Source organism: Kosakonia sp. LAM2021 (assembly GCF_016620385.1).
Lineage (GTDB): Bacteria > Pseudomonadota > Gammaproteobacteria > Enterobacterales > Enterobacteriaceae > Kosakonia > Kosakonia sacchari.
The window spans coordinates 57,672-142,550 of record NZ_JAENHT010000011.1; the positions used below are offsets into that span (position 1 = coordinate 57,672).

Sequence of the window (84,879 nt, forward strand, 5' to 3'; positions counted from 1 at the left end):
TACGGCACCGGTCAGTTACCAAAATTCGCGGGTGATTTGTTCCACACCCGTCCGCTGGAAGAAGAAGCGGACAGCAGCAATTACGCGTTGATCCCGACTGCCGAAGTTCCGCTGACGAACCTGGTGCGTGATGAGATCATTGATGAAGATGATCTGCCGATCAAAATGACTGCCCACACGCCATGTTTCCGTTCAGAAGCGGGATCTTATGGACGTGATACGCGTGGTCTGATCCGTATGCATCAGTTCGATAAAGTTGAAATGGTGCAGATCGTTCGCCCGGAAGATTCTATGGCGGCGCTGGAAGAGATGACTGGCCACGCTGAGAAAGTGTTGCAGCTGCTGGGGCTTCCTTATCGTAAAGTGCTGCTGTGCTCGGGTGATATGGGCTTCAGTGCGTGCAAAACCTACGATCTGGAAGTGTGGGTACCGGCGCAGGACACCTACCGCGAAATCTCTTCCTGCTCTAACGTGTGGGATTTCCAGGCTCGTCGTATGCAGGCGCGCTGCCGTAGCAAGTCCGACAAGAAAACCCGTCTGGTTCATACGCTGAATGGTTCCGGTCTGGCAGTCGGTCGTACGCTGGTGGCGGTAATGGAAAACTATCAGCAGGCTGATGGTCGAATTGAAGTGCCTGAAGTACTGCGTCCGTACATGAACGGCCTTGAGTTCATCGGCTGATCATTTGCCTGTAGTGAATGTTAATTCTGAAAGCGCCTGCGGGCGCTTTTTTTGTCTATTTAAAAACTCCTCCTGCGAGTGGTTCAGCAGCAGGTTCGGGTTTAACGTTCACAGAACTGGCAGAAGCTTCTTCTCATTTTTTGGCAGGCCCTTCACGGATGAGAACAATGCAGCCTGCTGTGGAGGATAATAATTTTTACGGCGCCTGTTTCAGCCATTTTATTCCGGCATTCATCATGAATTTTTTCGACCGATAATTCTGCCTGATTGCAAAACTATTCTTTTATTTTCAATAGTGTGAATCGCATCGTTATTTGTTAAGCCCAATGCTGGATAAGTTTTACGAATCGTCGTGGTGCAAAACGTGTCAGCGTCCAAAATCCGTGGATTGACAATGTTCTTACCGGTGGCATGATGCGCACGCAAACTGAACTTCCTCACGGTTTTTATCCATGTCCATCTATACCCGGCCAGTGCTGCTATTGCTCTGTGGCTTAATGCTGTTGACGCTGGCGATCGCGACGCTAAATACGCTCGTGCCGCTCTGGCTCGCCCACGAAAACTTACCGACCTGGCAGGTTGGGATGGTGGGTTCTTCCTATTTCACTGGCAACTTGCTGGGTACGTTACTGACCGGGCGTTTAATTCGCCGTCTGGGTTTTAACCGCAGTTATTATCTTGCTTCACTGATCTTTGCCGCAGGCTGTGTTGGCCTGGGGCTAATGATTGGCTTCTGGAGCTGGATGGTTTGGCGCTTTGTCGCGGGTGTAGGCTGCGCGATGATTTGGGTGGTCGTGGAAAGCGCCCTGATGTGCAGCGGCACATCGCGCAATCGTGGCCGTCTGTTGGCAGCTTACATGATGGTTTACTACGTTGGCACGGTGCTTGGCCAGATAATGGTCAGTAAGTTGCCGACAGATCTGATGAGCGTACTGCCGTGGACGACTGCGCTGGTGTTGGCGGCGATCCTGCCGCTGCTGTTTACCCGCATTGTCAACCAGCAGAACGAAGAACAGGCTCCGACCTCGGTATGGCCGATGTTGCGTCTGCGCCATGCTCGCCTCGGTGTGAATGGCTGTATTATCTCCGGGATTATCCTTGGTTCGCTGTACGGCTTGATGCCGCTCTATCTTTCGCATCAGGGGATTAGCGATTCGGGGATTGGTTTCTGGATGGCGCTGATGGTCAGTGCCGGTATTGTAGGGCAGTGGCCGGTTGGTCGGCTGGCAGATCGTTTTGGTCGCCTGCTGGTGCTGCGTGTGCAGGTGTTTGTCGTGATCGTGGGTTGTTTTGCGATGTTGAGCAATGCAGCCATGGCTCCAGCGCTTTTTGTGCTCGGGACGGCAGGCTTTACCCTTTATCCGGTGGCGATGGCGTGGGCCTGTGAGAAAGTGGAACACCACCAGCTGGTGGCAATGAACCAGGCGCTGCTACTGAGTTACACCATTGGTAGCTTGCTTGGTCCGACGTTGACCGCAATGCTGATGCAAAGCTACTCGGATAGCTTGCTGTTTATCATGATCGCGGGTGTGTCGTTTATCTATCTGGTGATGCTGATGCGCAAACCCGGGCATCATCCAACGCCTGTGGCGCATGCCTGATATTCGCCGCTTGATAAATAAAAAAGCCACAACTGAGTGTTGTGGCTTTTTTGTCCCAGGGACGGCTCAGTACATCACTTTGTGACCGTACTGCTCCAGGATACCTTTTACGCGCTCCATGGTCTCTTTCTTCGGCGGGTGAATACCGTCCAGCTTATACTCTTCACCCATCGCCACCCATTTATGCTTACCCAGCTCGTGATAGGGAAGGAGTTCGATTTTCTCAACGTTACCCATATCGCGGGTGAATTCACCAAGGCGATGTGCGGAATCGTCATCATCAGACCAGCCAGGCACAACGACGTAACGGATCCATACGTTGATATTTTTCTTCGATAAATACTGGGCAAATTCAAGGGTCCGGTGATTGGATACGCCGACCAGATTCTGGTGGATCTCATCGTTCATTTGCTTGAGATCGAGCATCACCAAATCAGTAACTTCCAGCAATTCATCGATCACCGGATCGTAACGGCGCACAAAGCCGTTAGTATCGAGGCAGGTGTGGATGCCCTCTTTTTTACAGGCACGAAACCAGTCGCGAACGAATTCTGCCTGCAAGATTGCTTCCCCACCGGATGCCGTAACGCCGCCGCCGGAGGCGTTCATAAAGTGCCGATAGGTAACGACATCTTTCATCAGTTCTTCAACGGTGATCTCTTTGCCACCGTGTGTATCCCATGTATCGCGGTTGTGGCAATACAGGCAGCGCATCAGGCAGCCCTGGAAGAAGGTAATAAAACGGATGCCCGGGCCGTCGACCGTGCCGCAGGATTCAAAGGAGTGGATGCGACCAATAACTGACATTGCGGTGTTTTCTCCAGATGTGGCCCATCCGGGGCCTGTGTCTGCGCAGTTTAATTCCTTCTGCGCTAAGTCTGTTTTGGCAGACATCCAGCAAGTATAGATGGCTGACGAAGCACACTTCAGGTGTTAAAAAGGCCCCACAGTCGTGGAGCCTTTACTATACGCTTTTTACTGCGTAGTTTCAGTCAATACCATTACATGGTCTGAGTGAAAGTACGAGTGATAACATCCTGCTGCTGTTCTTTAGTCAGGGAGTTAAAGCGTACGGCATAACCAGAAACACGGATGGTCAGCTGCGGATATTTCTCCGGGTTTTCCATCGCGTCGAGCAGCATTTCGCGGTTCATGACGTTCACGTTCAGGTGCTGACCACCTTCGATGGACGCTTCGTGATGGAAGTAACCATCCATCAGACCCGCCAGGTTGGTTTTACGTACTTCGTCGTCTTTACCCAGCGCGTTCGGCACGATAGAGAAGGTGTAAGAGATACCATCTTTAGCGTAAGCGAACGGCAGTTTAGCAACGGAAGTCAGAGAGGCAACAGCACCTTTCTGGTCACGGCCGTGCATCGGGTTAGCACCTGGTCCGAACGGAGCACCAGCGCGACGGCCATCCGGGGTGTTACCTGTTTTCTTACCGTACACAACGTTAGATGTGATGGTCAGAACAGACTGGGTCGGGATAGCGTTGCGGTAAGTGGTCAGTTTCTGAATTTTCTTCATGAAACGTTCAACCAGGTCAACCGCCATATCATCAACGCGAGCGTCGTTGTTACCAAACTGCGGATATTCGCCTTCGATTTCGAAGTCGATAGCCAGACCGTCTTCGTCACGAATAGGTTTAACTTTCGCGTATTTGATAGCAGACAGGGAGTCAGCCGCTACGGACAGGCCAGCGATACCGCAAGCCATGGTACGGATAACGTCACGATCGTGCAGCGCCATCAGTGAAGCTTCGTAGCTGTATTTGTCGTGCATGTAGTGGATGACGTTCAGCGCGGTGACGTACTGTTTAGCCAGCCAATCCATGAAGTGATCCATACGATCCATCACTTCGTCGAACTTCAGAACGTCGCCTTTGATAGGTTCAGATTTCGGACCTACCTGCATTTTCAGTTTTTCATCAACGCCGCCGTTGATTGCATACAGCATGGTTTTCGCCAGGTTAGCGCGAGCACCGAAGAACTGCATTTGTTTACCCACAACCATCGGGCTTACACAACATGCAATAGCGTAGTCGTCGTTGTTGAAATCCGGACGCATCAGATCATCGTTCTCGTACTGCAGAGAAGAGGTATCGATGGAAACTTTCGCAGCGAATTTTTTGAAGTTCAGCGGCAGTTTTTCAGACCACAGAACGGTGATGTTCGGTTCCGGAGACGGGCCCATGGTGTACAGGGTGTTCAGGAAACGGAAGCTGTTTTTGGAAACCAGCGTACGGCCATCAACGCCCATACCACCGATAGATTCAGTTGCCCAAATCGGGTCGCCAGAGAACAGTTCATCATATTCTGGGGTACGCAGGAAGCGAACCATACGCAGTTTCATGACCAGGTGGTCAATCATTTCCTGAGCGTCTTGCTCAGTGATTTTGCCTGCTTTCAGGTCACGTTCGATGTATACGTCCAGGAAGGTGGATACGCGACCGAAGGACATTGCAGCGCCGTTTTGAGACTTAACAGCGGCCAGGTATCCGAAGTAGGTCCACTGGATTGCTTCCTGGGCGTTGGTAGCCGGACCAGAGATATCGCAACCGTATTTCGCTGCCATCTCTTTGATCTGACCCAGTGCGCGATGCTGTTCAGCAATTTCTTCACGCAGACGGATAGTCGCTTCCAGGTTTACGCCATTTTCCAGATCAGACTGCAGAGACTGGAACTGTGCGTATTTGTCTTTCATCAGGTAGTCGATACCGTACAGCGCAACGCGACGGTAGTCACCGATAATACGACCGCGGCCGTAAGCATCCGGCAGGCCAGTCAGAACACCGGATTTACGGCAGTTCAGAATGTCTTTGGTATAAACATCGAATACACCCTGGTTATGGGTTTTACGGTATTCGGTGAAGATTTTTTTAAGTTGCGGATCCAGTTCGCGGTTGTACGCTTTGCAGGAACCTTCAACCATTTTGATGCCGCCGAACGGAATGATTGCGCGTTTCAGCGGAGCTTCAGTCTGCAGACCAACAATTTTCTCTAACGACTTATTGATGTAACCAGCGTCGTGAGAAGTGATGGTTGATGCAACGGAGGTGTCAAAATCAACTGGCGCGTGGGTACGGTTTTCCAGTTTAACGCCTTCCATGACTTTGTCCCACAGTTTGGTGGTCGCGTCAGTAGCGCCAGCCAGGAAGGACTCATCGCCTTCGTACGGGGTGTAGTTTTTCTGGATAAAGTCACGTACGTTGACTTCTTTCTGCCAGTCACCTTTCGCAAAACCTTCCCAGGCTGTGGCTAATTTTTCATTAAGCTCGGACATGTAACACCTACCTTCTTAAGTGGATTTTTTATTTACTGCCTGAAACAACCATTAGTGATGATCGTTGCCACGCAGGTAAATGACCCAGTATGTCAACCCGACTAATAATCCTCCACCGATGATATTCCCGATTGTTACGGGGATCAGGTTATCAGTGATGAAATTCATAATGGTCAGGTGAGAGAAACTTTCCGGGCTGGAACCAACTGCGGTCCAGAACTCCGGGCTTGCAAAGTTGCGAATTACAATACCCATCGGGATCATAAACATATTCGCAATACTGTGTTCAAAACCGCTGGCAACAAACATCGCCACCGGCAGAACCATAATCATGGCTTTGTCCATCAGGCTACGGCCGGAATAACTCATCCACACGGCCATACAAACCATCAGGTTAGCCAGAATGCCCAGCGCCACGGCTTCAATAAATGTGTGGTGTACTTTATGGTCTGCGGTTTGCAGTACATTTAAGCCCCAGCCACCGTTGGCGACCATGTACTCACCGGACAACCACATTAACAGCACAAACAGCAGCGCACCCACCAGGTTGCCGACATAGACGTTAATCCAGTTGCGGGCCAGTTGCCCCCAGGTGATACGGCCACTGGCTTTCGCTACGACAATCAGTACGGTTGAAGTAAAGAGATCTGCACCGCAAATGATGCAAAGAATCAGCCCCAGTGAGAAGCAGACACCACCGATCAGTTTAGCAATACCGTACGGCATTGCGCCGGTACCTGTGGTGGCGGTGATGTAGAAAACGAAAGCAATGGAGATAAACACGCCTGCGGTAATCGCAAGATAGAAAGTCTTAAGCGGATGTTTAGTCGCTTTATAGACGCCAGCTTCTTCGGCAACTTTGGCCATTTCGGCTGGAAGAATAAGATCAAAAGGGTTGTCAGCTTTCACACTAACTCTCTCTTTATTAAGTCGGCGACGAGATACTAACAAAGCATTATAGAAGAGAATTTGATATGGATCATATCTCGCCTGGCTTATAGGACCGCAAAGAGCGTGGTTTTTCTACGAATGCGGAGTAACTTGTTGATTATCAAAATAAAAATAAAGTTTAAAAATTGCAAAATGAGTTGAATTTTTTTATGTGACCTCCCAAAAAACAGTTAATTAAAATGGAGTAATTGCCATAAGAAGTAACAATATTAGTCGGAGTGGATAATTATATTTACCCATATTTAACTTTAATATTACATATGGCTGTCATTGCCAAAAAAATAAATAAAACGGGGCAATGAAATTGCCCCGTAATATAGCGTAGACCACTCATTAAGCCTACATATTGTCGTTCTACTTGTCGTTATTTCGACCAGAATGCCCGTTTGGCTTGTTGTAATTTTTCGTAAGCCGCTAACAGCGACTGATGCGCCGGGAACGCCTGCAGGGAACCGTCTGCCGGTTGCAGGTCATAGAACGGTGCTTCCCCGCTTAATGCGGCGCTGGCGGCTTCAACTGCTTGCGCACCATACATGCGTACGAATGCATTCAGGTATTGCAGCGGCTCGCGTTCCTCTTCCTGCGCCAGTAGTAATAATGTCTGCAGGCAGCGGTAGTAGTTTGCCCGTTCGGCGCTAAAGATCGAGGCGTTGAATTCCATCGTCCATTCGGTCCAGGCTAATGCCTGATCCAAATCGCCGCCAGCCAGCGCTAGCATCGCTTTTAGCTCGCCAATGCGCAGCGTGTACCAGCCATTGTCTTTACCGGTCGCCAGACCCAACAGTTCGCGAACGCGGGTGAAGTCATCATGACCTTCGTCATCAAGTTGCGCGATCAGGTTGAGGTACTCCTCTTTTTCCCATTCACTGCCAGGCAAAGAGAGGATGGTTTCGCGTAAATGGCTGCCCATGGTGTTGTTCGCCAGCCACAGATCTTCCGCCGGATAAATATCGGACATGCCTGGCACCAGAATACGGCAGGCGTAAACGCCCAGATGCTCATAATCGGCAATATAGACTTCTTTATCTTCTGCCTTAAAGATAGCCATGAGTGTGGCGAACTCTTCTTCCGTCGTGCCAGCAAAGCTCCAGTCAACAAACGGATAATCCGCATCCTGCTTGAACAGGTCCCAGGAGATCAAACCGCTGGAGTCGATAAAGTGCGTCTCTAGGTTGGCATGTTCGGCAACTTCTTCATCATCAAAAGTTGGCGGTGTGAAGACATCCAGATCTTTTAACCCGCGGCCTTGCAGCAGCTCGGTAACAGTACGCTCGAGCGCCACACCGAAATCAGGGTGCGCGCCAAAAGAGGCAAAACAGGTGCCGTTAGCCGGGTTGAACAGGACAACGCAGATAACCGGGTATTTACCGCCCAGGGAACCGTCGTAAGCGAAGATCGGGAAACCTTCCGCTTCCAGTTTGGCAATTGCTTCGACAACGCCCGGGTAGCGCGCCAGCACATCCTGCGGAATTTCTGGCAGGCTGATGCTTTCGGCAATAATGCGATTTTTAATATGGCGTTCGAACACTTCGGACAGCCCCTGCACGCGGGCTTCATTGCGCGTGTTCCCGGCGGACATACCGTTAGAAACGTATAAGTTGCCGACGATATTCATTGGGATATAAACCGTCTGCTCATCAGACTGGCGGGTAAACGGCAGAGCGCAGATACCGCGCTCATCGTTGCCGGATTGCAGATCAACGAGCATCCCGGCAGCCAGTTCGTTCTGCGGGTCGTAGTAGGCGCGCAGACGCGCATCCAGAATGCCTGCCGGCAGGGAATCATCTTCCGGCAGCGGGAACCATTTCTCATTCGGATAATGAACGAACGGGCTCTGTGCGATGGCATCACCCAGCCAGAAATCAGCGAAGAAGTAGTTGGTGGACAGACGCTCGAAATACTCGCCCAGCGCAGAGGCCAGCGCGGCTTTTTTGGTCGCACCTTTGCCGTTGGTGAAGCACAGTGCGCACTCTTTATCGCGAATATGTACAGACCAGACGTTTGGCACCGGATTCAGCCATGAGGCCTCTTCGATGTTAAAACCGAGATCGGTGAGCTTTTGCTGGAAGCGGGCGATGGAATCTTCCAGCGCGGCGTCTTTGCCGGGAATAAATGTTTGAGTCATGGCGGTCACTTTTTTCGTACGTAAAGCGCGCAATGATACGGGTTTTGCGTGACTGACGCTATCTTCCACACCTGACCGACGAAAATAAAACTTCTGGCTATGATTAAGAAAAGTAACGAACTGTTCAGGCATAAAAAATGAAAGCGTTTGATCTGCATCGCATGGCGCTCGACAAGGTCCCTCTTGATTTTCTCGGGGAAGTCGCACTGCGTAGTGTCTATACCTTTGTTTTGGTCTTTTTATTTCTCAAAATCACCGGCCGACGCGGTGTCCGCCAGATGTCTCTGTTTGAGGTGCTGATAATCCTGACATTGGGGTCGGCCGCCGGGGATGTCGCTTTTTACGATGATGTGCCAATGCTGCCGGTGCTGGTGGTTTTTATCACTTTAGCGTTGCTTTATCGGTTTGTGATGTGGCTGATGTCGCACAGCGAAAAGCTGGAAGATCTGCTGGAAGGCAAACCGGTTGTCATTGTCGAAAACGGCGAACTGGCGTGGGAAAAGGTGCATGCGGCAAACATGACCGAGTTCGAGTTCTTTATGGAACTACGTCTAAATGGCGTGGAACAACTCGGACAGATTCGTCTGGCAATAATGGAAACCAACGGTCAAATCAGCGTTTACTACTTCCCGGACGATGAGGTGAAACCCGGGTTATGTATTTTGCCTGAAGGTTGCAGTGAGCGTTTCACGACGGTTCCCGAAGCGGGGGATTATGTTTGTGTCCGCTGCAGTAAAATCGTCGCCATGCAAAAAGGGGATAAGCAATCTTGCCCGCGTTGTGCAAATCCGGAATGGTCGAAGGCAAGCCGGGCTGTTCGCGTGACATAACAGCGTTTTTATCGGGTCTGCGGTGAGCAAACAAAACTTTCTGCTATGTGAGTTAGCGCACATCCTGCCGCTGGCACCCATTACCCGTTGCGGCGCGTAGCGCTGAATGATAAAACCGATGTCACAGGAATAACTTATTGCTTTATAGCGTGGTGAGGGGAAATGACTCAGGTCTTTAATTTTAGTTCTGGCCCGGCAGTATTACCGGCGGATGTGCTCAAACAAGCGCAACAAGAGCTGTGCGACTGGCAAGGTCTTGGAACGTCGGTGATGGAAATTAGCCATCGTGGTAAAGAGTTTATCCACGTGGCGGAAGAAGCAGAAAAGGATTTTCGCGACCTGCTGAATATTCCCTCTAACTATAAGGTTCTGTTCTGTCACGGCGGCGGTCGCGGCCAGTTTGCGGGCGTTCCGCTGAACTTGCTGGGCGATAAAACCACCGCTGATTACGTTGATGCAGGCTACTGGGCGGCGAGCGCGGTAAAAGAAGCGAAAAAATACTGCTCACCGAACGTTATTGACGCCAAAATCACTGTTGATGGTCTGCGCGCGGTGAAGCCGATGCGTGACTGGCAACTAAGCGATAATGCGGCCTATCTGCACTACTGTCCGAACGAAACGATCGACGGTATTGCGATCGATGAAACACCGGACTTCGGTGATGTAGTCGTCGCTGCTGATTTTTCCTCAACTATTCTCTCTCGTCAGATTGACGTAAGCCGTTTCGGTGTGATCTACGCAGGCGCGCAGAAAAATATCGGGCCAGCGGGTTTGACGCTGGTGATTGTGCGCGAAGATCTGCTCGGTAAAGCGCATCAGGCTTGCCCGTCGATCCTTGATTACACCGTGCTGAACGAAAACGACTCGATGTTTAACACGCCGCCGACCTTTGCCTGGTATCTTTCCGGGCTAGTGTTTAAGTGGCTGAAAAAACAGGGCGGTGTGGCGGCAATGGACAAAATCAACCAGCAAAAAGCCGACCTGTTATACGGTGTGATCGACAACAGCGATTTCTACCGCAACGATGTGGCGACAGGGAACCGCTCGCGCATGAATGTGCCGTTCCAGCTGGCAGACAGCGCGCTCGATAAAGTCTTCCTGGAAGAGTCGTTTGCCGCGGGTCTGCACGCGCTGAAAGGCCACCGTGTTGTCGGCGGGATGCGCGCCTCTATCTATAATGCGATGCCGCTGGCTGGCGTACAGGCGCTCACTGATTTTATGGTCGATTTCGAACGCCGCCACGGTTAATTACACTGTTTTGACGTACCCCCGTAGTTTTACTGCGGGGGTTTTATTCTTTTTGTTGAGAGTGAAGTTTCATGGAATCCCTGACGTTACAACCCATCGCGCGAGTAGATGGCACCATCAATCTGCCTGGTTCAAAGAGTGTCTCCAATCGCGCCTTGTTGCTGGCCGCATTCGCGCGTGGCACGACTGTTCTGACTAACCTGCTGGACAGTGATGATGTGCGCCACATGCTCAATGCCCTCAGCGCGCTGGGGGTTCATTACACGTTGTCTGCCGATCGTACCCGTTGCGAAGTGACGGGGGTTGGCGGCCCGCTGCACTCAACAGAAAAACTGGAGCTGTTTCTGGGTAACGCAGGAACGGCTATGCGTCCGTTGGCCGCTGTGCTGTGCCTTGGCGAAAACGATATTGTGCTGACTGGCGAGCCGCGCATGAAAGAGCGCCCGATTGGCCATCTGGTCGATGCGCTTCGTCAGGGCGGGGCAAAGATTGATTACCTGGAGCAGGAAAATTATCCGCCGCTGCATTTGCGCGGTGGCTTTACCGGCGGTGAAGTGAGCGTCGACGGCAGCGTTTCCAGCCAGTTCTTAACCGCATTGCTGATGACAGCCCCGCTGGCGCCCAACGACACGGTTATCACCATCAAAGGTGACCTGGTATCCAAACCGTATATTGATATCACGCTGCATCTAATGAAGACCTTCGGTGTTGAGGTTGAAAACCAGCAATACCAACGCTTTGTTGTGCGCGGTGCGCAGCAATATCAGTCACCGGGGCATTATCTGGTCGAAGGCGATGCGTCTTCTGCTTCTTATTTCCTCGCGGCCGGCGCAATCAAAGGCGGTACGGTGAAAGTAACCGGCATAGGCCGTAACAGCGTGCAGGGCGATATTCGTTTTGCTGATGTGCTGGAAAAAATGGGCGCAACCGTTGTCTGGGGCGATGATTATATTTCCTGCACGCGTGGTGAGTTGAACGCCATCGATATGGATATGAATCATATTCCCGATGCGGCAATGACTATCGCGACGGCAGCGCTGTTTGCCAAAGGCACGACCACTCTGCGTAACATCTACAATTGGCGCGTGAAAGAGACCGATCGCTTATTCGCGATGGCGACGGAGCTGCGTAAAGTCGGAGCCGAAGTGGAAGAGGGTGAAGACTATATTCGCGTGACACCGCCTGCCAGACTGCAATTTGCGGAAATCGGGACTTATAACGATCACCGTATGGCGATGTGCTTCTCGCTGGTGGCGCTGTCTGATACGCCGGTCACCATTCTTGATCCGAAATGTACAGCGAAGACTTTCCCGGACTATTTCGAGCAATTAGCCCATATTAGTACGCTGGCATAACTTCCCCTCTTGCGGGCTGGTGTAAATCAGCCCGCTTCCCGCGCAATTATTCTACACTCAGTTGCATCCTCTTCGGTTATTCGCACGCAACAGTAACGGTTGTGGGCATTGGCGCGTATAATGCGCGCGGTTATGTAACGATATGCCTTGATTAAGGAGAGAAAGATGACGGCAATTGCCCCGGTAATCACCATTGATGGGCCAAGCGGCGCGGGTAAAGGCACGCTTTGCAAGGCAATGGCGGAAGCGTTGCAATGGCATCTGTTGGACTCAGGCGCAATTTATCGTGTTCTGGCGCTCGCCGCGCTGCATCACCATGTCGATGTTTCTTCCGAAGATGTTTTGGTTCCGCTGGCAGCGCACCTGGATGTGCGTTTTGTCTCAACAAATGGCCATCTGGAGGTCATTCTGGAAGGCGAAGATGTCAGCAGCGAAATTCGTACTCAGGACGTGGCGAATGCAGCCTCGCAGATTGCAGCGTTCCCGCGAGTGCGTGAAGCGTTATTACGTCGCCAGCGCGCATTCCGTGACGCACCAGGCCTTATCGCCGACGGGCGTGATATGGGGACTGTGGTTTTTCCGGACGCGCCGGTAAAAATTTTTCTTGACGCTTCTTCTGAAGAGCGTGCGCATCGGCGCATGCTACAGTTGCAGGAGAAGGGCTTTAGTGTTAACTTTGAACGCCTTTTGGCCGAGATAAAGGAACGTGACGATCGCGATCGAAACCGTCCTGTTGCACCGCTGGTTCCCGCTGCCGATGCTTTAGTACTGGATTCAACCAGTTTAAGTATTGAGCAAGTGATTGAGAAAGCGCTACAATATGCTCGCCAAAAATTGGCTCTCGCATAAGCGACCGAATTCGTAGTACCTGCTGCAATGGAGTGTGAGCAGGCATGTGAAACAACCCCATCCGGCATGAAGCCAGGTGGACGTTAAATTGAAGAATCCTGAAGATTATCAATATGACTGAATCTTTTGCTCAACTCTTTGAAGAGTCCCTGAAAGAAATCGAAACCCGCCCGGGTTCTATCGTTCGTGGTGTTGTTGTTGCTATCGACAAAGACGTAGTTCTGGTTGACGCCGGTCTGAAATCTGAGTCCGCCATTCCGGCAGAGCAGTTCAAAAACGCCCAGGGCGAGCTGGAAATCCAGGTTGGTGACGAAGTCGACGTTGCTCTGGATGCAGTAGAAGACGGCTTCGGTGAAACCCTGCTGTCCCGTGAAAAAGCTAAACGTCACGAAGCTTGGATCACGCTGGAAAAAGCTTACGAAGACGCTGAAACTGTTACCGGTGTTATCAACGGCAAAGTCAAGGGCGGCTTCACTGTTGAGCTGAACGGTATTCGCGCGTTCCTGCCGGGTTCCCTGGTAGACGTTCGTCCGGTCCGTGACACTCTGCACCTGGAAGGCAAAGAGCTTGAATTCAAAGTAATCAAGCTGGACCAGAAACGTAACAACGTTGTTGTTTCACGTCGTGCGGTTATCGAATCCGAAAACAGCGCAGAGCGCGATCAACTGCTGGAAAACCTGCAGGAAGGCATGGAAGTTAAAGGTATCGTTAAGAACCTCACTGACTACGGTGCATTCGTTGATCTGGGTGGCGTTGACGGCCTGCTGCACATCACCGATATGGCATGGAAACGCGTTAAGCATCCGAGCGAAATCGTAAACGTTGGCGACGAAATCACTGTTAAAGTGCTGAAATTCGACCGCGAACGTACTCGTGTTTCCCTGGGCCTGAAACAGCTGGGCGAAGATCCGTGGGTAGCTATCGCTAAGCGTTACCCGGAAGGCACCAAGCTGACTGGCCGCGTGACCAACCTGACCGACTACGGCTGCTTCGTTGAAATCGAAGAAGGCGTTGAAGGCCTGGTTCACGTTTCCGAAATGGATTGGACCAACAAAAACATCCACCCGTCCAAAGTTGTTAACGTTGGCGATGTAGTGGAAGTTATGGTTCTGGATATCGACGAAGAACGTCGTCGTATCTCCCTGGGCCTGAAACAGTGCAAATCCAACCCGTGGCAGCAGTTCGCTGAAACCCACAACAAGGGCGACCGCGTTGAAGGTAAAATCAAGTCTATCACTGACTTTGGTATCTTCATCGGCCTGGACGGCGGTATCGATGGCCTGGTTCACCTGTCTGACATCTCCTGGAACGTTGCAGGCGAAGAAGCAGTTCGTGAATACAAAAAAGGCGACGAAATCGCAGCCGTTGTTCTGCAGGTTGACGCAGAGCGTGAGCGTATCTCTCTGGGCGTTAAACAGCTCGCAGAAGATCCGTTCAACAACTACGTTGCATTGAACAAGAAAGGCGCAATCGTAAACGGTAAAGTTACTGCAGTTGACGCTAAAGGCGCGACCGTAGAACTGGCTGACGGCGTTGAAGGTTACCTGCGCGCTTCTGAAGCTTCCCGTGACCGCGTTGAAGACGCAACTCTGGTTCTGAATGTTGGCGACGATGTTGAAGCTAAATTCACTGGTGTTGATCGTAAAAACCGCGTAGTTAGCCTGTCTGTTCGTGCGAAAGACGAAGCTGACGAGAAAGATGCAATCGCTTCTGTTAACAACAAACAGGAAGAAGGCAATTTCTCTAACGCTATGGCTGAAGCTTTCAAAGCAGCGAAAGGCGAGTAATATCAAGCGCTCTGAATTATTTACGCTGTACCAGGACGTAAGTCACACGGCTGCAGCGTGAACGGTGAGGAGTTACTTGACAGATCACAGGATTCGTCCTGTAATCAATGACAAAGGGCGGCTACGGCCGCCCTTGTTAAAGCTAGTAAAGCTAATTTTGCGTTGAAGGAAACCGGAGGAATCATGACCAAGTCAGAATTGATTGAAAGACTTGCAAGCCAGCAGTCGCATATTCCGGCTAAAGCTGTGGAAGATGCTGTAAAAGAGATGCTGGAGCATATGGCCTCTACTCTTGCCCAGGGCGAGCGCATTGAGATCCGCGGTTTCGGCAGTTTTTCCCTGCACTATCGTGCACCTCGCACCGGGCGTAACCCGAAAACAGGCGATAAAGTGGATCTGGAAGGAAAATACGTTCCGCACTTTAAACCGGGTAAAGAATTACGCGACCGCGCCAATATTTATGAGTAATTTTTAGCTACACGCTGAAATTAACTTTGACGAAAAAGCACCTGTAGGTGCTTTTTTTGTTTCTCGGATCTCTTCATTTCTGAAGCTGCTTCGCACAATTTTGCAGATGTCATGCAAATGCGTTGAACGCAACCAGCCTGCACCGCAAAACGGTTATTACAAATAGAAAACACTGGCAACAGCGGCATACTCTCCACGCCACAAGGAGGTATGCATGACGTTACCGGCATTAGCGATATGCCTGATAATTGGCATTTTGCCATTACAGTGGATGCCATCACTACCATCCACAGAATGTGTGTGGTTTCTCATTGCTATCGGATGTCTATGCGCGTGTTTTCGGCCTCGCCTGTTTTGTTATTGCGCAGTCACATTACTTGCATTCGCATGGGGAGTGCTGGCAGCAATGCAGGCTGTCTGGCCTGCCGGGCACATAGCTGGTGCGACTCACCGGGCTGAGGTGGTAATTACCGATACGGATCATATGACCCGGCATTGGGGAAAAATCACTCGTCTGGATGGTAAGCGCTTGTCTCCATCAGTAGGAATAAGCCTCTATGGCCAGTATTTGCCTGAGCCAGTTTGTACCGGCCAGCGATGGACGATGACGATTAGAGCACGTGCCATTCACGGGCAATTGAATGATGGTGGTTTCGATACGCAACGTTATGCAATGGCTTCCCACCTGCCGCTGAGTGGCCGTTTTATTGATGCCCGCCTGACCGAACCCCAGTGCACATGGCGCGCGCGCTACCTGCAATCATTAACCGAAACACTGACTAGATATCCCTGGCAGCAGGTGATTCTGGCGTTAGGGATGGGCGAACGCGCAACGTTGGATGCCAGTGTTAAAGAGATCATGCGGCAGACCGGTACGGCGCATTTGATGGCGATATCAGGGTTACATATTGCTCTGGCGGCAATGTTGGGATGGCTGATTGTTCGTGGTGTGCAAAGTTTCTTTCCCGGCGGCTGGGTTAGCTGGCGTTTACCCTTGCTTATTGGCGTAGGGTTTGCAGTAAGTTACGCCTGGCTGACCGGGCTACAACCGCCTGCATTGCGTACCGCTATTTCTCTTAGCGTGTGGGCCGCGTTACGGCTATCCGGGCGATTGTGGTCACCCTGGCAGGTATGGCTTTGTTGCATTGCCGCTATCTTATTCACCGATCCCCTTGCCGTGCTATCAACCAGTCTGTGGCTGTCTGCTTTCGCAGTAGCCGCGCTGCTGTTTTGGTATCAATGGCTACCGGCTTCGACAAAACAACATACCTGGCTGGTCCAGAGCAGTATTAATTTGCTTCATCTACAAGTGGGGATGACTTTACTACTGCTTCCTGTGCAGTTGTCAATTTTCCACGGCATAAGTCTGAGCTCGTTAGCGGCAAATTTGTTGGCCATTCCGTTGGTAACGTTTGTTACTGTACCGCTCATTTTACTGGGAATGTTGCTGCACTTGATCGGCCCTGCGGCGGGGGAGTTGGCTTGCTGGTACCTTGCAGATAAGACACTGGAATTCCTGTTTGCTTTTCTGCATTGGCTACCTGCCGGTTGGCTTAATGTGGATATGCGCTGGCAGTGGCTGGCCTGGTTGCCGTGGCTGGCGCTGATTGTCTGGCGTTTGCATTTATGGCGGAGCGTCCCGGCGCTGTGTCTGGCATGCCTGACATTGCTTACTCTGCCGTTCTGGCGCACTGAACGGCAGGGAGAGTGGGCAGTGCATATGCTGGACGTGGGGCAGGGCCTGGCAATGGTGATTGAACGTAATGGTAAAGCGATTCTCTATGATACAGGCGTTGCGTGGCCCGGTGGCGATAGTGGGCGGCAGTTGATTATTCCATGGCTGCGTTGGCATGCTTTACAGCCTGAAGGCATTATTCTGAGTCATGAACATTTGGATCATCGTGGTGGACTGGACTCACTGTTGAATGCCTGGCCGCAATTATGGATTCGTAGCCCGCTGGGTTGGGCTGCTCACCAACCATGCTTTCGCGGTCAGCAGTGGCAATGGCAGGGGCTAACATTTACCGTTCATTGGCCGCTAAGCGATGTCGAGGCCAAAGGTAACAACCATTCATGTGTAGTCAGAGTCGATGACGGCCAACACAGCTTCCTGCTCACGGGAGATATTGAAGCATCGGGGGAGATGGCGATGCTGAGTCACTATTGGACGCATTTGCAGTCTACACTAGTGCAATTGCCTCATCATGGAAGCAATAGTTCTTCGTCGTTGCCCTTTGTGCAGCGAATTGGCGGCGAAGCAGCGCTGGCCTCTGCGTCACGTTACAACGCCTGGCGGTTCCCGTCGATAAAGGTGAGCAACCGCTACCGTGAACAGGGATATCGCTGGTACGACACGCCGCATCAAGGGCAGTTAACAGTATCGTTTTCGCCACAGGGCTGGGAAATCCATAGCTTACGAGATCAACTTTTACCGCGTTGGTATCATCAGTGGTTTGGCGTACCCAGTGATAACGGGTAGAATATGCGGCTATTTCAACAAGTGCTGGTTTTTTGAATGCATAACGACAAAGATCTCTCCACGTGGCAGACATTCCGCCGATTATGGCCAACTATTGCGCCTTTCAAAGCGGGTCTTATCGTGTCGGGGATAGCGTTAATCCTCAACGCAGCCAGCGATACATTTATGCTATCGCTGCTCAAACCGTTACTGGATGATGGTTTTGGTAAAACCGACCGCTCTGTGCTGCTGTGGATGCCGCTAGTGGTTATTGGGCTGATGATCCTGCGTGGAATCACCAGCTACATCTCCAGTTACTGCATTTCCTGGGTTTCCGGAAAAGTGGTGATGACCATGCGTCGTCGCCTGTTCAGCCATATGATGGGCATGCCGGTCTCATTTTTTGATAAGCAATCTACAGGCACTTTACTTTCGCGTATTACCTATGACTCTGAACAGGTCGCTTCCTCCTCCTCCAGCGCATTGATCACTGTTGTGCGTGAGGGAGCATCGATTATCGGCTTGTTTATCATGATGTTTTGGTATAGCTGGCAACTCTCTCTGATTCTCATTGTGCTGGCGCCGATCGTTTCGATAGCGATTCGCGTGGTTTCCAAACGCTTTCGCAACATCAGTAAAAATATGCAAAACACGATGGGGCAGGTGACCACCAGTGCGGAGCAGATGCTGAAAGGGCACAAAGAGGTGCTGATGTTTGGCGGCCAGGAAGTAGAAACCAGCCGTTTTGATAAAGTCAGCAATAAGATGCGCTTACAGGGCATGAAAATGGTCTCGGCATCGTCTATTTCCGATCCTATTATTCAGCTTATTGCGTCACTGGCGCTGGCGTTTGTGCTGTATGCCGCCAGTTTTCCAAGCGTGATGTCCACTTTGAGTGCGGGTACTATCACCGTTGTCTTTTCATCAATGATCGCGCTTATGCGCCCATTGAAATCCCTGACCAACGTCAATGCTCAGTTCCAGCGTGGTATGGCGGCCTGCCAGACCTTGTTTGCGATTCTGGATAGTGAGCAAGAAAAAGACGAAGGCACGCGGGTGATTGAACGTGCGCGCGGTGATATTGAGTTTCGCAACGTGACCTTCACCTATCCGGGGCGTGAAACGCCAGCATTGCGCAATATCAACCTGACGATTCCGGCGGGGAAAACCGTCGCACTGGTAGGGCGTTCCGGTTCGGGTAAATCGACGCTGGCAAGCCTGATCACGCGTTTTTACGATGTCGACGAAGGGCAAATCCTGATGGATGGCCACGACTTACGTGAATATAAGCTCACGTCGTTGCGTGATCAGGTTGCGCTGGTATCGCAAAACGTACATCTGTTTAATGATACGGTTGCCAATAACATCGCTTACGCACGTACCGAAGCGTACAGCCGCGAAGAGATTGAGCAAGCAGCGAAAATGGCCTATGCCTATGACTTTATCAATAAGATGGATGAGGGGCTGGATACGATGATTGGGGAAAATGGCGTGCTGCTTTCAGGCGGTCAACGCCAGCGCATTGCGATTGCCCGCGCGCTGCTGCGCGACAGCCCGATCCTCATTCTTGATGAAGCGACCTCGGCGCTTGATACCGAATCTGAACGTGCCATTCAGGCCGCGCTGAACGAGCTGCAAAAGAACCGTACCTCAATGGTTATCGCTCACCGTTTGTCGACCATCGAACAGGCTGACGAAATTGTGGTAGTGGAAGATGGCCGTATCGTTGAACGTGGCACCCACGCGGATCTGCTGGAACAACGTGGTGTCTACGCTCAGCTTCACAAAATGCAGTTTGGCGAATGATTGCACGCATCTGGTCCGGTGAATCCCGCTTGTGGCTACTGTTGCTACCACTCTCCTGGCTTTACGGCCTGGTGAGCGGTGCCATTCGTTTTGCCTATCGCATTGGTTTAAAAAAATCCTGGCGTGCGCCTGTTCCTGTTGTTGTCGTCGGCAATCTGACGGCAGGCGGCAACGGTAAAACGCCCGTTGTCATCTGGTTGGTGGAGCAACTGCAGCAGCGTGGCATCCATGTTGGTGTGGTGTCGCGTGGCTACGGTGGTAGAGCGGATCGTTATCCGCTTGTGCTGACACCTGAAACCACTACGGCTCAAGCAGGGGATGAACCGGTTCTGATATATCAACGTACTGGCGCACCGGTTGCGGTTTCTCCCGTCAGAAGTGATGCTGTCAGTGCGATTCTTGCGCTACATGCGGTACAACTGATCATTACGGATGATGGTTTGCAGCACTATAAGCTGGCGCGTGATAAGGAAATTGTCGTTGTTGACGGCGTCAGGCGTTTTGGCAATGGCTGGTGGTTGCCCGCAGGGCCGATGCGTGAGCGGGCGTCGCGTTTAAAAAGTGTGGATGCCATCATTACCAACGGCGGTGTAGCCAGAGCGGGAGAGATCCCGATGCGTTTGAGGCCTGGGTTGGCGGTCAATCTGCTTACCGGCGAACGCCGTGACGTTCACACACTGACCAATATCGTTGCGATGGCAGGAATCGGCCATCCTCCACGTTTTTTTGCTACTCTCACCGAGTGCGGAGCGACGCTGCAAAAAACGGTGGCGCTTGCCGATCATCAGGCGTTAACGCTGCATGATGTAAAGCCGCTGGTGAAACCGGGGCAAACATTGGTGATGACCGAAAAAGATGCAGTTAAGTGTCGGTCGTTTGCTGAGGATAACTGGTGGTATTTGCCTGTAGACGCGCAGCTTGAGGGCGAGCAGGCGCAAGAATTACTGCAGGAATTGTTCACCCTGGCGCGCTGACGGTGGTCGCATCGGCCGCGCCCTGTTACTTAAACAGGAACTCCCATGTCCGTGCCGCAACTTTCTCTGACTGCTGCTCGTCATCTGCATCTCGCAGCCCAGGGGCTATTACGTAAACCTTCCCGTCGGGCAAAACCGGGCGATATTCTCTCCACTATTCAGCGCATGTCGCTGCTGCAAATTGACACTATCAATATTGTTGCCCGCAGCCCGTATCTGGTACTTTTTAGCCGCCTTGGGCACTACCCGCAGCACTGGCTTGATGACGCGCTGCGCAACGGTGACCTGATGGAGTACTGGGCGCATGAAGCCTGTTTTCTGCCGCGTGAAGACTTTGCGCTGGTGCGCCATCGCATGCTGGCGCCAGATCAAATGGGCTGGAAGTATCGCGAAGCGTGGATGCAGGAACATGCGGCGGAAATTGAGCAGCTCATTGTACATATTGAGCAAAATGGCCCGGTACGTTCGGCTGATTTTGAACATCCACGTAAAGGAGCCAGCGGCTGGTGGGCATGGAAGCCGCATAAGCGGCATCTGGAAGGACTATTTACGGCCGGAAAAGTGATGGTGGTGGAACGTCGCAATTTCCAGCGTGTTTATGATTTAACACCGCGGGTTGTGCCGCACTGGGATGATGCTCGCGACCTGCTGCCGCAGGATGCGGCGGAGTATCAGATGCTGGAAAACAGCGCCCGCAGTTTAGGGCTGTTTCGCGCTCAGTGGCTGGCGGATTACTATCGCTTGCGGAAAGTGGCATTACCGTTAGTGCTGGAGAAGATGCAGGACGCGGGAACCATTTATCCCGTCAATGTTGAAAACATTGGCCCGGCATGGCTGCATGCCTCTTTATTGCCGCAGCTTGAACAGGCGCAGGCAGGCAAACTTGTCGCTACTCACAGCGCGGTGCTTTCACCGTTTGATCCGGTGGTATGGGATCGTAAACGAGCCGAGCAACTGTTCGATTTTAGCTACCGTCTGGAGTGCTATACCCCGGCCCCTAAACGGCAATTTGGCTATTTTGTGTTGCCATTATTGCATCGTGGGCGACTGGTGGGGCGTATGGATGCAAAAATGCACCGTAAAGTGGGCATGCTGGAGATTATTGCGCTGTATCTGGAAGATGGCGTTAAACCCGGGCATTCGCTGGAAAAGGGGCTGTTAGGTGCTATTACCGAGTTTGCCCGTTGGCAGGGAGCTCTGCGGGTTACGTTCTCGCGATTGCCCGAGGGGTTATTTGCTGCATGCCGCGCCGGGCTGGAAATAGACGCGGCGTAATAAATGAATATGATAAGCTTAAACCGTTAATTATCGGTGTATCAGGAGGAAAGATGGATCACCGTTTACTTGAAATTATTGCCTGCCCGGTGTGTAACGGAAAGCTGAATTACACCCAGGATAAACAAGAATTAATCTGCAAAATCGACAGCCTCGCCTATCCCGTTCGGGAAGGTATTCCAGTATTACTGGAAACCGAAGCGCGTTCATTAACTGCGGAAGAGAGCCGGCCATGAGTTTCGTTGTGATCATTCCCGCGCGTTATGCTTCAACACGCTTGCCTGGCAAACCTTTAGTCGATATTAACGGTAAGCCCATGGTGGTGCATGTGCTGGAGCGCGCCCGTGAATCCGGCGCTGAGCGTATTATCGTGGCGACGGACAACGAAGAGGTGATGCATGCGGTGCAGGCGGTTGACGGTGAAGTCTGTATGACCCGTGCCGATCATCAGTCCGGCACTGAACGCCTTGCTGAAGTCGTGGAAAAATGCGGTTTCAGCGACGATACCGTGATCGTCAATGTGCAGGGTGATGAACCAATGATCCCGCCAGCGATTATTCGCCAGGTGGCAGAAAACCTTGCCGCGCGTGATGTTGGGATGGCAACGCTGGCGGTACCCATTCACAGTGCGGAAGAGACATTCAACCCGAACGCGGTGAAAGTGGTGATGGACGCCGAAGGTTACGCGCTCTACTTCTCCCGCGCTACGATCCCCTGGGATCGCGATCGTTTCGCACAATCTCGCGAGACGATAGGCGATACTTTCCTGCGTCATATCGGCATTTATGGCTATCGCGCCGGTTTTATCCGCCGTTATGTCAGCTGGCAAACCAGCCCGCTTGAGCAGATAGAGATGCTGGAGCAACTGCGCGTGCTCTGGTACGGCGAAAAAATCCACGTCGCCGTCGCCAGTGTGGTGCCGGGCACCGGCGTGGATACCCCTGAAGATCTGGCGCGCGTCCGTCAGGAACTGCGTTAATCCTTCCATCCCCTCCACCCGGAGGGGATTTGCCGCTTGTCAGCGGAATTCTCATGCTGTTTTGATCTCATCAGGATGACATCTGTGCTATCGGCGCTCATTATAAAAGCAGTCATCTTTGTGAGGGCAATCTGCTATGGAACAACTGCGCGCTGAATTGAGTCATCTATTGGGTGAAAAACTGAGCCGCATGGAGTGCGTCAGCGAAAAGCCGGATTCCGCACTCTGGTCGCTGTATGACAGCCAGGGAAATCCGATGCCGCTGTTGGCACGAAGCTTCTCAACGCCTGGCATTGCGCGACAGTTAGCCTGGAAGATATCAATGCTGGCGCGAGGCGGCGCTGTTCGCATGCCGGTTGTTTACGGCGTCATGACGCATGAAGAGCACCCCGGGCCGGATGTGCTGCTTATAGAACGCTTACGCGGCGTACCGGTTGAAGCGCCTGCGCGTACGCCTGAGCGCTGGGAGCAACTCAAAGACCAAATCGTTGAGGCGTTGCTTTTCTGGCACCGCCAGGATAGCCACGGTTGTGTTGGCACTGTTGACAGTACCCAGGAAAATATCTGGCCTTCCTGGTATCGCCAGCGCGTGGAAGTGTTGTGGACCACGCTCAACCAGTATCACAACACCGGGTTGACGATGCAGGATAAGCGCGTGCTGTTTCGTACTCGCGAGTGCCTGCCCGCACTGTTTGATGGTTTTAACGATAACTGCGTGCTGGTACATGGCAGTTTTAACTTGCGCAGTATGTTGAAAGACGCCCGTAGCGACCAGTTACTGGCAATGGTTGGGCCTGGCATAATGCTCTGGGCGCCGCGCGAATATGAACTGTTCCGGCTGGTGGAGGGGGCGCAGGCAGAAGGGTTGCTCTGGCATTATCTCCAGCGCGCGCCGGTGGCAGAATCCTTCCTGTGGCGGCGCTGGCTCTACCTGTTATGGGATGAAGTGGCGCAGTTGGTGAATACCGGACGATTTAACCGCGCTAACTTCGATCTTGCCTCGAAATCACTGCTCCCCTGGCTGGTCTGAGCTGCCTTTCAACCACTGCCAGAGTCGCCCTAACGTTTCATAACCCACCCGGTCGCTGTGCATCAGCCACACCGGGGAGGGGATAATGCGTTCCCACGGATTAAGCGGAGAGGCAATTGCCAGCTGGTTTGCCGGCGCTGGCAATGGATGCAGGCCAGCATGCTGGAAAAAAATCATTGCGCGCGGCAGATGAGACGCAGATGTCACCAACAGGAAAGGCGCATCGCCAATCGCCTGTTTCACCGCAAGCGCTTCCCGCTCGGTGTCTTTCGGTTGATCCAGCGTTATGATGGCGCTGCGTGGCACGCCGAGGCTTTCAGCGACGCGTGCGCCAGCTTCCGCCGTGCTGACCGGGTTGGTTTGCGCCGCTGCACCGGTAAAGATCATTTTCGAACCGGGGTTGGCCTGCCACAGACGAATGCCCTCCGTCAGACGCGGCAGGCTGTTATTAATCAGGTTTGAACTCGGTGCCCACGCATCGTTCCAGGTGTAACCACCACCGAGTATCACGATGTATTTTACCGGCTGCGTACCGCGCCAGGTGGGATAGGTGTCTTCAATCGGTTTTAAAAAGCGATCGGCAACGGGCTGCATGCTCAACAGCAATAAAACCAGCCACCCGATGCTGATAAATACTTTGCCGGTTTTCTGCCAGCGGCTAAACCAGATCAGCGCAATGCCCAGCCCGATCAGCAAAAGCAAAAAAGGCAGAGGCAGCATCAGGCCGCCGATGTATTTTTTGAGAGTAAAAAGCACCGTATCCGTCTCCTTTTTGACCATATAGCAGGCCTTTTGCGCCGATCTTACACCAGATGGGTTCATTATCGGCACGGCTGTGACAAAATAGCGGTTTTGCCAGGAGCGTGGAGCACCCATGAAGGATCGCAATTTCGACGATATTGCCGAGAAGTTCTCGCGCAACATCTACGGCACGACGAAAGGTCAGCTGCGTCAGGCGATTCTGTGGCAGGATCTTGATGCCCTGTTGACCCGGATGGGCAACGAGCCATTGCGCGTGCTGGATGCTGGTGGCGGGGAAGGCCAGACGGCGATTCGCATGGCGCAGTTAGGCCATCATGTCACGCTCTGTGATGTGTCGAAAGAGATGATCGCGCGTGCCCAGGCGGCGGCCGAAGAGAAAGGTGTGAGCGGTAACATGCATTTTATACAATGCGCCGTTCAGGACGTTGCTCAGCATTTGGAATCGCCGGTTGATCTGATATTGTTCCATGCTGTGCTGGAGTGGGTCGCAGAACCGGTTCCTGTACTGCAAATATTGTGGTCGGTGCTGCGCCCCGGCGGTGCGTTGTCATTAATGTTTTACAATGCCGATGGCTTGCTGATGCACAATATGGTGGCAGGAAATTTTGACTATGTGAAAGTCGGTATGCCGAAGCGCAAAAAACGTACCCTTTCCCCGGATTTTCCGCGTGCTCCTGCGGATGTTTATGGCTGGCTCGAACAGATTGGCTGGCAGGTAACGGGCAAAACGGGTGTGCGCGTGTTTCACGATTATCTGCGCGAAAAACATCAGCAGCATGACTGCTTTGACGCGCTACTCGAACTGGAAACACGTTATTGCCGCCAGGAACCCTATATTAGCCTTGGCCGCTATATTCACGTGACCGCGCTTAAGCCGCAAATCGATGAAAGGACAAACGATGAGTGAATTTTCCCAGACAGTCCCCGAACTGGTTGCCTGGGCCAGGAAAAATGATTTCTCCATCTCGCTGCCAGTCGACAGGCTCTCTTTTTTGCTGGCCATCGCCACGCTCAATGGCGAGCGTCTGGATGGGGAAATGAGTGAAGGTGAACTGGTAGACGCCTTTCGTCATGTGAGTGATGCGTTTGAGCAAACCAGTGAAACCATTACCCAGCGTGCCAATAACGCCATTAACGACCTGGTGCGCCAGCGTTTGTTAAATCGCTTTACCAGTGAGCTGGTGGAGGGCAATGCCATCTACCGTCTGACGCCGCTGGGCATAGGCATTACTGATTACTACATTCGCCAGCGCGAGTTCTCCACGCTGCGTCTTTCTATGCAGCTTTCCATTGTGGCCAGCGAGTTAAAACGCGCCGCAGACGCAGCACAGGAAGACGGAGACGAATTCCACTGGCATCGCAACGTTTACGCGCCGCTGAAATACTCGGTCGCGGAGATTTTTGACAGCATCGATCTGACTCAACGCCTGATGGATGAACAGCAGCAACAGGTCAAAGATGATATTGCACAACTGCTGAATAAAGACTGGCGTGCGGCCATCTCCAGTTGTGAATTGCTGCTGTCTGAAACTTCCGGGACGTTACGCGAACTGCAGGATACGCTCGATGCAGCCGGGGATAAGTTGCAGACCAACCTGTTGAGCATTCAGGATGCGACTCTTGGCCGCGATGATCTTGAGTTCCTCGATCAACTGGTCTTCAACCTGCAAAGTAAGCTGGATCGTATTGTGAGCTGGGGCCAGCAGGCCATCGATCTGTGGATTGGTTACGATCGCCACGTACACAAATTTATCCGTACCGCTATCGATATGGATAAGAACCGCGTCTTTGCCCAGCGTTTGCGTCAGTCGGTACAATCCTATTTCGATGCGCCGTGGGCGTTAACTTACGCCAGCGCCGACAGGCTGCTGGACATGCGCGATGAAGAGATGGCGCTGCGTGATGAAGAAGTCACAGGTGAGTTGCCGCCGGATCTGGAGTTCGAAGAGTTTAACGAAATCCGCGAGCAACTGGCGGCGCTTATTGAGCAGCAACTGGCAATTTATAAGACCAAAGGTGTGCCGCTGGATCTCGGCCTGGTGGCGCGTGAGTATCTGGCGCAATATCCGCGCGTTCGTCATTTTGACATCGCGCGCATCGTGGTTGATCAGGCGGTACGTCTTGGCGTAGCGCAAGCAGATTTCACCGGACTGCCGCCGAAGTGGCAGCCGATTAATGATTACGGAGCCAAGGTACAGGCGCATGTCATCGACAAATATTGAACAAGTGATGCCGGTTAAACTGGCACAGGCGTTGGCTAATTCTCTGTTTCCGGCACTGGACAGCGCATTGCGCTCAGGGCGACATATCGGCCTCGACGAGCTGGATAATCACGCATTTTTAATGGATTTCCAGGAGTATCTGGAAGAGTTTTATGCGCGCTATAACGTTGAGCTGATCCGCGCACCGGAAGGTTTTTTCTATCTGCGTCCGCGTTCCACCACGCTTATCCCGCGCTCGGTGCTCTCCGAGCTGGATATGATGGTCGGCAAAATTCTTTGCTATCTCTACCTCAGCCCGGAACGTCTGGCGAATGAAGGGATCTTCACCCAACAGGAGCTGTACGACGAGCTGATGTCGCTGGCGGATGAAGCGAAGCTGCTGAAGCTGGTAAATAACCGTTCTACCGGTTCCGATCTTGACCGTCAAAAACTGCAGGAAAAGGTGCGCTCCTCGCTGAACCGCCTGCGCCGTCTCGGCATGATCTGGTTTATGGGTAACGACAGCAGCAAGTTCCGTATCACTGAATCCGTGTTCCGCTTTGGCGCCGATGTGCGCTCGGGCGATGATGCGCGTGAAGCGCAGCTGCGCATGATCCGCGACGGTGAAGCGATGCCTGTCGAAAACCATCTGCAGCTCAATGATGAGCCTGAAGATAATCAGCCGGATAGCTCGGAGGAAGAGTAATGATTGATCGCGGTAAATTTCGTTCGCTGACGCTGATTAACTGGAACGGCTTTTTTGCCCGTACGTTTGACCTGGATGAGCTGGTGACGACGCTCTCCGGGGGCAACGGTGCCGGCAAATCGACCACGATGGCCGCTTTTGTTACGGCATTGATTCCGGATTTGACGCTGCTGCACTTTCGTAACACCACCGAAGCGGGCGCGACCTCGGGTTCGCGTGATAAAGGCCTGCACGGTAAGCTGAAAGCCGGTGTCTGTTATTCGGTGCTGGATGTCATCAACTCGCGCCATCAGCGCGTGCTGGTGGGGGTGCGTTTGCAACAGGTCGCGGGTCGCGATCGTAAAGTGGATATCAAACCGTTCGCTATTCAGGGCTTGCCCACCTCGATGCTGCCGACGCAGCTGCTGACGGAAACGCTGAATGAGCGGCAGGCACGCGTACTTTCACTGCAAGAAGTGAAAGACAAGCTGGATACGATGGAAGGGGTGCAGTTCAAGCAGTTCAACTCCATCACCGATTACCACGCGCTGATGTTTGACTTAGGGATTGTCGCGCGTCGTTTGCGCTCGGCCTCCGATCGCAGCAAGTTCTATCGCCTGATTGAAGCCTCGCTGTACGGCGGGATCTCCAGCGCCATTACGCGTTCGCTGCGCGACTATTTGCTGCCGGAAAACAGCGGCGTGCGCAAAGCATTCCAGGATATGGAAGCGGCACTGCGTGAAAACCGCATGACGCTGGAAGCGATTCGCGTGACTCAGTCGGATCGTGACCTGTTCAAGCATTTGATCAGCGAAGCGACCAACTATGTGGCGGCGGACTATATGCGTCACGCCAACGAACGGCGGGTGCATCTGGACAAAGCGCTCGAGTTTCGTCGCGATCTGTTTACCTCGCGCCAGCAACTGGCGGCAGAGCAGTATAAGCATGTCGATATGGCGCGCGAACTCTCCGAGCATAGCGGTGCGGAAGGGGATCTGGAGGCTGACTATCAGGCTGCCAGCGATCACCTGAATCTGGTGCAAACCGCGCTGCGTCAGCAGGAAAAAATCGAGCGCTACGAAGCGGATCTCGACGAACTGCAAGTTCGCCTTGAAGAGCAGCATGAAGTGGTGGCCGAAGCCGCCGAGCGTCAGGAAGAGAATGAAGCCCGCGCGGAAGCCGCCGAGCTTGAAGTGGATGAGCTGAAAAGCCAGCTTGCCGATTACCAGCAAGCGCTGGATGTCCAGCAAACTCGCGCCATTCAGTACAACCAGGCGTTGCAGGCGTTACAGCGAGCAAGAGAGTTATGCAACCTGCCGGATTTGACGCCGGAAAGCGCCGACGAATGGCTGGAAACTTTCCAGGCGAAAGAGCAGGAAGCGACGGAAAAACTGCTGTCGCTGGATCAGAAATTAAGTGTGGCGCAAACCGCGCACAGCCAGTTCGAGCAGGCATACCAATTAGTGGTGGCGATTAACGGCCCGCTGGCGCGTAACGAAGCCTGGGATGTGGCGCGTGAGCTGCTGCGTGATGGCGTTAACCAGCGCCATCTGGCCGAGCAGGTGCAGCCGCTGCGTATGCGCCTGAATGAGCTGGAACAGCGTCTGCGTGAGCAGCAGGATGCCGAGCGTTTGCTGGCGGAGTTCTGCAAGCGCCAGGGCAAACAGTATGACGCAGAAGATCTTGAAGCGCTGCACCAGGAACTGGAAGCGCAAATCGCCGCACTCTCTGACAACGTTTCCGCCGCTGGTGAGCAGCGCATGGCGATGCGTCAGGAACTGGAACAGTTACAATCTCGTATTCAATCGCTGACCAAACGTGCGCCGGTATGGCTGGCGGCGCAGAGCAATCTGACGCAACTGTGCGAGCAAAGCGGCGAACAGTTCGAGTCGGGGCAGGACGTTACCGAGTATCTGCAGCAACTGCTTGAGCGTGAACGTGAAGCCATCGTTGAGCGCGATGAAGTGGGCGCGCGAAAACGCGCTGTCGATGATGAAATCGAACGCTTAAGCCAGCCGGGCGGTGCCGAAGATGGCCGTCTGAATGCGCTGGCAGAGCGTTTTGGCGGCGTATTGCTGTCGGAGATTTATGACGATGTCAGCATTGAGGACGCGCCATATTACTCCGCGCTATACGGGCCTTCACGTCATGCGATTGTTGTGCCGGATCTATCGCAGGTCGCCGAAATGCTGGAAGGTCTGGAAGAGTGCCCGGAAGATCTCTATCTGATCGAAGGGGATCCGCAATCCTTCGATGACAGCGTGTTTAGTGTTGATGAGCTGGAAAAAGCGGTGGTGGTGAAAATCGCCGATCGCCAGTGGCGTTATTCACGCTTCCCGACGCTGCCGCTGTTTGGTCGCGCGGCGCGTGAAAGCCGTATCGAAAGCCTGCATGCGGAGCGTGAAGCGCTGGCGGAGCGTTTCGCCACGCTCTCTTTTGATGTGCAGAAAACGCAGCGCCTGCATCAGGCATTCAGCCGCTTTATCGGTAGCCACCTGGCGGTGGCATTTGAGGACGATCCGGAAGCGGAAATTCGCACGCTCAGCAGCCGCCGTGGCGAGCTGGAGCGCGCAATCAGCAACCATGAAAATGACAACCAGCAAAACCGCGTGCAGTTCGAACAGGCGAAAGAGGGCGTAGCCCAGCTTAACCGCTTGCTGCCGCGCATTAATCTGCTGGCTGACGATACCCTTGCCGATCGCGTGGATGAAATTCAGGAACGTCTGGATGAAGCGCAGGAAGCGGCGCGGTTTATCCAGCAGTTTGGCAACCAACTGGCGAAACTTGAACCGGTTGTTTCTGTACTGCAAAGCGATCCGGAGCAGTTTGAACAGTTAAAAGCGGATTACGCCACCTCGCAGCAGGTGCAACGTGATGCCCGCCAACAAGCTTTCGCCCTGGCGGAAGTGGTACAGCGCCGTGCGCACTTCAGCTACTCCGATGTCGCTGAAATGTTCAACGGTAATAACGATCTCAACGAAAAACTGCGCCAGCGTCTGGAACAGGCAGAAGCAGAACGCACCAAAGCACGTGAAGCGATGCGCAGCCATGCCGCACAATATAGCCAATACAACCAGGTACTGGCTTCGCTGAAGAGTTCGTTCGATACCAAAAAAGAGTTGCTCAACGATCTGCAAAAAGAGCTGCAGGATATTGGCGTTCGCGCCGACAGCGGAGCAGAAGAGCGGGCGCGTATCCGTCGTGACGAGCTGCATGCACAGCTCTCCGGCAACCGCGCTCGTCGTAACCAGCTGGAAAAAGCCATCACCTTCTGCGAAGCGGAGATGGATAACCTGACGCGTAAATTGCGCCGCCTGGAACGTGACTACCATGAAATGCGTGAACAGGTGGTTACCGCGAAAGCAGGATGGTGCGCGGTGATGCGCATGGTGAAAGACAGCGGTGTTGAACGTCGTCTGCACCGCCGCGAACTGGCCTATCTTTCTGCCGATGAACTACGCTCCATGTCGGATAAGGCGCTCGGTGCTCTGCGTCCGGCGGTTGCGGATAACGAACATTTACGTGATGTGCTGCGTCTTTCCGAAGATCCGAAACGCCCTGAGCGCAAGATCCAGTTCTTTGTCGCGGTGTATCAGCATCTGCGTGAGCGTATTCGCCAGGACATTATTCGTACCGATGATCCGGTTGAAGCCATCGAACAGATGGAAATCGAGCTTAGCCGTCTGACGGAAGAACTGACGTCTCGTGAACAGAAGCTGGCGATCAGCTCGCGCAGTGTGGCGAACATTATTCGCAAAACCATTCAGCGCGAGCAGAACCGTATCCGTATGCTGAACCAGGGGCTGCAAAGCGTCTCCTTTGGTCAGGTGAATAGCGTGCGTCTGAATGTGAATGTGCGGGAAACCCATGCCACCTTGTTGACGGTGCTTTCTGAACAGCACGAGCAGCATCAGGATCTGTTTAACAGCAGCCGACTGACCTTCTCGGAAGCGCTGGCGAAACTGTATCAGCGTCTGAACCCGCAAATCGATATGGGCCAGCGGACGCCGCAAACCATCGGCGAAGAGCTGCTGGACTACCGCAACTATCTTGAGATGGAAGTGGAAGTTAACCGTGGCTCCGACGGCTGGCTGCGCGCGGAATCCGGTGCGCTGTCGACAGGTGAAGCGATTGGTACCGGGATGTCGATTCTGGTGATGGTGGTACAGAGCTGGGAAGACGAAGCGCGTCGACTGCGCGGCAAAGATATCTCTCCATGCCGCTTGCTGTTCCTTGATGAAGCCGCACGTCTGGATGCCCGTTCTATCGCTACGCTGTTTGAGCTGTGCGAACGTCTGGAAATGCAGCTTATTATCGCAGCACCGGAAAATATCAGCCCGGAGAAAGGCACCACCTACAAGCTGGTACGCAAAGTCGTGCAAAATCATGAGCATGTGCACGTTGTCGGTCTGCGCGGTTTTGCCGCCCAGCTTCCGGAAACACTTCCCGGAACGGCGGATGCATCGTAAATCAGCCTCATGTGAAAGGGCGACAGCAATGTCGCCCTTTTTGTTTTCGGAAAGCTATTGCCAGCCCGCGTTTAATCTTTAAACTTCTTTACATTAGGGAAGGCAAATGCTTTTTTGTCTTTATATACTGAGAGAAAGGTGACGAATTCGTCACGAGCAATGTAAGAGAAACAGGGGGCAAGGGATGTTGCTTAAGAAGTCGTATGGTCGTCGAATGTCGGCGCTGAGTTTATGCCTGGCATTCGTATTCGCTCCACTGTTTAGTGTACAGGCCGATGAGCCTGAAATCGTGCCGGTGGATAGCTCGGCGACGCCAGGCGAGCAGCCTACTGTGCTGCCGCAGCCGCAGGAACAGTCGCCTGCGACGGCGATGTTGATCGGCGTTAAATCTTTCCCGTCCGGCGTTTCCGTTGCCGATGTGCGCACACAACTTCAGTCGCAATTACCTGCCAACTGGACGCCGGTCTACATGGATCAGCTCGCCGCGTTGTATGCCGCGCGCGGGCAAAAACCGATGTGGGATAACCGCGACGCGGTACAGGCGTTTCAGCAGCAACTCGCTGAAGTGGCGATTGCAGGGTTTCAGCCGCAATTCACTACCTGGGTTGAATTGTTAACCGATCCCGCAGTTTCTGGCATGGCGCGTGATGTCGTGTTGTCTGACGCGATGCTGGGTTATTTACACTTTGTTTCGGGGATTCAGTCAAAGGGGCAGCGCTGGCTTTACAGCGACAAACCTTATGCACTCGCAACGCCTGCCATTTCGGTCATTAACCAGTGGCAACTGGCGCTGGACAATGGATCTCTGCCTGGTTTTATCGATCATCTGGCACCGCATCACCCGCAGTATGCTGTTATGCACCAGTCACTATTGGCGCTGGTGGGTGATTCGCGCCCGTGGCCGCAAATCACCAGCACGGTAACGTTGCGTCCGGGGCAGTGGAGCAATGATATTCCGGCGCTGCGAGAGATCCTGCAGCGCACCGGTATGCTGGATGGCGGACCAAATATCGCCTTACCAGGTGATAACGTCGCTGTGAGCCCTTCAGCTCAGCACGTGAAAAAAGCGCAACAGACGCGTGCGGCATATGACCGACAGCTGGTGGAAGCGGTCAAACGCTTCCAGGCATGGCAAGGGTTGCATGCGGATGGCGTGATTGGCCAGGGGACGCGCGACTGGCTGAATGTGAGCCCTTCACAGCGCGCCGGGTTGCTGGCGCTGAATATCCAGCGCTTGCGTTTACTGCCGGGTACACTTTCGACCGGCATCATGGTCAACATTCCTGAATATTCGCTGGTTTATTACCTCAACGGTAGCCAGGTGCTGGCGTCACGGGTGATCGTGGGCCGCCCGGATCGCAAAACGCCGATGATGAGCAGCGCGCTGAACAATGTGGTGGTTAACCCGCCGTGGAACGTGCCGCCAACGCTAGCGCGTAAGGATATTCTACCGAAGGTATGGAACGATCCAACTTACCTGGAGCGCCACGGTTACACCGTATTACGAGGATGGAACAGCAAGGAAGCGATTGACCCGTACATGGTTGACTGGGCGACCATAACGCCCGCGAACTTACCGTTCCGTTTCCAGCAGGCTCCCGGTGCGCAGAATTCGCTGGGACGCTATAAGTTCAATATGCCGAGCTCAGACGCTATCTATCTGCATGACACGCCGAACCATAATCTATTCCAGAAAGAGGCGCGGGCATTGAGCTCGGGCTGCGTGCGCGTCAACAAAGCCTCTGAGCTTGCTAATATGCTTTTGCAGGATGCAGGATGGAACGACACGCGGATTTCGGATGCGCTAAAACAGGGAGATACGCGTTATGTCAATATTCGTCATGATATCCCGGTCAATCTCTATTACCTGACTGCCTTTGTCGGTGCTGACGGGCGGACGCAGTATCGTACAGATATTTACAATTATGATCTGACGGCGCGATCGGGTGCACAAATCTTATCGAAAGCTGAACAATTAATCAGATAAATGAAGCAGTTTTAGTCAGCGTGTTGTCGTAATAACTGGTAGAAAATGGGCTCTGGAGGCTACAGAGCCCGTATTTACTGGGATGAGGCAGCCTTGACGTGGCGTTTGTAGCCCGGTAAGGTGCCTCTCGTGCGCTATAAGAGTGCATAAATTTTGTTCAACATTGCTTATCTGTAGAATTTATTATCATGGATAAATTTGACGCTAATCGCCGCAAACTGCTGGCGTTGGGTGGGGTCGCACTCGGTGCTGCCATCTTACCAACACCGGCTTTTGCCACCCTTTCCACGCCACGACCGCGTATTTTGACGCTGAGTAATCTTAATACCGGTGAATCTATTAAAGCTGAGTTCTTCGATGGCAGGGGCTATATTCAGGATGAATTAGCAAAACTTAATCATTTTTTCCGTGATTACCGCGCGAATAAAATTAAAACCATCGACCCTCGCTTGTTCGACCATCTTTTTCGTTTGCAAGGGCTGCTGGGAACACGCAAGCCTGTGCAACTGATCTCCGGTTACCGTTCTGTTGATACCAACAATGAACTGCGCGCGCACAGCCGCGGTGTGGCGAAACAGAGCTATCACACCAAAGGTCAGGCTATGGATTTCCATATTGAAGGGATTTCGCTGAGTAATATTCGCAAAGCCGCGTTATCTCTGCGCGCAGGTGGTGTAGGATACTACCCCAGCAGCAACTTTGTGCATATTGATACCGGGCCGGTAAGGCACTGGTAAAACTCAGGCTGAGCTACAGGAGCAGTATGAACTATCGTATTATTCCGGTTACCGCGTTCTCCCAGAATTGTTCGCTTATCTGGTGTGAGCAGACCCAACTTGCCGCCGTGGTCGATCCCGGTGGTGACGCCGAACGGATTATTCAGGAAGTGGACGCCTCTGGCGTGACACTCACGCAGATCCTGCTTACGCATGGTCACCTTGATCATGTTGGCGCGGCAGCCGAACTGGCACAGCATTATGGTGTGCCGGTTATCGGCCCGGAAAAAGAAGACGAGTTCTGGCTGCAAGGCCTGCCGGCACAAAGCCGGATGTTTGGCCTGGATGAATGCCAGCCGCTGACGCCCGATCGTTGGTTAAACGAAGGCGACAGCGTAACGGTGGGGAAAATAACGCTGCAGGTATTGCACTGTCCGGGTCATACGCCGGGCCATATTGTGTTTTTCGATGCACAATCCCGCTTGCTGATTTCCGGCGACGTGATTTTTAAAGGCGGCGTGGGGCGCAGCGATTTCCCGAAAGGCAACCATGGGCAATTGATTGATTCCATCAAGCGCAAATTGTTGCCACTGGGCGATGATATTACTTTCCTTCCCGGACATGGCCCGATGTCTACGCTGGGAAATGAGCGGTTGCACAATCCGTTCCTGCAAGATGAATTACCGGTCTGGTAAATAAAAAAGGGTCGCTTCGGCGACCCTTTTTGATACTGCCGTAACTTACAGTACGGCAACGATAGCTTCGCACAGCGGTGACATATTATCCGGCGTCATCCCTGCGACGTTAATGCGTCCTGAAGCAACCGCATAGATACCAAACTCTTCACGCAAGCGCAGCACCTGCTCTTTGGTCAGGCCGCTGAACGAGAACATACCGTTCTGTTTGGTGATAAAGCTGAAATCGCGGTTAGCCCCTTTCTCCTGCAACGTGTTAACAAACAGCAGGCGCATACGCTGAATGCGCTGGCGCATGTCCGTTAACTCTTGCTCCCAAATGGCACGCAGAGCCTCGTTACTGAGAATGGTTGCAACCACGGAAGCGCCGTGCGCTGGCGGGTTAGAGTAGTTGGCACGAATAACGGCTTTCATCTGGCTGAATGCGCGATCGGCGCTTTCCGCGTCCGCGCTCACCAATGTGCAGGCACCGACGCGCTCATTGTACAGGCCAAAGTTTTTCGAGAACGAACTGGCAACCAGCAGCTCTTTATGCAGCGCGGCAAACGCGCGCAATCCTTCAGCATCTTCTTCGAGACCGCGGGCAAAGCCCTGATAAGCGAAGTCGAACAGCGGCAGCCAGCCTTTTTCAACGGACAGTTTCGCCAGTGTTTCCCACTGTTCCAGCGTTGGATCGATACCTGTCGGGTTATGGCAGCAGCCGTGGAACAGCACCACGTCGCCAGCCTGGGCGTTATTCAGGCTTGCCAGCAAACCATCGAAGTCCAGCGCATGGTTTTGCGCGTCGTAGTAAGCGTACTCACACACTTCCAGACCGGCTGAATTAAACACGCCTTTGTGGTTCGGCCAACTCGGGTTGCTCACCCAGACACGTTTTGCAGAGGTGTTTTTGACAAGAAAATCCGCCGCCACACGCAGACCACCCGTACCCCCAGGCGTTTGCGCGGTGCGCGCACGTTTGTCATTGATAATCGCGCTGCCTTTGCCGAACAGCAGTTCCTGAGTGCAACGGCCAAATTCAGGAATACCGTCAATACCGAGGTAGTTCTTGGTGGTTTCATTTTCCAGCAGATAAAGCTCGGCTTTTTTAACGCTGGTCAGCACCGGGGTCTTGCCGGTTTCATCTTTATAGACACCGATACCTAAGTTGATTTTATTAGGGCGTTCATCGGCGCGAAACAGATCGGCCAGACCCAGAATGGGGTCGGCAGGGGCGGCGGTTATATTCTCAAACATGACGAGGTTCCATTTTGATGACAGAAGGGAGATCCGCTATCAGGTTAACGGCTGACACAGGAATTGCCAACCGTTTGCTATAAAAAGCGCGATGCTTTTCAAAACTCATCGTGATTTACCTTGCAGGCATAAAAAAACAGGGCCAAGGGCCCTGTTTGATATGCATATAACAGTCGAGGGTGACTGATTAGAACTGGTAGGTCAGACCAACAGCTGCCTGGTCATCAGTACCGATGCCGTAGGTTTTAGCGCTGTAATCGTTGCTATCCAGCAGGTTGAAGCGGTAATCAAAGAACACGTTCATGTTCTTGTTGAAGTAATAAGTCACGCCAGCCTGGATATATTTGGCCAGATCTGCAGTGCTTTCCGCACCGTTCAAGTTTTTACCTTTGCTCTGGACATAAGAAATTGCCGGACGCAGACCGAAATCGAATTGGTATTGGGCAACAACTTCAAAGTTCTGGGTTTTGTTAGCCGCTTCCCAGTAATCAGCTGCAGTCTGTCCTGCCGGAGTAGCATTGTCAATTGCAGTCTGACCAGCAGCGCTATTAACAATGGTCATGTTACGCGTTTCAGCATAAACAGTGGCGAGGTAAATGTTGTTTGCATCATATTTTGCACCAACAGCCCATGCTTCAGCACGGTCACCGTTGCCATCTGCTTCCTGTGCGGTGGTACGTTTGGAGTTGCTATATGCTCCAGAAACGCCGAAACCACCACCAAAATCATAAGCTACTGAGTAACCGACACCATCACCGTTCTGCGCATTCAGGCTGTGGCTGGATTCGTTTTTGCCTTGATATTGTACAGCGAAAGCCAAGCCATCAACCAGACCGAAGAAATCAGAGTTACGGTAGGTCAGAACACCACCAGCACGGCTGGTCAGGTAGTTATCAGTGTAAGCGCCGCCCCAGGTTTCGCCGGAGAAGTACGGTGCCATATCAGTATAGGACTCAACGTCATATACAACACCATAGTTACGGCCGTAATCCAGAGAACCAGCGTTGGCAACTTTCAGACCTGCAAATGCCAGACGGGTATTGCCTGCGCCTTGCTCGCCTTCAGCTTTGCTTGCATTGGTACGATATTCCCACTGACCATAACCAGTCAGATCGCTATTGATCTGAGTTTCGCCTTTAAAACCGATCTGGCCGTAAGTTGCATCGCTGTTAGAGCTGCCTTCGCCAGTGGTCGTCCAAACATGACGGCCTACAGCTTTACCATACAGGTCTACTTTGTTGCCGTCTTTGTTGTAGATTTCTGCAGCGTTAGCTGCACCGGCTGCCAGCAGAGCAGGGATAACCACTGCCAGAATATTGCGCTTCATCATTATTTATTACCCTCATTGGTTTTTTTTGAACACCTGCCACTGCCGCCAATAAATTCCGTCAAAAAAAATTTACGGAACTATCGATGAGAGTTTGGTGTCTTTCTGTGTCTGAAAGGCATCTTTCCAAACATAACAACGTTTCGCTACTCTCAAAGTGCTACAAATGTCTTAAAGAAGTAACAAAAAGAAATATTGTGTAAGATTTTATGTATTTTCGGGAACTTTGTGAACCATCTCAAAGTTCAGCGCTAGCCGCTGATTTAATGAACAATGGCATTACTATTTATATGAATTACTTATATTTAATTGAGCTAAAGGCTTTTCTTATCCGCTAAACGCTCGTGTCGTGTTTTTTCTTATAACGGCATTTAGCCATCCGGATAGCTGTGCGTATTTTAACCAAAAGTGCTAATTAACAGGCTGACATATCCCGCAATAAACACTTTGGGCGATTTTGTGCCGAATGATCTCAGATATAAAATTTGTGCAAAGAAGGGTAAAAAAACGCGGAGAGGATCGTTGATTACGCTGATGAGCTGTTAAGAAAAGTTGACGGGTGTCACATAAATGAAAAAGGCCAGCGATAACGCTGGCCTTTAGAACATCAGAATGTGGCGGAGCGCGGAGTACGCGGGAACGGGATCACATCACGCACGTTCTGTACGCCGGTCACATAAGCAATCAGGCGTTCAAAACCGAGACCGAAGCCGGAGTGCGGTACGGTGCCGTAACGGCGCAGATCGCGATACCACCAGTAATCTTCTTTATTCAGCCCCATTTCTGCCATGCGGGCATCCAGGACATCAAGACGCTCTTCACGCTGCGAACCGCCAATGATTTCACCGATACCCGGCGCAAGCACATCCATCGCCGCCACGGTTTTACCATCTTCGTTTAGACGCATATAGAACGCTTTAATATCTTTCGGGTAGTTTTTCACCACCACCGGTGCTTTGAAGTGTTTCTCGGCCAGGTAACGTTCATGTTCAGAAGCCAGGTCAACGCCCCAGTAAACCGGATTCTCGAACTTCTCACCGCATTTTTCGAGAATGGCGACCGCATCGGTGTAATCAACCTGGGCGAAATCTGCCGCGATGAAACGCTCCAGACGGCCAATCGCGTCTTTGTCCACGCGCTCTTCAAAGAACTTCAGGTCATCCAGACGCTCTTCGAGCACCGCTTTAAAGGCGTATTTCAGCATCGCTTCAGCCAGACGGGCATTATCGTCGAGATTGGCGAAAGCGATTTCCGGTTCCAGCATCCAGAACTCAGCCAGGTGGCGGCTGGTGTTGGAGTTCTCCGCGCGGAAAGTCGGGCCGAAGGTATAAACCTTGGACAGGGCGCAGGCATAGGTTTCCGCATTCAACTGACCGGAAACAGTCAGGAACGCTTCTTTGCCAAAGAAATCTTTATCAAAATCGACTTTGCCTTCCGCAGTACGCGGCAGGTTTTCCATATCCAGCGTGGAGACGCGGAACATTTCGCCTGCGCCTTCGGTATCTGACGCGGTGATTAGCGGCGAGGAGACCCAGAAGAACCCTTGTTCGTCAAAGAAGCGATGCAACGCCTGCGCCAGCGTATGGCGAACGCGCGCAACTGCGCCAATCAGGTTGGTGCGCGGGCGCAGGTGGGCGACTTCGCGCAGATACTCAATACTGTGGCGTTTTGCCGCCATCGGGTAGGTATCCGGATCTTCAACCCAGCCGGTGACTTCGACAGATGTGGCCTGAATTTCCAGACTCTGGCCTTCGCCCGGTGACGCCACGACTTTGCCAGTCACAATTACCGAGCAACCGGTAGTCAGGCGTAAAACGTCCTGATTGTAATTGGGCAGAGAATTATTAATAACGGCCTGTACAGGATTAAAGCAGGAGCCGTCATAAACGGCGAGGAAGGAGATACCAGCTTTAGAATCTCGGCGGGTGCGTACCCATCCGCGTACGGTGACTTCACTGTCAACGGCAACACGGCTATGGAATACGTCGGCTACAGGCACAACGCTCATAATATTCTCTCTGTTAATAGTCGGAAAAAATAAACACTTGTCCGCCCGATCAGGGGGGATATCTATGTTACCTGGCGTACGCCATCAGACAAGCAGAATTCGCAGGAACAATTAATAAATTATCGGCAAAAAAGAAGGGAGCCTTCAGGCTCCCGGTGATTAACTGGCTTTTTTGACCTGCGGCAGGTCAAACGCTTCGCGTAAGGCGCGGACAAACGCTTTGTCATGGCAGATAGTTTTCCCGGGGCTGTCGGATAATTTCGCCACCGGTTTTCCATTGCACTCAACGAGCTTGATAACAATATTCAGCGGTTTCACTCCGGGAATATCACACGTCAGGCGCGTCCCGATACCAAAGCCCAGCTTGACACGATCGGCAAAATGGCAATAGAGATCCAGCGCTTTGTTCAGATCGAGATTATCCGAGAATATCAGCGTCTTCGACAGGGGATCGATGCCGAGTTTCTCATAGTGGGCAATCGCTTTTTCGCCCCATTCCACCGGATCGCCAGAATCATGGCGCAGGCCCTGGTAACGGGTTGCGAATTCCGGGCCGAAATCACGCAAAAACGCATCCATTGTGATGCAGTCTGTTAACGCAATCCCCAGTTGGTTTGGGTACTCTTCAAGCCAGGCCGCGAGCGCCGCGCGCTGGCTGGTGGCCAAATCGGGGCTGATCTGCTGGTGAGCCTGGAACCACTCATGCGCCTGGGTGCCCATGGGGGTCAGCGACAGGCGGCGAGCCAGATCATAATTGCTGGTGCCGATAAACCAGGTCTCTTGTTGCAACCGTTCGACGATCGCTTGTTGCACATCGCGGGAGAAACGGCGGCGTGTACCGAAATCCATCAGACGGAAACCGGACATATCTACCTGCGCGGTGCGCGCAGCGAAATCCGCCAGTTTCTCTTCCAGATGCAGCAGAGCCTGCTGAGCGCCAGTCTGCGGCGAACGGCAGCGGTGAACCACTTCACTGATTACTGCCAGCAGCGGTACTTCCCACATGATCACTTCGCGCCACGGGCCGGAAAGGCTGATATGCAGCTTGCCGTTGTCGTTAGTAATCGTGACCTGGCGCGGGTCGTAATGAAAATGACGTAGCCAGTCAAGGTAGTCAGTCTGGAAGAAGGGGAGGCCGGACAGCCACAGATACTCGTCATCTTGCAGACGCAACGACTGCATGGCGTCGACCTGTTCGCGGACGGCATCGGCATAGATACCGAGCAGGTCATCGCCGCGACAGCGGAATTCAGCCGTGACATGCACGTCATAATAGTGGTGGAACACCGCTTGCTGCATGTGCAGCTTATAAGCGTCGGTATCCAGCAGCGTTTGCAGACCAGAGAAAGCGAGTTGAGTCATGGTGCGCAGTAGCATCCTCTTACAGGAGCGTTTAGTACAATAAACAAAGCAGAATGTCGCTGGAGTATACCTTGTTTACCTGGTTATTGAACCCTGATCACACCATAAGGTGTTGAATGGGTCGATGGCATTTCGTGCCGACTGTTATAAAAATGTAGCAGACAGAGCTTTTCCCTCTGAAAAGATGAAGATTCTGCGTGGCGCGTTTGCGGCAACCGGAATAGACTGGAGTCGTAACCAACAGAAGATGCTAAAGGTTTTTTATGACACAACAGCCACAAGCCAAATACCGCCACGACTACCGTGCGCCGGATTACCTGATTAGCGATATTGACTTGACCTTTGACCTTGACGCCGCCAAAACCGTCGTCACTGCGCTGAGCAAAGTGTCACGCCATAGCGCCTCTGCCGTGCCGCTGCGCCTGGATGGCGGCGAGCTGACCCTGATTTCCATTCACGTAAATGATGAGCCCTGGACCAACTATAAAGAAGAAGGCTCCCAACTGGTGATCGATGGCTTGCCAGAGCGTTTTACCTTGCGCATTGTGAATGAGATAAGCCCGGCCGCGAACACCGCACTCGAAGGGCTGTACCAGTCCGGCGAAGCGCTGTGCACACAGTGTGAAGCGGAAGGCTTCCGCCATATTACCTGGTATCTTGACCGCCCGGACGTGCTGGCACGTTTTACCACCAAGCTGATTGCTGATAAAACCCGCTATCCGTTCTTGCTCTCTAATGGCAACCGAGTTGATCAGGGCGAGCTGGCCAATGGTCGTCACTGGGTACAGTGGCAGGATCCGTTCCCGAAACCCTGCTATCTATTTGCGCTGGTCGCCGGGGATTTCGACGTCCTGCGCGACACGTTCACTACCCGTTCCGGGCGTGAAGTGGCACTGGAGTTGTATGTCGATCGCGGCAACCTCGATCGTGCGCCGTGGGCGATGACCTCGCTGAAAAACTCCATGAAATGGGACGAACAGCGTTTCGGTCTTGAGTACGATCTCGACATCTATATGATTGTCGCTGTCGACTTCTTTAATATGGGCGCCATGGAAAACAAAGGGTTGAACATCTTCAACTCGAAATACGTGCTTGCCCGCACCGATACCGCTACCGATAAAGACTACCTCGATATCGAGCGCGTAATTGGTCATGAATACTTCCATAACTGGACCGGTAACCGCGTAACCTGCCGCGACTGGTTCCAGCTCAGCCTGAAAGAAGGGCTGACGGTGTTCCGCGATCAGGAGTTCAGCTCTGATCTGGGTTCCCGTGCGGTAAACCGCATTAATAACGTGCGCACCATGCGCGGTATGCAGTTCGCTGAAGACGCCAGCCCGATGGCGCACCCGATCCGCCCGGATAAAGTCATTGAAATGAATAACTTCTACACCCTGACGGTGTATGAAAAGGGCGCGGAAGTCATTCGCATGATGCATACGCTGCTTGGCGAAGAGAATTTCCAGAAAGGGATGCAGCTCTATTTTGAGCGTCATGACGGTAGCGCGGCGACTTGCGACGATTTCGTGCAGGCCATGGAAGACGCGTCAAACATCGATCTGTCGCATTTCCGCCGCTGGTACAGCCAGGCCGGTACGCCGGTGGTGACTGTGCACGATGATTACAACCCGAACACCGAACAATACACGCTGACCATCAGCCAGCGCACGCCGCCGACCGCCGAACAGCAAGACAAACTGCCGCTGCACATTCCGTTCGATATCGAACTGTATGATAACGAAGGTAAAGTGATCCCGTTGCAGAAAGACGGGCACCCGGTGCATAACGTCCTCAACGTCACTCAGGCGGAACAGACCTTTATTTTTGATAACGTCTATTTCCAGCCGGTGCCGTCACTGCTGCGTGAATTCTCCGCGCCGGTGAAACTGGAATATAAGTGGAGCGATCAGCAACTCACCTTCCTGATGCGCCACGCCAGTAATGATTTCTCCCGCTGGGACGCGGCGCAAAGCCTGCTGGCAACGCACATTAAACTGAACGTTGCGCGCCATCAGCAGGGCCAGGCGCTGTCGCTGCCATTGCACGTCGCGGATGCTTTCCGCGCGATCCTGCTGGACGAAACGATTGATCCGGCGCTTGCCGCAGAGATCCTGACGCTGCCGTCGGCAAATGAGATCGCCGAGCTGTTTGAAACCATCGATCCTGTAGCTATCGCGGCGGTACGTGAAGCGCTGACGCGCACACTTGCCACCGAACTTGCTGATGAGTGTCTGGCGGTTTACAACGCGCACAAACTCGATAGCTACCGCGTTGAACATGCGGATATCGGCAAACGTTCTTTGCGTAACACGTGCTTGCGTTACCTGGCGTTTGGCGATGCGCAACTGGCAGACAAACTGGTGAGCCAGCAGTATCACGACGCAGATAACATGACCGATGCGCTGGCGGCGCTCTCGGCGGCGGTTGCCGCACAGCTGCCGTGCCGTGATGCGCTGATGCAGGAGTACGATGACAAGTGGCATCACGACGGCCTGGTGATGGATAAATGGTTTATCCTGCAGGCCACCAGCCCGGCGGAAGATGTGCTGCAAACGGTGCGCAGCTTGCTGAAACACCGCTCGTTCACCCTCAGCAACCCGAACCGCATCCGCTCGCTGATTGGCGCTTTCGCCGGCAGCAACCCGGCCGCGTTCCATGCGCTGGATGGTAGCGGCTATCAGTTCCTGGCTGAAATGCTAACCGAGCTGAACAGCCGCAACCCGCAAGTGGCATCGCGTCTGATTGAGCCGCTGATCCGCCTGAAACGCTATGACGCTAAACGTCAGGCGATGATGCGTGCGGCGCTGGAGCAGTTAAAAGCACTGCCGAACCTTTCCGGCGATCTGTACGAGAAAGTCAGCAAAGCGCTGGCGTAATAACACTGCCGCCTTCACCGAAGGCGGCATTGATTTCCCCGTAAAGGGCGCGCCGAAACGGTTATAAAGAAGCGTCTGCCAGTCCGTGATTTAACCTTCAAACCGATCCAAGCCAAAACCGGTTAATGCTCACGCTGGCATAGCGATGTTCAGGAACTAATCAGCCTTAAGGGCGCGAAGTGTGCCGGTTAATACTGAACATTAAGCATGACGAGTTTTAGCTAACGGGACGGTTTCCGACTCGCCGCGTTTCATCACCCGGTTCAATACTTCCGCTTCCAGTTCTGCCAGCCTCACTGAACCCAGGCGGCGGGGACGCGGCAGATCGATCGCTAAGTCCAGCCCAATTTTTCCCTCTTCTATTAACAGTACGCGATCCGCCATCGCTACCGCTTCACTGACATCATGCGTCACCAGCACCACCGTGAAACCGTGTGTCTGCCATAGTTCCATAATGAGTGCCTGCATCTCCAGGCGGGTTAACGCATCCAGCGCACCTAATGGTTCGTCGAGCAGCAACAACCCCGGTTGATGTACCAGCGCTCGCGCCAGCGCGACCCGCTGTTTCTGCCCGCCGGACAGCGCCGCTGGCCACTCGCTGGCTCGCTGTTCCAGCCCGACCGCACGTAACGCATCCTGCGCGGCTTCCCGCCAGCGGCCTTTCAACCCTAAACCGACATTATCGATCACTGATTTCCACGGCAGCAGGCGGGCATCCTGAAACATCATTCGCGTGTCGTTTTGAATGTTCGCCAGCGGTGTATTGCCCGCTAACAGCTCCCCGGCATTCGCGGTTTCCAGCCCGGCCAGCAGGCGCAGCAACGTGCTTTTGCCTCCGCCGCTGCGGCCTACCACGGCGACAAACTGCCCGGCGGCAATATGCAGATCCAGTCCGCCAAGGACAGTGTTATTGCCGTAACGCTTATTCACGCCGTTTAATAACAGCGGGATCCCCTGAGTGAGTCGCGCAGTATTCATGCTGTTGCTTCCTTCACGTGATAAGCGGGATGCCAGCGCAGCCATAGGCGCTCCAGCAATTGCGCACTGACATCGGCCAGTTTGCCGAGCAGGGCATAGAGAATGATGGCGACCACCACAACATCGGTTTGCAGGAATTCGCGCGCATTCATTGCCAGGTAGCCAATTCCGGCGTTGGCGGAAATCGTCTCGGCAACAATCAGCGTTAGCCACATAAGACCGAGTGCAAAACGCACCCCGACCATAATCGACGGCAGCGCGCCGGGCAGGATCACATGAGCAAAGAGCGCAAAACCAGACAAACCGTAGCTGCGCGCCATCTCCAGTAATCCCCGGTCGATATTACGAATGCCGTGCCAGGTATTGATGTAAATGGGGAACAACGTGCCAAGCGCTACAAGGAAAATTTTCGCGCTCTCATCGATCCCAAACCACAAGATAACCAGTGGGATCAGCGCCAGATGCGGCACATTGCGCAGCATCTGGATGGAGGTATCCAGCAGACGTTCTCCCCAGCGCGATAACCCGCTAATCAACCCCAGTGTCAGACCGATAGTGCCGCCAATTGAGAAACCAATCACCGCGCGCCAGGAGCTGATCGCCAGGTGTTGCCACAATTCACCGCTCACGCTTAATGTCCAGAACGCTTCCAGCACACCTTCCGGTGAGGGCAGGATGCGCGTGGAGAGCAAGCCGGTGGAGGAGGCTATTTGCCACACCACCACAATCCCCGCCGGCAGCAGCCAGGGGGTAATGTGCAGGAGCCATTTCTTTTCTGCCGACATAATTGCCTCAGCTTTGCGCCACTTTTCGGGGAATAAACTCGTTCGCCACCGTTTCGCCCTGCAGTTGCAATGGCTGTGGCTGCGGAATTTGCGGTACAGCAACATCAAGATGCGGGAAGAGCAGTTCGCCGACGCGATATGCCTCTTCCAGGTGCGGATAACCGGAAAGAATAAAGCTATCGATACCAAGCTCAGCATATTCATTGATTCTTGCCGCGACGGTCGGGCCATCGCCCACCAGCGCGGTTCCCGCGCCGCCGCGCACCAGCCCAACGCCAGCCCACAAGTTGGGGCTGATCTCCAGTTGATCGCGCTTGCCGCCATGAAGCGCCGCCATCCGCTGTTGACCTACGGAATCCTGGCGCGAGAAAGCGGCCTGCGCTTTCGCAATAGTGGCGTCATCCAGATGGGCGATCAGGTTATCTGCTGCCTGCCAGGCTTCGGCATTCGTTTCCCGGACAATCACATGCAGACGAATACCGAAGCGCACTTTTCGCCCGTGGGCTGCGGCTTTGGCGCGCACCTGTTCAATTTTTTCTTTTACCTGAGCTGGCGGCTCGCCCCACGTCAGATAGAGGTCAACCTGCTCAGCGGCCAGATCTTGCGCCACATCGGACGATCCGCCGAAATAGAGTGGCGGTCGCGGCTGCTGCACCGGCGGGAAAAAGAGTTTCGCGCCGCGCACATGAATATGTTTGCCCTCGAAGTCTACGGTGTCGCCTTCCAGCAGACGACGCCAGACATGAGTAAACTCCGCAGAGGCTTCATAACGCTGCGTATGATCGAGAAACACGCCGTCTCCGGCCAGTTCTTGCGGATCGCTGCCGGTCACCAGATTAAACAGCGCACGTCCATTTGAGAGCCTGTCCAGCGTGGCCGCCTGGCGCGCAGCGACGGTCGGCGACGTGACGCTGGGGCGCAGGGCGACAAGAAACTTCAACCGCTGCGTCACCGGGATTAGTGAGGCGGCGACCAGCCACGCATCTTCACAGGAGCGTCCGGTGGGGATCAGCACCCCGCTGAACCCTAAACGATCCGCCGCCTGAGCAATTTGTTGTAAATAAGCATGATCTACCGGGCGCGAGCCGTGATCCGTGCCTAAATAGTGGCCATCGCCGTGGGTGGGTAAAAACCAGAACAGATTTAAGCTCATGACTTGGCTCCTTGTTTGACCGGTTGCCAGATACGGGTGCGAATATCGACTTTTTTCGGCAGCAAACGGTTCTCATAAAAGAGATCGGCCGTTTGCTGTTGCAGTGCGGCGGTGGTGTCATCGACCGGCGAGATTTTGGTCGGTGGGCGGTGATCGAAATAGGTGGCAATCACCGGCTGGGGCAGTCCCAGTGTTTTGGCAAACAGCGCGATGCTTTCGTCACGCTGGCTAATGGTTAACGCATCGGCTTCGCTAAAGGTATTCAGCACGCCCTGAATAAATGCACCGTTTTTTTCCGCATAAGGACGCGACGCTAAATAGAAGGAGCCGGTCTGTTTCAGTGTGGTGCCATCTTTTAAAACACGCACGCCACCCTGCAGCAGGGCCGCCGAGTAGTAAGGATCCCAGATGGCCCACGCATCAACGTTACCTTGCTGGAACGCGGCGCGTGCATCCGCAGGTGTCAGAAACACCGGCTGAATATCGCTGAATTTCAACCCGGCTTGTTGCAGTGCGCGCAGCAGTAAATTGTGCGAACTGGAACCTTTCTGGAAAGCGACTTTATGCCCTTTCAGGTCGGCAACTGTTTTAATCGGGCTGTTTTGGGCAACAAGGATCACTTCGGCTTTCGGTTTTGGCGGTTCAACGCCGACATACAGAAGATCCGCGCCAGCGGCTTGCGCGAAAATCGGCGGAATGTCGCCCGTGCTGCCGAGATCGATGCTGCCAATATTCAGTGCTTCCAGCATCTGCGGGCCTGCCGGGAATTCCGTCCAGGTGATTTTGGTGTTCGGGTAGCGTTTTTCCAGCAGGTCATAGCTCTTTGCCAGCACCATACTGACACTGCCTTTCTGGTAACCAATACGTAAACTCTCCGGTGCCGGTTCGGCGGCCTGTGTCCAGGCGGAAAGCGTCAGTAAACCGCTTAACGCTAACCATTGCGCGCGGTTTTTAAACAGATTAAACATGCGCGACTCCTTGCGGCAGGTGGAAATCCGGCGCCTGAATATCCCGGCGGTGCAGCGCTTGCCAGAAAGTTTCCAGCGCTTTATCCAGACGGGTTTGCAGGTTGGGCGTCAGACTGGGCTTGTGCTGATAATCCAGCACCTGGCTATCGTCGGCGAAGACGCCATGCAGGATCTCTTGTGCTTTCAGTGCGCTGAGTACTGGTTTCAGGGCGTAATCCACCGCCAGCATATGTGCCACGGTGCCGCCAGTGACCAGCGGCAACACCACTTTGCCTTCCAGCGCCCGCTCGGGCAGCAGATCGAGCAGCGTTTTCAGGGCCCCGGAGTAAGCCGCTTTATAAATCGGTGTTGCGACAATCAACCCATCTGCCTCGTTAAGTTGCTCAATAAAGGTTTGCAACGCGGGACTATCGAAGCGGGCAAAAATGAGATCCTCCGGCGCGAAATTTTGCAAATGCCAGTGACACACTTCGATATCCTGCGCATTCAGGCGCTCGCGGGCATACTCCAGCAACGCGCTGGAGCGGGAGGGAAAGCGCGGGCTTCCGGCCAGGGTGACAACTCTCATAATCGCTCCTTATAACCAATTGTTTGCTTTTAGATAACATTCATAACAATTGGAGGCAGTGTGGCAGAGTCGATTTATTCCACTAAATGATTTATTCGATGAAAATATGCTGAAATTTGCATAAAGGAGAGGGGTAAGAGAAAACGATTGCGTCGAATCGCCTTTTTTTGCCGCAGGTCAATTCCCTTTCGCCGGGTAATCACTGATAATACGCCCCCGGTTTGCAACCGGGAATCCAGGAGAGTTCATGTACTACCCCTTCGTTCGTAAAGCCCTTTTCCAGCTCGATCCAGAGCGCGCTCATGAATTAACGTTCCAGCAATTACGCCGTATTACCGGCACGCCTTTCGAAGCCCTCGTGCGCCAGCGTGTCCCGGAGAAACCGGTCAAATGCATGGGTCTGACCTTTAAAAACCCGTTGGGGTTAGCGGCCGGGCTGGATAAAAATGGCGAGTGCATTGATGCGCTGGGCGCGATGGGGTTTGGCGCCATCGAAATCGGTACCGTGACGCCACGCCCGCAGCCGGGTAATGACAAGCCGAGGATCTTCCGTCTGGTGGATGCAGAAGGACTGATCAACCGCATGGGTTTTAATAATCTTGGCGTGGATAACCTGGTTGAGAACGTGAAAAAATCGCGCTTCGACGGTGTGCTGGGCATTAATATTGGCAAGAATAAAGACACGCCAGTCGAGCAGGGTAAAGATGACTACCTGATTTGTATGGAAAAAATCTATGCCTATGCCGGTTATATCGCCATCAATATTTCTTCGCCGAATACGCCCGGTTTACGCACACTACAATATGGCGAAGCGCTGGACGATCTGCTTACCGCAATTAAGAATAAGCAAAACGATCTGCAAAATCTGCATCATAAATATGTCCCGGTAGCCGTAAAGATCGCACCAGATCTTTCTGAAGAAGAATTGATCCAGGTGGCCGATAGTTTAGTTCGCCACAATATTGATGGTGTTATTGCCACTAATACTACGCTTGAAAGATCGCTGGTTCAGGGAATGAAACATTGTGACGAAACGGGTGGGTTAAGTGGTCGTCCGTTGCAATTAAAAAGCACGGAAATTATTCGGCGGTTGTCGCAAGAATTAAACGGGCGCTTGCCGATTATTGGCGTCGGCGGCATCGACTCGGTGATAGCGGCTCGGGAGAAAATCGCCGCCGGTGCATCACTGGTGCAAATTTATTCGGGCTTTATTTTTAAAGGTCCACCGCTGATTAAAGAAATCGTTACCCATATCTAATCTTTTATCTCTTCCTGCGCAACCAGGGCTTTATTTCCCGCCCTGGTTGTTTTATATTCCACCACTGTTGCTAATTTAAACATTTTAGTCTTTTATTATTTAGGTAATAAACGAGGCGGCAAAAGGATGAAAAAGTTACAGGATGTTTAGGGGAAGGGGAGAGGAAAATGCGAATTAAACCTGACGATAATTGGCGCTGGTATTTTGATGATGAGCATGATCGCATGATGCTCGATTTAGCCAATGGCATGTTATTTCGCTCTCGTTTTGCCCGTAAGATGCTGACGCCAGACGCTTTCTCACCGTCTGGTTTTTGCGTTGATGATGCTGCGCTTTATTTCTCCTTTGATGAAAAATGCCGCGATTTGCCGTTATCTAATGAGCAACGCGCCGAACTGGTGCTTAACGCGCTGGTAGCGATTCGCTTCCTCAAGCCGCAAATGCCGAAAAGCTGGCACTTTATGACGCATGATTCTCTGTGGACGCCTGTGACGGGTGAAGGCGCTTGCGTCTGGCTGAGCGATACGCAGGAGTGTGTGAATCTGCTGGTGGTTGAACCGGGTGAGAATGCTGCGCTGTGTCTGCTGGCGCAACCCGGCGTGGTGATTGCCGGGCGCACCATGCAACTGGGCGACGCGATTAAAATTATGAACGATCGCCTCAAGCCGCAGCTGCATTCCAATGCAATTCAGCTCGAACAGGCGGTTTAAGCCTCCAGTCGCAGCGATGTTTTCGGCACACAGCTACAGCAGAGAATTGAACCATCCGGCGCAACCGCTGATTTCTTCAGCGCACTGACTTCACCTTCCACTACGCGAATACGGCAGCAACCGCAAATCCCCGCGCGGCACGAGTAGGGCACGCGAATCCCCTGGTTTTCCAGTTGTTCCAGCAACACTTGTTGGTTATTGCCGCGAAATGTTTGACCTTGCCAGTTGATTTCCACCGTGCCTGCGGGTTGTGCGTCCTGTTCAACAGACTCTTCGACTTCGCCAGCGCCGTATGTTTTCGCGGGCCTCGTTGCCAGCACGACTACCTCATCGCCGACGCGGATCACACCGCTGTTACGGGCAATCAGGTTTTGACCAAAATCGATGGCGCCATTGTCCTGCGCAGTGCGAAAACGCTGTAAGGTCGCGAGAGGTTCACCGGAAGGGTGTTTTTGCCCGCGCTCCGGGCTGACAGTAGTGAATACGCAGCGGCTGCACGGTTTCACGACGTCAAAAACCACCTCGCCAATACGCACCACTTTCCAGCTATCCTCTTCCCACGGCTGCGCGCCTGTTACCACCAGGTTGGGGCGAAACTGCTCCATTTTCACGCTGGCCGGGCAACGGTTTTGTACATCACGCAGCGAGGCTTCGTTAGCCAGCAGATAAGGAAAACCATCGGCGAAAGATAACGGTACGTCGTCGTGGTGTTTAACGCGGCGGGTTAATTCAGGTCCAACCCAGCGCAACTGCACCTCGCGCGCAAAAAAGCTGCTCAGCCAGCGGTTAATCTCTTCGGGCGCGATAAGTGCAGTAAAGTGGTTACCCCACACTTCCGTGGGCGCGGCGTCGGGCGCAAAATCGGCAAAGCGAATCACCGCGCTGCTGCCATCCGGTGCGGTCAGGTGCAATCCATCTGTTAACGGCGAGGGCGTAAAGCGCACCATCTGCGGATACTGTCGTGCGGTAATAAAAGTGCCATCGGGCTGCGTGACCATAAAAACACGGTCGAAAGCGAGGCCGCTGATATCGGCAAGCGCATGCGTCAGGCCGATACCGCGCATGGATTTTACCGGATGAATAAAAAGACGTGAAAGCGTTGGCACGTCTTCCCCCTGTCTGATGAAAATTAGCCCTCAACTTTATGACATGAACGCCAGATTAGCTATAATGCGCAACAATTTTCGTTGAATGTAAGTGACATTATGATTTCTCTGTTTGCCAGTACGGCCCGCGGGCTGGAAGAGCTGTTAAAAACTGAACTGGAAAAACTCGGCGCGGTTGAGTGCCGGGTGGTTCAGGGTGGTGTCCATTTTGAAGGGGACACGCGGCTCCTGTACCAGAGCCTGATGTGGAGTCGTCTGGCTTCGCGCATTATGCTGCCGCTCGGGGAGTGCAAGGTTTACAGCGATCTTGATCTCTACCTCGGCGTGCAGGCGATCAACTGGACAGAGATGTTTAATCCGGGCGCAACCTTCGCCGTCCACTTTAGCGGCCTGAACGATGAAATCCGTAACAGCCAGTACGGTGCGCTGAAAGTCAAAGATGCCATCGTCGATAGCTTTACCCGCAAAAACCTACCGCGTCCGAATGTGGAACGTGAGATGCCGGATCTGCGTATTAACGTCTGGCTGAACCAGGATACGGCGAATATCTCCCTTGATCTGAGCGGCGAAGGTTTGCACCTGCGCGGCTACCGCGATCGCACCGGGATGGCACCGATCAAAGAGAACCTGGCCGCCGCGATCGTGATGCGTTCTGGCTGGCAACCTGGCACTCCACTGCTCGATCCGATGTGCGGTTCCGGGACGCTGCTGATTGAAGCGGCGATGGCCGCGACCGATCGCGCGCCGGGTCTGCACCGTGGCCACTGGGGTTTTGGTGGCTGGGCACAGCACGATGAAGCGCTATGGCAAGAGGTGAAAGCCGAAGCGCAAACGCGTGCGCGCGAGGGGCTGGCGAATTACGCCTCTCATTTTTATGGTTCAGACAGCGACGCGCGCGTTATCGATATTGCCCGTAAAAACGCCCGTCGTGCCGGGATTGGCGAGCTGGTGACGTTTGAGGTGAAAGATGTTGCCGGGCTGAGCAACCCGCTGCCAAAAGGCCCGTACGGTTCGGTGATCAGTAACCCGCCGTATGGTGAGCGCCTGGAGAGTGAACCAGCGCTGATCGCGCTGCACAGCTTGCTGGGCCGTCTGCTGAAAGCGCAATTTGGCGGCTGGAATCTGTCGCTGTTTAGCGCCTCGGTTGATTTGCTGAACTGTCTGCAACTGCGCGCTGAGCGCCAGTTTAAAGCGAAAAACGGCCCGCTGGACTGCGTGCAGAAAAATTACCATCTGGCGGAAAATACCGGCGAAGCGAAAGCGCCGGCAATGGCGGAAGATTACGCGAATCGCCTGCGCAAAAACGTTAAAAAGCTGGAGAAATGGGCGCGTCAGGAAGGTATCGAATGCTATCGCCTGTATGATGCCGATCTGCCGGATTACAACGTCGCGGTCGATCGCTATGCCGATTGGGTGGTGGTGCAGGAGTATGCCGCACCGAAAACGATTGATGCGCAAAAAGCGCGTCAGCGCCTGTTTGATATCATCGCGGCCACCATTCATGTGCTGGATATTGCGCCAAACAAGCTGGTGCTGAAAACCCGTGAACGGCAGAAGGGCAACAACCAGTATCAGAAAATGAATGAAAAGGGTGATTTCATGGAAGTGAGCGAATATAACGCTCGCCTGTGGGTCAACCTGACCGATTATCTTGATACTGGTTTGTTCCTCGATCACCGTATCGCGCGCCGTATGCTCGGCCAAATGAGCAAAGGCAAAGATTTCCTGAATCTTTTCTCTTATACCGGCAGCGCCAGTGTGCATGCGGGTCTGGGCGGTGCGCGCTCGACGACAACGGTTGATATGTCACGCACCTATCTGGAGTGGGCCGAGCGCAACCTGCGCCTTAATGGTCTGAGTGGTCGAGCGCATCGCCTGATCCAGGCCGACTGCCTGGCGTGGCTGCGCGATACTGATGAGCAGTTCGATCTGATCTTTATCGATCCGCCGACCTTCTCCAACTCCAAACGTATGGAAGAGTCTTTCGATGTGCAGCGCGACCATATGGTGCTGATGGAAGATCTCAAACGCCTGTTGCGTAAGGGCGGCACAATTATGTTTTCCAATAACAAACGCGGTTTCCGTATGGATCTCGACGGGCTGGCGAAACTGGGTCTTAAAGCACAAGAAATCACCCAAAAAACGCAGTCGCAGGATTTTGCCCGCAACCGTCAGATCCACAACTGCTGGCTGATTACCGCAGCCTGAAAGGATAAATAAATGTCATTAATCAGTATGCATGGTGCGTGGCTGTCGTTCAGCGATGCGCCGCTTCTCGATAATGCTGAACTGCATATCGAAGAAAACGAACGCGTGTGCCTTGTCGGGCGTAACGGGGCGGGAAAATCAACGCTGATGAAGATCCTCAACCGGGAAGTTAACCTGGACGATGGTCGCATCGTGTATGAGCAAGATTTGGTAGTGGCGCGTCTGCAACAGGATCCGCCACGTAATGTTACCGGCAGCGTCTACGATTTTGTCGCTGAAGGGATCGAAGAGCAGGCCGAGTATCTCAAGCGCTACCATGAGGTTTCTCACCTGGTGATGAGCGATCCGAGCGATAAAAACCTCGCTGAATTAGCACGTGTGCAGGAGATGCTGGATCACCACGGTTTGTGGCAACTGGAAAACCGCATCAACGAAGTGCTGGCGCAGCTTGGGCTGACGGCGGATATGTCGCTCTCTGCCCTTTCCGGCGGCTGGTTGCGTAAGGCGGCGTTAGGGCGTGCGCTGGTGAGCGGCCCGCGCGTGCTGCTGCTCGACGAACCGACCAACCACCTGGACATTGAAACTATCGACTGGCTGGAAGGGTTCCTGAAATCTTTCGGCGGCACCATTATCTTTATCTCTCACGATCGTTCGTTTATTCGCAATATGGCGACGCGTATTGTCGACCTCGATCGCGGCAAGCTGGTCTCCTATCCGGGCAATTACGATCAGTATCTGCTGGAGAAAGAAGAAGCCCTGCGCGTGGAAGAGCTGCAAAACGCGGAGTTTGATCGCAAGCTGGCGCAGGAAGAGGTGTGGATCCGCCAGGGGATCAAGGCACGTCGTACTCGTAACGAAGGCCGCGTTCGTGCGTTAAAAGCCATGCGCCGCGAGCGCAGTGAACGCCGTGAAGTGATGGGCAGCGCGAAGATGCAGGTGGAAGAAGCTTCCCGCTCCGGCAAGATTGTTTTCGAGATGGAAGACGTCAATTACGGCATCGATGGTAAAGTGCTGGTGCGCGATTTCTCTACACAGGTGCAGCGCGGCGACAAAATTGCGCTGATCGGCCCGAACGGCTGCGGTAAGACTACGCTGCTGAAACTGATGCTGGATCAACTCAAAGCCGATAGCGGGCGTGTCCATGTCGGCACCAAACTGGAAGTCGCTTATTTCGATCAGCATCGCGCCGAGCTGGATCCGGATAAAACGGTAATGGACAACCTTGCTGAAGGTAAGCAAGAAGTGCTGGTGAACGGCAAGCCGCGCCACATTCTGGGTTACTTGCAGGACTTCCTGTTCCATCCGAAACGGGCGATGACGCCGGTACGTGCGCTCTCTGGCGGGGAACGCAACCGACTGTTGCTGGCGCGCTTGTTCCTGAAACCCAGCAACTTGTTAATTCTCGATGAACCAACCAACGATCTGGATGTTGAAACGCTGGAGCTGCTGGAAGAACTTATCGACGCCTATCAGGGGACGGTTCTGCTGGTGAGCCACGATCGTCAGTTCGTTGATAATACCGTGACCGAATGCTGGATCTTCGAAGGCGACGGCCAGATTGGTCAGTATGTTGGCGGCTATCACGATGCCCGTGGTCAGCAGGCTGCGTCGCAGATGCAAAAGCAGGACGCCGCGAAAAAAAGCGTGGAAGCGTCGGTAGCCAAAGCAGAAACTGTCAAACGCAACAGTAACAAACTAAGCTATAACCTGCAGCGTGAACTGGAACAATTACCGCAAAAGCTGGAACAACTGGAAGCGCAACTTGGGGATTTGCAAGCGCAGGTCGCCGATGCCAGTTTCTTTAGCCAACCGCACGACCATACGCAGAAAGTCTTAGCCGATATGGCTTCGGCGGAGCAAGCGCTTGAGGAAGCGTTTGAACGCTGGGAGTATCTGGAGGCTCTGAAAAACGGCGCATAAAGGGAACCTGTATGTGTGAACACCACCACGCCACTCGCCACATTCTCTGTTCGCAATGTGACATGCTGGTGGCGTTACCGCCTCTGCAACATGGACATAAAGCGGCTTGCCCGCGTTGTGGGACAACGCTTACGACCGAGTGGGACGCGCCGCGGCAGCGTCCCACTGCTTATGCTATCGTCGCGCTGTTTATGTTATTGCTCTCCAATCTTTTTCCCTTCGTAAACATGAAAGTGGCAGGTGTGGCCAGTGAGGTGAAGCTGCTGGAAATTCCTGGCGTTATGTTCTCGGAAGATTACGCCAGTCTTGGCACTTTCTTTCTATTGTTTGTGCAGTTTGTGCCGGCGTTTTGCCTGGTGACGATCCTGCTGTTGGTTAACCGCGTGCCGATGGATTTCCGCCTGAAAATTGGTCTTGCCCGTGTGTTATTCCAGCTTAAAAGTTGGGGAATGGCAGAGATCTTTCTCGCCGGGGTATTAGTGAGTTTCGTCAAACTCATGGCTTATGGCGATATTGGCATCGGCAGCAGTTTCATTCCCTGGTGCTTGTTCTGTCTGCTGCAACTGCGGGCATTTCAGTGCGTAGACCGTCACTGGCTGTGGGACGACATTGCGCCAGCGCCGGCTGTTGCGCAACCGCTACATGTCGGTGTATCGGGTATCTGCCAGGGGCTGCGATCCTGCCCTTGCTGTACGGCAATAGTGGCGATTGACCAGCCGGTTTGCCCACGCTGCCATACTCACGGCCATGCGCGTCGGCGCAACAGTATTCAGTGGACGCTGGCGCTGCTGATGACCGCTATCATGCTCTATCTGCCCGCCAATATTTTGCCGATCATGGTGACCGATCTGTTGGGCGACCGTATGCCGTCGACTATTCTGGCCGGGGTGATTTTGCTGTGGAGCGAGGGTTCGTATCCAGTCGCGTTAGTGATTTTTATCGCCAGTATTATGGTGCCGACGCTGAAAATGATTGGCATCGCCTGGCTGTGTATTGATGCGAAAGGGCACGGAAAGCGCGATTGTGAACGCATGCATTTTATTTATGAAATAGTGGAATTCGTTGGGCGCTGGTCAATGATAGACGTGTTTGTTATTGCCGTACTGTCTGCGCTGGTGCGGATGGGGGGGCTGATGAATATTTATCCTGCGATGGGTGCGGTGATGTTTGCGCTGGTCGTTATTATCACGATGTTTGCGGCAATGACTTTCGATCCGCGTCTGAGCTGGGATCGCGAGCCACAAACGCACCATGAGGAGTCGTTAAAGCATGGAGAATAAGAGTGGGGAAGCCAGGGTGCAAAAGGTAAGAAACTGGTCACCGGTGTGGATTTTCCCGATTGTGACGGCGCTGATTGGGGCCTGGATCCTTTTCTATCATTACAGCCATCAGGGCCCGGAAGTCACTTTAATCACCAATAACGCCGAAGGAATTGTCGGCGGTAAAACGACGATTAAAAGCCGCAGCGTGGACGTTGGCGTGGTGGAAAGCACGACGCTGACCGATGATCTTACCCACGTTGAGATCAAAGTGCGGCTCAATTCCGGCATGGAAAAGCTACTGCACAATGACTCGGTATTCTGGGTGGTGAAACCGCAGGTGGGCCGCGAAGGTATTAGCGGGCTTGGCACGCTGCTTTCTGGTGCCTATATCGAACTTCAGCCTGGTGTGAAAGGCAATGCGCCAGAGCGCTATAACTTGCTCGATTCACCACCGCTGGCGCCACCGGATGCGAAAGGTATCCGGGTGATCCTTGACAGTAATAAAGCGGGGCAATTAACGGCAGGCGATCCGGTGTTGTTCCGTGGTTATCGCGTGGGTTCGGTGGAAACCAGCACCTTCGATACGCAAAAACGGACCATGAGCTATCAGCTGTTTATTAACGCGCCGAACGATCGGCTGGTGACCAGCAATGTACGTTTCTGGAAAGACAGCGGTATTGCCGTCGATCTCACCTCCGCCGGGATGCGCGTTGAGATGGGGTCGCTGACGACATTGTTCGGCGGTGGTGTCAGCTTCGATGTGCCGGAAGGCCTGGATTTGGGGCAGCCGGTAGCGGAAAACAGCGCTTTTAAGTTATATGACGATCAGCGCAGTATTCAGGATTCGCTATACACCGAACATGTTGATTATCTGATGTTCTTTAAAGATTCGATCCGTGGCTTGCAACCCGGCGCGCCAGTTGAATTCCGCGGCATCCGTCTTGGTACGGTGAGCAAGGTGCCGTTCTTTACGGAAGGTATGCGCCAGGCGCTGAATGATGATTACCGTATTCCGGTTCTGATCCGTATTGAGCCTGAACGTCTGGCGAACCAATTGGGTGAAGATCCGGATATGAGCGCACATCTGAATGAGCTACTGAAGCGTGGTCTGCGAGGCTCGTTGAAGACTGGCAATATCGTTACTGGCGCGTTGTATGTTGATCTCGACTTTTACAATAATGCGCCGCCGATCAGCGGTATGCATGAGTTCGCTGGCTATCCCATCATCCCGACAGTGAGTGGGGGACTGGCGCAGATCCAGCAACGGTTGATGGATACGCTGGATAAAATCAACAACTTACCATTGAACCCGATGATCCAGCAGGCGACGAATACGCTGTCTGAAAGCCAGCAAACGCTCAAACGTCTGCAAACGACGCTGGATAACCTCAATAAATTGACCGCCAGCCAGTCGGTGCAGCAACTGCCCGCAGATATGCAAGGCACGCTACGCGAGCTTAACCGCAGTATGCAGGGCTTCCAGCCTGGCTCTGCTGCCTATAACAAAATGGTGGCGGATATGCAGCGTCTCGATCAGGTATTGCGTGAACTGCAACCCGTGCTGAAAACGCTTAACGATAAGAGCAACGCGCTGGTATTTGAAGCGAAAGGGAAACCCGATCCGCAGCCGAAGAGGGCAAAAGAATGAGAAAGAGCGCATTAGCGATGCTGGCGCTGTTGCTGACAGCTTGCAGTAGTAGCGGTGATAACAAGAGCTACTATCAGCTGCCTTCGCCGTCGCAAGTAAAGGCGCAGGCGATGGCCGGTCAAAACCAGGGAAATCGTCAGCTATGGGTTGAGCAGGTTTCGGTACCTGATTTTCTCGCGGGGAATGGCGTGGTGTACCAAACCAGCGATGTGCAGTACGTCATTGCAACGAACAATTTGTGGGCCAGCCCGCTCGATCAGCAACTGCGCAACACGCTGGTATCCAATCTGAGCAATCAACTGCCTGGCTGGGTGATCGCATCGCAGCCGTTAGGGAGTGAACAAGATACGCTAAACGTAACCGTGACCGGTTTTCATGGTCGCTATGATGGGCGAGTGATTGTAAGCGGCGAATGGTTGCTCAAACATCAGGGACAACTGGTTAAGCGTCCCTTCCATATTGAGCTGAAACAGCAGCAGGATGGCTATGATGAAATGGTGAAAATGCTGGCTCAGGGCTGGCAGCAAGAAGCGGTCAGTATTGCGAATGCGCTAAATCGTCTGCCATAAGTAAATCTTAAGTTTATGAAAACCGCCACAGATAAAATCTATGGCGGTTTTTTTATGTTTCAGTACAAACCATTAGTTGTGCTGGCTCACATTTTTTGTACAAATGAACTTTTGTGTAGCTCACATTTATGACACTGGCGTGAATTTTGCGCATTGACGACGAAGTCTATTCAAGGTATTTGTGACCTGTGGTTGCGCATTAAGTGACCACTGTTTTCTTTTCCACCAGATCAAATAATGAGGGAAACGAGGCATGAAGAGACAAAAACGCGATCGCCTGGAACGGGCACATCAACGTGGTTATCAGGCTGGTATTACCGGGCGTCCGAAGGAAATGTGTCCCTACCAAACCCTGAATCAAAGGTCCGAGTGGCTGGGAGGCTGGCGGGAGGCCATGGAGGACAGGGCAGTCATTGCCTGATTCTGTCTCTTTAAAAAAGAAACCTCCGCAATGCGGAGGTTTCGCCTTTACCGGGGTAAGTAACCCGGTATCAGAAATTAGACGTATCCTGGAACAGACCTACTTTCAGATCCGCGGCGGTATAGATAACGCGGCCATCAACCAGCACTTCGCCATCTGCCAGACCCATGATCAAACGACGGTTTACAACGCGCTTAAAGTGAATACGGTAAGTCACGGTTTTCGCCGTTGGCAGCACCTGGCCGGTGAATTTCACTTCGCCTACGCCCAGCGCGCGGCCTTTGCCTTCGCCGCCGAGCCAGCCCAGATAGAAACCAACCAGTTGCCACATTGCATCGAGGCCGAGGCATCCTGGCATCACCGGGTCGCCAATGAAATGGCAGCCAAAGAACCACAGATCCGGGTTGATATCCAGCTCAGCTTCAACATAGCCTTTATCGAAGTTACCGCCGGTTTCAGTCATTTTGACCACACGGTCCATCATCAGCATGTTCGGTGCCGGCAATTGCGGGCCTTTTGCGCCAAACAATTCGCCACGACCAGAGGCAAGAAGATCTTCTTTTGTATAGGATTCGCGTTTATCTACCATGTTCTCAGTAAGCCTTATTTGTAGTTTCGGACGCAGGATAGCTAACACGTGTACGCTGAACAAGTCCGATCAGTTTCGGATAAACCAGTTCAACCAGCGAAGCGGCCACGGGAAGCGGTGGCGCGCATCCTGTTGTGTTGCCTGCGCAATACGTTCCTGGATGAGTTGCTTAAGGTTGTTTTGCCCTTCGGCATCCCACGGCAAGCCCGTTAATAAGGGTAGTGCATCCATCATGTCATCTACTGCCCAGATGAAAAATTGCTGCGCCTTGATAGCATCCAGAAGTTCCTGCTGCAGGCAAAGATGGCGTACATTTGCCGAGGGAATAATCACCCCTTGTTTGCCAGTGAGCTGGCGCTGCTGACAAATAGCGAAGAAGCCTTCGATTTTTTCATTCAGCCCACCGACCGGCTGGGAGCGACCAAATTGATCGACTGAGCCGGTGATCGCAATGCTCTGATTAAGCGGAACTTCAGACAGCGCGCTGATTAATGCGCACAGTTCAGCCATCGATGCGCTGTCTCCGTCAACTTCGCTATATGATTGTTCAAAAGTCAGTGAGGCGGAGAAGGGGATCTGCTGTTCCAGTTCCAGTTCCGCCATCAGGAACGCCTGCATGATCATCATGCCTTTGGCGTGGATATTACCGCCCAGCTCAGCTTTGCGTTCAATATCGTTAAATTCACCATCGCCAACATGTACCACACAACTGATTCGCGAGGGTTCACCAAAAGCTCGTGGATGTCCCGGAAACTCGATAACGGACAGCGCATTGATCTGGCCGATGCGTTCTCCTTCGGTTTCGATCAGGATTTGCTCAAGCAGGATCTCATCCTGCATGCGTTCCGCCAGGAAGCCTTCACGCCACTCTCGCTGAGCAAGCATTGTCTGGAACTCTTCCCCGCTGAAGGTTTCATCGGTGGACATCGCTGCTACTTCTCGCAGTTGCCGTGACAGCCACATTGGGCAGAGTGGTAATGTTTCCTGATCGCCTGAGTAGCGGACGGCTTCACGAATGAGTTTTGGCCATGCATCAGCTGCAGGGGCTGGCAAGTGCGCATCGCGTGCGGTTTGCTCGACCCACTGACGCCATATGGACATTGTTTCGACATCGGCAATTTGCAGCGTTTCTTCGTATTCGCTGTAAATTGCCTGCGATGCGAGTTCCGGCTCCATTTCCTGGAAATCAGCCAGTGATTCACGTTCACCCACCAGGATGACTTTGAGATCCATTGGCATGGACGGCACTATGACGGGCAGGGGGCGCGATTCATCAAAGGAAACCCAGTCAAAACGGCGCTGCGTTACCATGGTTTTCAGACGCATCCACAAAAGCGGTTGTGCGAGAAGAGTACGTAGGGAAATTATCAACACCCCACCGTTTGCCTGATGGACGAGGCCGGGTTGTAACGTGATTTCCTGATTAAACTGGCGAAGGCAGCCGAAAAGTTGTTCTGCCTCTACCCAGTCTGCGATCGCGGTGGGTTTGTTGCCGATAAAATTTGCCTGAGCATCAGCCGAAGGTTCAAAGTGAATCGCGGAACCATTGACATGATATTGGCCGCCAGAAAATGGGCGGGCTTCAGGGATGAGCATTTCGATGGCGCTGGCGATAAGCGCAAGATATTCGGCTTCTTCTGGCGCTTTAGCCAGCAAAAAGCGTGATGTCGCCTGCGGATAGAGCAATTGCTCCAGCGCGTACTGTAATCGGGGTTGCGTATCGGCCAGGGAGAAGTCCGTTTCGCGGGCTAATTCGGACGATTCAAATACTTCCTGATAGCTGGTGGTATCAGGAACCAGGTCGTTCCATTCAAGTTTTGTAATGGTCAAAGTCGTTTTTTTAGTCTGATGTCAAAGGCGCGATTATACCGTAAACGCTCGTACAGCACACATTGATTACACGCTTTCGCGACGCGAACGCTATTGACCTAACCGAGGCTGTGATTTCTTTTCAGCAGAGTTGGAAAAAACTGATATTCTGAACTGAGTTACACGGTCACGTTGAGAGCGCAATGAAATATCAACAACTGGAAAATCTCGAAAGCGGCTGGAAATGGAAGTATCTGGTAAAAAAGCATCGTGAAGGGGAATTAATCACGCGCTACATTGAAGCCAGTGCCGCTAAAGACGCGGTCGATTTATTGTTGACACTCGAAAATGAACCCGTACAGGTCAACGGCTGGATTGGGCAGCATATCAATCCGGCGTTGATTAACCGGATGAAGCAAACTATTCGCGCCCGCCGCAAGCGGCATTTCAACGCCGAACATCAGCATACGCGTAAAAAATCGATCGACCTGGAATTTGTGGTCTGGCAGCGTCTGGCTGGGTTAGCGCAGCGCAGGGGTAAAACGCTTTCTGAAACGATTGTGCAGCTGATTGAAGATGCTGAACACAAGGAGAAGTATGCCTCTCAGATGTCTACGCTGAAGCATGACCTGCAGGCATTACTCGGGAAAGAATAGGTGCGTATTATCCCAGGCTGTTATTTCAGGCAATAAAAAACCCCGCTGATGAGCGGGGTTTTTCTAGACGGGAACTTAAGCCTGCGGCTGAGTTACAACGTCTTTGCTACCTTTAACTTCGATCTCAACGCGACGATCCGGTGCCAGGCAGTCGATCAGCGCTGCACGCGGTTTCACGTTGTCACAGGTGCTGCCGGTAACCGGGTTGGATTTGCCCATGCCACGTGCGGAGATTTTGTTAGCCGGGATACCTTTAGAAACCAGGTAATCAACTACGGACTGTGCACGTTTCTCAGACAGACCCTGGTTGTAAGCGTCAGAACCGATACGGTCGGTGAAGCCCAGAACCACTACGGAGCCGTCTTTCGGATCCAGGTTGCTCAGCTGACCATACAGCTGATCCAGTGCCTGCTGACCTTCCGGTTTCAGCGTTGCTTTGTTGAAGTTGAACAGAACGTCAGATTTCAGAGTGAAGTGTTTGGTCTGTACTTCCGGAGCCGGAGCCGGAGCCGGAGCAGCTACTACCGGAGCAGCGTCTTCTTGCTGACCGAAGCGGTAGGAAACACCTACGCTCAGCATGCCGTTGTCCGGACGAGCACCAACGGTGTTTGCATCACCGATGTTGTTAACCCACTGGTATTCCAGGCGGGTAGCGATATCGCGGGTAACTGCCCACTCAACACCACCAGCGAAGACCGGGGAAACACCGGTATCGTGATCTTTGAAGCCCTGGTTGTTCTGAGCGTCTGCACGCCAAACCATACCACCCAGACGAGTGTACAGGTCCAGATCGTCAGTTACCGGGTAACCCAGTTTAGCAGTCAGCTGAACGCCCTGAGCTTTGAACGCGCCGTTAACGGTGTCGCCTTTGTACGGCATACGACCCAGCCAGTCATAGCCCAGTTCGAAACCTACGTACGGGTTAACCTGGTAGCCACCGAACGCACCAGCACCCAGTTGGCTTTCGTGGGTCGGGCCATCGTTCTGCCATACCGCACCTTTGTCATGATACTGGGACCAACCCAGTTTACCACCTGTATACCAGGTGTTATCTTTCGGAGCGGCCTGCGCTACGGTAGCGAAACCAGCCAGTGCCACTGCAATCGCGATAGCTGTCTTTTTCATTTTTGCGCCTCGTTATCATCCAAAAATCGCCATGGGAATCTCTTTAGAGAAGCCACGGTTAAATCCTTCACCGGGGGCATTGCTCACTGACAACTCTGCAGATATCTTTACCGATATCTTTGGCTTATGCCGAGCACCCCTGGCGATGTAAAGTCTACAACGTAGTTGGAAACTTACAAGTGTGAACTCCGTCAGGCATATGAAAAAAAAGGCTTTGTATACACAATATTTAACACTTCTGATGAATCTTTCGCCACGGCTATTTCCGTACAAAGCGCGCTACACAGGCTTTCACGCTGTATTTTGACGATAAATTTGAAGTCCTACTCTTACGCAAAAAACATCCTAGGAAAACTCCTAAATTTACTCAATGATACAAATTCGAGTGAATTTTTATCCCGGAAAGCTGTCTCGCAGCCAGAGGATCGTGGCGTACAGGTCGCATAACGAAGCCTATTGCATTGCCTTCTTCTGCCGCCATAGCTAATTGGCGATGCTCCTCAGCGGTGAGCTCTTCAGAATGCCAGCCAATAACGACGCTATAGTTACCGGTGCGCAATGCACGAACCATTGAGTCCAGTGTTACGCTTGGAGAAAGCTGGTTCACCTGCATCACCTTGGTAAGGGGTAATCCAGCGGATTGCACCCATTCACGGCTGAGTTTTTGTTGAGGCGTCAACCACAACTGCCAACGGGATTGTTGCCCGAGTTGCTGCAGCAAAGGCAGCAAAAGAAGCTGCGTCATCCAGGGCTGGTCCTCACGATAGACCATTTCGCTAATCAGCCCGGTAGTGATGCTTGAAGGCTCAACGTGGTTCAATTTGTTGAGTGTAGAAGCGAGTGTTGTCGAACGATTAGCATAGTCTGAAGTGTACATAATCAATCCAGCCCTGTTAGTTACTGTATGTTTATACAGTAACTGTTGCATGCTCAGAGATCAACCTCATTTTCTGAAACTATCTCGCATTTTTGTTTTGTTCCTGCCACGTAATGAAAAATTTGCTTGCCGTCTTGCTCACAGTTGCCTATGTTCCTGCGTAGTGATTTCACTAATTTAAAACTGGCTTTTACTACGTGATTTATAAGGGAAAAATCATGGAAGACCTATCTTATCAACGGATATATCAGTCACGCGAATACCTCATGCCTCTCGGAACAATTTGTCACCGCGCTCATTTTGGCGGTTACAGCTTGTCGGTGGATAAAACTGTTTTCGCGATGGTTGCCGAGGGGGAACTCTACCTTCGAGCTTGTGAAGAGAGTGCGCAATACACGGTTACGCAAGATGCTCCGTTGCTGGTATTCAACAAACGCGGACGTCAGGTTTCGTTAAATTATTACTTCGTTAACGAGAGCCTGTGGCGTGATCGCTCGTTACTTTTGCAACTTTCGGCACTTTCACTCGATGCTGCCCGGCGTGATAAGGATCGGCGCAGTGCCAGAATGCGATTGCGCGATCTGCCTAACCTTACTTTTCAACTTGAAGCTCAACTCCATGAAGCGGGCGTACTGGATGCGCATACACTGCGAATGCTCGGGGCAAAAGTTTGTTGGCTTAGATTGAGAAAAACAAATAAGCACCTGAGTGCGAAAGTGCTTCTCGCCCTGGAGGGCGCAATTGTCGGGCTTCATGAGGCTGCGTTACCGGCGCCTCGACGCCGGGAACTGATGGAGTGGTTTAAGGGGGTGTTGAAGAAAGGGGCAAATCCTTATTGAGTGATTTGGCTTTTCAGACGGCATACTTCAGGCAATAAAGCTATCAGCAGGCCAATCTGTTGCAGTACCAGTGGTTCTTTGCTATCCGGGCGCGGCTCCAGGTGTTTAATGCGTTGGGATAGATCGACAAGGGTATCCTGCACACGTTTTTGGTCTGCTGGTAGGTGATGCAGGGCATCGTCAACATAGCAGACTGCATCATCAAGCAAACGTAGGATATCCGGCTGGGTGAGTTGCTCACGATGTGCGCCAAGCGCGGAAATATAACTGGTAAAGGTATGATTCAAGCATAATAAACGGAACGCGGCATCGCGAAGTTCAGGTGAGGTTCCGGGTTCGGAAGACATATTTGAAACGACCGATGCCAGTTCCGCATCACGGTTATAAGCATTACGTCTGGCGATACGGTAAGCAAGCCGGTTATCGCGTCCCTGATGGTACTGTTCAAGGATGGCATCAAGGTAGCGGCAGTTCGCGTCGAAGGCCTGCTCAATGACGTGGGGCAGGTGTCGAAAACGCCAGTCCGGCCAGATAAAACTCACCGCTGCCCAGGCGATAGCACATCCAATAAGCGTATCAATAATACGGGGAAGCGCGACTTCAAATCCTTCGCCCAGCAAATTAAAGCACAGCAACACCAGCAGTGTGATGAACATCGTGGCATGCGCGTATTGCACTGTTCGAAATGCAAAAAACAGTACGCCGGTGATGACGATGAGTATCAGTTGCCCTTCATGTGAGGGAACGAAGTAAAGTACCGGCAATCCGATCGCAACACCAATCAGCGTACCAATTACGCGTAATGTCAGGCGGTGGCGAGTGGCGTTATAGTTTGGCTGGCAAACAAAAAGACTGGTCAGTAAGATCCAATAACCATGCTGTAGTCCCGTTATTTGGATAAAAGCATAGCCGATACACAACACCACCGACATGCGCACTGCGTGGCGAAATAGTGCGGATTCAGGCGTCAAATTATTACGTAACCGCTGCCATATATCGTTGAAACTACTCAGACTATCGTCCGAAAGCTGATTTTCAGTGTCATTTGATAATGAGGGTTGTGGTTGCCCGGACTCAATAGTTGCTAACTGAGCGTCAATAGCCCTTAGGTTATCAAGAAGAAAACCAAGTGCTTTCATATGCTCCTGCGGCGTGATGCCATTAGCGCGAAGACGATCAAGCGCTGCGTCAAGGTGGGTAAATGCCCGTTCGAAGCGAGAATCATGTTGATACGGAGTGCGAAGCAAGATGGCGCGTGATAACTGAGCGCATGCATGCGATTGCATGGAAAGTAAGCGCTGAAAGCGGAACATCACATCGCTATAACGGAAGTGTACGCGCAGTGTTTGGTATTGAATATGTGACGAGCTGGCTCGTTCGTGAATATCTTGCGCCGCAAAATAGTAATGCAATGTTTGACGTGTGCCGCGCTGCCCACGATCCCCGCGCAAACGCGTGAGCAACGTTGCTTTGGTTTGATTGAGCGTGTTCACTAACTGACCATTCGCCAGGGCTAAATCATAGAGCGGCGCCTGACTATCATCTTCAATATCCGGGTCGAAAAGACGTGATTTCAGTTCAAGATAATGCGCCAGTTGTTCATAGCAGCGCGCCAGGTTGTCTTGTAGGGCGCGAATAGGGAAAACCAAATGTCCGACCAGCGTCAGCAAGTTAAACCAGATGGCCCCGGCCAATAGCAGCAGCGGTTGCTGATACCACTGTTCGAAAAGAGAAATCCCCAACATGGTATAGACCGCAATAAGCAGCGCACCAAAAGCAATGGTGGCGTAGCGCTGTCCAAGCCCGCCAAGCAGGATAAAACCAATGGTGGATGTCACAAGACCAAGCGCAAACAGCCATGGCCATGGGAAGAGTAACTCCACAGATGCAGACGCAATAAAAAAGCATACCAGCGTAATTATCAGGTTTTTCAGACGCCCCGTCAGGCGGTCATCCAGATCGGCAAGTGCTGCGGCAACGACGCCAAGCGTTAACGGGATGGTCAGTTTCACTTCGCCGAGTAGCCAGGGCAGCAAAGCAGTCCCGCAAAGCGCAATAAAAATTCTGACGTTATAGAGCCAGGCACTGTTCCATGTATAACGGCGAAGCAGAGGACTTAACATAATGACAAGCGATCCGATTATTGAAAACGACGGTGCGCATTGGCTTCACGGGCTGCGCGAGCGGTTTCTACAGAGACCACTCGTCGGCCAACTGGCCACAGCGCAATCGCAGCGATTTTAAAGTTCGCGACGCCAACGGGAATGCCGATGATGGTAAGACACTGCGCGATACCGGCGGTAATATGCATAATGCATAGCCACCAGCCAAACAGAACAAACCAGACAATATTCAGCAATGTGCCACCCGCATTTAACAGGCTGTTTTTGCTCTGTGGTTCGAGTTCATCAATGTGAATGGCTTCATTTCCCCAGGGGATAAGTGAGAGCTTTGTGATTTCCCAGCATGAGCGCGTCAACGGCAGAGTGATAATGAGCAGGGCGCTGATTATTGTAGCGAGTAGCCACCCGAGTGTTGTGGCAAAACCACCAAGCACAAAATTTAGAATATTCAAAACAGTACGCATAAAACCTCAGTACAAACCGGTCGGTAGTGAATGCCGGTAATTGTAACGATTATTTGGGCTGGAGCGCCAATTCTCTGGCAGGTAAACTGGCAATTATTGTCACAAGTTGAGAACGATAAGTCATGGAACTGAAAGCGACCTCATTGGGAAAACGTCTGGCGCAACACCCTTATGATCGCGCAGTCATTCTGAACGCCGGTATTAAAGTGGCAGGTGACAGACACGAATACCTTATCCCTTTCAATCAGTTGTTGGCGATTGAATGCAAGCGTGGGTTAGTGTGGGGAGAAATGGAATTTCAGCTTGCCGACAACAAAGTGGTTCGTCTTCACGGAACGGAATGGAGCGAAACACAGCGTTTTTACCATCTCTTAAATGAGCGCTGGAACCGGTGGAGCGCGGAAATGAGCGAGGTCGCTGCCGGGGTTTTATCTGAGCAACTGGAGCTGATTTCCGGGCGTATTGAGCCAATGAAATGGCTTACCCGCAAGCAACTTCAGGGGATACAACAGCAATTGCAGCAGGCGTTTGCTGCATTGCCGATTCCAACAAGCCGATTACCGGAGTTTGATAATTGCCGTGAGCTTTGGCGTCAGTGCCAGTCGTGGCTGACAGATGTTGAGAAGCGCCGGGCAGAACACAATCAAACTTATACTGAAACCATGGTTACTCAGTACGCCGCTTTTTTTGAGCAAGTTGAAACCTCTCCTTTAAACCAGGCGCAAGCGCGTGCCGTGGTCAATGGTGAACACTCTTTATTAGTGCTTGCTGGCGCGGGCAGCGGAAAAACCTCGGTTCTGGTAGCCAGAGCAGGCTGGTTGCTGGCTCGTGGCGAAGCCTCAGCAGATCAAATTTTGCTGCTCGCGTTTGGTCGAAAAGCTGCCCAGGAGATGGATGAGCGTATCCAGCAACGGCTACATACCGAAGAGATTACCGCGCGCACTTTTCATGCGTTGGCGTTGTATATCATCTCCCAGGGAAGTAAAAAAGTGCCCGCGTTAAGCGAGCTGGAAAATGATGCATCCGCGCGTCTTAGCTTGCTTACGGACACCTGGTGCCAGCAGTGCAGTGAAAGGAAAGCACAGGCGAAAGGATGGCGTCAGTGGCTGGAAGAAGAGATGGAATGGGATGTTCCTGAAGGTAATTTTTGGGAAGATGCAAAATTGCAGCGCCGCATCGCTTCGCGTCTGGATCGCTGGATTGGGCTGATGCGTATGCATGGTGGTGCACAGGCGGAGATGATCGCCGGTGCACCAGATGACGTTCGTGATCTGTTCAGTAAACGCATTAAACTGATGGCGCCGATTTTAAAAGCCTGGAAAGCCGAGCTAAAATCTGAAAACGCCGTCGATTTTTCCGGGCTGATTCATCAGGCGATCAATGTGCTCGAAAAAGGGCGTTTTATTAGCCCGTGGAAGCATATTCTGGTTGATGAATTTCAGGATATTTCACCGCAGCGCGCGGCTTTGCTGGCTGCGTTGCGTAAGCAAAACTCACAAACGACACTGTTTGCTGTCGGGGATGACTGGCAGGCTATCTACCGTTTCAGCGGCGCGCAACTTTCCTTAACCACCGCTTTCCATGACTATTTTGGTGAAGGCGATCTCTGCGCGCTGGATACGACTTATCGTTTCAATTCACGCATTGGTGAAGTTGCGAATCGCTTTATCCAGCAGAACCCATGGCAGCTTGCAAAACCGTTGAATAGTTTGAAAACAGGCGATAAAAATGCAGTGACGCTGATGGCGCAGGATCAGCTGGATGCGCTATTAGATAAGCTCAGCGGATATGCAACGCCGGAAGATAGGATCCTGGTTCTGGCGCGTTATCATCACGGAAAACCTGCCGTTCTGGAGAAAGCAGCCACCCGCTGGCCGAAACTTCAGCTCGATTTTACGACTATCCACGCCAGTAAAGGACAACAGGCGGACTATGTGATTGTGGTGGGGCTGAAAGAGGGCGCGGATGGTTTTCCTGCCCCGGCGCGGGAATCCATAATGGAGCAAGCCTTGCTACCGCAGGCGGAAGAGTTCCCTGATGCGGAAGAGCGACGATTGTTGTACGTCGCATTGACGCGCACACGCCATCGCGTCTGGCTGTTGTTTGATAAAGATGAACCGTCACGCTTTGTCGACACGTTAAAATCGCTGGATGTGCCAGTCGCGCGAAAACCGTGAAACGAAGGCGGCCGCTGCGGCCGCCAGGACTTATTTCAGACGCTCAGCGAGGTAACGTTGGTAGTCCGGAATCAGGATGTCGACGCTGTTATTAAACTGCGGAGAGTCGATAATAAAATCAGCGGTAGATAAATTGGTTGCAACCGGAATATTCCACACCGTTGCAAGACGTAAGAGGGCTTTCACGTCAGGATCGTGCGGGACAGCATTAAGCGGGTCCCAGAAGAAAATCAGTACGTCGATTTTGCCTTCTGAAATCAACGCGCCGACTTGCTGGTCGCCACCCATTGGGCCGCTCAACATGGCGTTGACTTCAAGGCCGGTTCCTCGCTGAATCAAATTTCCGGTTGTACCAGTCGCATAGAGCTCATGCTTGGCCAGTACTGGCTGGTGGCGTTCTACCCATTTCATTAATGATTGCTTGCAATGGTCGTGTGCGACCAGTGCAATATGTTTGCGCACGGGTAAGGTGCGAGTAGTTGATTCCATAATCCGCTTCCGTCAGTGATTTTCGCTACAGATTACTGGAAGCGTCTGATGCTGCAAGAGAAGTGGATAAAAAAATCCGAAAATGGTCGAGTGGGTCTGTTTGATTTACACTTTGGTGATGTCGCCGGGAGGAAAACATGAAAGAAACCGATATTGCCGCTATTTTACAGTCGACCCAAACTATTGCCCTGGTTGGAGCAAGTGATAAACCCGACAGACCAAGCTATCGCGTAATGAAGTATTTGCTGGACCAGGGTTATCATGTGATTCCCGTCTCGCCGAAAGTAGCAGGTACTACCCTGCTTGGGCAGCAGGGCTATGCAACGCTTGCCGATGTGCCAGAAAAGATCGACATGGTGGATGTTTTTCGTAATTCGGAAGCGGCGTGGGGGGTTGCTCAAGAGGCGATTGCCGTTGGCGCGAAAACGCTTTGGATGCAATTAGGGGTGATTAATGAACAAGCCGCCGTACTGGCGCGTGAGGCGGGGTTAAGTGTAGTTATGGATCGCTGCCCGGCGATTGAGATCCCGCGGCTCGGTCTGGCGAAATAAAAAATACCCCGCATCTGGCGGGGTATTTTTAGTTGCGCAAGCGCGGAGCCTGAAGCTGTCGGCGAATGGTGCGCGCCAGTTCGTCCATGGATGGCTGCTCCGGATGTTCATCCGTAATTTCGCTTGTCAGCTGCGCTTCTGCCAGGTATGTATGCACTGGCTGGCCATCATCATCTTCCATCACGACATGATACCAGGGCAGTGCGCGGAGTTCGTCGTTCACCGCCAGTTCGTCTGCTGACGGCTCGTCCAGTGAATACTCAGGATCGATATCGACTACTACGCCAAGATACCCCAGCAGTGAGTGGCGAACTTGCTGACCGATACCGAATTTGCTGGCAATCATTGTCACCTCCCGGAAACCTTACATACCCGCAGATATGCGGGCGCGGTTCCAAATTTCAAGTTACATGACGCGGCAGGCAAACCCTTTCAGATACAGCCCTTCCGGGTAGGTAGCGATCACAGGATGATCGGCGGCCTGACGGAACTGTTCTATAAATTGTACATCACGACCAGCATCTATTGCGGCGTCAGCAATGATTTTCTGAAATAAATCTGTGGTCATCAAACCGGAACAGGAGAAAGTGAGCAGTACACCGCCGGGATTCAGGAGCTGTATCGCCAGCATGTTGATGTCTTTATAACCGCGACAGGCACCCATCAACTGGCTCTTGTTTTCCACGAATTTTGGCGGATCCATTACGATGACATCGAAAGTTTCGCCCTGATCGCGATATTTGCGCAGCAGTTTGAATACGTCGTCGCGAACAAATTCTGCTTTGCTTAAATCCAACTCGTTCAGCGTAATGTTCTGTTTTGCGACATCCAGCGCTTCCTGCGAAGTATCCACACTGACGACCTGGCGGCATCCGCCCATCAGCGCGGAAACAGCAAAGCCACCGGTGTAGGAAAAGCAGTTTAGTACGCGTTTGTCTGCCACGTAGCGACGTGTTGCCAGCCGGCTGTCGCGCTGATCGAGGTAGTAACCGGTTTTATGCCCGCCCTGAATATCGACAAACAACTTCATGCCGTGCTCTTTGATAGGCAACAACGTGGGCGGCAGTTCGCCGACCACCAGCCCTTGCGCGAGTTCCAGACCCTCTTTTTTACGCACGGCAACATCGCTGCGATCGTAAATCGCACATTGTGGATAGAGTGACTGGAGCGCTGAGATAATGGCTGGACGCTGGTATTCTGCACCTGCGCTAAGAAGTTGAAGAACGAGAAAATTACCGAAACGATCAATGGTTACGCCTGGTAACCCGTCTGATTCGCCAGCAATCAGGCGATAGCTGTCCAGACCATCGCGTTGCGCCAGCCAATCTCGCCACTGCTGCGCTTGTTGTAGGCGACGGGTGAAGAACGCGATATCAATGCTTTCATTTTTATCGAAAGTCCAGACGCGAGCACGAATCTGCGATGCAGGAGATAATGCTCCACGCGCCAGCCACTTGCCTTGATGATCGACGATATCAACCGTTTCACCGAGGCTGGCTTTGCCTTCCATGCGCGCAACCGCGCCGGAGAAAATCCAGGGATGACGGCGAAGCAGGGATTTCTCGCGCCCTTTGGCTAACACTAAACGTACACTCATATTCGGCTATTCTATAAACTGAAGAAAATGGGCGCTATTGTCACGGGTTCACCGGGCAAATGCAACGAGCCTGAGTCGAAAGGGGGTCAAAGATGGCACATGTCTGCACAATCGCCTGGGTACATGGAATGGTGCAGGGCGTCGGGTTTCGCTATACCACACAGCACGAAGCGCAGAAGCTGGGTTTAACGGGGTATGCACGTAACCTTGATGATGGCAGCGTCGAAGTGGTTGCGTGCGGAGACGAGCAAGCGGTTAATCAACTGGTTGCGTGGCTAAAAGCAGGGGGGCCGCGTAGTGCCCGGGTTGACAGAGTGCTTGCCGAACCGCATCAACCCGGCAGGGAATGGACAAACTTCGGTATTCGCTATTAGATGCACTTCACCGGTTTTGGCAAACCAGCGATCTTTGTCGCCTGTTTAGCAGGTCCTTTTGGAAACAGGCGGTACAAATAGCGGCTGTTGCCTTTTTCTTCGCCAAATTTATTGGCCATCGCTTTTACCAGCATGCGAATGGCGGGAGACGTATTGAATTCCAGGTAAAATTCGCGCACAAAGCGCACCACTTCCCAGTGCTCAGGAGAGAGAACTATGTTCTCTTTCTCTGCAATGACAGGCGCTAAGGCTTCACTCCACAGAGTCGTGTCTTTTAGATAGCCTTCACTATCGGTTTCGATTTCTTTACCTTCAAAGATCAACATAATTTTTCGCAGCGTTAGTCAACAACGGCGGGAGTGTAGCAAAAAACAAAGCCCCGCATAAGCGGGGCTAATCGGGAGTCAAGATTGTTTAATCCCGGTTGGCGAAGCCCAGAATACTCAACAGGCTGACAAAGATGTTGTACAGCGACACATAAAGGCTGACAGTGGCGCGGATGTAGTTGGTTTCACCGCCATGGATGATATTGCTGGTTTCATACAGGATGGCGCCGCTGGAAATCAGGATGAATACAGCGCTGATTGCCAGGTGCAACGCTGGCAACTGCAAGAAGATGTTCGCGACCATGCCAATCAGTACCACCACAACACCCGCCATCAGCATGCCACCGAGGAAGGACATATCCTTGCGTGTCGTTAACACGTATGCGGAGCAGCAGAAAAAGACCAATGCAGTGCCGCCGAGTGCCAGACCAATCAGATCGCCCATTCCTGCTGAGAGATATGCATTAAGCATTGGCCCCAGGATATAGCCGAGGAAACCAGTGAACGCGAAAGCAGCCAGAATACCTGTCGGTTTGTTCGCCAGCTTATAAGTCAGAAACATTAACCCGTACATCCCAACCAGCGTCAGGATCAGGCCCGGAGAAGGCAACATTAATACGGTGCTGGCAGTCGCCGTAATTGCGGAAAACGCCAGCGTTAAGCTTAAAAGGAAATAGGTGTTACGCAGAACTTTGTGCGTACTTAGCAGGGAAGTACGGTCACGCGATGAAGTAATAATACGATCCATGAGTCACTCTCTTATGACAGATGTAATTGTTTGCAGAGTCTAAAAAAGTCTCGCTTGCTGACAAAGTTGTTTTACCCATCTTTACTCATAACGCAGCGGTGCTGACACAGTGTTTCATGCGCAGCAATGAGCGCTACGCAGCATAAAGGAATAAATGTGAGGCAGATCCATATTGGTGTCTTATATGTCACTGAAATCTATTGCTATATAACTATTGGGGCGCTAAGAGTGTAATCGCGTCGTGACAAAGTACATTATTAAGGCGAAAGGACATGAAACCACAAACACGAAACCACATTGCACTTTCATTATTGACTATCGGCATTCTGAGCGCATGTTCTGGCGCGTTTGCAGCGACGGTACCCGCAGGAACAACGCTTGCTGAAAAACAGGAACTGGTGCGTAACAATGGCAGCGAGCCTGCATCGCTGGATCCACATAAAGTGGAAAGCGACGTCGAGTTCAACATTATCAGCGATATTTTCGACGGGTTGGTTGCAGTTAAGAAAGATGGAACCATTGAACCTCGGCTGGCGGAAAAATGGGAGAACAAAGATAACACTGTCTGGATTTTCCACTTACGCCCGGGGATCACATGGTCTGATGGTACGGCGATCACGGCAAAAGATGTGGTCTGGAGCTGGCAACGTTTAGTCGATCCGAAAACGGCATCCCCTTATGCCAGCTATCCCGGAAATATGCATATTGTTAATGCCGCTGATATCGCGCAAGGTAAAAAAACGCCTGATACGCTTGGCGTGAAGGCATTAGATGATTCAACGCTGGAAGTCACTTTGACGCAACCTACGGCATCTTTCCTGCCGATGCTGGCGCATCCATCTCTGGTTCCGGTAGACAGCGTGTTGATCAATCGTTTTGGTGATAAATGGACAAAGCCGGAACATATTGTGACGAGTGGTGCTTATAAGATCACCGATTGGGTCGTTAATGAACGCATTGTTGCCCAACGCAATACCCGTTATTGGGATAATAAAGCGACAGTGATTAATAAGGTCACTTATCTTCCTATCAACGCTGAAACTGCGGACGTTAACCGTTATAAAGCCGGTGAGATTGATATTACCTACACTATTCCTGTGAACCAGTTTGCGCAGTTAAAGAAAACGTTAGGCGATCAGGTGCATGTTGCTCCGCAACTGGCGACTTATTATTACGAGTTTAATACCACTAAGCCGCCATTTAACGATCCTCGAGTACGCCGCGCACTCAATATGGCGCTGGATAAAGATGTCATCGCGGATAAAGTGATGGCACAGGGGCAGCGTCCTGCATGGGTAGTCAGCCAGCCAGAAATTGGCGGTGTCAAAATAGCATCACCAGATTACGCATCATGGCCGCGGGAAAAACGACTGGCCGAAGCGAAAAAACTCCTTAATGAAGCTGGTTTCAATGATGAACACCCACTGAGTTTCAGCCTCCTGTATAACACGATGGAAACACATCAGCGGATTGCGATTGCCGCCAGCTCAATGTGGCAAAAAAATCTTGGTGTTAATGCAAAACTGCAAAACCAGGAGTGGAAAACCATGCTCGATACCATGCATACGGGTAATTTTGATGCGGTACGGTATGCATGGATTGCAGACTATGCTGATGCAGCCACTTTCCTGAATAATTTCCGTACTGGCGACAGTGAAAACACCAGTAAATATAGCAATCCGGCGTATGACGAAGCCCTGATAAGAGCAGCTAAAGCAAAGGATATCGCTGAGCGTGGTAAATATTACCAGCAGGCAGAGGATATCCTTGGAGAAGATGTTCCGGCTATCCCGGTTTATCACTATGTTCGTACGCATCTGGTGAAGCCTTGGGTCGGCGGGTTTGCGCCCGATAGCCTGGGGGTATACCTGACAAAAGATATGTACATTGAGAAACACTGATCTGAGATGCGCTGAATAAACGGTCATTGTGCTGGTATTTCAATCTAACAACACGATTTTGATGGTTTTTCAGGCAAACAAACATTCCCGGGCTTTACATGCGACTCGAGGATGTTTATAGTGCGCCTCACACCGGAAGTGTGGCCGAGCGGTTGAAGGCACCGGTCTTGAAAACCGGCGACCCGAAAGGGTTCCAGAGTTCGAATCTCTGCGCTTCCGCCAAATATAAAGCCCCAGCCTATTTAATAAGCTGGGGCTTTTTTTATTCCAGGCAAATCAACTTCAGAGGCATTCCGCGCCATTCTTAGATTTGGATAGGGAATGCGTGAATTCCATTGATGTTCAATCAGCTCTGCTGTTGTTATTAAAGATGGAAGCAGGGGAGGACAGGTTTGGTCGTCCCCATCATGCAAATTTAATGACTTTCGCTTACTTTTCTTAGCGGGCGCAAAAGAACAGCGGCCGTTTACCAATGGTGAAGAGAAATCCTTGCGATCCCTGAGGATGGATTGAATACGTGATGCTTTTATTCGGATAAACGTAAAAGCCGGGCAACACAGTAGCGATGACTTTATCCGGCAAGGTTTCCAGGCTATCGACTTTGTTTATCCCGGATGACTGAAAATTATAGATGCCGCGATTTTCGGTCCAAGTAAAGGAGATATCTCTTCGTATAGTGCCTTCTGGGTGAGTGTTTTTCAGATAACTTCCGCTTACTGAAACGATTCCACTTCTTTTTTCATTATTGTACATAAAATCGAATGTTATGTTGGCTTGTGTTCCTTTATGAAAAACAATCATAGAAGCGCTGCAACTTTCAGCACTTCTGTTTTTTATAAGCAATGAGTAATAAAAATATCCCGCCACAATCCCCACGCTTATAAAAATCAGACTTAGAAATAAGATTGCTTTTTTAGTCACCGTTTACTCCCCTGATTAAAAGTGAAATGCATCCTGGCGAAGATGTTGTCGAGAATTTATTCTTGCAGACTAAAGCAGCGAGTGATGGTGAAGTCTGTGATGTTGGGAAATAGACCCAGGGATAATTTTTACAGTTCAAACCGGAGTCTTTAATAAGAGATTTATACTTCAGGTAATATTCATTGTTATCATGGCTTTCATCCTTAGTGTAAAAATGGCAACCATCTTCCTTTTCAATAAACTTATAACTTTCAAAAAAATCAGCATTATTATTAATATTCCATGCCAGGTAAACGACTAGTAGACCTGCGATAAATGAAGCTGAAGCAGCGAAAACTCCATTCGACATTGCAAATGGCTTCTTTTTCTTAATCGTACGAGTTTCTTTTTCTGCGGGAAGAACTTGCTCGCTCACATCATCCTTTGGCTGATTAAACACTTCAGGAATGTTATAAGTTGTTTGATTACTGGTAGTAGAAACAGGGAAAGGTGTAGCCGGTTCGTTATCGTTTCGCCTGGAGATTTTTACACTGTCATCTATCTGAAAACCTTTCCGGGGTATGGTTGCAATAAGCCTTCTGTCTGTCTCACCAACAGCACGCAGTCCACGGCGAACAATGGATATATTTTGGTAGAGCGTGTTCGTTGGAACTAACATTCCTTCTTCTTCCCAAACTTTCTTAAAAAAATCTTGCTGAAGTACAATATCTGGAGATGCTTCAAGGAGTAAGAGAAGGCAACGGCTGGCTGGCGATGTAAGCGTGACATTCATTTCAGGATTATTTACTGAGGACAGTCTTTTCATTCCCGGCCTGAATTCAATGTTGTCGTTGATAATCCAGTACATATATATTCCAAAGCAGCCAGAGGCTGTGTCCTTTATTAGCAATGTATGTAATAGGTTAAAATGTCAGGTTATTAATTTCAGCATAACAATAGATGTATTGCTATGTTTTTTACAACAATTAAAGCCGTCAATCTGATGATTTTATCGTAGATTGATTAATAACCAATGCTATTGATACAAATATCCCGAAAAAATCTTGATAGTAAGGCGGGGCCTTCTGAGTGCCAGAGTCTGGTATATATCTTAAATTGAATTTTGTTGCTTTAAGATCTTATTTAAGAACACAAAGATGAAGGGTTTTCCTTGCGAGAATATATATTTATAAAATATATGATTGTTTGATGCTAATGGCATGGTGTTTCATTATGTGGTTTTTAAGGTTGGAAGGGGCAGGATTCTCCCAGAATAGATGTTTTAGCACTTTATTAGACGCTGAAATGATTGTTAAATCACCAGTGGTTAACCTGACAATAGCAAGAATGATTAATTGAATGCATACTTTTTGATTATGTATTATGTCAATAATATTACCACTGCAATAATATTAGAAGTTTAACGGGTGTTGATTTTTATTCTTTAAGGATAATTAAGTTTTTTTGGCTGTTGTTATGAAGATAATGGCAGCTGTTAGGCGTTCTCATACTTTTAATTTTCTTGAGGTTATGGAAATCAAATTTTATTTTTTAGCTTTCATTTTGTTATGCAGTGCTCGTGCGTATGCTGATACTCAGTTAGAACGACTAGCCAAAGAACAGCAAAAAAATGATAATAACACCGCTCAGGAAAACCGGGTTGATAAAAAAGATGTTTTCTCGAAAGTTGAAGATAAAAATGTTATAACTTTTAAATTACCCTCTGAAAAAGATTGTTATCCTATTACAGAACTTATCCTCGAAAACGAATTTTTGGGTAGTAAAATGATTCGAAATATAAAGGATGAGATCTCGAACAGTTGCCTTGGTACGAAAGGTATTGAGTATGTTGCGACGTACTTGCAGGATTATTATATAAAGGCCGGATATGTAACAACGCGCGTGAATATTCCTGTACAAAACTTAAAGGAAAAAAAGTTACAGCTAAATATTTCAGTAGGAAGGATCAATAAGGTGATCATTGCAAAAGATGACATCAGAAGTTGGAGCCTACCATTTGCATCAGGTGATATTCTTAATCTGCGAAATATTGAACAGGGTCTGGAGAACTTGCAGAGAGTGCCTGGTGTTGATGTTAAGATTAACATCGTACCTGGAAATCGCGACGGCGATAGCGATATTGTGATTAACACTAATCGTAATAAATTATGGAATATCAGGACAACGTATAACAACTGGGGTGATAGAAGTACAGGAAGGATGCTTACTGGTATTTCAGGTTATTTGTACAACTCTGCAAGGCTTGGCGATCTTTTTTATTTGGCGGGTACCAGCAGTACAACTGGCGGATATAAAAGCATCAGCGCTTTTTATAGCATACCTGTAGGGTTTTGGGATTATGAAGTTTTCTACAGTAGCAGCATGTCTCGACAACGTGTAGGACTGAGCTATTGGGATTTAGACTACCAGGGAAAAAATCAATACCTTAGTTTGAAAGGAACCCGAACCCTTTTCCGCAATACGGATAAAAAAATAACCGGAAGTGTAGAAATATTAAGGCGTAGATCTGCGTATCAATTGGGTGGCGTGGATTTAGCGCTGCAAGAGCGAGATATGGGTAATCTACGCCTTGGGTTAAATTTTAAACAAAATCTCCAGGATGCGACGTTAGACTCCTCCCTTAGCTGGCAACGTTTTATGACTTGGTTAGGTGGTGAGAAAACTCCGGATATGGTGTCAGGCGATGTGAGTTCTAAAAGCCAAATTTTTAACCTGAATACAAGCTATGTTAAATGGTTCAGCGCTGGGCCTTTACAATATTATTATGAATTGAATATGGGTGCTCAATTTTCGCAATCGCCGTTAACACAACAAGATCAATTTACAATCGGTAACCGATGGAATGTTAGAGGTTATGAAACCAGTACGGGATTAGACGGAAATAAAGGATTTTATATCCAGAATACATTCCATTTCCTTATCGGGGATTATAACTCTGAATTATATTTTGGCGCAGATTATGGACAGATTACTGGTGAGATATACCCACAAAATGCTTTTGATGGGAAAAGGATAATCGGGTCAATCATTGGTGTTAAGGGAACAATTAAGTCACTAGGATATGATATTTCTTTATCAGCTCCCTTAATATCCCCGGCTGGCCTCGTAGAAGATCGATTTATATCTAATTTTAATATAACTTATCAACTGTAACCTTATGGCAAATGCAGGAATACGTATCGGTACTGATATCGTTGAAGTAAAACGGATCACCAACGCGATTAACAATGGCGGCGCGTATTTTTTACAGCGTGTATTTACAAAAAAAGAGATAATAAAAATTAATGCCAATGAACCGGATTTTGAAAGGGCATCCGGATTCTGGGCTGCGAAAGAATCAATTGTTAAAGCGCTTGGTTGTGGTTTCCGGGATGGAGTGTGCTTTAAAGATATAGAGATAAATCATGATGAATATGGTTGTCCCTCTTTCTTATTTACTGGAAGATTGAACGAAGTAATAAAGGAAAGTGGTGTTGTTGACGTGTCACTTAGCATATCGCATTGTCGTACTCATGCCGTAGCTGTATCTGTTGTTAACTCAATTGTGTGTAATGGAAATGTATAAATATAATGATCTAAAAGGCAAAACAGTTTTGATATCAGGAGCCAGTGGTGACATTGGTATTGCCATCTGCGAAAAATTTCTGGAACAAGGATGTGAAGTCTACGCATTGTATAATACCAATGCGGATCGTTTACACGAGCTAAAAGAAAATGAAGCAGTAGGGCAAAGATTAAATATATTACAATGTGATATAGCTGATCCTGAAAAGGTGGCTACATTAATGAAATATTTAAATGCTAAAGTAACGAAAATCGATGTATTAGTGAATAACGCCGGTATTGTTAAAGACAGTCTCTTTGCATCAATGACTTTTGAGGACTTTAGTACTGTTATTGATACTAATATGCTGAGTACTTTCAGATTAACGAAGGAAGCTTTAATGCTACTGAGATGTTCTGAAAGCCCCGCGATTATCAATGTTGCGTCTATAGCAGCAGTCATTCCAAGTGTAGGGCAGGTTAATTACAGTGCGTCAAAAGGTGCTTTGCTCGGTTTTACCAGAACATTAGCCGCAGAATTGGCTCCTCGAGGTGTGCGAGTGAACGCAGTTGCTCCTGGAATGATTGAATCGAGGATGGTAAAGAAAGTTTCTCGTACTGTGGTGCGTGAGGTTACTCATTCCATCCCTTTGAAACGTTTAGGCCAGTGTCAGGAAGTAGCGAATACAATTGTGTATTTAAGCTCTTCTGCCGCCAGTTATATTGTTGGCCAAACCATCGTGATTGATGGTGGCCTGGTTATGCGGTGATTTATGTCCAGATATTCTATTCCTTCTAAAATTTTTCTTGAAATGGGCGGGTGGCGGCAACCCTTATTAATGGTCGACAGAATAGATGATTATAAATATGGGGAAAATGGGTATGTGCAGATCGTAAAGCATATTACTTATAATGAACCCTATTTACTTGGCCACTTTCCAGATGACCCTATCATGCCCGGTGTTCTCATTGCGGAGATATTTGGTCAGGCAAGTGAGTATCTTTCATTTATTACTGATGTTTGCGATATTTATTTTGAAAAATTTGGTATTGAATTAAAAAGCTTACGAGATATTTATGCGAAGATCCATCAGCAAGAGTTATTGGATATCATTCGAAAAAGACGTTCGCAAGTGCGTGGCGTATTAGCAGCACAAAATTTAAAGTTTAAAGATATTGCTTATCCGGGAGATACGATCGAGGTCACAAGCAAGCTGGCGTTTTCAGATCCAACTGGGTTTAAGCACTATTCCGTGACGGCTAATGTTGGTAAGAAGTTAATTAGCCAGGGAACAATAATTAACTACCGTGAAGCGAAACACATCATTAATGGAACATAAGTAATGACAACTATGCATGATAATATCCAGGAACGTAAAAATGTACTTTTCACAATCAAAACCGAAATCATCCAGCGATTAAATATTCAAAGGGATGAAACGCAAGTTGATGACGATACACCATTATTTGGTAACGGCTTAAAGCTGGATTCAGTAGACGCGACAGAAATTATTGTTTTACTTGATAAGGTCTTTGATATCCAGGTAAGTGAAGGCGACGATCCTTCTTACATGCGTAGCATTAATAATTTGGCATCATTTGTTATTACAAAAAAACGCTCCTGACTTTTTGATCAATTTACCTGAAGAGGTTTTATGAAGTCTCTTAATGATTTGCATTTGGAAAACAATGCCCGGATGGGCATTTATAATAATCACTCTGTTCCCGTAGCGTATCACGATCTTGCAATTGAATATAAAGCAGTCAGAGAAAATGCCTTGCTTATCGATTATTCACATATGTCAATCGTTAGCGTGATGGGAGATGATGCCTGGGCTTTAGTGAATCATATGGCCTCTGCTGATATCTCAATTATTCGCGATGAGCAAGGTATCTATTCATTGGTATTAAATGAGGATGGAACCATCCGTGGGGACATGTATGTGCTCTGTACCTCTGACGGTTATTACCTCCTTTCAGAAAACATCCCGGCGCCGGAGATAATCGAACGTCTTACTTCAATTTTAGAAAGCAGTGAAGAACTTGATATCGTTGAACTGCCGGCGATTAACTCTATGGCAGATAGCGGCTGGGGCGCTATTATGCTGGAAGGGCCTTACTCCTGGGAAGTTATGTCAGAAATATATGGCTACGACATTATTGGTTTACCTTATTTTGAATACATCAATGAGGCCGATGAACTGATCATCTTCCGCTGTGGGAAACATGGCGAATATGCATATATGGCCATTGGCCCGGAACCTGCCCTGGTGAAATTATGGGAAAACATCCTTTCGATTGGTGGTAAATATCAATTGAAAACGGGTGGCATCCAATACCAGGATATTGTTCGTCTTGAAAACACCGGCTGGGATGAAGGTATTTTTTCCGGGTATAGCAAAAATCCGATTGAACTGCAAATGCAATGGGCAATTCAATACGATAAAGAAAATTTTATTGGCAAGTCAGTGATAGAGCCACAGTCCCATAACCAGGGGGAGCGTAAACTCGTTGGTATGCTCCCAACTGCAGAGTGCAGCGGTATTAAATCTGATGATAAAGTTTTGGTTGAGGGTAAAGAGGTTGGCATTATTGTTAAATCCGGTTTTTCCCCTGCGCTACAATCTTTTATCGCGCTAGCTTTGATTGATAATGACTATGCTTTGGCGGATATCTCAGGGTTTGAAATTTTAACGGCAGAAGAAAATATCCCGGCCAGAACACAAAGTGTGCCGTTTTTATATAACTTAAGTATGTTGGTTAATCCGGCCGAACATAGTTTTATTGATTCGTCAAAGTCAAAGCGAATTACGTAATTCTAATAACTCAAACAAAAGTAAAGCGACAGATATAAATATGTTGCTTTACTTTAGCTATTTATTATGGCCGAAAAGATTTTCTACTCCGGGGGATAACAATGAAGACAAACCGAAAACGAGTTGTAATTACAGGCATGGGGATTTTGTCATCCCTGGCCGAAAATATTGAAGATTTCAAAAAAGCGCTATTCGATAAGAAAAATGGTGTCGGCGATAGTGAGCGATTTACAGCGTGGTTTGAAAATGCTCGTGCAGCGGAAGTTCTTCACGAAATAGATTATTCAGGGATCCCCGAAGACATCATTCACTCACTGGATAACGCTGCTTTATGGGCATACAAAGTGGGCAAAGATGCCCTGACTCAGGCTGGGCTTGTCAATAACAAAGCATGCCTGGATGAGACAGGATTAATTATTGGCGTTTCTTCCGCTGGCACAGAAGCGTTTCTGCCAATTTTCGAGCAGCGAATGGAGGATTTCTCGCTTCGCAAAGCTATTTATTCGGGGGGATTTTCTTCCTGTTGCTCAAGTGTTTCGACACTCTTAGGCCTTAAAGGCGGCGGGGAATTGGTCGCAACAGCCTGTACTGCCAGTCCTAACGCGATCGGGATGGCTTTTGATTATATCCAAAATGGTAAAAGTAAGACCATGCTGGCTGTCGGTACAGAACCGATCTATCTGCCGACATTTGCTGGATTTTACGCATTGAACGTTATGCACCCCGACACCTGCACCCCCTTTTCAGGTCACTCTGGCATGTCTATCGGCGAAGGTGCCGGCGCGATCGTGCTGGAGGATTATGAACACGCTATCGCTCGCGGAGCCAAAATTTACGGTGAAATTCTCTCTTACGCGACCTCCTGCGATGCCTACCATGAAACCGGCCCGGACCCACGAGCCAGTGGTGCTGTACAGGTCATGCTTAAAGCCATGGAGAATGCCGGCGTAAAACCGGAACAAATTGATTACGTCAATGCACACGGTACAGGTACCGAAGCGAATGACCGCATTGAAACGCTGGCGATGAAGAAAGTGTTTCCTGATAACGATCATTTGCTTGTCAGTTCAACGAAATCATATTTCGGCCACAACATTGGTGCTGCAGGCATTGTTGAGCTCATCGCTTGCCTCGTGACACTTCCTGAAAATAAAGTTTTACCGACTCTCAATTTCTCAATTGCGCGGCCAAATTGCGACCTGGACTATGTCGCTAATGAGTTTCGAGAAAAAGAAATTAATATCTTTATGAAAAATTGAATCGCCACGGGTTTAACAGACACCTCAGAGTCATTTAAGATGGCTTAAAGAGAGGTGCCCATGAGCGGTAAGCGTTATCCCGAAGAGTTTAAAACTGAAGCAGTCAAACAGGTTGT

General features: G+C 51.3%; 72 protein-coding genes, 1 tRNA gene and 1 pseudogene (1 of these 74 cut by a window edge). 46 read left to right on the forward strand and 28 right to left on the reverse strand.

What is annotated here, in order from left to right:
* The 3 genes from serS to JKP81_RS20005 form a co-directional block, all read left to right on the forward strand.
* Nucleotides 1-681, forward strand: the 3' portion of a protein-coding gene (serS, locus tag JKP81_RS19995; protein WP_200553095.1) for a serine--tRNA ligase. Its footprint begins 612 nt before the window's first position; only the last 681 of its 1,293 coding nucleotides appear in the window; the start codon falls outside the window, past its left edge; the stop codon is at nucleotides 679-681.
* Nucleotides 682-698: 17 nt separating this feature from the next.
* Nucleotides 699-938 (forward strand): hypothetical protein, encoded by a 240-nt coding sequence (locus JKP81_RS20000; protein WP_200553096.1) that lies wholly within the window; start codon nucleotides 699-701, stop codon nucleotides 936-938.
* Between the two features lie 195 nt (nucleotides 939-1,133).
* Complete coding sequence (locus JKP81_RS20005; RefSeq protein WP_200553097.1) at nucleotides 1,134-2,282, forward strand: MFS transporter; 1,149 nt, start codon at nucleotides 1,134-1,136, stop codon at nucleotides 2,280-2,282.
* 66 nt (nucleotides 2,283-2,348) lie between these two features.
* Here the strand turns inward: JKP81_RS20005 and pflA are convergent, their stop codons facing one another.
* The 4 genes from pflA to ycaO form a co-directional block, all read right to left on the reverse strand.
* The gene (gene pflA, locus JKP81_RS20010; RefSeq protein WP_020457230.1) at nucleotides 2,349-3,089 is read right to left on the reverse strand and encodes a pyruvate formate lyase 1-activating protein; all 741 of its coding nucleotides are present in this window, start codon (nucleotides 3,087-3,089) and stop codon (nucleotides 2,349-2,351) included.
* Nucleotides 3,090-3,283: 194 nt separating this feature from the next.
* On the reverse strand, nucleotides 3,284-5,566 hold the full coding sequence (pflB, locus tag JKP81_RS20015; RefSeq protein ID WP_200553098.1) for a formate C-acetyltransferase: 2,283 nt from the start codon (nucleotides 5,564-5,566) through the stop codon (nucleotides 3,284-3,286).
* A gap of 51 nt (nucleotides 5,567-5,617) precedes the next feature.
* Nucleotides 5,618-6,475 (reverse strand): formate transporter FocA, encoded by an 858-nt coding sequence (gene focA / locus JKP81_RS20020; protein ID WP_200553099.1) that lies wholly within the window; start codon nucleotides 6,473-6,475, stop codon nucleotides 5,618-5,620.
* Between the two features lie 406 nt (nucleotides 6,476-6,881).
* On the reverse strand, nucleotides 6,882-8,642 hold the full coding sequence (gene ycaO, locus JKP81_RS20025) for a 30S ribosomal protein S12 methylthiotransferase accessory factor YcaO (protein WP_200553100.1): 1,761 nt from the start codon (nucleotides 8,640-8,642) through the stop codon (nucleotides 6,882-6,884).
* Between the two features lie 137 nt (nucleotides 8,643-8,779).
* Between ycaO and JKP81_RS20030 the strand changes: the two genes are divergently transcribed.
* From JKP81_RS20030 to JKP81_RS20090, 13 genes are all read left to right on the forward strand, one after another.
* Nucleotides 8,780-9,472 carry a DUF421 domain-containing protein gene (locus JKP81_RS20030; RefSeq protein WP_200553101.1) on the forward strand — a complete coding sequence of 231 codons (693 nt, stop codon included), beginning with the start codon at nucleotides 8,780-8,782 and terminating at the stop codon, nucleotides 9,470-9,472.
* A gap of 162 nt (nucleotides 9,473-9,634) precedes the next feature.
* Complete coding sequence (gene serC / locus JKP81_RS20035; protein ID WP_200553102.1) at nucleotides 9,635-10,720, forward strand: 3-phosphoserine/phosphohydroxythreonine transaminase; 1,086 nt, start codon at nucleotides 9,635-9,637, stop codon at nucleotides 10,718-10,720.
* A 71-nt stretch (nucleotides 10,721-10,791) separates the two neighbouring features.
* A complete protein-coding gene (aroA, locus tag JKP81_RS20040; RefSeq protein ID WP_200553103.1) occupies nucleotides 10,792-12,075 on the forward strand; it encodes a 3-phosphoshikimate 1-carboxyvinyltransferase in 1,284 nt (427 codons plus the stop codon).
* Nucleotides 12,076-12,240: 165 nt separating this feature from the next.
* The gene (gene cmk, locus JKP81_RS20045; protein ID WP_017456187.1) at nucleotides 12,241-12,924 is read left to right on the forward strand and encodes a (d)CMP kinase; all 684 of its coding nucleotides are present in this window, start codon (nucleotides 12,241-12,243) and stop codon (nucleotides 12,922-12,924) included.
* Nucleotides 12,925-13,037: 113 nt separating this feature from the next.
* A complete protein-coding gene (gene rpsA / locus JKP81_RS20050) occupies nucleotides 13,038-14,711 on the forward strand; it encodes a 30S ribosomal protein S1 (protein ID WP_017456188.1) in 1,674 nt (557 codons plus the stop codon).
* 183 nt (nucleotides 14,712-14,894) lie between these two features.
* A complete protein-coding gene (gene ihfB / locus JKP81_RS20055; protein ID WP_007374142.1) occupies nucleotides 14,895-15,179 on the forward strand; it encodes an integration host factor subunit beta in 285 nt (94 codons plus the stop codon).
* Nucleotides 15,180-15,393: 214 nt separating this feature from the next.
* Nucleotides 15,394-17,658, forward strand: coding sequence for a ComEC family protein (locus JKP81_RS20060; RefSeq protein ID WP_200553104.1), 2,265 nt, complete (start codon nucleotides 15,394-15,396; stop codon nucleotides 17,656-17,658).
* A gap of 36 nt (nucleotides 17,659-17,694) precedes the next feature.
* On the forward strand, nucleotides 17,695-19,443 hold the full coding sequence (gene msbA, locus JKP81_RS20065) for a lipid A ABC transporter ATP-binding protein/permease MsbA (protein ID WP_200553105.1): 1,749 nt from the start codon (nucleotides 17,695-17,697) through the stop codon (nucleotides 19,441-19,443).
* Nucleotides 19,440-20,417, forward strand: a complete 978-nt coding sequence (gene lpxK, locus JKP81_RS20070; RefSeq protein WP_200553106.1) for a tetraacyldisaccharide 4'-kinase — start codon at nucleotides 19,440-19,442, stop codon at nucleotides 20,415-20,417. Before msbA ends, lpxK begins: the two co-directional genes overlap by 4 nt.
* Nucleotides 20,418-20,462: 45 nt before the next feature.
* A complete protein-coding gene (locus JKP81_RS20075; RefSeq protein ID WP_200553107.1) occupies nucleotides 20,463-21,692 on the forward strand; it encodes a winged helix-turn-helix domain-containing protein in 1,230 nt (409 codons plus the stop codon).
* A 53-nt stretch (nucleotides 21,693-21,745) separates the two neighbouring features.
* Nucleotides 21,746-21,928 (forward strand): Trm112 family protein, encoded by a 183-nt coding sequence (locus tag JKP81_RS20080; protein WP_017456193.1) that lies wholly within the window; start codon nucleotides 21,746-21,748, stop codon nucleotides 21,926-21,928.
* Nucleotides 21,925-22,671: a 3-deoxy-manno-octulosonate cytidylyltransferase gene (gene kdsB / locus JKP81_RS20085; protein WP_200553108.1), complete on the forward strand. Its 747-nt coding sequence runs from the start codon at nucleotides 21,925-21,927 to the stop codon at nucleotides 22,669-22,671. The genes JKP81_RS20080 and kdsB overlap by 4 nt, the downstream gene beginning before the upstream one ends.
* 136 nt (nucleotides 22,672-22,807) lie before the next feature.
* Entirely contained in the window at nucleotides 22,808-23,701 is an 894-nt protein-coding gene (locus tag JKP81_RS20090; RefSeq protein WP_200553109.1) for a YcbJ family phosphotransferase, read from the forward strand.
* Here JKP81_RS20090 and elyC read toward each other — a convergent pair.
* The gene (elyC, locus tag JKP81_RS20095) at nucleotides 23,678-24,457 is read right to left on the reverse strand and encodes an envelope biogenesis factor ElyC (RefSeq protein WP_200553110.1); all 780 of its coding nucleotides are present in this window, start codon (nucleotides 24,455-24,457) and stop codon (nucleotides 23,678-23,680) included. The genes JKP81_RS20090 and elyC overlap by 24 nt on opposite strands.
* Before the next feature lie 118 nt (nucleotides 24,458-24,575).
* Here elyC and cmoM point away from each other — a divergent pair, with 118 nt between their 5' ends.
* The 7 genes from cmoM (at nucleotide 24,576) to JKP81_RS20130 (ending at nucleotide 35,216) form a co-directional block, all read left to right on the forward strand.
* Nucleotides 24,576-25,370: a tRNA uridine 5-oxyacetic acid(34) methyltransferase CmoM gene (cmoM, locus tag JKP81_RS20100; RefSeq protein ID WP_200553111.1), complete on the forward strand. Its 795-nt coding sequence runs from the start codon at nucleotides 24,576-24,578 to the stop codon at nucleotides 25,368-25,370.
* A complete protein-coding gene (gene mukF, locus JKP81_RS20105; protein WP_200553112.1) occupies nucleotides 25,363-26,685 on the forward strand; it encodes a chromosome partition protein MukF in 1,323 nt (440 codons plus the stop codon). The genes cmoM and mukF overlap by 8 nt, the downstream gene beginning before the upstream one ends.
* Nucleotides 26,666-27,370 (forward strand): chromosome partition protein MukE, encoded by a 705-nt coding sequence (gene mukE / locus JKP81_RS20110; protein WP_017456199.1) that lies wholly within the window; start codon nucleotides 26,666-26,668, stop codon nucleotides 27,368-27,370. The genes mukF and mukE overlap by 20 nt, the downstream gene beginning before the upstream one ends.
* Complete coding sequence (gene mukB, locus JKP81_RS20115) at nucleotides 27,370-31,818, forward strand: chromosome partition protein MukB (protein WP_200553113.1); 4,449 nt, start codon at nucleotides 27,370-27,372, stop codon at nucleotides 31,816-31,818. Before mukE ends, mukB begins: the two co-directional genes overlap by 1 nt.
* A gap of 184 nt (nucleotides 31,819-32,002) precedes the next feature.
* On the forward strand, nucleotides 32,003-33,805 hold the full coding sequence (gene ldtD, locus JKP81_RS20120) for a L,D-transpeptidase (RefSeq protein ID WP_200553114.1): 1,803 nt from the start codon (nucleotides 32,003-32,005) through the stop codon (nucleotides 33,803-33,805).
* Between the two features lie 188 nt (nucleotides 33,806-33,993).
* Nucleotides 33,994-34,542 carry a YcbK family protein gene (locus tag JKP81_RS20125; protein WP_017456202.1) on the forward strand — a complete coding sequence of 183 codons (549 nt, stop codon included), beginning with the start codon at nucleotides 33,994-33,996 and terminating at the stop codon, nucleotides 34,540-34,542.
* A gap of 26 nt (nucleotides 34,543-34,568) precedes the next feature.
* The gene (locus tag JKP81_RS20130) at nucleotides 34,569-35,216 is read left to right on the forward strand and encodes an MBL fold metallo-hydrolase (RefSeq protein WP_200553115.1); all 648 of its coding nucleotides are present in this window, start codon (nucleotides 34,569-34,571) and stop codon (nucleotides 35,214-35,216) included.
* A gap of 45 nt (nucleotides 35,217-35,261) precedes the next feature.
* On the opposite strand, the gene JKP81_RS20135 is transcribed toward JKP81_RS20130, so the two are convergent.
* The 4 genes from JKP81_RS20135 to pncB form a co-directional block, all read right to left on the reverse strand.
* Nucleotides 35,262-36,452 (reverse strand): amino acid aminotransferase, encoded by a 1,191-nt coding sequence (locus JKP81_RS20135; RefSeq protein ID WP_200553116.1) that lies wholly within the window; start codon nucleotides 36,450-36,452, stop codon nucleotides 35,262-35,264.
* Between the two features lie 187 nt (nucleotides 36,453-36,639).
* Entirely contained in the window at nucleotides 36,640-37,782 is a 1,143-nt protein-coding gene (locus JKP81_RS20140; protein ID WP_200553117.1) for a porin, read from the reverse strand.
* 604 nt (nucleotides 37,783-38,386) lie between these two features.
* Complete coding sequence (asnS, locus tag JKP81_RS20145) at nucleotides 38,387-39,787, reverse strand: asparagine--tRNA ligase (RefSeq protein ID WP_065368871.1); 1,401 nt, start codon at nucleotides 39,785-39,787, stop codon at nucleotides 38,387-38,389.
* A 159-nt stretch (nucleotides 39,788-39,946) separates the two neighbouring features.
* Nucleotides 39,947-41,149 carry a nicotinate phosphoribosyltransferase gene (gene pncB, locus JKP81_RS20150; protein WP_200553118.1) on the reverse strand — a complete coding sequence of 401 codons (1,203 nt, stop codon included), beginning with the start codon at nucleotides 41,147-41,149 and terminating at the stop codon, nucleotides 39,947-39,949.
* A gap of 263 nt (nucleotides 41,150-41,412) precedes the next feature.
* Between pncB and pepN the strand changes: the two genes are divergently transcribed.
* Nucleotides 41,413-44,025 carry an aminopeptidase N gene (pepN, locus tag JKP81_RS20155; RefSeq protein WP_200553119.1) on the forward strand — a complete coding sequence of 871 codons (2,613 nt, stop codon included), beginning with the start codon at nucleotides 41,413-41,415 and terminating at the stop codon, nucleotides 44,023-44,025.
* A 201-nt stretch (nucleotides 44,026-44,226) separates the two neighbouring features.
* On the opposite strand, the gene ssuB is transcribed toward pepN, so the two are convergent.
* From ssuB to ssuE, 5 genes are read right to left on the reverse strand one after another with little or no spacing between them, the layout of a single operon-like run.
* Nucleotides 44,227-45,003, reverse strand: coding sequence for an aliphatic sulfonates ABC transporter ATP-binding protein (gene ssuB / locus JKP81_RS20160; protein ID WP_200553120.1), 777 nt, complete (start codon nucleotides 45,001-45,003; stop codon nucleotides 44,227-44,229).
* Nucleotides 45,000-45,788, reverse strand: a complete 789-nt coding sequence (gene ssuC / locus JKP81_RS20165) for an aliphatic sulfonate ABC transporter permease SsuC (RefSeq protein WP_234455733.1) — start codon at nucleotides 45,786-45,788, stop codon at nucleotides 45,000-45,002. The genes ssuB and ssuC overlap by 4 nt, the downstream gene beginning before the upstream one ends.
* A 7-nt stretch (nucleotides 45,789-45,795) precedes the next feature.
* Nucleotides 45,796-46,941, reverse strand: a complete 1,146-nt coding sequence (ssuD, locus tag JKP81_RS20170) for an FMNH2-dependent alkanesulfonate monooxygenase (RefSeq protein WP_200553121.1) — start codon at nucleotides 46,939-46,941, stop codon at nucleotides 45,796-45,798.
* Nucleotides 46,938-47,909 carry a sulfonate ABC transporter substrate-binding protein gene (locus tag JKP81_RS20175; RefSeq protein ID WP_200553122.1) on the reverse strand — a complete coding sequence of 324 codons (972 nt, stop codon included), beginning with the start codon at nucleotides 47,907-47,909 and terminating at the stop codon, nucleotides 46,938-46,940. Before JKP81_RS20175 ends, ssuD begins: the two co-directional genes overlap by 4 nt.
* A complete protein-coding gene (gene ssuE / locus JKP81_RS20180; protein ID WP_200553123.1) occupies nucleotides 47,902-48,477 on the reverse strand; it encodes an NADPH-dependent FMN reductase in 576 nt (191 codons plus the stop codon). Before ssuE ends, JKP81_RS20175 begins: the two co-directional genes overlap by 8 nt.
* A gap of 247 nt (nucleotides 48,478-48,724) precedes the next feature.
* Between ssuE and pyrD the strand changes: the two genes are divergently transcribed.
* Both pyrD and zapC read left to right on the forward strand, forming a co-directional pair.
* Complete coding sequence (gene pyrD / locus JKP81_RS20185) at nucleotides 48,725-49,735, forward strand: quinone-dependent dihydroorotate dehydrogenase (protein WP_200553124.1); 1,011 nt, start codon at nucleotides 48,725-48,727, stop codon at nucleotides 49,733-49,735.
* A 167-nt stretch (nucleotides 49,736-49,902) separates the two neighbouring features.
* Complete coding sequence (gene zapC / locus JKP81_RS20190; protein WP_200553125.1) at nucleotides 49,903-50,445, forward strand: cell division protein ZapC; 543 nt, start codon at nucleotides 49,903-49,905, stop codon at nucleotides 50,443-50,445.
* Here the strand turns inward: zapC and JKP81_RS20195 are convergent.
* The gene (locus tag JKP81_RS20195) at nucleotides 50,442-51,551 is read right to left on the reverse strand and encodes a YcbX family protein (protein WP_200553126.1); all 1,110 of its coding nucleotides are present in this window, start codon (nucleotides 51,549-51,551) and stop codon (nucleotides 50,442-50,444) included. The genes zapC and JKP81_RS20195 overlap by 4 nt on opposite strands.
* A 99-nt stretch (nucleotides 51,552-51,650) precedes the next feature.
* Between JKP81_RS20195 and rlmKL the strand changes: the two genes are divergently transcribed.
* From rlmKL to rmf, 6 genes are all read left to right on the forward strand, one after another.
* Nucleotides 51,651-53,759: a bifunctional 23S rRNA (guanine(2069)-N(7))-methyltransferase RlmK/23S rRNA (guanine(2445)-N(2))-methyltransferase RlmL gene (gene rlmKL, locus JKP81_RS20200; RefSeq protein ID WP_200553127.1), complete on the forward strand. Its 2,109-nt coding sequence runs from the start codon at nucleotides 51,651-51,653 to the stop codon at nucleotides 53,757-53,759.
* 12 nt (nucleotides 53,760-53,771) lie between these two features.
* A complete protein-coding gene (locus JKP81_RS20205; RefSeq protein WP_200553128.1) occupies nucleotides 53,772-55,679 on the forward strand; it encodes an ABC transporter ATP-binding protein in 1,908 nt (635 codons plus the stop codon).
* Between the two features lie 11 nt (nucleotides 55,680-55,690).
* Nucleotides 55,691-56,959 carry a membrane integrity-associated transporter subunit PqiA gene (pqiA, locus tag JKP81_RS20210; protein ID WP_200553129.1) on the forward strand — a complete coding sequence of 423 codons (1,269 nt, stop codon included), beginning with the start codon at nucleotides 55,691-55,693 and terminating at the stop codon, nucleotides 56,957-56,959.
* Nucleotides 56,949-58,589 (forward strand): intermembrane transport protein PqiB, encoded by a 1,641-nt coding sequence (gene pqiB / locus JKP81_RS20215; protein WP_200553130.1) that lies wholly within the window; start codon nucleotides 56,949-56,951, stop codon nucleotides 58,587-58,589. Before pqiA ends, pqiB begins: the two co-directional genes overlap by 11 nt.
* A complete protein-coding gene (pqiC, locus tag JKP81_RS20220) occupies nucleotides 58,586-59,158 on the forward strand; it encodes a membrane integrity-associated transporter subunit PqiC (protein ID WP_200553131.1) in 573 nt (190 codons plus the stop codon). The genes pqiB and pqiC overlap by 4 nt, the downstream gene beginning before the upstream one ends.
* Before the next feature lie 253 nt (nucleotides 59,159-59,411).
* Nucleotides 59,412-59,579, forward strand: coding sequence for a ribosome modulation factor (rmf, locus tag JKP81_RS20225; RefSeq protein ID WP_017456222.1), 168 nt, complete (start codon nucleotides 59,412-59,414; stop codon nucleotides 59,577-59,579).
* Between the two features lie 70 nt (nucleotides 59,580-59,649).
* Here the strand turns inward: rmf and fabA are convergent, their stop codons facing one another.
* Nucleotides 59,650-60,168 carry a bifunctional 3-hydroxydecanoyl-ACP dehydratase/trans-2-decenoyl-ACP isomerase gene (fabA, locus tag JKP81_RS20230; RefSeq protein ID WP_017456223.1) on the reverse strand — a complete coding sequence of 173 codons (519 nt, stop codon included), beginning with the start codon at nucleotides 60,166-60,168 and terminating at the stop codon, nucleotides 59,650-59,652.
* A gap of 69 nt (nucleotides 60,169-60,237) precedes the next feature.
* Complete coding sequence (locus tag JKP81_RS20235; protein WP_200553132.1) at nucleotides 60,238-61,998, reverse strand: Lon protease family protein; 1,761 nt, start codon at nucleotides 61,996-61,998, stop codon at nucleotides 60,238-60,240.
* A gap of 182 nt (nucleotides 61,999-62,180) precedes the next feature.
* Here JKP81_RS20235 and matP point away from each other — a divergent pair, with 182 nt between their 5' ends.
* Entirely contained in the window at nucleotides 62,181-62,633 is a 453-nt protein-coding gene (gene matP, locus JKP81_RS20240; protein WP_200553133.1) for a macrodomain Ter protein MatP, read from the forward strand.
* Nucleotides 62,634-62,708: 75 nt separating this feature from the next.
* Here the strand turns inward: matP and ompA are convergent, their stop codons facing one another.
* Nucleotides 62,709-63,758: a porin OmpA gene (gene ompA, locus JKP81_RS20245; protein ID WP_017456226.1), complete on the reverse strand. Its 1,050-nt coding sequence runs from the start codon at nucleotides 63,756-63,758 to the stop codon at nucleotides 62,709-62,711.
* Between the two features lie 367 nt (nucleotides 63,759-64,125).
* Nucleotides 64,126-64,635 carry an SOS-induced cell division inhibitor SulA gene (gene sulA, locus JKP81_RS20250; RefSeq protein WP_200553134.1) on the reverse strand — a complete coding sequence of 170 codons (510 nt, stop codon included), beginning with the start codon at nucleotides 64,633-64,635 and terminating at the stop codon, nucleotides 64,126-64,128.
* Between the two features lie 218 nt (nucleotides 64,636-64,853).
* Between sulA and JKP81_RS20255 the strand changes: the two genes are divergently transcribed.
* Nucleotides 64,854-65,474 (forward strand): TfoX/Sxy family DNA transformation protein, encoded by a 621-nt coding sequence (locus JKP81_RS20255; protein ID WP_017456228.1) that lies wholly within the window; start codon nucleotides 64,854-64,856, stop codon nucleotides 65,472-65,474.
* Here JKP81_RS20255 and yccS read toward each other — a convergent pair.
* Nucleotides 65,468-67,597 carry a YccS family putative transporter gene (gene yccS, locus JKP81_RS20260; protein ID WP_200553135.1) on the reverse strand — a complete coding sequence of 710 codons (2,130 nt, stop codon included), beginning with the start codon at nucleotides 67,595-67,597 and terminating at the stop codon, nucleotides 65,468-65,470. The genes JKP81_RS20255 and yccS overlap by 7 nt on opposite strands.
* A gap of 17 nt (nucleotides 67,598-67,614) precedes the next feature.
* Complete coding sequence (locus JKP81_RS20265; protein WP_131411033.1) at nucleotides 67,615-68,061, reverse strand: YccF domain-containing protein; 447 nt, start codon at nucleotides 68,059-68,061, stop codon at nucleotides 67,615-67,617.
* Nucleotides 68,062-68,183: 122 nt separating this feature from the next.
* On the opposite strand from JKP81_RS20265, the gene helD reads away from it, so the two are divergent.
* Nucleotides 68,184-70,238, forward strand: a complete 2,055-nt coding sequence (gene helD, locus JKP81_RS20270; RefSeq protein ID WP_200553136.1) for a DNA helicase IV — start codon at nucleotides 68,184-68,186, stop codon at nucleotides 70,236-70,238.
* 30 nt (nucleotides 70,239-70,268) lie between these two features.
* Here the strand turns inward: helD and mgsA are convergent, their stop codons facing one another.
* Nucleotides 70,269-70,727, reverse strand: coding sequence for a methylglyoxal synthase (gene mgsA, locus JKP81_RS20275; RefSeq protein ID WP_200553137.1), 459 nt, complete (start codon nucleotides 70,725-70,727; stop codon nucleotides 70,269-70,271).
* 137 nt (nucleotides 70,728-70,864) lie between these two features.
* On the opposite strand from mgsA, the gene JKP81_RS20280 reads away from it, so the two are divergent.
* Nucleotides 70,865-71,278, forward strand: a complete 414-nt coding sequence (locus tag JKP81_RS20280; protein WP_017456234.1) for a CoA-binding protein — start codon at nucleotides 70,865-70,867, stop codon at nucleotides 71,276-71,278.
* A gap of 28 nt (nucleotides 71,279-71,306) precedes the next feature.
* Here JKP81_RS20280 and hspQ read toward each other — a convergent pair whose 3' ends face one another.
* Together hspQ and rlmI are read right to left on the reverse strand one after the other, a co-directional pair.
* Nucleotides 71,307-71,624 (reverse strand): heat shock protein HspQ, encoded by a 318-nt coding sequence (gene hspQ, locus JKP81_RS20285; protein ID WP_017456235.1) that lies wholly within the window; start codon nucleotides 71,622-71,624, stop codon nucleotides 71,307-71,309.
* 60 nt (nucleotides 71,625-71,684) lie between these two features.
* Complete coding sequence (rlmI, locus tag JKP81_RS20290) at nucleotides 71,685-72,875, reverse strand: 23S rRNA (cytosine(1962)-C(5))-methyltransferase RlmI (RefSeq protein WP_200553138.1); 1,191 nt, start codon at nucleotides 72,873-72,875, stop codon at nucleotides 71,685-71,687.
* 92 nt (nucleotides 72,876-72,967) lie between these two features.
* Here rlmI and yccX point away from each other — a divergent pair, with 92 nt between their 5' ends.
* The gene (gene yccX / locus JKP81_RS20295) at nucleotides 72,968-73,249 is read left to right on the forward strand and encodes an acylphosphatase (RefSeq protein ID WP_017456237.1); all 282 of its coding nucleotides are present in this window, start codon (nucleotides 72,968-72,970) and stop codon (nucleotides 73,247-73,249) included.
* Here yccX and tusE read toward each other — a convergent pair.
* Both tusE and yccA read right to left on the reverse strand, forming a co-directional pair.
* A complete protein-coding gene (gene tusE / locus JKP81_RS20300) occupies nucleotides 73,246-73,575 on the reverse strand; it encodes a sulfurtransferase TusE (RefSeq protein WP_017456238.1) in 330 nt (109 codons plus the stop codon). The genes yccX and tusE overlap by 4 nt on opposite strands.
* 88 nt (nucleotides 73,576-73,663) lie before the next feature.
* Nucleotides 73,664-74,323 (reverse strand): FtsH protease modulator YccA, encoded by a 660-nt coding sequence (gene yccA, locus JKP81_RS20305; protein WP_020457281.1) that lies wholly within the window; start codon nucleotides 74,321-74,323, stop codon nucleotides 73,664-73,666.
* 272 nt (nucleotides 74,324-74,595) lie between these two features.
* Between yccA and JKP81_RS20310 the strand changes: the two genes are divergently transcribed.
* Both JKP81_RS20310 and JKP81_RS20315 read left to right on the forward strand, forming a co-directional pair.
* Nucleotides 74,596-76,224 (forward strand): ABC transporter substrate-binding protein, encoded by a 1,629-nt coding sequence (locus JKP81_RS20310; RefSeq protein ID WP_200553139.1) that lies wholly within the window; start codon nucleotides 74,596-74,598, stop codon nucleotides 76,222-76,224.
* Between the two features lie 134 nt (nucleotides 76,225-76,358).
* Nucleotides 76,359-76,446: transfer RNA gene (locus JKP81_RS20315), tRNA-Ser, on the forward strand.
* A gap of 216 nt (nucleotides 76,447-76,662) precedes the next feature.
* Here JKP81_RS20315 and JKP81_RS20320 read toward each other — a convergent pair.
* Together JKP81_RS20320 and JKP81_RS20325 are read right to left on the reverse strand one after the other, a co-directional pair.
* The gene (locus tag JKP81_RS20320) at nucleotides 76,663-77,145 is read right to left on the reverse strand and encodes a hypothetical protein (RefSeq protein WP_200553140.1); all 483 of its coding nucleotides are present in this window, start codon (nucleotides 77,143-77,145) and stop codon (nucleotides 76,663-76,665) included.
* Nucleotides 77,138-77,992, reverse strand: a complete 855-nt coding sequence (locus JKP81_RS20325) for a transcriptional regulator (protein WP_200553141.1) — start codon at nucleotides 77,990-77,992, stop codon at nucleotides 77,138-77,140. Before JKP81_RS20325 ends, JKP81_RS20320 begins: the two co-directional genes overlap by 8 nt.
* Nucleotides 77,993-78,588: 596 nt before the next feature.
* Between JKP81_RS20325 and JKP81_RS20330 the strand changes: the two genes are divergently transcribed.
* The 7 genes and pseudogenes from JKP81_RS20330 to JKP81_RS20360 form a co-directional block, all read left to right on the forward strand.
* The gene (locus JKP81_RS20330; RefSeq protein WP_370568906.1) at nucleotides 78,589-80,298 is read left to right on the forward strand and encodes a ShlB/FhaC/HecB family hemolysin secretion/activation protein; all 1,710 of its coding nucleotides are present in this window, start codon (nucleotides 78,589-78,591) and stop codon (nucleotides 80,296-80,298) included.
* Between the two features lie 19 nt (nucleotides 80,299-80,317).
* Nucleotides 80,318-80,710: a holo-ACP synthase gene (acpS, locus tag JKP81_RS20335; protein WP_200553149.1), complete on the forward strand. Its 393-nt coding sequence runs from the start codon at nucleotides 80,318-80,320 to the stop codon at nucleotides 80,708-80,710.
* Nucleotides 80,703-81,458 carry an SDR family NAD(P)-dependent oxidoreductase gene (locus JKP81_RS20340; protein ID WP_200553148.1) on the forward strand — a complete coding sequence of 252 codons (756 nt, stop codon included), beginning with the start codon at nucleotides 80,703-80,705 and terminating at the stop codon, nucleotides 81,456-81,458. Before acpS ends, JKP81_RS20340 begins: the two co-directional genes overlap by 8 nt.
* Nucleotides 81,459-81,461: 3 nt before the next feature.
* The gene (locus JKP81_RS20345; protein ID WP_200553142.1) at nucleotides 81,462-82,028 is read left to right on the forward strand and encodes a 3-hydroxyacyl-ACP dehydratase FabZ family protein; all 567 of its coding nucleotides are present in this window, start codon (nucleotides 81,462-81,464) and stop codon (nucleotides 82,026-82,028) included.
* Nucleotides 82,029-82,031: 3 nt separating this feature from the next.
* On the forward strand, nucleotides 82,032-82,313 hold the full coding sequence (locus JKP81_RS20350) for an acyl carrier protein (RefSeq protein ID WP_200553143.1): 282 nt from the start codon (nucleotides 82,032-82,034) through the stop codon (nucleotides 82,311-82,313).
* Between the two features lie 30 nt (nucleotides 82,314-82,343).
* On the forward strand, nucleotides 82,344-83,504 hold the full coding sequence (locus JKP81_RS20355; protein ID WP_200553144.1) for an aminomethyltransferase family protein: 1,161 nt from the start codon (nucleotides 82,344-82,346) through the stop codon (nucleotides 83,502-83,504).
* A 101-nt stretch (nucleotides 83,505-83,605) separates the two neighbouring features.
* A pseudogene (locus JKP81_RS20360) lies at nucleotides 83,606-84,760 on the forward strand (beta-ketoacyl-[acyl-carrier-protein] synthase family protein); the annotation flags it as partial.
* Nucleotides 84,761-84,879 lie beyond the last annotated feature (119 nt).

Bases quoted from the DNA above. Each gene is read 5' to 3' on its own strand.
- JKP81_RS20000 (WP_200553096.1), top strand. From the start codon at position 699: ATGTTAATTCTGAAAGCGCCTGCGGGCGCTTTTTTTGTCTATTTAAAA.
- JKP81_RS20005 (WP_200553097.1), top strand. From the start codon at position 1,134: ATGTCCATCTATACCCGGCCAGTGCTGCTATTGCTCTGTGGCTTAATG.
- pflA (WP_020457230.1), bottom strand. From the start codon at position 3,089: ATGTCAGTTATTGGTCGCATCCACTCCTTTGAATCCTGCGGCACGGTC.
- pflB (WP_200553098.1), bottom strand. From the start codon at position 5,566: ATGTCCGAGCTTAATGAAAAATTAGCCACAGCCTGGGAAGGTTTTGCG.
- ycaO (WP_200553100.1), bottom strand. From the start codon at position 8,642: ATGACTCAAACATTTATTCCCGGCAAAGACGCCGCGCTGGAAGATTCC.
- JKP81_RS20030 (WP_200553101.1), top strand. From the start codon at position 8,780: ATGAAAGCGTTTGATCTGCATCGCATGGCGCTCGACAAGGTCCCTCTT.
- serC (WP_200553102.1), top strand. From the start codon at position 9,635: ATGACTCAGGTCTTTAATTTTAGTTCTGGCCCGGCAGTATTACCGGCG.
- aroA (WP_200553103.1), top strand. From the start codon at position 10,792: ATGGAATCCCTGACGTTACAACCCATCGCGCGAGTAGATGGCACCATC.
- cmk (WP_017456187.1), top strand. From the start codon at position 12,241: ATGACGGCAATTGCCCCGGTAATCACCATTGATGGGCCAAGCGGCGCG.
- rpsA (WP_017456188.1), top strand. From the start codon at position 13,038: ATGACTGAATCTTTTGCTCAACTCTTTGAAGAGTCCCTGAAAGAAATC.
- ihfB (WP_007374142.1), top strand. From the start codon at position 14,895: ATGACCAAGTCAGAATTGATTGAAAGACTTGCAAGCCAGCAGTCGCAT.
- JKP81_RS20060 (WP_200553104.1), top strand. From the start codon at position 15,394: ATGACGTTACCGGCATTAGCGATATGCCTGATAATTGGCATTTTGCCA.
- msbA (WP_200553105.1), top strand. From the start codon at position 17,695: ATGCATAACGACAAAGATCTCTCCACGTGGCAGACATTCCGCCGATTA.
- lpxK (WP_200553106.1), top strand. From the start codon at position 19,440: ATGATTGCACGCATCTGGTCCGGTGAATCCCGCTTGTGGCTACTGTTG.
- JKP81_RS20075 (WP_200553107.1), top strand. From the start codon at position 20,463: ATGTCCGTGCCGCAACTTTCTCTGACTGCTGCTCGTCATCTGCATCTC.
- JKP81_RS20080 (WP_017456193.1), top strand. From the start codon at position 21,746: ATGGATCACCGTTTACTTGAAATTATTGCCTGCCCGGTGTGTAACGGA.
- kdsB (WP_200553108.1), top strand. From the start codon at position 21,925: ATGAGTTTCGTTGTGATCATTCCCGCGCGTTATGCTTCAACACGCTTG.
- JKP81_RS20090 (WP_200553109.1), top strand. From the start codon at position 22,808: ATGGAACAACTGCGCGCTGAATTGAGTCATCTATTGGGTGAAAAACTG.
- cmoM (WP_200553111.1), top strand. From the start codon at position 24,576: ATGAAGGATCGCAATTTCGACGATATTGCCGAGAAGTTCTCGCGCAAC.
- mukF (WP_200553112.1), top strand. From the start codon at position 25,363: ATGAGTGAATTTTCCCAGACAGTCCCCGAACTGGTTGCCTGGGCCAGG.
- mukE (WP_017456199.1), top strand. From the start codon at position 26,666: ATGTCATCGACAAATATTGAACAAGTGATGCCGGTTAAACTGGCACAG.
- mukB (WP_200553113.1), top strand. From the start codon at position 27,370: ATGATTGATCGCGGTAAATTTCGTTCGCTGACGCTGATTAACTGGAAC.
- ldtD (WP_200553114.1), top strand. From the start codon at position 32,003: ATGTTGCTTAAGAAGTCGTATGGTCGTCGAATGTCGGCGCTGAGTTTA.
- JKP81_RS20125 (WP_017456202.1), top strand. From the start codon at position 33,994: ATGGATAAATTTGACGCTAATCGCCGCAAACTGCTGGCGTTGGGTGGG.
- JKP81_RS20130 (WP_200553115.1), top strand. From the start codon at position 34,569: ATGAACTATCGTATTATTCCGGTTACCGCGTTCTCCCAGAATTGTTCG.
- JKP81_RS20135 (WP_200553116.1), bottom strand. From the start codon at position 36,452: ATGTTTGAGAATATAACCGCCGCCCCTGCCGACCCCATTCTGGGTCTG.
- JKP81_RS20140 (WP_200553117.1), bottom strand. From the start codon at position 37,782: ATGATGAAGCGCAATATTCTGGCAGTGGTTATCCCTGCTCTGCTGGCA.
- asnS (WP_065368871.1), bottom strand. From the start codon at position 39,787: ATGAGCGTTGTGCCTGTAGCCGACGTATTCCATAGCCGTGTTGCCGTT.
- pncB (WP_200553118.1), bottom strand. From the start codon at position 41,149: ATGACTCAACTCGCTTTCTCTGGTCTGCAAACGCTGCTGGATACCGAC.
- pepN (WP_200553119.1), top strand. From the start codon at position 41,413: ATGACACAACAGCCACAAGCCAAATACCGCCACGACTACCGTGCGCCG.
- ssuB (WP_200553120.1), bottom strand. From the start codon at position 45,003: ATGAATACTGCGCGACTCACTCAGGGGATCCCGCTGTTATTAAACGGC.
- ssuC (WP_234455733.1), bottom strand. From the start codon at position 45,788: ATGTCGGCAGAAAAGAAATGGCTCCTGCACATTACCCCCTGGCTGCTG.
- ssuD (WP_200553121.1), bottom strand. From the start codon at position 46,941: ATGAGCTTAAATCTGTTCTGGTTTTTACCCACCCACGGCGATGGCCAC.
- JKP81_RS20175 (WP_200553122.1), bottom strand. From the start codon at position 47,909: ATGTTTAATCTGTTTAAAAACCGCGCGCAATGGTTAGCGTTAAGCGGT.
- ssuE (WP_200553123.1), bottom strand. From the start codon at position 48,477: ATGAGAGTTGTCACCCTGGCCGGAAGCCCGCGCTTTCCCTCCCGCTCC.
- pyrD (WP_200553124.1), top strand. From the start codon at position 48,725: ATGTACTACCCCTTCGTTCGTAAAGCCCTTTTCCAGCTCGATCCAGAG.
- zapC (WP_200553125.1), top strand. From the start codon at position 49,903: ATGCGAATTAAACCTGACGATAATTGGCGCTGGTATTTTGATGATGAG.
- rlmKL (WP_200553127.1), top strand. From the start codon at position 51,651: ATGATTTCTCTGTTTGCCAGTACGGCCCGCGGGCTGGAAGAGCTGTTA.
- JKP81_RS20205 (WP_200553128.1), top strand. From the start codon at position 53,772: ATGTCATTAATCAGTATGCATGGTGCGTGGCTGTCGTTCAGCGATGCG.
- pqiA (WP_200553129.1), top strand. From the start codon at position 55,691: ATGTGTGAACACCACCACGCCACTCGCCACATTCTCTGTTCGCAATGT.
- pqiB (WP_200553130.1), top strand. From the start codon at position 56,949: ATGGAGAATAAGAGTGGGGAAGCCAGGGTGCAAAAGGTAAGAAACTGG.
- pqiC (WP_200553131.1), top strand. From the start codon at position 58,586: ATGAGAAAGAGCGCATTAGCGATGCTGGCGCTGTTGCTGACAGCTTGC.
- rmf (WP_017456222.1), top strand. From the start codon at position 59,412: ATGAAGAGACAAAAACGCGATCGCCTGGAACGGGCACATCAACGTGGT.
- fabA (WP_017456223.1), bottom strand. From the start codon at position 60,168: ATGGTAGATAAACGCGAATCCTATACAAAAGAAGATCTTCTTGCCTCT.
- matP (WP_200553133.1), top strand. From the start codon at position 62,181: ATGAAATATCAACAACTGGAAAATCTCGAAAGCGGCTGGAAATGGAAG.
- ompA (WP_017456226.1), bottom strand. From the start codon at position 63,758: ATGAAAAAGACAGCTATCGCGATTGCAGTGGCACTGGCTGGTTTCGCT.
- sulA (WP_200553134.1), bottom strand. From the start codon at position 64,635: ATGTACACTTCAGACTATGCTAATCGTTCGACAACACTCGCTTCTACA.
- JKP81_RS20255 (WP_017456228.1), top strand. From the start codon at position 64,854: ATGGAAGACCTATCTTATCAACGGATATATCAGTCACGCGAATACCTC.
- yccS (WP_200553135.1), bottom strand. From the start codon at position 67,597: ATGTTAAGTCCTCTGCTTCGCCGTTATACATGGAACAGTGCCTGGCTC.
- JKP81_RS20265 (WP_131411033.1), bottom strand. From the start codon at position 68,061: ATGCGTACTGTTTTGAATATTCTAAATTTTGTGCTTGGTGGTTTTGCC.
- helD (WP_200553136.1), top strand. From the start codon at position 68,184: ATGGAACTGAAAGCGACCTCATTGGGAAAACGTCTGGCGCAACACCCT.
- mgsA (WP_200553137.1), bottom strand. From the start codon at position 70,727: ATGGAATCAACTACTCGCACCTTACCCGTGCGCAAACATATTGCACTG.
- JKP81_RS20280 (WP_017456234.1), top strand. From the start codon at position 70,865: ATGAAAGAAACCGATATTGCCGCTATTTTACAGTCGACCCAAACTATT.
- hspQ (WP_017456235.1), bottom strand. From the start codon at position 71,624: ATGATTGCCAGCAAATTCGGTATCGGTCAGCAAGTTCGCCACTCACTG.
- rlmI (WP_200553138.1), bottom strand. From the start codon at position 72,875: ATGAGTGTACGTTTAGTGTTAGCCAAAGGGCGCGAGAAATCCCTGCTT.
- yccX (WP_017456237.1), top strand. From the start codon at position 72,968: ATGGCACATGTCTGCACAATCGCCTGGGTACATGGAATGGTGCAGGGC.
- tusE (WP_017456238.1), bottom strand. From the start codon at position 73,575: ATGTTGATCTTTGAAGGTAAAGAAATCGAAACCGATAGTGAAGGCTAT.
- yccA (WP_020457281.1), bottom strand. From the start codon at position 74,323: ATGGATCGTATTATTACTTCATCGCGTGACCGTACTTCCCTGCTAAGT.
- JKP81_RS20310 (WP_200553139.1), top strand. From the start codon at position 74,596: ATGAAACCACAAACACGAAACCACATTGCACTTTCATTATTGACTATC.
- JKP81_RS20325 (WP_200553141.1), bottom strand. From the start codon at position 77,992: ATGTACTGGATTATCAACGACAACATTGAATTCAGGCCGGGAATGAAA.
- JKP81_RS20340 (WP_200553148.1), top strand. From the start codon at position 80,703: ATGTATAAATATAATGATCTAAAAGGCAAAACAGTTTTGATATCAGGA.
- JKP81_RS20345 (WP_200553142.1), top strand. From the start codon at position 81,462: ATGTCCAGATATTCTATTCCTTCTAAAATTTTTCTTGAAATGGGCGGG.
- JKP81_RS20350 (WP_200553143.1), top strand. From the start codon at position 82,032: ATGACAACTATGCATGATAATATCCAGGAACGTAAAAATGTACTTTTC.
- JKP81_RS20355 (WP_200553144.1), top strand. From the start codon at position 82,344: ATGAAGTCTCTTAATGATTTGCATTTGGAAAACAATGCCCGGATGGGC.